The 115,343-nt window shown below is 40.0% G+C and carries 119 protein-coding genes (1 of these 119 running past the window's edge); 90 read left to right on the top strand and 29 right to left on the bottom strand.

All coding sequences use genetic code 11. The features are described from left to right. From J2S05_RS13610 to J2S05_RS13525, 18 genes are all read left to right on the top strand, one after another. A protein-coding gene (locus J2S05_RS13610; protein ID WP_306983685.1) for a methylthioribulose 1-phosphate dehydratase crosses the window boundary here: on the top strand, nt 1-273 show its end. The gene continues 354 nt to the left of window position 1, outside the view; 273 of the gene's 627 nt are visible here — the last part of the coding sequence; the start codon falls outside the window, past its left edge; its stop codon occupies nt 271-273. Nucleotides 274-287: 14 nt separating this feature from the next. Then, entirely contained in the window at nt 288-830 is a 543-nt protein-coding gene (locus tag J2S05_RS13605; RefSeq protein ID WP_306983683.1) for a cupin domain-containing protein, read from the top strand. An 837-nt stretch (nt 831-1,667) separates the two neighbouring features. After that, a complete protein-coding gene (locus tag J2S05_RS13600) occupies nt 1,668-2,144 on the top strand; it encodes a DinB family protein (protein ID WP_306983681.1) in 477 nt (158 codons plus the stop codon). 207 nt (nt 2,145-2,351) lie between these two features. Further along, nucleotides 2,352-3,293 (top strand): phosphate ABC transporter substrate-binding protein, encoded by a 942-nt coding sequence (locus J2S05_RS13595; protein ID WP_306983679.1) that lies wholly within the window; start codon nt 2,352-2,354, stop codon nt 3,291-3,293. A gap of 86 nt (nt 3,294-3,379) precedes the next feature. Continuing rightward, complete coding sequence (gene pstC, locus J2S05_RS13590) at nt 3,380-4,321, top strand: phosphate ABC transporter permease subunit PstC (protein WP_306984159.1); 942 nt, start codon at nt 3,380-3,382, stop codon at nt 4,319-4,321. Beyond that, nucleotides 4,321-5,208, top strand: coding sequence for a phosphate ABC transporter permease PstA (gene pstA / locus J2S05_RS13585; protein ID WP_306983677.1), 888 nt, complete (start codon nt 4,321-4,323; stop codon nt 5,206-5,208). The genes pstC and pstA overlap by 1 nt, the downstream gene beginning before the upstream one ends. A gap of 46 nt (nt 5,209-5,254) precedes the next feature. Next, complete coding sequence (pstB, locus tag J2S05_RS13580) at nt 5,255-6,034, top strand: phosphate ABC transporter ATP-binding protein PstB (protein ID WP_306984157.1); 780 nt, start codon at nt 5,255-5,257, stop codon at nt 6,032-6,034. 19 nt (nt 6,035-6,053) lie between these two features. After that, entirely contained in the window at nt 6,054-6,836 is a 783-nt protein-coding gene (gene pstB / locus J2S05_RS13575; protein WP_306984154.1) for a phosphate ABC transporter ATP-binding protein PstB, read from the top strand. A 39-nt stretch (nt 6,837-6,875) separates the two neighbouring features. Continuing rightward, entirely contained in the window at nt 6,876-7,526 is a 651-nt protein-coding gene (gene phoU / locus J2S05_RS13570) for a phosphate signaling complex protein PhoU (protein WP_306983675.1), read from the top strand. A 164-nt stretch (nt 7,527-7,690) separates the two neighbouring features. Beyond that, a complete protein-coding gene (locus tag J2S05_RS13565; RefSeq protein WP_306983673.1) occupies nt 7,691-8,062 on the top strand; it encodes a DUF1516 family protein in 372 nt (123 codons plus the stop codon). A 28-nt stretch (nt 8,063-8,090) separates the two neighbouring features. Then, nucleotides 8,091-8,543: a GNAT family N-acetyltransferase gene (locus J2S05_RS13560; RefSeq protein WP_306983671.1), complete on the top strand. Its 453-nt coding sequence runs from the start codon at nt 8,091-8,093 to the stop codon at nt 8,541-8,543. Next, nucleotides 8,544-11,408, top strand: a complete 2,865-nt coding sequence (locus J2S05_RS13555) for a PD-(D/E)XK nuclease family protein (RefSeq protein WP_306983669.1) — start codon at nt 8,544-8,546, stop codon at nt 11,406-11,408. Next, the gene (locus J2S05_RS13550) at nt 11,405-14,737 is read left to right on the top strand and encodes a UvrD-helicase domain-containing protein (protein ID WP_306983667.1); all 3,333 of its coding nucleotides are present in this window, start codon (nt 11,405-11,407) and stop codon (nt 14,735-14,737) included. The genes J2S05_RS13555 and J2S05_RS13550 overlap by 4 nt, the downstream gene beginning before the upstream one ends. Nucleotides 14,738-14,822: 85 nt before the next feature. Then, the gene (locus tag J2S05_RS13545; protein ID WP_370873652.1) at nt 14,823-16,805 is read left to right on the top strand and encodes a chemotaxis protein CheW; all 1,983 of its coding nucleotides are present in this window, start codon (nt 14,823-14,825) and stop codon (nt 16,803-16,805) included. A 26-nt stretch (nt 16,806-16,831) separates the two neighbouring features. After that, entirely contained in the window at nt 16,832-17,272 is a 441-nt protein-coding gene (locus tag J2S05_RS13540) for a chemotaxis protein CheW (RefSeq protein WP_306983664.1), read from the top strand. An 18-nt stretch (nt 17,273-17,290) separates the two neighbouring features. Next, nucleotides 17,291-17,662 (top strand): response regulator, encoded by a 372-nt coding sequence (locus J2S05_RS13535; protein WP_306983661.1) that lies wholly within the window; start codon nt 17,291-17,293, stop codon nt 17,660-17,662. A 451-nt stretch (nt 17,663-18,113) separates the two neighbouring features. Continuing rightward, entirely contained in the window at nt 18,114-18,410 is a 297-nt protein-coding gene (locus J2S05_RS13530; RefSeq protein WP_306983660.1) for an IDEAL domain-containing protein, read from the top strand. A 111-nt stretch (nt 18,411-18,521) separates the two neighbouring features. Then, nucleotides 18,522-18,662 (top strand): lmo0937 family membrane protein, encoded by a 141-nt coding sequence (locus J2S05_RS13525; RefSeq protein WP_306983658.1) that lies wholly within the window; start codon nt 18,522-18,524, stop codon nt 18,660-18,662. Between the two features lie 32 nt (nt 18,663-18,694). Here J2S05_RS13525 and J2S05_RS13520 read toward each other — a convergent pair whose 3' ends face one another. Further along, nucleotides 18,695-18,889 carry a hypothetical protein gene (locus tag J2S05_RS13520; protein WP_306983656.1) on the bottom strand — a complete coding sequence of 65 codons (195 nt, stop codon included), beginning with the start codon at nt 18,887-18,889 and terminating at the stop codon, nt 18,695-18,697. Nucleotides 18,890-19,008: 119 nt separating this feature from the next. Between J2S05_RS13520 and J2S05_RS13515 the strand changes: the two genes are divergently transcribed. From J2S05_RS13515 to J2S05_RS13505, 3 genes are all read left to right on the top strand, one after another. After that, on the top strand, nt 19,009-19,842 hold the full coding sequence (locus tag J2S05_RS13515; protein WP_306983653.1) for a dimethylarginine dimethylaminohydrolase family protein: 834 nt from the start codon (nt 19,009-19,011) through the stop codon (nt 19,840-19,842). Between the two features lie 175 nt (nt 19,843-20,017). Beyond that, nucleotides 20,018-21,526 (top strand): acyl-CoA carboxylase subunit beta, encoded by a 1,509-nt coding sequence (locus J2S05_RS13510; protein WP_306983652.1) that lies wholly within the window; start codon nt 20,018-20,020, stop codon nt 21,524-21,526. A gap of 96 nt (nt 21,527-21,622) precedes the next feature. Next, nucleotides 21,623-22,213: a hypothetical protein gene (locus J2S05_RS13505; RefSeq protein ID WP_306983650.1), complete on the top strand. Its 591-nt coding sequence runs from the start codon at nt 21,623-21,625 to the stop codon at nt 22,211-22,213. Between the two features lie 490 nt (nt 22,214-22,703). Here the strand turns inward: J2S05_RS13505 and J2S05_RS13500 are convergent, their stop codons facing one another. Continuing rightward, nucleotides 22,704-23,273, bottom strand: a complete 570-nt coding sequence (locus J2S05_RS13500; RefSeq protein ID WP_306983647.1) for a GerMN domain-containing protein — start codon at nt 23,271-23,273, stop codon at nt 22,704-22,706. Nucleotides 23,274-23,456: 183 nt separating this feature from the next. On the opposite strand from J2S05_RS13500, the gene J2S05_RS13495 reads away from it, so the two are divergent. From J2S05_RS13495 to J2S05_RS13470, 6 genes are all read left to right on the top strand, one after another. After that, nucleotides 23,457-24,548 (top strand): AI-2E family transporter, encoded by a 1,092-nt coding sequence (locus tag J2S05_RS13495; RefSeq protein ID WP_306983646.1) that lies wholly within the window; start codon nt 23,457-23,459, stop codon nt 24,546-24,548. A 54-nt stretch (nt 24,549-24,602) separates the two neighbouring features. Beyond that, complete coding sequence (locus J2S05_RS13490) at nt 24,603-24,983, top strand: rhodanese-like domain-containing protein (RefSeq protein WP_306983644.1); 381 nt, start codon at nt 24,603-24,605, stop codon at nt 24,981-24,983. A gap of 82 nt (nt 24,984-25,065) precedes the next feature. Further along, entirely contained in the window at nt 25,066-25,341 is a 276-nt protein-coding gene (locus J2S05_RS13485) for a hypothetical protein (protein WP_306983642.1), read from the top strand. Nucleotides 25,342-25,400: 59 nt separating this feature from the next. Further along, nucleotides 25,401-26,168 (top strand): alpha/beta fold hydrolase, encoded by a 768-nt coding sequence (locus J2S05_RS13480; RefSeq protein WP_306984153.1) that lies wholly within the window; start codon nt 25,401-25,403, stop codon nt 26,166-26,168. 44 nt (nt 26,169-26,212) lie between these two features. Then, nucleotides 26,213-27,034: a YitT family protein gene (locus tag J2S05_RS13475; RefSeq protein WP_306983640.1), complete on the top strand. Its 822-nt coding sequence runs from the start codon at nt 26,213-26,215 to the stop codon at nt 27,032-27,034. Between the two features lie 14 nt (nt 27,035-27,048). Beyond that, nucleotides 27,049-27,531, top strand: a complete 483-nt coding sequence (locus J2S05_RS13470) for a BsuPI-related putative proteinase inhibitor (protein ID WP_306983638.1) — start codon at nt 27,049-27,051, stop codon at nt 27,529-27,531. Between the two features lie 40 nt (nt 27,532-27,571). On the opposite strand, the gene J2S05_RS13465 is transcribed toward J2S05_RS13470, so the two are convergent. From J2S05_RS13465 to J2S05_RS13450, 4 genes are all read right to left on the bottom strand, one after another. After that, complete coding sequence (locus J2S05_RS13465; protein WP_306983636.1) at nt 27,572-27,739, bottom strand: hypothetical protein; 168 nt, start codon at nt 27,737-27,739, stop codon at nt 27,572-27,574. A 12-nt stretch (nt 27,740-27,751) separates the two neighbouring features. After that, complete coding sequence (locus tag J2S05_RS13460) at nt 27,752-30,754, bottom strand: DEAD/DEAH box helicase (protein ID WP_306983634.1); 3,003 nt, start codon at nt 30,752-30,754, stop codon at nt 27,752-27,754. Beyond that, nucleotides 30,747-32,006 carry a hypothetical protein gene (locus J2S05_RS13455; RefSeq protein ID WP_306983633.1) on the bottom strand — a complete coding sequence of 420 codons (1,260 nt, stop codon included), beginning with the start codon at nt 32,004-32,006 and terminating at the stop codon, nt 30,747-30,749. Before J2S05_RS13455 ends, J2S05_RS13460 begins: the two co-directional genes overlap by 8 nt. A gap of 168 nt (nt 32,007-32,174) precedes the next feature. Next, on the bottom strand, nt 32,175-32,774 hold the full coding sequence (locus tag J2S05_RS13450; protein ID WP_306983630.1) for a hypothetical protein: 600 nt from the start codon (nt 32,772-32,774) through the stop codon (nt 32,175-32,177). A 467-nt stretch (nt 32,775-33,241) separates the two neighbouring features. Here J2S05_RS13450 and J2S05_RS13445 point away from each other — a divergent pair, with 467 nt between their 5' ends. Further along, the gene (locus J2S05_RS13445; RefSeq protein ID WP_306983629.1) at nt 33,242-33,586 is read left to right on the top strand and encodes a hypothetical protein; all 345 of its coding nucleotides are present in this window, start codon (nt 33,242-33,244) and stop codon (nt 33,584-33,586) included. 82 nt (nt 33,587-33,668) lie between these two features. Here J2S05_RS13445 and J2S05_RS13440 read toward each other — a convergent pair whose 3' ends face one another. Both J2S05_RS13440 and J2S05_RS13435 read right to left on the bottom strand, forming a co-directional pair. Further along, entirely contained in the window at nt 33,669-34,124 is a 456-nt protein-coding gene (locus tag J2S05_RS13440) for a GNAT family N-acetyltransferase (RefSeq protein ID WP_306983627.1), read from the bottom strand. A gap of 80 nt (nt 34,125-34,204) precedes the next feature. Further along, entirely contained in the window at nt 34,205-35,023 is an 819-nt protein-coding gene (locus J2S05_RS13435) for a Cof-type HAD-IIB family hydrolase (protein ID WP_306983626.1), read from the bottom strand. Nucleotides 35,024-35,173: 150 nt separating this feature from the next. Between J2S05_RS13435 and ctaG the strand changes: the two genes are divergently transcribed. The 12 genes from ctaG (at nt 35,174) to J2S05_RS13375 (ending at nt 48,624) form a co-directional block, all read left to right on the top strand. Then, entirely contained in the window at nt 35,174-36,085 is a 912-nt protein-coding gene (ctaG, locus tag J2S05_RS13430; RefSeq protein ID WP_306983624.1) for a cytochrome c oxidase assembly factor CtaG, read from the top strand. Between the two features lie 18 nt (nt 36,086-36,103). After that, nucleotides 36,104-36,703 carry an SCO family protein gene (locus J2S05_RS13425; protein ID WP_306983622.1) on the top strand — a complete coding sequence of 200 codons (600 nt, stop codon included), beginning with the start codon at nt 36,104-36,106 and terminating at the stop codon, nt 36,701-36,703. Between the two features lie 225 nt (nt 36,704-36,928). Beyond that, nucleotides 36,929-37,966, top strand: a complete 1,038-nt coding sequence (argC, locus tag J2S05_RS13420; RefSeq protein ID WP_306983619.1) for an N-acetyl-gamma-glutamyl-phosphate reductase — start codon at nt 36,929-36,931, stop codon at nt 37,964-37,966. A 15-nt stretch (nt 37,967-37,981) separates the two neighbouring features. After that, nucleotides 37,982-39,217 (top strand): bifunctional glutamate N-acetyltransferase/amino-acid acetyltransferase ArgJ, encoded by a 1,236-nt coding sequence (argJ, locus tag J2S05_RS13415; RefSeq protein WP_306983618.1) that lies wholly within the window; start codon nt 37,982-37,984, stop codon nt 39,215-39,217. 15 nt (nt 39,218-39,232) lie between these two features. Further along, nucleotides 39,233-40,018: an acetylglutamate kinase gene (gene argB / locus J2S05_RS13410; protein WP_306983616.1), complete on the top strand. Its 786-nt coding sequence runs from the start codon at nt 39,233-39,235 to the stop codon at nt 40,016-40,018. An 18-nt stretch (nt 40,019-40,036) separates the two neighbouring features. Next, the gene (locus J2S05_RS13405; RefSeq protein ID WP_306983614.1) at nt 40,037-41,194 is read left to right on the top strand and encodes an acetylornithine transaminase; all 1,158 of its coding nucleotides are present in this window, start codon (nt 40,037-40,039) and stop codon (nt 41,192-41,194) included. A 62-nt stretch (nt 41,195-41,256) separates the two neighbouring features. Further along, nucleotides 41,257-42,339 carry a carbamoyl phosphate synthase small subunit gene (locus J2S05_RS13400; RefSeq protein ID WP_306983612.1) on the top strand — a complete coding sequence of 361 codons (1,083 nt, stop codon included), beginning with the start codon at nt 41,257-41,259 and terminating at the stop codon, nt 42,337-42,339. After that, the gene (locus J2S05_RS13395) at nt 42,332-45,475 is read left to right on the top strand and encodes a carbamoyl phosphate synthase large subunit (RefSeq protein ID WP_306983610.1); all 3,144 of its coding nucleotides are present in this window, start codon (nt 42,332-42,334) and stop codon (nt 45,473-45,475) included. The genes J2S05_RS13400 and J2S05_RS13395 overlap by 8 nt, the downstream gene beginning before the upstream one ends. Before the next feature lie 20 nt (nt 45,476-45,495). Then, a complete protein-coding gene (gene argF, locus J2S05_RS13390) occupies nt 45,496-46,446 on the top strand; it encodes an ornithine carbamoyltransferase (RefSeq protein ID WP_370873650.1) in 951 nt (316 codons plus the stop codon). A gap of 58 nt (nt 46,447-46,504) precedes the next feature. After that, nucleotides 46,505-46,684, top strand: coding sequence for a YjzC family protein (locus J2S05_RS13385; protein ID WP_306983608.1), 180 nt, complete (start codon nt 46,505-46,507; stop codon nt 46,682-46,684). Between the two features lie 239 nt (nt 46,685-46,923). After that, on the top strand, nt 46,924-47,667 hold the full coding sequence (locus J2S05_RS13380; protein WP_306983607.1) for an alpha/beta fold hydrolase: 744 nt from the start codon (nt 46,924-46,926) through the stop codon (nt 47,665-47,667). 54 nt (nt 47,668-47,721) lie between these two features. Beyond that, entirely contained in the window at nt 47,722-48,624 is a 903-nt protein-coding gene (locus tag J2S05_RS13375; RefSeq protein ID WP_306983605.1) for an NAD-dependent epimerase/dehydratase family protein, read from the top strand. Between the two features lie 7 nt (nt 48,625-48,631). On the opposite strand, the gene J2S05_RS13370 is transcribed toward J2S05_RS13375, so the two are convergent. Together J2S05_RS13370 and J2S05_RS13365 are read right to left on the bottom strand one after the other, a co-directional pair. Continuing rightward, nucleotides 48,632-49,006 carry a VOC family protein gene (locus tag J2S05_RS13370; RefSeq protein ID WP_306983603.1) on the bottom strand — a complete coding sequence of 125 codons (375 nt, stop codon included), beginning with the start codon at nt 49,004-49,006 and terminating at the stop codon, nt 48,632-48,634. A 190-nt stretch (nt 49,007-49,196) separates the two neighbouring features. Next, a complete protein-coding gene (locus J2S05_RS13365; RefSeq protein WP_306983601.1) occupies nt 49,197-50,795 on the bottom strand; it encodes a peptide chain release factor 3 in 1,599 nt (532 codons plus the stop codon). 179 nt (nt 50,796-50,974) lie between these two features. On the opposite strand from J2S05_RS13365, the gene J2S05_RS13360 reads away from it, so the two are divergent. The 3 genes from J2S05_RS13360 to J2S05_RS13350 all read left to right on the top strand — a co-directional run bounded on the left by J2S05_RS13360 (nt 50,975) and on the right by J2S05_RS13350 (nt 51,881). Next, on the top strand, nt 50,975-51,178 hold the full coding sequence (locus J2S05_RS13360) for a hypothetical protein (RefSeq protein ID WP_306983599.1): 204 nt from the start codon (nt 50,975-50,977) through the stop codon (nt 51,176-51,178). Between the two features lie 133 nt (nt 51,179-51,311). After that, nucleotides 51,312-51,503 (top strand): ComZ family protein, encoded by a 192-nt coding sequence (locus J2S05_RS13355; RefSeq protein WP_306983598.1) that lies wholly within the window; start codon nt 51,312-51,314, stop codon nt 51,501-51,503. A 57-nt stretch (nt 51,504-51,560) separates the two neighbouring features. Then, on the top strand, nt 51,561-51,881 hold the full coding sequence (locus J2S05_RS13350) for a hypothetical protein (protein WP_306983596.1): 321 nt from the start codon (nt 51,561-51,563) through the stop codon (nt 51,879-51,881). A 17-nt stretch (nt 51,882-51,898) separates the two neighbouring features. Here J2S05_RS13350 and J2S05_RS13345 read toward each other — a convergent pair whose 3' ends face one another. Then, the gene (locus J2S05_RS13345) at nt 51,899-52,171 is read right to left on the bottom strand and encodes a hypothetical protein (RefSeq protein WP_306983594.1); all 273 of its coding nucleotides are present in this window, start codon (nt 52,169-52,171) and stop codon (nt 51,899-51,901) included. Nucleotides 52,172-52,362: 191 nt separating this feature from the next. Between J2S05_RS13345 and J2S05_RS13340 the strand changes: the two genes are divergently transcribed. The 4 genes from J2S05_RS13340 (at nt 52,363) to J2S05_RS13325 (ending at nt 57,319) form a co-directional block, all read left to right on the top strand. Then, nucleotides 52,363-53,301 (top strand): beta-ketoacyl-ACP synthase III, encoded by a 939-nt coding sequence (locus tag J2S05_RS13340; RefSeq protein WP_306984149.1) that lies wholly within the window; start codon nt 52,363-52,365, stop codon nt 53,299-53,301. 26 nt (nt 53,302-53,327) lie between these two features. Beyond that, nucleotides 53,328-54,572, top strand: a complete 1,245-nt coding sequence (fabF, locus tag J2S05_RS13335) for a beta-ketoacyl-ACP synthase II (protein WP_306983592.1) — start codon at nt 53,328-53,330, stop codon at nt 54,570-54,572. Nucleotides 54,573-54,905: 333 nt separating this feature from the next. Continuing rightward, on the top strand, nt 54,906-56,804 hold the full coding sequence (gene asnB / locus J2S05_RS13330; RefSeq protein ID WP_306983590.1) for an asparagine synthase (glutamine-hydrolyzing): 1,899 nt from the start codon (nt 54,906-54,908) through the stop codon (nt 56,802-56,804). A 107-nt stretch (nt 56,805-56,911) separates the two neighbouring features. After that, nucleotides 56,912-57,319 (top strand): hypothetical protein, encoded by a 408-nt coding sequence (locus tag J2S05_RS13325; protein WP_306983589.1) that lies wholly within the window; start codon nt 56,912-56,914, stop codon nt 57,317-57,319. 45 nt (nt 57,320-57,364) lie between these two features. Here J2S05_RS13325 and J2S05_RS13320 read toward each other — a convergent pair whose 3' ends face one another. Then, on the bottom strand, nt 57,365-58,435 hold the full coding sequence (locus J2S05_RS13320; RefSeq protein ID WP_306983587.1) for a DUF3900 domain-containing protein: 1,071 nt from the start codon (nt 58,433-58,435) through the stop codon (nt 57,365-57,367). 146 nt (nt 58,436-58,581) lie between these two features. Between J2S05_RS13320 and J2S05_RS13315 the strand changes: the two genes are divergently transcribed. From J2S05_RS13315 to J2S05_RS13305, 3 genes are read left to right on the top strand one after another with little or no spacing between them, the layout of a single operon-like run. After that, on the top strand, nt 58,582-58,914 hold the full coding sequence (locus tag J2S05_RS13315; RefSeq protein ID WP_306983585.1) for a PadR family transcriptional regulator: 333 nt from the start codon (nt 58,582-58,584) through the stop codon (nt 58,912-58,914). Then, nucleotides 58,904-59,803, top strand: a complete 900-nt coding sequence (locus J2S05_RS13310) for a permease prefix domain 1-containing protein (RefSeq protein ID WP_306983583.1) — start codon at nt 58,904-58,906, stop codon at nt 59,801-59,803. Before J2S05_RS13315 ends, J2S05_RS13310 begins: the two co-directional genes overlap by 11 nt. Before the next feature lie 13 nt (nt 59,804-59,816). Next, nucleotides 59,817-60,854, top strand: coding sequence for a hypothetical protein (locus tag J2S05_RS13305; RefSeq protein ID WP_306983582.1), 1,038 nt, complete (start codon nt 59,817-59,819; stop codon nt 60,852-60,854). Nucleotides 60,855-61,303: 449 nt separating this feature from the next. Here J2S05_RS13305 and J2S05_RS13300 read toward each other — a convergent pair whose 3' ends face one another. The 3 genes from J2S05_RS13300 to J2S05_RS13290 form a co-directional block, all read right to left on the bottom strand. Next, nucleotides 61,304-63,853: a CBS domain-containing protein gene (locus J2S05_RS13300; protein ID WP_306983580.1), complete on the bottom strand. Its 2,550-nt coding sequence runs from the start codon at nt 63,851-63,853 to the stop codon at nt 61,304-61,306. An 80-nt stretch (nt 63,854-63,933) separates the two neighbouring features. Then, nucleotides 63,934-64,560, bottom strand: coding sequence for a hypothetical protein (locus J2S05_RS13295; RefSeq protein WP_306983578.1), 627 nt, complete (start codon nt 64,558-64,560; stop codon nt 63,934-63,936). Between the two features lie 112 nt (nt 64,561-64,672). Then, on the bottom strand, nt 64,673-65,263 hold the full coding sequence (locus J2S05_RS13290) for a cell wall hydrolase (RefSeq protein ID WP_370873649.1): 591 nt from the start codon (nt 65,261-65,263) through the stop codon (nt 64,673-64,675). Nucleotides 65,264-65,621: 358 nt separating this feature from the next. Here J2S05_RS13290 and J2S05_RS13285 point away from each other — a divergent pair, with 358 nt between their 5' ends. The 3 genes from J2S05_RS13285 to J2S05_RS13275 all read left to right on the top strand — a co-directional run bounded on the left by J2S05_RS13285 (nt 65,622) and on the right by J2S05_RS13275 (nt 67,637). Beyond that, a complete protein-coding gene (locus J2S05_RS13285) occupies nt 65,622-66,407 on the top strand; it encodes a CAP domain-containing protein (RefSeq protein ID WP_306983576.1) in 786 nt (261 codons plus the stop codon). Between the two features lie 114 nt (nt 66,408-66,521). Continuing rightward, nucleotides 66,522-66,953 carry a hypothetical protein gene (locus J2S05_RS13280; protein ID WP_306983574.1) on the top strand — a complete coding sequence of 144 codons (432 nt, stop codon included), beginning with the start codon at nt 66,522-66,524 and terminating at the stop codon, nt 66,951-66,953. Between the two features lie 111 nt (nt 66,954-67,064). Continuing rightward, nucleotides 67,065-67,637: a DUF2087 domain-containing protein gene (locus J2S05_RS13275; RefSeq protein ID WP_306983572.1), complete on the top strand. Its 573-nt coding sequence runs from the start codon at nt 67,065-67,067 to the stop codon at nt 67,635-67,637. 227 nt (nt 67,638-67,864) lie between these two features. Here the strand turns inward: J2S05_RS13275 and coaA are convergent, their stop codons facing one another. After that, complete coding sequence (coaA, locus tag J2S05_RS13270; RefSeq protein ID WP_306983570.1) at nt 67,865-68,818, bottom strand: type I pantothenate kinase; 954 nt, start codon at nt 68,816-68,818, stop codon at nt 67,865-67,867. Nucleotides 68,819-68,996: 178 nt separating this feature from the next. After that, a complete protein-coding gene (locus tag J2S05_RS13265) occupies nt 68,997-69,740 on the bottom strand; it encodes a GTP pyrophosphokinase (protein WP_306983568.1) in 744 nt (247 codons plus the stop codon). 137 nt (nt 69,741-69,877) lie between these two features. Here J2S05_RS13265 and J2S05_RS13260 point away from each other — a divergent pair, with 137 nt between their 5' ends. From J2S05_RS13260 to J2S05_RS13250, 3 genes are all read left to right on the top strand, one after another. Next, complete coding sequence (locus J2S05_RS13260; RefSeq protein ID WP_306983566.1) at nt 69,878-70,723, top strand: DUF2268 domain-containing putative Zn-dependent protease; 846 nt, start codon at nt 69,878-69,880, stop codon at nt 70,721-70,723. Between the two features lie 61 nt (nt 70,724-70,784). Then, entirely contained in the window at nt 70,785-71,531 is a 747-nt protein-coding gene (locus tag J2S05_RS13255) for a DUF3603 family protein (RefSeq protein ID WP_306983564.1), read from the top strand. A 57-nt stretch (nt 71,532-71,588) separates the two neighbouring features. Further along, nucleotides 71,589-71,717 (top strand): hypothetical protein, encoded by a 129-nt coding sequence (locus J2S05_RS13250; protein ID WP_306983563.1) that lies wholly within the window; start codon nt 71,589-71,591, stop codon nt 71,715-71,717. 96 nt (nt 71,718-71,813) lie between these two features. Here J2S05_RS13250 and trpS read toward each other — a convergent pair whose 3' ends face one another. Beyond that, on the bottom strand, nt 71,814-72,803 hold the full coding sequence (trpS, locus tag J2S05_RS13245; protein WP_306983560.1) for a tryptophan--tRNA ligase: 990 nt from the start codon (nt 72,801-72,803) through the stop codon (nt 71,814-71,816). Between the two features lie 150 nt (nt 72,804-72,953). Here trpS and J2S05_RS13240 point away from each other — a divergent pair, with 150 nt between their 5' ends. Beyond that, nucleotides 72,954-74,129, top strand: coding sequence for an MGDG synthase family glycosyltransferase (locus tag J2S05_RS13240; protein ID WP_306983558.1), 1,176 nt, complete (start codon nt 72,954-72,956; stop codon nt 74,127-74,129). A gap of 188 nt (nt 74,130-74,317) precedes the next feature. Then, nucleotides 74,318-74,833: a TlpA disulfide reductase family protein gene (locus J2S05_RS13235; protein WP_306983556.1), complete on the top strand. Its 516-nt coding sequence runs from the start codon at nt 74,318-74,320 to the stop codon at nt 74,831-74,833. Here the strand turns inward: J2S05_RS13235 and J2S05_RS13230 are convergent. Further along, nucleotides 74,817-75,362 (bottom strand): HD domain-containing protein, encoded by a 546-nt coding sequence (locus tag J2S05_RS13230; protein ID WP_306983555.1) that lies wholly within the window; start codon nt 75,360-75,362, stop codon nt 74,817-74,819. The two genes, J2S05_RS13235 and J2S05_RS13230, sit on opposite strands and share 17 nt — an antisense overlap. A 138-nt stretch (nt 75,363-75,500) precedes the next feature. On the opposite strand from J2S05_RS13230, the gene trhA reads away from it, so the two are divergent. From trhA to pepF, 9 genes are all read left to right on the top strand, one after another. Further along, complete coding sequence (trhA, locus tag J2S05_RS13225) at nt 75,501-76,148, top strand: PAQR family membrane homeostasis protein TrhA (protein ID WP_306983553.1); 648 nt, start codon at nt 75,501-75,503, stop codon at nt 76,146-76,148. A gap of 155 nt (nt 76,149-76,303) precedes the next feature. After that, on the top strand, nt 76,304-76,534 hold the full coding sequence (locus J2S05_RS13220) for an excisionase family DNA-binding protein (protein ID WP_306983551.1): 231 nt from the start codon (nt 76,304-76,306) through the stop codon (nt 76,532-76,534). A 26-nt stretch (nt 76,535-76,560) separates the two neighbouring features. Then, nucleotides 76,561-77,766 (top strand): putative glycoside hydrolase, encoded by a 1,206-nt coding sequence (locus tag J2S05_RS13215; protein WP_306983550.1) that lies wholly within the window; start codon nt 76,561-76,563, stop codon nt 77,764-77,766. A 133-nt stretch (nt 77,767-77,899) separates the two neighbouring features. Continuing rightward, nucleotides 77,900-78,475 (top strand): GNAT family N-acetyltransferase, encoded by a 576-nt coding sequence (locus J2S05_RS13210; RefSeq protein ID WP_306983549.1) that lies wholly within the window; start codon nt 77,900-77,902, stop codon nt 78,473-78,475. Nucleotides 78,476-78,489: 14 nt separating this feature from the next. Then, the gene (locus tag J2S05_RS13205; RefSeq protein ID WP_306983548.1) at nt 78,490-78,630 is read left to right on the top strand and encodes a hypothetical protein; all 141 of its coding nucleotides are present in this window, start codon (nt 78,490-78,492) and stop codon (nt 78,628-78,630) included. A 299-nt stretch (nt 78,631-78,929) separates the two neighbouring features. After that, the gene (spxA, locus tag J2S05_RS13200; protein ID WP_306983547.1) at nt 78,930-79,325 is read left to right on the top strand and encodes a transcriptional regulator SpxA; all 396 of its coding nucleotides are present in this window, start codon (nt 78,930-78,932) and stop codon (nt 79,323-79,325) included. A gap of 293 nt (nt 79,326-79,618) precedes the next feature. Then, nucleotides 79,619-80,272, top strand: a complete 654-nt coding sequence (mecA, locus tag J2S05_RS13195) for an adaptor protein MecA (RefSeq protein ID WP_306983546.1) — start codon at nt 79,619-79,621, stop codon at nt 80,270-80,272. A 99-nt stretch (nt 80,273-80,371) separates the two neighbouring features. Further along, nucleotides 80,372-81,586 carry a competence protein CoiA gene (locus tag J2S05_RS13190; protein WP_306983544.1) on the top strand — a complete coding sequence of 405 codons (1,215 nt, stop codon included), beginning with the start codon at nt 80,372-80,374 and terminating at the stop codon, nt 81,584-81,586. A gap of 58 nt (nt 81,587-81,644) precedes the next feature. Then, nucleotides 81,645-83,447: an oligoendopeptidase F gene (pepF, locus tag J2S05_RS13185; protein WP_306983542.1), complete on the top strand. Its 1,803-nt coding sequence runs from the start codon at nt 81,645-81,647 to the stop codon at nt 83,445-83,447. Here pepF and J2S05_RS13180 read toward each other — a convergent pair. The 3 genes from J2S05_RS13180 to J2S05_RS13170 all read right to left on the bottom strand — a co-directional run bounded on the left by J2S05_RS13180 (nt 83,444) and on the right by J2S05_RS13170 (nt 85,034). Continuing rightward, entirely contained in the window at nt 83,444-83,623 is a 180-nt protein-coding gene (locus tag J2S05_RS13180) for a hypothetical protein (RefSeq protein WP_306983541.1), read from the bottom strand. The genes pepF and J2S05_RS13180 overlap by 4 nt on opposite strands. 100 nt (nt 83,624-83,723) lie before the next feature. Continuing rightward, nucleotides 83,724-84,629: a ClpXP adapter SpxH family protein gene (locus tag J2S05_RS13175; RefSeq protein WP_306983539.1), complete on the bottom strand. Its 906-nt coding sequence runs from the start codon at nt 84,627-84,629 to the stop codon at nt 83,724-83,726. Nucleotides 84,630-84,644: 15 nt separating this feature from the next. Continuing rightward, nucleotides 84,645-85,034 (bottom strand): globin domain-containing protein, encoded by a 390-nt coding sequence (locus tag J2S05_RS13170; RefSeq protein ID WP_306983536.1) that lies wholly within the window; start codon nt 85,032-85,034, stop codon nt 84,645-84,647. Nucleotides 85,035-85,228: 194 nt separating this feature from the next. Here J2S05_RS13170 and J2S05_RS13165 point away from each other — a divergent pair, with 194 nt between their 5' ends. After that, on the top strand, nt 85,229-85,912 hold the full coding sequence (locus J2S05_RS13165) for a lytic transglycosylase domain-containing protein (protein ID WP_306983535.1): 684 nt from the start codon (nt 85,229-85,231) through the stop codon (nt 85,910-85,912). Nucleotides 85,913-85,951: 39 nt separating this feature from the next. Here the strand turns inward: J2S05_RS13165 and J2S05_RS13160 are convergent, their stop codons facing one another. Next, nucleotides 85,952-86,539 carry a CYTH domain-containing protein gene (locus J2S05_RS13160; protein ID WP_306983533.1) on the bottom strand — a complete coding sequence of 196 codons (588 nt, stop codon included), beginning with the start codon at nt 86,537-86,539 and terminating at the stop codon, nt 85,952-85,954. Between the two features lie 180 nt (nt 86,540-86,719). Here J2S05_RS13160 and J2S05_RS13155 point away from each other — a divergent pair, with 180 nt between their 5' ends. From J2S05_RS13155 to J2S05_RS13130, 6 genes are all read left to right on the top strand, one after another. Then, the gene (locus J2S05_RS13155; RefSeq protein WP_306983530.1) at nt 86,720-87,103 is read left to right on the top strand and encodes a UPF0738 family protein; all 384 of its coding nucleotides are present in this window, start codon (nt 86,720-86,722) and stop codon (nt 87,101-87,103) included. Nucleotides 87,104-87,126: 23 nt separating this feature from the next. Continuing rightward, entirely contained in the window at nt 87,127-87,759 is a 633-nt protein-coding gene (locus tag J2S05_RS13150) for a GTP pyrophosphokinase (protein WP_306983529.1), read from the top strand. A gap of 20 nt (nt 87,760-87,779) precedes the next feature. Then, a complete protein-coding gene (locus J2S05_RS13145; protein WP_306983527.1) occupies nt 87,780-88,577 on the top strand; it encodes an NAD kinase in 798 nt (265 codons plus the stop codon). Then, on the top strand, nt 88,570-89,478 hold the full coding sequence (locus J2S05_RS13140; protein WP_306983525.1) for an RluA family pseudouridine synthase: 909 nt from the start codon (nt 88,570-88,572) through the stop codon (nt 89,476-89,478). Before J2S05_RS13145 ends, J2S05_RS13140 begins: the two co-directional genes overlap by 8 nt. A 61-nt stretch (nt 89,479-89,539) precedes the next feature. Beyond that, entirely contained in the window at nt 89,540-90,319 is a 780-nt protein-coding gene (gene fabI, locus J2S05_RS13135; protein ID WP_306983523.1) for an enoyl-ACP reductase FabI, read from the top strand. 164 nt (nt 90,320-90,483) lie between these two features. Then, a complete protein-coding gene (locus J2S05_RS13130; RefSeq protein ID WP_306983522.1) occupies nt 90,484-90,618 on the top strand; it encodes a hypothetical protein in 135 nt (44 codons plus the stop codon). Between the two features lie 426 nt (nt 90,619-91,044). Here J2S05_RS13130 and J2S05_RS13125 read toward each other — a convergent pair whose 3' ends face one another. Then, nucleotides 91,045-91,518: a hypothetical protein gene (locus J2S05_RS13125; protein ID WP_306983521.1), complete on the bottom strand. Its 474-nt coding sequence runs from the start codon at nt 91,516-91,518 to the stop codon at nt 91,045-91,047. Nucleotides 91,519-91,657: 139 nt separating this feature from the next. Between J2S05_RS13125 and J2S05_RS13120 the strand changes: the two genes are divergently transcribed. Genes J2S05_RS13120 through J2S05_RS13110 form a run of 3 tightly spaced genes read left to right on the top strand, consistent with a single transcriptional unit; the run spans nt 91,658 to nt 93,959 of the window. After that, nucleotides 91,658-92,008 (top strand): DUF1360 domain-containing protein, encoded by a 351-nt coding sequence (locus tag J2S05_RS13120; protein WP_306983519.1) that lies wholly within the window; start codon nt 91,658-91,660, stop codon nt 92,006-92,008. 20 nt (nt 92,009-92,028) lie between these two features. Beyond that, nucleotides 92,029-92,853 carry an SDR family oxidoreductase gene (locus tag J2S05_RS13115; RefSeq protein WP_306983517.1) on the top strand — a complete coding sequence of 275 codons (825 nt, stop codon included), beginning with the start codon at nt 92,029-92,031 and terminating at the stop codon, nt 92,851-92,853. Further along, the gene (locus J2S05_RS13110; protein WP_306983516.1) at nt 92,850-93,959 is read left to right on the top strand and encodes a glycosyltransferase; all 1,110 of its coding nucleotides are present in this window, start codon (nt 92,850-92,852) and stop codon (nt 93,957-93,959) included. Before J2S05_RS13115 ends, J2S05_RS13110 begins: the two co-directional genes overlap by 4 nt. A gap of 190 nt (nt 93,960-94,149) precedes the next feature. Here J2S05_RS13110 and J2S05_RS13105 read toward each other — a convergent pair whose 3' ends face one another. The 3 genes from J2S05_RS13105 to J2S05_RS13095 all read right to left on the bottom strand — a co-directional run bounded on the left by J2S05_RS13105 (nt 94,150) and on the right by J2S05_RS13095 (nt 96,645). Beyond that, a complete protein-coding gene (locus tag J2S05_RS13105) occupies nt 94,150-95,103 on the bottom strand; it encodes a CgeB family protein (protein WP_306983515.1) in 954 nt (317 codons plus the stop codon). Nucleotides 95,104-95,113: 10 nt separating this feature from the next. Further along, nucleotides 95,114-95,824, bottom strand: a complete 711-nt coding sequence (locus J2S05_RS13100) for a hypothetical protein (protein WP_306983513.1) — start codon at nt 95,822-95,824, stop codon at nt 95,114-95,116. A gap of 122 nt (nt 95,825-95,946) precedes the next feature. Continuing rightward, a complete protein-coding gene (locus tag J2S05_RS13095; RefSeq protein WP_306983512.1) occupies nt 95,947-96,645 on the bottom strand; it encodes a BMQ_0737 family morphogenetic spore coat protein in 699 nt (232 codons plus the stop codon). A gap of 557 nt (nt 96,646-97,202) precedes the next feature. Here J2S05_RS13095 and J2S05_RS13090 point away from each other — a divergent pair. The 5 genes from J2S05_RS13090 to J2S05_RS13070 all read left to right on the top strand — a co-directional run bounded on the left by J2S05_RS13090 (nt 97,203) and on the right by J2S05_RS13070 (nt 102,361). Beyond that, nucleotides 97,203-98,315, top strand: coding sequence for a DegT/DnrJ/EryC1/StrS family aminotransferase (locus J2S05_RS13090; protein WP_370873648.1), 1,113 nt, complete (start codon nt 97,203-97,205; stop codon nt 98,313-98,315). Next, nucleotides 98,312-99,361 carry a Gfo/Idh/MocA family protein gene (locus tag J2S05_RS13085; protein ID WP_306983507.1) on the top strand — a complete coding sequence of 350 codons (1,050 nt, stop codon included), beginning with the start codon at nt 98,312-98,314 and terminating at the stop codon, nt 99,359-99,361. Before J2S05_RS13090 ends, J2S05_RS13085 begins: the two co-directional genes overlap by 4 nt. Nucleotides 99,362-99,363: 2 nt before the next feature. Continuing rightward, entirely contained in the window at nt 99,364-100,317 is a 954-nt protein-coding gene (locus J2S05_RS13080; protein WP_306983505.1) for an NAD-dependent epimerase/dehydratase family protein, read from the top strand. After that, the gene (locus tag J2S05_RS13075) at nt 100,314-101,303 is read left to right on the top strand and encodes a glycosyltransferase family protein (RefSeq protein ID WP_306983503.1); all 990 of its coding nucleotides are present in this window, start codon (nt 100,314-100,316) and stop codon (nt 101,301-101,303) included. The genes J2S05_RS13080 and J2S05_RS13075 overlap by 4 nt, the downstream gene beginning before the upstream one ends. A 101-nt stretch (nt 101,304-101,404) precedes the next feature. After that, the gene (locus J2S05_RS13070) at nt 101,405-102,361 is read left to right on the top strand and encodes an alpha/beta fold hydrolase (RefSeq protein ID WP_306983501.1); all 957 of its coding nucleotides are present in this window, start codon (nt 101,405-101,407) and stop codon (nt 102,359-102,361) included. A gap of 48 nt (nt 102,362-102,409) precedes the next feature. Here J2S05_RS13070 and J2S05_RS13065 read toward each other — a convergent pair whose 3' ends face one another. Beyond that, the gene (locus J2S05_RS13065; protein ID WP_306983499.1) at nt 102,410-103,426 is read right to left on the bottom strand and encodes a DUF4855 domain-containing protein; all 1,017 of its coding nucleotides are present in this window, start codon (nt 103,424-103,426) and stop codon (nt 102,410-102,412) included. A gap of 154 nt (nt 103,427-103,580) precedes the next feature. Between J2S05_RS13065 and J2S05_RS13060 the strand changes: the two genes are divergently transcribed. The 5 genes from J2S05_RS13060 to J2S05_RS13040 all read left to right on the top strand — a co-directional run bounded on the left by J2S05_RS13060 (nt 103,581) and on the right by J2S05_RS13040 (nt 108,663). Further along, entirely contained in the window at nt 103,581-104,567 is a 987-nt protein-coding gene (locus tag J2S05_RS13060; protein ID WP_306983497.1) for a glycosyltransferase, read from the top strand. A gap of 13 nt (nt 104,568-104,580) precedes the next feature. Next, nucleotides 104,581-105,585 (top strand): glycosyltransferase, encoded by a 1,005-nt coding sequence (locus tag J2S05_RS13055; RefSeq protein WP_306983495.1) that lies wholly within the window; start codon nt 104,581-104,583, stop codon nt 105,583-105,585. A gap of 16 nt (nt 105,586-105,601) precedes the next feature. Further along, on the top strand, nt 105,602-106,297 hold the full coding sequence (locus J2S05_RS13050; protein WP_306983494.1) for an N-acetyltransferase: 696 nt from the start codon (nt 105,602-105,604) through the stop codon (nt 106,295-106,297). Between the two features lie 134 nt (nt 106,298-106,431). Beyond that, entirely contained in the window at nt 106,432-107,688 is a 1,257-nt protein-coding gene (locus J2S05_RS13045) for a nucleotide sugar dehydrogenase (RefSeq protein WP_306983492.1), read from the top strand. 12 nt (nt 107,689-107,700) lie between these two features. Then, nucleotides 107,701-108,663, top strand: coding sequence for an NAD-dependent epimerase/dehydratase family protein (locus J2S05_RS13040; RefSeq protein ID WP_306983490.1), 963 nt, complete (start codon nt 107,701-107,703; stop codon nt 108,661-108,663). Here J2S05_RS13040 and J2S05_RS13035 read toward each other — a convergent pair whose 3' ends face one another. Next, the gene (locus J2S05_RS13035) at nt 108,664-109,098 is read right to left on the bottom strand and encodes a hypothetical protein (protein ID WP_306983488.1); all 435 of its coding nucleotides are present in this window, start codon (nt 109,096-109,098) and stop codon (nt 108,664-108,666) included. A gap of 142 nt (nt 109,099-109,240) precedes the next feature. Here J2S05_RS13035 and J2S05_RS13030 point away from each other — a divergent pair, with 142 nt between their 5' ends. The 3 genes from J2S05_RS13030 to J2S05_RS13020 form a co-directional block, all read left to right on the top strand. Then, complete coding sequence (locus J2S05_RS13030) at nt 109,241-110,935, top strand: glycosyltransferase (protein WP_306983487.1); 1,695 nt, start codon at nt 109,241-109,243, stop codon at nt 110,933-110,935. Between the two features lie 125 nt (nt 110,936-111,060). After that, the gene (locus tag J2S05_RS13025) at nt 111,061-112,572 is read left to right on the top strand and encodes an NTTRR-F1 domain (protein ID WP_306983486.1); all 1,512 of its coding nucleotides are present in this window, start codon (nt 111,061-111,063) and stop codon (nt 112,570-112,572) included. A 246-nt stretch (nt 112,573-112,818) separates the two neighbouring features. Next, a partial coding sequence (locus tag J2S05_RS13020) for an NTTRR-F1 domain (RefSeq protein ID WP_306983484.1) occupies nt 112,819-115,343 on the top strand: 2,525 nt, incomplete at its 3' end.

The following is a 115,343-nucleotide window of genomic DNA, read 5'->3' as shown; positions in this document are numbered from 1 at the left end:
ACAATCACCTTCAGGAATCAAGAATTGATCAAGGCATTTAACATATGGGATGAAGACGGTTCGATTACGGTCCCTATCGTTAAAAATTATGCAGATTTGCCACGACTGGCAGAGGCAGTGGCAGAGCAAATTAAACCAGGTACATTTGGTGTGTTGATACGAAATCATGGGATTACCGTATGGGGACGCAATGGTTTTGAAGCAAAAAAACATTTGGAAGCTTTCGAGTTTTTATTCGGTTATCACCTGCAGCTTAAGCAGATGACTAAATAGGAGGATGAACGTATATGGCAATTATCCACATTCGTAATACTGGAGAGATTATTAGTGCAGAGGCTGAGGTAAGACAGTTTTTAGAAAGTCAGGAGGTCCTTTATGAGTATTGGAATCCTAAGAAACTCCCAGAAACCCTTCAAGACGAATGCCACTTAACGGATGAAAACAAGGCTCAGGTCCTATCTACTTTTGATGAAGAGATCCGCTCATTAGCAGAACGTAGAGGCTATAAAAACTGGGATGTCATTGCATTGAATGAAAGTACACCAGACTTAGACATTCTCCTTAAAAAATTTGAGCAAGTCCACACTCATACAGAAGATGAAGTTCGAGCAATTACGGCTGGCTCCGGGACTTTTGTTATTAAAGGAGAGGAAACAGGCTATTTTGATGTGAATCTCTCACCTGGTGATGTCATTTCTGTTCCAGTAAACATTCCTCATTTCTTTACTTTATCTGAAGAACGACAAGTTGTCGCAGTCAGATTGTTTATTGATCCTGAGGGATGGGTCGCACACACATTTGACGATCCGGATTTTCAAAAAACAAAGTAAAACAACGAATAAAGCTAGGGCATAACAACTCGTATAAGTAAAATGAAACTTAATAAAGAAGTAAGATGAACGATATCACTACAGTAGAATCGTCCGCACCGCGAGGCGAGGAGTCTCTTTTGAGAGTGGGGCTACGTTCTTGGTTATTATTCACCCAACAATCATCATAAAAAAATGAGTAATCAATCAATTCGTTTAGTTTCCGTAATGTATGATCTTTAGGCCCGGTGAGGTCGTATAGATCAGCGTATGTACTAATTTGAAGAGATTATTGTTTTCGGATCATTATCAGCCATCACTTTCACATTTGCTATACTTCTTTTATCAAAAACGAAGAAGAGTTAGCTTAAAAAAGATCTAGGCAGACAAAAACGACGAAAATACCTAAAAAAGAGGTTCGATTCGTCATTTATTTGATCGAAACATTAGCGGAAGGAGAAACCGAAGACTCCAGCGGGATCAGCACGTGTCTGAAGACATTGAAGGGGCGCACTTCCACTTCAAGGGCTGAGGCCGTGCCCGCGGAAAGCGAAGGTTTCTCCTGTAGCGGTGAGCGGTGCACATGAGCTTATTTATTTCTAAACGACTTTTTCAATGCCTTCCCGCGGTAAGCGTGCCCCCATTTTCGGGAGCGATAGCAAAGAACCCTTTTTCATATAACCTCTGACCTTCATATATAAGGGCCGAACAATGACACGTCATTGCTCGGCCTTTATTGTAATTTAATGATTTCTGTCACAGCCTCTAAATATGATGAATCGCTTTCCTTTAATATCTATATGATTCTGTTTATACTTAAAGGTATAGGATGATTGTTTATATGAAGGAGAGTGCAAGATGTTTAGAACCAAAGAGGATTTTTTGCAAGAGTGGTCAAGTGAAAAAGAGTTAACAATGAATGTTTTACATTCGCTAACAGATGAAACGTTAGGACAGTCTGTCGTTGCAGGGCACAGTACTCTTGGTTGGTTGGGATGGCATGTAACAACAACCATACCGTTTTTCGCATCTGCCGCTGGCTTAAAGAAAGTAGAAAGACCTTCGTCTAATGCGTCGACTCATGCAAAAGGGATTGTTGAAGCGTATGATAAACTTAGCTCGGATCTTTTGAATGAAATAAAAGACGAATGGACTGATGAAGATTTCTCTGAAATGGTTGATTTCTTTGGGTCATCTAATCCGAAAGGCTACGTTTTGCGTATGCTTTTGAGCCATCAAGGTCATCATCGCGGGCAAATGACCGTATTGCTTCGTCAAGCAGGTTTGCCTGTACCAGGGGTTTATGGACCTACGATTGAAGATAAACAAAAGTAAAATAGAGTCACTTTTTACCCTCTAACCACTACAACTGGTTGGAGGTTTTTTTTGTTTGTAAACATCATTTAATGATTGCGCTTACTTTCTCTTTACACAATCTTTACATTCAGATCATAACAACTTAATAGAACAAGCTTATACTTCAGTTGAAAGAGGGGCGTTACGCCCAGTAAATAATTGTAGAGAAAATGGGAGGTTGTTACTTTGAAAATGAAAAAGCTTCTTTTGTTCATGATGTTAACACTAATGCTTGCGGTTGTAGCTGCTTGTGGAAATGGTTCAGAGGATGAAACAGGTACTGGAGGTTCAGCTGATGGAGGTACAGATTCTGGTGAAGAAGAAGCACCATCTGAAGAAGCTGAAGGTCAACTAGTTCTCTCAGGTTCAAGTGCGATTCAACCATTAATGGCAGCAGGAGCAGAAGAATTTATGGCAGCTAATGCTGGTGCTGATATTCAAGTGCAAGCTGGTGGATCAGGTCAAGGTCTTAGCCAGGTAGCAGACGGTTCAGTAGATATCGGTAACTCGGATGTATTTGCAGAAGAAAAAGAAGAAATTCCTGCAGATGAGCTAGTCGACCACCGTATTGCAGTAGTAGGTATGGGCCCAGCTGTTCATCCTGAAGTAGGTATTGAAGATATCTCTTCTGAAGATCTGATTAAAGTATTTACTGGTGAAGTAACAAACTGGTCTGAGCTTGGTGGAGAAGATGTTGAAATTACATTGGTTAACCGTCCTGACTCATCAGGTACACGTGCAACATTTGTAAACTACGCATTAGATGGTGCTGAGCCAGCTGAAGGAATCACAGAGGATTCTTCAAACACAGTAAAACAAATTATTTCTGAAACAGAAGGTGCGATTGGTTACCTAGCTTTCTCTTATTATAACGATGATTCAGTTCTTCCACTTCAATTAGATGGTGTAGAGCAAACAGATGAAAATGTAACAACTGGAGACTATGCAGTTTGGGCTTACATGCACTCGTATACAAATGGAGAGCCTGAAGGTCTAGCAAAAACGTTCCTTGATTACATGATGAGTGAAGATGTTCAACAAGTTGTAGTTCCTGAGCTTGGATATATTCCTTCAACGGATATGCAAGTTGAACGTGATGCTGAAGGAAATCAAACAGACGTACAATAAAATCATTTAATAGGCTGAGAGAAGATCGGATAGATAAACACCGATGTTCTCCGGCCTTTATCTTATATATCTTTTGCAAGGGGGCCATTGTTATGGCGGCACAGCAGCAGACTGTCCACGACCGTTTATTAAAGAAAAACAATCGCAACGCAGAGAAAATTGAGCGCAAAGGGAAAATTATTGTTTATGGGTGCGCCTCAATCATTATTTTAGCGACAATGTCTATTACACTTTTCCTGTTGACTAAGGGGCTTCAGGCATTTGTGGTGAATGGAGTAAATCCAATCAGCTTTTTGACAGGCTTTGATTGGAACCCAACCCGAAGTGAAGCAAATGGTGGACCAGTATATGGTGCACTCCCATTTATTTTTGGTTCTTTTGCAGTAACAATATTAGCTGCTTTAGTAGCTGCTCCGCTTGGGGTTGGGGCTGCTATTTATATGATCGAAATTGCTCCTTCATGGGGTAAAAGAATTTTACAGCCAGTCATTGAACTACTTGTAGGAATTCCTTCAGTTGTTTATGGATTTATTGGTTTGAGTGTCATTGTTCCATTTGTTCGTCAATACGTTGGTGGACAAGGTTTTGGTTTACTTGCTGGAACAATCGTTCTTTCCGTCATGATCTTACCTACTGTAACAAGTATTGCGACAGATGCTTTGCGCACTTTACCAAATGGTTTGCGTGAATCGTCGCTCGCTTTAGGTGCAACGAGGTGGCAAACAATCAGGAGAGTCCTTTTACCAGCTGCTTGGCCAATGCTACTTACAGCAATAGTGCTAGGTATGGCTCGTGCGTTTGGTGAAGCTCTTGCGGTTCAAATGGTTATCGGAAATGCTCGTACAATAGCTGAATCTTTAACAGATCCTACAGCTACATTAACGACGATTATTACATTAAATATGGGACATACGGTGCAAGGTAGTGTGGATAACAACGTCTTATGGTCACTTGGTTTAATCCTGCTTGTGATGTCATATATCTTTATCCTTATTATTCGATTCTTATCATCTAGGAGGTCATTTTAATGAATACAAAAATGACTGATAAACTCGCAACAGGATTATTTACTGTGATTGCAGGTATTATTGTCGCCATTTTGGCTGGTTTGTTAGGGTATATCTTTTATAGAGGATTTGGTGTAATATCGTTTGATTTCTTAACGAACCCACCAAGCTCATTCCGTGCTGGTGGAGGAATTGGACCTCAACTGTTTAATTCGTTTTATATTTTGTTTCTAACAATGGTTTTCACGGTTCCTCTTGGTATTGGTGGAGGCATTTATATGGCTGAGTACGCGAAGCCTGGTAAAATTACAAACTTTATTCGTACATGTATAGAAGTTTTGGCTTCTCTTCCTTCAATCGTTGTTGGGATGTTTGGATTATTATTGTTTGTATCTATTACGGGCTGGGGTTACACAATCATTGGTGGAGCACTTGCTCTTACAGTCTTTAACCTTCCTGTTATGGTTCGTGTCTGTGAAGACGCCATTACTAGCGTTCCGCGTGATCAGAAGGAAGCAAGCTTTGCATTAGGTATTACTCATTGGGATACCATTCGTACGGTTATTCTTCCTGCTGCGTTCCCTTCGATTCTAACAGGGGTTATCTTAGCATCGGGTCGAGTATTTGGTGAAGCGGCTGCTCTATTGTTTACAGCAGGACTTACAACACCACGTTTAAACTGGATGAACTTTAATCCGTTTAGTGAAACATCACCACTTAACATTTTTAGACCAGCTGAAACGTTGGCCGTTCATATTTGGAAAGTAAATACACAAGGACTTGTTCCTGATATCCGTGAGATTGCCGATGGAGCATCAGCTGTGCTTGTCATTGCGGTTCTATTGTTTAACCTATTTGCGAGATGGTTTGGTAAAAGACTTCATAAAAAACTAACAGCTTCAAAATAATAAGGGGGGCGTTCACATGTCCATTGTAACGGCAGAAAAACAGCACATGGAGAGTGAAAAAAGCGCTGTGAATACGAGTCAGATATTAACGGTAAAGGATTTAAATATTTATTACGGTGATAATCATGCCGTTCAGGAGCTTTCTTTAGATATAGATAAACAGGCGGTTACGGCATTGATCGGACCTTCAGGCTGTGGGAAATCTACGTTTTTACGCAGTATTAATCGAATGAATGATCTGATTCCGATTGCACGTAATACTGGAGAAATAGAATACCAAGGGTTAAACCTACTTTCAAAAGAAGTAAATGTAGTTGCACTTCGTAAGGAAATAGGGATGGTATTCCAACGTCCAAATCCATTTCCAAAATCGATCTATAACAATCTGACTCATGGTCTTAGATTCCATGGTATCCCTAAAAAAGAGTGGAAAGAACGGGTTGAGGACTCTTTGAAAAAAGCAGCATTGTGGGATGAAGTCAAAGACCGTTTACACGAGTCTGCGCTCTCTCTATCTGGTGGACAACAGCAACGCTTATGTATTGCTCGCACACTTTCAATGAAACCGAATGTTTTGTTATTAGATGAGCCAGCATCAGCGCTTGATCCAATTGCAACCGCGAAAATTGAAGAACTAATTCTTGATCTGAAAAAAGACTATACGATTGTCATCGTGACTCATAATATGCAGCAGGCATCCCGAATTTCAGATAAAACAGCCTTTTTCTTTAATGGCCGTTTAATTGAGTACAATGAAACGGACAAATTATTCTCTAATCCGGATGAGAAGCAAACCGAGGATTATATATCTGGACGATTTGGTTAAGGGGGAGCAAGAATTGACTATGACAATGGAAAAACAAGCACAGGCGCTACAAGCCGTATATAACGTAAAAGATTTTAACCTTTGGTATGGCACAAATCATGCATTAAAAAATGTTTCGTTTGATATAAATGAATCAGAGGTAACAGCAATTATTGGACCTTCTGGTTGTGGGAAATCAACATTCATTAAAACACTTAACTTAATGATTAACATGAATCCAAGTGTAAAAATGTCTGGGGATATTGTCTACAAAGGCGATAGTCTACTGACAGGAAAACCAGATCTAGTGGACCTTCGTAAAAAAGTCGGGATGGTTTTCCAGAAGCCCAATCCGTTCCCAAAATCAATTTATGAAAATGTTGCTTATGGCCCCCGTGTTCACGGTGTGAAAAAGAAGCAAAAGCTGGATGAGCTTGTGGAGCAAAGTTTGAAAGATGCGTTTTTGTGGGATGAAGTGAAGGACCGTCTTCATACAAATGGGTTAGGTCTTTCAGGTGGACAGCAGCAGCGTTTATGTATAGCTAGAGCACTGGCTACGACTCCTTCTGTTATTTTAATGGATGAGCCAACGTCTGCGCTTGATCCAATCAGTACCTCTAAAGTAGAGGAATTAATTGATGAGCTTCGTAAGTCATATACGATTGTGATCGTGACACATAACATGCAGCAAGCAGCACGTATTTCAGATAAGACCGCATTCTTTTACATGGGAGAATTAATGGAGATTGGTGATACAAACAAAATCTTCACAAATCCTGACAACAAAAAAACAGAGCAATATATTTCTGGTCAGTTTGGTTAAAAACCGAAGCTTTTCGATGATGATAAAGGAGGGGTCTTGATGTTACGTAGTTCGTTCCATCAGCACATGGAGGATGTAAAGGATCAAATTACTAATTTGGGTGCAGAAGTTTTAAAGCAATTCGATCGTGCTTTAGAAGCATTTGAACAGTCTGATCAAGAGCTAATGAATTCAATCATTGAGTATGATACAAAGATAAATCAATATGAGTTGCAAATTAATAATGAGGTTTTCCAACTCATTGCTCGCCAACAGCCTGTTGCTACAGATCTTCGTAATCTCATTGCAGCGATGAAAATTGCAGGGGATTTGGAGAGAGTCGGTGATCTAGCTGTTGATTTTGCAAAAGTATCAAAACGAATTGATGCAGGCAGCTATCAAATTAAAAAGCAGGAATTATTACAAATGGCGAGAGACGCTCGCACGATGATGAAGGAATCGTTAGAATCATTCCGAACAAAGAATTTAATTGTGGCTCAAAAAATGGCCGCCTTAGATGACAAAGTTGATGCTCAGTTTGGACTTTTTATCAAAGGATTGTTTAAAAATGAGGCATCAGAACAGGATGCAGAACAGCTTACTCAGTTGGCCTTTATTGCCAGGTACATTGAACGTATAGCCGACTATGCAACGAATGTAGCAGAGTGGGTCATCTATGAATCAAACGGAGAGCATTTTGACTTAAATTAGTTCAGAAGGAAGAGCAGGGATACCTGCTCTTTTTTGTGTATGTCTATAATCAATATGATACACTTTGAAGAAAAGAAAGATTGCCGTAGGGTAATGAATTCGATAGAATCATGAGACAGAAGTGTTGAATCATATTGATGAGTACATCATGCAGGGGGATGACCTTGGACGCTCAAACTTTTCTTTTATATTATAAGGTTCACATAGGAACTTGGATGCTACTTATCCTTTTATTTGGCGTTCTATTTTTGCTTTATAAATGGAAGGTATCATTTGCCAATCGATTATTACGCACCATCCTTTGGCTCTTATATAGTTTATCCATAGTATCGGGTGTTGCGATTTTGTATGTGTATCAATTTCCTGCGCAATACATCATCAAGGGCATGATTTCACTCATATTGATCTATTCAATGGAAGTCATATTAAGAAAAACAAAAAGGAAACAACGAGGAACATCTATCTATTGGTTTATCTGTATCACGGCCCTATCGATTGTGTTGCTTTTGGGCTTTAATATTGGCATGTCTAATTAATCTAGATAACGAAAAGAGGAAATGAATCATGAAGTGGGTTAAAAAAACGTTTAGTGAATTACATACACAGGAGCTATATGACATTCTACAAGCTAGAGTGAATGTTTTTGTATTTGAACAAAACTGTCCGTATGAAGAGGTGGACGGAAAAGATCAAGAAGCGATCCATTTGGTAGGGTATGTTGGCGATGAATTAGCAGCATATTCAAGGCTTTTTCTACCTTCTGCTGAAAGGGAACATGCGTCGATTGGTAGAGTGCTTGTTAAAAAAGAGTGGAGAGGTTCTGAAAGCGGAAAAGAATTAATGAGACAATCGATTCACGTTTTAGAAGAGGACTATAGCCAGCAAACGATTCAAATTCAAGCTCAATTCTATTTAGATCGTTTTTATCGTTCGTTTGATTTTACTCCAATATCAGAAGTATATCTTCTTGATGATATTGATCATGTTGATATGCTGCGTACAAAAAGGAGCAAATAAATGTCTACTCAACGTGTATTGGGTACTACCTTAAGAGATATAGGCAGTATGAGTCGGCTGAGACAATACGCTGGAGAAATGAAAGAGCTAAAGCAAACCATTTATTATGTCATGCCCTCAAGTTCATGGTTAAAGGCTGCTCGCTCTTCTAACCTTCCTTTGACATTTGGTACGTTTGACGATGTGGCTGAACATACATTTTTAGAAAAGAAGATGGCGTTCCTTTCTTTAACAGAACAAGAAAGGGCGCTTTTTTTTCAACGTATTCTTGAGTCTGAGTCAGAAGTTGATGCTCGTTCACCAAAAGAAAAGGCTAGAGCGTTGGCGGATACTTATGGACAATTAAAAAGACTCTGTGTGCCAATTGAGGCAGTTTCCCTTTCATTAGAGGAATGTATGCCTACATTTATTGCGTATGAAAAGATGTTAAAGAAATATCAGGCATTAGATCCTGAGAACCAAATTCTTCACGCGGCCAATGTACTTGAGAAGGAAGAGAATCCATTTCAGTGGCATGTTGTTGTGGATGGCTTTTATGACTTTAGCCCACTGCAATTTAGAATGTTGGAAGCATTACTTCAAGCGAATATTAAAGTCACTATTTATTTACCTAATTATGCACCACTAGATATTGTTGAAGAAACGTTAACTGATTTAACGAAAATAGGCTATGATACGTCCGATTTCACCGTAATTCCTACAAAACAAACAGCCTCAGCCGTTTCCTTAATAAAAGCAACAACAAATAGGGAACAATGGACAGGGCTTGTACAAGATTTACACGTTCATCAATCAGAAGCAGCGATTGTCCTACCCTCAGCTGAAAAAGATTTGTGGCGCAGCGCTGCACTAGAAGCAAATGTAGCCATTGCGTTACCAACTATGCGTCAATTGGGACAAACCTCATCCTATCAATTAGTAGAAACTTTACTTCAAAACGATTTTGATAAGCAAAGTCGCGAATCTCTTTCATTACGTCTTCTCCAATTTTATGGGGGAACAGGCATAGTCTATGCAAAAGCGAAGCGACAACTGAAACGAACGGGTCAGACTGGTATAGAAAATATTGATGCAAGATGTGCTCAAATGACTGAGATAAAGTGGAAACTTGAGACTCGTTTTATTGATTATCTTAATCAATTACTTGATTGTCTTGAACAGTTGGAATTGGAGCAGTGGCTCGATGATCAAATAGCCAATGAGACGAACGTGCATACATTAGATTATTTGATACAAGAGAAACAAGCACTAAACAAGATCAAGAAAACGATACAACGCAAAGTAGATGTGTATAAACAGCATGAGATGGGTGATCTTACGGTTTCGTTGTCATTTATGCAGGAGTGGGTAAAGGCATCTGTTCAGAAGAAGGAATTTGTGCAGAAAGCAGGCTTACGAACAGGAACGGCTTCATATTCATGGCAAGATATTGCCCGATTTACAGGGAAAACGTTATATATTCCTTCGTTGGGTGCGGATCAATTTCCTGGGGGTTATACCTTAGCTGGTTATATTCAAGAATCGGACTTGTATGAATATCACATCCCATATGGTAAACCAAGCCAATCACATTTTCGCAAAAAACAAGAAGCGTACTTTGAACAATTATTTTATGTAGCGGAAGAACTCGTTTTTAGTTTTGTTGAAGGAGTAGACCCTCATCATCCATTACTGCCTTCTCCTTTGCTTGAAACATCGGTTCCAAAGAAGAAGTGGTCATTTGAGACTAGAATGGCTCATAGGCAGGCCGATTCAGAAGTAGAGCAGAGAGAGATGATGGCATATTGGAGAGGCAAATACTATGAGGTTCCAGACATGCCTCGGGACATTCAAACCATCGAAGAACACCTTCATCGATTGCAATTAGGCGATGAGCCAGTTTCACCCTCTATTGAGAATCAACTAAAGCAACTACCTACAGTTGCTATTACGGCATTAGAGAGCTACGCCCGATGTCCCATTCGTTATTCCTTTGAACGACTTCTACAGGTAAATGAACCGGAAGCGGAATCAACAGGAGTCTCCTTTATACTAATAGGGAAGCTGGTCCATGATCTTATTGAATGGCTTTATAAGGAGTTAGATGTAATCGAACGTCCTTTTGCTTCACTCACTGAGCAAGAGAAACAACAGGTTCCTAGTATGATACAAGAGAAACTAGATGAAGAGTGGCAGTTGATAGAAGAAGAGAGTCCTCATGTGACAAAGCTTGAGTTAAATCTATTGAAGCAGCAGTGGCTTCAACGTCTCCTAGATTGGTGGACCGCTGAACGCAAGCTGTTTTGGGACAATGCAAGACTATCAGACATGTCCATTTCCTCACTTGAACGCCCTCTTCATTTTGAGATGGATAACGGAGTGGGAGATAAGATAACCCTGACTGGTAAAATTGATCGTGTAGACCAACAGGACGGAGAGTTTGTCATTTATGACTATAAAACAGGCCAATCCTCTCTAAAGATGGAGGAAGAAGTACGAACCGGTTTGAAATTACAGCTTCCACTGTACAGTTATATTCTGAGCAATCAATTAGAAAAACAAACAGGAAAGACATTTCATGCCGTAGGTGCCTCTTATATTTCATTAAGAGCACCAGATAAAAGAAGCAACAATGGAATATGGCAGGAAAATGAAGTGGGTAAGCACTCTCGATTTTTGGTAAGCTCCCATTGTAAAAATAAAGAAAATGATTTAGGTACACAAGCCTTCTTGGATAAATATGATCTTGAAAATAAAGTGCAGGATTTGTGGCAAGGTATGACCAGCTCTTTTCCCGTAAGACCGCTAGATTGTCGCGACAGCTGTCCGTACAGTCCGATTTGCCGAGTAACAGACGATCAAAAGGAGGCTGATGCGCCGTCATGAGTATGACATTTAATGACCAACAGCAAGAGGCGATCTTTTCTAAGGAGCCGTTGGTTGTAGTAGCAGCTGGTGCAGGTTCAGGCAAAACTAGAGTATTAACAGAACGAGTAATGCACCTTTGTGAACTGGCTTTTTTAGAGCCGGAATCATCGCATGGTGCCCAAATAGATGCGATCTCTGCCATTACCTTTACAGAGAAAGCTGCACGAGAAATGAAGCAGCGGATTCGGGCGAGCCTAGAAGACAAGCTCCAATCAGCGATTAAAGATGATGAAAAAATGTATTGGTCCAATCAAAAGGAAGCGTTAGATCGAGCGGTTATCTCAACCTTTCATAGTTTTTGTCAACGGCTACTAAATCAGTATGCTTATCAAGCAGGTCTACCAGCTTCTTTTCACCTTTTGGATGAAGTAGGGGCAAATGTTCTAAAACAAGATGTTCTTCAATCACTCTTTACTTTCGGAGATTTTTTCAGTCAAGCAGAACCGTTGATTCACCTTCTAGGTAAAGATCAACTTTCTACCTACCTCCGACAGGTCTACGATCAAATGAGGGAACTCCAGCCGGGGGAAGATAACGTTCAACAATTAATAGGAAACGAGATGTGGGAAAAACAATGTAAAGCACAGGAAGAGGCCTGGATTAGCCAACTGAAAGAGTTTGATTCTCTAGCTAATCAAGCGATTAAAAGCTTTCCTGCTTCAGGATTGTCAAAGGCTAATCAAGCCCATGTTGATCGAATGGTTACGTTTTTTAGTGATGTCTCAAATCGTACATACGGTGAAACCTTTAAAGATCATTTGGAAGATATCATGCCAAATCGAGTGAACCGAAAGTGGGAAGAAGAGATACCAGGACTCTACCAGCTCTTTGAGCAAAACTGGAAGCCTTTAAAAGAAAAAATGAAAGAACGAAGTAAATCGTCATTTATGGAAGAAAACAGTCATTATCTTGAAAGGTTTATTTGGTTAATTCAAGCGTTTGATAAGAGCTATCGCAATCAAAAATTATTTAGAGGTGGGTTGGATTTCACGGACCTTCAACAGAAGGCACTCACATTGCTTGAGGATAAAGAGATTCAGCAAAAGTGTAGAGAAGAACTTACGCATATGATGATTGACGAATTTCAGGATACAAATGCCCTACAGCTCGAGGTCTTAAATCGAATCCGCCCACACTATCGTTTTATTGTTGGAGACACCAAACAATCTATCTATCAATTTCGTGGAGCAGATGTCAGCATCATGAACGATTTAGAGCAGGATGCGGAGGCAGATCCTTTCAGTCGAAGAGTCTTAATGAATACGAATTATCGAACAGTAGGTCCAATTGTCTCAGCAGTAAATACAGTATTTTCAAAAGCAATGACACACATGCAAACTTACTCATATCAAACGTTATATCAGCCCCTTCAAGCCAATCGTGAACCTAATCATACATCTGAGGGTGAAGCAGTTGAATTACTTAGTGGGGAACTAGATGAATATGACTTGATGGCGAATCGAATGGTTGAACTTGTTTATGAAAAGAAAAAGATGGTGTTTAGTGACGATCAGTGGAGGTCGGCATCTTGGCGTGATATGGCGGTGTTAATCCCAACACGAACTCATTTACGTAAGCTTGAAAAAGCACTTACTGTCAAACAGATACCATACGAGGTTCAGAGTGGAATTGGGTTCTATGAAAGACGTGAGGTGGTTGATTTTCTGACCCTATTGCGTTGGATAAATGAACCGTATGAGGACTTCTATCTATTAGCGTTGCTGCGTAGTCCGTTATTTGGACTAACAATTAATGATTTCCTCATTCTTAAGAACTCGTGTAAGGAACATCAAACCATTGGAGACTATGTGTGTTTTGATGAGGAGTTTTTCTCGGAGCAACTTCAACACCCTCATCTAGTAGAAACGGTTACAAAGTTAAGAGAGTGGATAAAAAAATGGGTGCCTATTCAGCCAATACCTACGTTTATTGATGCTCTATATGAACTCCTTGAACAAAGTGGACTAAAGACATCTTTGCTCTTGCAAACAGGAGGTCTTCAACGAGTAAGAAATGTTGAAAAGTTTATTGAGACATTAGCTAATGAGCAGGAGGATGATTTACCTGCTTTACTTGAATCCATTCAAAGTAGAATTGAATGGAGCGCTAAAGAGGGAGACTCATCGATTGAACGTGCAGAAGGTGATGCAGTCACGATTATGACCGTTCATGGATCAAAAGGGTTAGAATTCCCGATCGTTTTTCTTCCACAGTTGCACAAAAGGCCACAAAGTGAAACCGGTAGAATCCGATTCCACTCTTCATTAGGTATAGTGATGAATCTTGAAAATACAAATCAAAACATTGAGACGCCAGGCTACCATTTAGTAAAAGCAGAAGCAGATGATAAGGCAACGGAAGAAGCGAAGCGACTGTTTTATGTAGCGGCAACTCGGGCTAGAGACAAATTGATCTTGGTGAAAGGCAATCATCAACCGGCTGCATTCTCATGGTTACAAATGATCAATGATGCAGATGAAGATCTTTTAACGGGTACGTGGTATCAAGAAAGAACAGCTGAAGAGGCTCCAATGTGGCAAAAGACCCAAGGGGAAACGTATAGTGTACCAACACTTCGTCAAGAGACTAAAAAAATACCTGTCGCATTTTCAGTTAGTCAAATTACATCTTTTATAAACAATCCTAGTCATTATGTTGAACAGTATCTTAGAGGAAAAAATCCTCAAATCGTTCAAACTAAATCACTCGCAACACATGGTTTAGCATCAGATACTCTTGGAACATTGGTACATCGAGCGTGTGAATTATTTGATTTAGGTTGGTCGATTGATGAGTCAGTCATGCTTGCCGTAGAAGAGAATCATACGTATCTGACCAACAAAACCATCTACAAAAAAGAAATAAAAGAGCTTTTGGTTGCTTACTCTCAATTGCCAATTGGAGAAAGTATAGCAAATGAGTGGTCCTTCTCCATAGAGTTAGAGGGTGCTGAAATTTCTGGAACGATTGATCGAGTTGCCTCGATACAATCTGATATCTATCTTTTTGATATCAAAACACATGTACTGTCACAGTCAGGGGAAGAATTAACTGATCGCTACAAAGCTCAGCTCGTTCTTTATAAATGGGCATACGAACAGTTGACTGGGCAAGCTGTTGCCGGTTTATATTTAGTCACACTTAGGGATCAAAAGAAGATGCTCCATGAAATAACAGTGACAGATTTTGAAGAAAATGAGATTCGAGTAGCTATTCGTCATCTAGTTAATTTAAAAACAACGTCCACTTCTATTGAAACCTACACACATTCATACCGATATAAGTAAAAGAGGTGAAAAGAGGCCTCTTTTTTAGAAGAGAGACTCTAACATATGTAGGTAGAATCAATAGAATGAGGTGGACATCGTTTTGATGAATTCAGAGTACTTGGCTGTATTTCTTGATGAAAGTCAGGAGCATTTACAGGCAGTAAATGATCATCTATTAAAGCTGGAAAAGCAGCCAGAAGATGAATCAATAATAGGTGAAATTTTTCGATCAGCGCATACATTAAAAGGAATGTCAGCAACGATGGGTTATGAGGATTTGGCCCATTTGACGCACAATATGGAGAATGTTTTAGACTTAATCCGTAACAAAAAGAAACAAGCTACAACTGACATAATAGATATTATGTTTCGGTCAGTAGATGATTTGGAAAACATGGTGAATGATATTGCCAGTGGTGGCGATGGAAAGCTAGATGTAACGGCACTAGTCAATGAATTAGAAGCGATTGAAAAAGGGAAGCAACCGATTGTCTCTGAGCAAGCAGCTACAAATGATACAGTTGATTTAGTAGAAGTATATGATGAATATGAACGAACGGTTTTAGAGGAATCATTAGAACAAGGTTATTCAGTTTATCAGGTTAAAGTGGTCCTAGATGAGAAAGCGATGCTTAAAGCGGCAAGAGTATTTATGGTGTTTGACGTGTTAGGTCAAATCGGAGAAGTGATTAAATCCTCGCCGAATGCTGAATTATTAGAAGAAGAAAAATTTGAACTTGAATTCTTGGTAACGGTCATTTCAAAAAGTCCCGGGGAAGAGATTAAGCAACGTATCCTAAAAATCTCTGAGATTGCCAATGTCTACATTCAAACGATGACAAACTTTGTTCATGTAGAAAAGACAGAAGAAGATGTATTAAAACCTGTCAAGAAAGTAACAAAAGAAAAAGCGGTAGAACCTCAAAAAGCAGTAGAGACTAGCAAAACGATACGTGTAAACATTGATCGTTTAGACGTGTTAATGAATCTTTTTGAGGAGCTTGTTATTGATCGAGGCCGACTCGAGCAAATTTCTGGTGAGCTTGAAAATGCAGAGTTGACTGAAACAGTTGAAAGAATGTCACGTATAACAGGCAACTTGCAAGAAATTATCTTAACCATGAGAATGATGCCAGTTGAAACGGTCTTTAATCGATTCCCTCGAATGATCCGTACACTTTCTAAGGAACTGAATAAACAAGTTCATCTAGAGATAGTCGGAGCTGAAACGGAACTTGATCGTACGATTATTGATGAAATTGGAGATCCGCTTGTACATCTACTCAGAAATTCGATTGATCATGGCATTGAGACACCTGAAGAGCGAGTAGCCATTGGAAAACCTTCACAGGGAACAGTTCTTTTAAAAGCCTATCATAGTGGAAACCATGTATTCATTGAAATTAAAGATGATGGTGCGGGGATTAGTCGTGAGAAGGTTCTAGCAAAAGCTCTTAAAAACAACCTTATTACGGAAGAAGAAGGGTATACGCTAACAGACTCTCAAGTATTTGGTCTCTTATTCGAACCAGGATTTAGTACAGCCGAGCAGATCACTGATATTTCAGGTCGTGGAGTAGGGCTTGATGTTGTACGAAACACATTTGAATCACTGGGTGGGGTAGTAACAGTACAATCAGAACTGGAAAAGGGGTCAACATTCTTAATCCAGTTACCGCTTACTCTTTCTATTATTGATGTGATGCTTGTTGAAACTGGGGAAGAAAAGTATGCCATTCCTCTTACCTCGATCGTAGAGACGGCTATAGTTAATAAAGATGAATTATTTAGTGCTCACGGACAAAAAGTGATTGATTTTAGAGGGAAGGTTGTTCCTCTCGTTTTCCTTCGTGATGTCTTTGACACAACCAGAGTAGATTTAGATGAAGACTTCTATTCCTTAGTTATTATCCAAAAAGGCGACAAAACAGCTGGATTGGTAGTAGATTCTCTTATCGGTCAGCACGATATCGTGTTGAAATCACTTGGTAACTACTTGACCAATGTTTTTGGCATTTCAGGTGCAACGATTCTTGGTGATGGAGAAGTCGCCTTAATTGTTGATCCAAATGCGCTGATCAAATAAGAATTGATAAAAAGGAGAGTCAAGGAATGAGTGTAGAAGTTATAGAAGATCAAATAAAAGTAATTATTTTTCATATGCATGAAGAAGAATATGCTATCAAAGTTAGTGAAATTCAATCAATTGAACGAATGCAGTCTTTTACAAGAATACCAGGCACAGCGCCATTTGTTCGAGGTGTCATGAATCTGCGCGGAGTGATTACTCCAATCATTGATTTAAGACTTAAATTCGGACTAGAAGGCAAGGAGTCGGATGAGTCAACAAGAATTCTTGTGACTTCTAATGAAGACTTAATTCTAGGCTTGGTTGTAGATGGAGCCAATGATGTAATGGATATTCCCGTTAGTAAAATTGAACCAACTCCTGAAGTGGTAGGTGGTGTGGAAGCACACTATCTTGATGGTGTTGTTAAGCTTGGCACGAGGTTATTTAGTTTATTGGATTTAGAAAAAGTGATGCAGGATTAGAGAAGAAGAGGTGAACGAATGGCTTCCATATTAATCGTGGATGACGCTGCATTTATGCGGATGATGATTAAAGATATCCTTGTGAATGCTGGATACGACGTAGTAGGTGAAGCTGAAAATGGCGTAAAAGCTGTGGAGCAGTATCAAAAGCTACAGCCTGATTTAGTCACAATGGATATCACAATGCCAATACTAGATGGGATTCAAGCCTTAAAACAGATCAAAGAAAAAGATCCAAGTGCCAATGTAATTATGTGTTCGGCGATGGGTCAGCAAGCTCTTGTGCTTGAAGCTGTTCAGTTAGGTGCAAAGGATTTTATCGTTAAGCCATTTCAAAAGGAACGTGTCATAGAAACGGTTGCTGAAGTTCTCCAATCGTCTAACAGATAAGGCAAAAGATGCAGGGACATAACAAGATAAACGAATGAAAAGGCGAACAATTAAATTAATCGTCTCCATTAATTTTTTGTTAACCCGTAAGTACTTCATCCCTGTTTTCTTTTCAACTTAAACCAGCGTAGGACATACACGGAGACTCCGATGGGAGGAAAGGCCTGGGTGAGACTCCGCAGTGCGTAAGCACAAGGAGGCTCACTAGCCGCCCACGGAAAGCGGAGTGTATGTCCGGAGCGGTAGCTTTACTCTCTTATTATGATGATCGGACAAGAAACCGAAGCAGTATGCTTCGGTTTTTGTGATTTAAAAAATAGTTCTGTCCTAGTCTCTTAGTTAAGAGTACAGTAAAAAACAAAAACATTCATAATGGTTTTAATCGACAAAAAACGGGGTATATAGTTAGTAACAATTATTGAAATAGTCATTGGAATAGGAGGAAAATAAGATGAGCAACCAATTCGCTATGGACAAAGAGGTTTTAAAGCAGCTTGAAATCATCAAAAGTCTGCAGAAGCGTTCGCAGGCTGCCGTCTATTCTCTCTATGCACAAGCTGTACTTGAATACTCCCTCTACTACCACAAGAAAAATCAGTTACTTTCGAAAATTGATCATGCGTTGGCTAAAAGAGATGAGCAACAGTTTATGGTTCTTACCAATGATTATAAAACGCTAATTGAAGATCATAAGAATGGAAAAACCATCTATGATTATGGATTCAAATTGCATCTAACATTTCAATAGGGTTTTGCTGGACAGAAAATTGTCCAGCATTTTTAGAGTATTTTTGATATACAGGTTGCATACTATGTTTTATACATAGTTGATACGGACTAATGACTAGGGGTGATGGGGATGCTTTGGACGATTTTGCTGATTATTTTAGGAGTCTGGCTTGTTGGAGTCATTTTTAGAATAGCAGGTAGAGTTATTCATTTGTTGTTAATAGCAGCCGCTATTGTATTAATTTATAAACTATTCGTAAAAAAGAAGTGACGTTTATAAACAAAAAAGCTGCTGGGATCCAGTCAGCTTTTTTGTTCATTTAAAACGAATTCATAAAAACCGTTTAATAAAATTGGTGTGCTTTCTACATAAATTTCATACATATAGTGTAAGGCTTCTTCCTGATTATCCATATTTAATCGTATATAATGATAAGCAGAGGACAAGTAAGGATCTTGTTGTATCCACATCAACAGTTTTACTGAATCAATTGCCACGTGACACCCTCCTTTTTTAGGGGTTCACAATAGTATATGTGATCCTTTTAGGTGGGTTCGCATCTTATTAAACGAACAGAATAAAGGGTACGAATATAAATGTAAGGTGGGAGCCAACTATGCAGAGTTCTTGTCAAACTGAATATGATCAATTAGAGGAAGTGATTGTGTGTCCTCCTAAGTATATGAGCATCAAGGAAGTGATTAATTCTATTCAAGCGCATTATAAGGATATGAATATCCATATACCAACGGCATTGGAACAACACGATCAGTTCAAAAAGACGTTGACTTCACTTGGGGTAAACGTGCATGAAGTTGCTGCTGATTCAACTTTCCCAGAGCAGGTATTTACACGTGATATTGGCTTTGTCATTGACGATGTAGTGTATCTTGCTGCATTAGAACGCCCTATTCGCCAAGGAGAAGAACAAGTTCTAAGAAAGTACTTGGAGGAGAAGAACTTGTCTTACCAGCCAATTGAAGGTGGAACAATTGAAGGTGGCGATGTTGTCATTGATGGAGATGACATCTTTATTGGAATAAGTAGCCGTACAAGTAATAAAATTGTAGAACGTATTCAACAGAATCATCCAACGAAAAAGGTGCATCCGATTTATTTTGATAGTTCTTATCTTCACTTGGACTGTGTGTTTAATCCTGTATCTGAGAATGTTGCGTTAGTGTATAGTGATGCAATAAAACCAGAACATGTCGAATGGCTAAGAAAAAAATATACACTTATTGAAGTGAGTAAGAAAGAGCAATTTTCACTTGCCGTAAATGTCCTTTCGCTTGGCAATGAAAACATTATTGTTCTTCCTGAGAATAATAAAACAAATGAACAGCTTAGAGAAAAGGGTTTTAAGTTACATGAAGTAGCTTTTTCTGAGATCATAAAATCAGGTGGTTCTTTCCGATGTGTCACCATGCCGCTAAAAAGAGGATCATGAGCAAATCTTGTTTTTTTATCTCTAACCAAAAAGTAAATGACCTAGATGAAAACGAAGTTGACAAATAAATGTCGACTTCGTTTTTTTGATTCTTAATTCATGTGTATTCACATGTTATTTTGCATAAGAAAGTTACTTTCTGGACATATAAAGAAGTAGATAATGAGGTGGATGGATGAATCGAAATCAAGCGATGGATACATATTTAGAGAAATTGCAGAGCATCTTTAATGAAGAAAATGCGAAAAGAACGAAACAGCATTCGAAAGGAAAAAGAACAGCTCAAGAAAGGTTAGATGATTTGCTTGATTCTGGCTCTTGGACAGAATTTCAACAGTTCGCAGCGGGAAATCAAGACGAAATCGAACAGTTAAATGATGGTGTACTCATTGGTGTAGGAACGATACATGGAACGAAGGTTTGTGTTTTTGCTCAGGATTTCACAGTAGCAGGGGGCTCTCTTGGTGAAATTCACGCAAAAAAAATTGCGTGGCTGATGGATTTGGCCGCAGATATGAAGGCACCTATTATTGGATTAAATGACTCTGGAGGAGCAAGAATTCAAGAAGGAATTACTGCGCTAGAAGGATACGGGAGTATCTTTCAAAGAAATGCGAACTATTCAGGGGTCATCCCACAAATATCAGTGATTTTAGGCCCGTGTGCAGGGGGTGCCGTTTACTCTCCTGCCCTTACTGATTTTATATTTATGGTCGAAAAAACAAGTCAAATGTTTATCACTGGCCCAAAAGTAGTAAAAGTAATTACTGGTACAGATATAGCCGGAGAGGATTTGGGTGGGGCGTCGATGCACGCGTCGATCAGTGGGAATGTTCACGTCATCGCTAAGACAGAGACAGACATTTTACAAGAAGTACGACGGCTGATTTGTTTGTGGAAGCCAGTTAAAACAGAAGAAGTACTAGCGCCAAAAGGTACCTCTCTACTTACCCTTTTACCAACTGATTCAAGAAAGGGTTATGATATAAAAACAATTATTCACTCTCTCGTAGACCAGGATAGCTTTTTCGAAGTGCAGAAGAAATTTGCACGAAACATGGTTATTGGTTTTGCCAGATTAAATGGAAAACCAATTGGTATTATTTCTAACAATCCTAAAGTAATGGCTGGTTGTATAGATATGGATGCAGCCGACAAATGTGCTAGATTTGTCAGGTTCTGTGATGCTTTTAATTACCCTTTGTTGGTTCTAGAAGATGTTAGTGGGTTTATGCCTGGAATAAAACAAGAGCAAGGGGGGCTAATTCGGCATGGAGCCAAAATAATCTATGCCTTTGCGACAGCAACTGTCCCAAGGATTACTGTAATCCTTAGAAAGGCGTATGGAGGTGCTTTTGTAGCCTTGAATAGCAAAGCAATAGGAGCTGACTTTGTTTTTGCTTGGCCCGGTTCTGAGGTTTCTGTGATGGGTCCGGAGGGAGCAGCTTCTATCATTTATGCTAAAGAGATTCAAAAGAGCCCAAACCCAGATCAAATGAAACAAGAAAAAATTAGTGAATATCGCAGCCTCTACGCTGATTCTTATCACGCTGCTAATAAAGCACTAATTGATGACATCATTCATCCTGATGATACGCGAAAACGTCTCATTCTTGCTTTTTCTTTAGTTGAAAAGAAACAGAGAAACCATCCTCATAGAAAGCACGGAAACATTCCTTTATAAGGAGCGACCTTATTTCTTCTCTGAAATTCAGACCTGTGGTAGCATATAGGATGGAAAAAGTCTGCATTGTTGTTGACTTAAGAGAGGAAGAGTTGTGTGCTTGTATTAGGAGAACTAATGTTTCAAATTCTATTCATTGTATTATTGGCTATTATAGTGATTATAGGTAGCTTGCTAATTCCAAAGTTAGTTAAAGCCAAAACCAGTTCAAAACAACATGATCATATTGTTGCTCTTTTGCTCAGTGCTTTTGCTGTGGCTACTTACTTTAGTGTGGTAGGTATCATTCCAGAAGCTTTTAGCGGAGATCATCTTGTCACACAAAACAAGGTGGAGCAAGTGGATCAAGAACATGTACGTGCAATCGCTTTGCCATTGCCTTATAAGATTAATGAATATGAGCTACAGTCTGTCTCCTTTCCCGTTCCTGAAACATATGAAAGTGGACAAATCAGAGTACAAACCACCGATTTTACGGAACTCCAAGAAATCATACAAGAGGACAGAACACTCCTCAGAGATGATCGGTCAATTGATATGGCATCTTATTATAATCAGGTGATTTTGCCAGCTATTGAAGAAGCTTGGAGCCACAACGAATCTTACGCGGATCAAGAAAGAATACAAATGACCATAGAAAGGCTTTCTTCGCAATTCCATCAGCATGATTTTACTTATGTGGAATAAATAGCTGGAACACATCAGCTAGTGTTAGATGAAATGACGAAGAATAAGGGATTAAGATGAACTGAAAAAGTTAGCTGTACGCCGCTCCAGGAGAAACCTACGCACCCACAATAACGGCCTCAGCCCTTGAAGTGGAAGGGCACCCCTTCAATGTCTTCGTTCTGTTCCGTAGGAGTCTTCGGTTTCTCCTTCCACTACTGATGTGATTAATTGTAAAAAAGCTGTTTTATGTCTATAAGAGAACTCCTAACTACCTATCGATTCTTTTTCAATGCATGACCGCGGTATGCGTGCCCCCATTTTGGGAGCGATAGTAGAGAACCCAAATTTGGTTAAAATCTGAACCATTTTTAACTGGCACTGTGTTGATTCATCAGCGCTACAAGAGATAGAAGGATGTTTTGAGAAACATAAAGGGCCAAACAATGACTTGTCTTACACGTCATTGTTTGGCCCTTGTTGTCATTAAAAGACTTCTTTCTTTGTCTCTTTAAGACTCGACTAGTTCATAGGATTCTGGATCTTCGGCAGTAATGGGTTCATCTGTAGAAAGATGTCCAAAAAGCTGTTCCTGTATTTCTCCATCTATAAGAATTTGCGTTTGCTCAAAGCCAAATTGATCCATAATTAGAGCAACTTGTTGAAGTAACATTTCCTCTGTACCAGAGCCAACTTGAAGTTCAAGAAATTCCGGCGAGAAGGAAACATGAGCAACTCCATCATGGTCCTCAATAGATTGAATATCTATATCCGTGTTTGTTAGTGTAGTTAAACTGGTTTCTTCACTTTCGGGTCCTTCAAGCCATAGGTTAAGAGCTTCCATCGCGCCATCCGTATCTTCAGATGATACGCTTCTCTCAACCCGATACAAATCTTCTACATGTTCATCTGGATAAAATAGATACACATTTTGCATGGATGCCTCATCTTCTGTGTGCTGGTCATTTTCCTCTGTTTCCTCTGGCTGTCCAGTGTCTGGCTCCGGATCTGCTTCATTCCCTTGTCCGCAAGCAGTTAAGATCATGCTGAATCCGAGGATCATAAACAGTTTCAGTTTCAATGGAACTCCTCCTTTAAGACTAAATCCTTCATACTCTTCCCTACCCTGATCGATTTTAGAATAAACGAAGATTTCATTCTAAAATATTTGTTTAGCTTATAGATATAAAGTCAGTTCATATTTTCAGTTCACGAATAAGAGTGATATACTTAAAAAAAAGTTTCAGGAAGGAAATTGTCCAATATGTTACCCCAATCAAAATCCTTTAGAGTAGGTATTGGAATTGCATTAATCCTACTTATTATCTACCTTGCTTCACTAGTAAGCTTTATCTTTGAGCCAATTTCTATTCTTGTTCAAACATTATTCGCACCCATTGCTATCGCAGGAGTATTTTACTATCTTTTACGTCCATTTGTGAATCTTCTAAGTAAAAAAATTCCACGAGCTCTTTCTATTTTGATTACGTTTCTTGCCTTAATTGGTCTAGTTACGGGAGGAGTCTTAATGGTAGGACCGGAAATTCAAAAGCAAACGAGTAGCTTTATTGACGAAGTACCTACATATATAGATCAAGGTCAGGAGATGATACTCCAACTTCAAGAAAATGAGTATGTGCAGCAGTTTCAAGAAAGCGGAGAAAATTCCTTTCAAGATATCGTTAATGAGGTAACAGGGAATTTACAAAATTATCTAACATCGATTGGGTCTAATCTCTTTAAGGTGCTTGGAGCAGTTGCTAGTGTGGTGATTGTCCTAGTTATTTTCCCATTTGTACTGTTTTATCTTCTTAAGGAAGGAGATAAGGCACCGGCATTTTTATTGAAATTTGTCCCTGCTAAACAACAACAAGAAGGTAGACGTATTCTTTCGGACATGGATACTGCTTTAAGCTCTTACCTACAGGGTCAGATTTTGGTCAGTTTGTGTGTAGGGATCCTTTGTCTGATTTTCTACTTTAGTATTGGTTTAGAATATGCACTAGTTCTAGCTATAGTAGCGATGCTGACAAATGTCATTCCATTTATCGGCCCATGGATTGGCACATTCCCAGCAGTAGTTGTTGCATTATTCCAATCACCAATATTGGCGCTTGTAGTCATTATCGGGGTATTAGTTATCCAACAAATTGAGAGTAACTTAATCTCACCGCAAATTATGGGGCGCCAGTTAAATATCCATCCGGTCACAATCATATTTATTCTTTTGGTGGCCAGCCGTTTTGCTGGGTTAGTTGGACTTCTATTAGCTGTACCTTCTTATGCCGTTGGTAAGGTCATTGTTTCTCATACGTATCGACTCATTAAATTGAAGATGGCAAAGCCAGTTGATTGACAGAAGGTAGAAGCTTTTTTACACTAAAAATAGATGAGAAAGGGGAGTGTACGTATGTCATTTGAAGAAGATGGTATTGTACAAATTAAGGAAGAAGAGATTCAACAACTCCTAAAGGTAGGAGCTAAGGAACCAATTTTGATCGACGTAAGAGAACTTGAAGAGTACAGCGAATCACATATTCCTGGGGTGCCATTAATCCCGATGAATACAATTCCTAGCATGGTTGCTGACCTAGATCGTTCTTCCTCTTATGTCTTTATATGTAGAAGCGGAAAACGAAGCCAAAATGTGGCCCTTTACCTTAAGGAACAGGGAATTACTAATGTTCGTAATTTTGCAGGAGGCATGCTTTCTTGGAATGGTGAAGTTAAACAGGGACTCGAGTGGGTAGTTAAGCATTCGGGTGAACTGTATCAAGACAAAACAGAATAGTCTTCTCTTTACTCAATAACATGTTTAATAACCGGATGATTAGGAAAATATAATGTATAAGAGAATGGAAGGGGAGATTCAGATGAGTGTAAAAAAATGGCTAGTTGCTTCAGCTGTTGCGGGTGCGGTAAGTGGAGCTGTAATTTGGCTCAATGATGAAACCCGTCGTGCTAAAGTATCAAAGGTTATGAAAGATTCTTATCAAAAAGTATCGGATAAGGTATCAACGAGCGAATCAAAATCGGACGAACAGCTAGGTAATCCTATTCCCATATCAGAGGACAGTAAAATGGTTGGTGAAGGGGCATTATACAGTGTTCAGCGCTACAATGAAGAACAACAGCTAAATCATAAGTAAGCCACCTTTCCTGGTGGCTTTATCTATTGAGATTTTTTAAAAAAGGGAGACGGTCATTGATGATTTCGATAGTGAGGGAACAGCTAGGAGACATTCCCTTTTTGCATGTAGCAGAGCAGACAGTAATGGATCAACAGAATCAGCCAACAATCTTTTTCTTTCATGGGCTGACAAGTGCCAAAGATAAAAACTTACATATTGCTTATCATCTTGCCTCAAAAGGATTTCGTGTAATTTTGCCAGATGCTTTACATCATGGGGAGCGTGAGGGGAAGACTACTGGCTTGCAGAGAACATTGCTACTGTGGGACATTGTCATTAACTCAATTGGTGAGCTAGAGCTCCTTAAAGATCATCTAGTTAGTCGTGGTTTAACAAATCCAGATCTAATTGGGGTTGGCGGTACGTCAATGGGAGCTATTACAACATTTGGAGCGCTATCGCAGTATCAATGGATTCATACTGCTGGTTGTTTAATGGGCTCCGCATATTTTGATGACTTCGCTCATCAGCAAATCGATGAAATTAGAAAACAAGGGTTGCCTATTCAGGATTCAGAGGTACAATCAACACTTATGAAGTTAAAGCCGTTTGATTTATCGAAGCAACTTCATAAGGTAAATGGACGACCATTAATGATCTGGCACGGAGAAAAAGATACAGTTGTTCCATCAAGTTATTCAAGCACTTTGTATAACCAATTATTACCAGAGTATACATCAAGTCCTGATCGTCTTGTGCTATATCTCGAAAAACAGACTGAACATGTGCTTTCACGCAAGGTTCTGTTTCAACTAACAGATTGGTTTGGGATGCATTTGAAATAGCGAACGAGGAGCAGCCATCATCAGAAAAAACTAGAGGTGTATGGATGTTTAAAGAGATACAGAAAATAATGATTATAATTATTGGTTCCGCTCTACTTGCGGCATCATTAAATTTCTTCTTAATACCAGCTGATGTATTTGCAAGTGGATTCACAGGTGTTTCTCAGTTGATTGCATCAACGTTTGATCTATCAACTGGCCTGTTACTATTCCTTTTAAATATACCTGTCGCCATTCTAGGATGGAAAAAAGTTGGTAAGAGCTTCACGATCTATAGTTTTATTAGTGTTGCAATAACTTCTATCTTTTTAGAAGTATTGCCTGAATATGCATTTTCACAAGATATTTTATTAAACGCGGTGTTTGGTGGTGTTCTAGGTGCAGTTGGGGCAGGACTCATGCTTCGTTGGGGTGCTTCTTCAGGTGGTCTAGATATTATTGCGTTGGTTCTTGCGAGATACAGTGATCGACCAGTCGGGATCTATTTCTTCGTTCTAAATAGTTTAATTGTATTTGCAGCAGGAGTTTTGTTCGATCCAGAGAAAGCTTTATATACATTAGTAGCTCTTTATGTTACATCTAGAGTCATTGATGCGATTCATACACGCTATGTTAAGCTAACAGCAATGATCGTAACAAAACATGCAGAAGAATTGAGAACGGCTATTCATGAAAGACTGACAAGGGGTATTACAAGGGTACCGGCAAAGGGAGGCTATACTTCTGATGATAAAGAGGTATTGTTTATCGTTCTTACCCGGTACGAGCTATACGACCTTAAAACCATCATAAACGACGTTGATCCAACTGCATTTACGAATATTGTTGAAACAGCAAGTGTCTACGGATTATTTAACAAACAATAAGGAGTGGACAACTCATGGTAAAAGGTTGGAATGTAGTATTCATTGTTGCACTACTCGTTTTATTAGCAGCGTGTGGTCAGGAAGCCGAGGCACCAAATAATGAAGGTCAAGACGATCAGGAAGGAGTCGAAGAGATGAATGACTGGCAGCTTGAGGTACAAACCAATCAAAATGAAGGGACACTGCTCGTTGAGATGACTCTGACGAATGAAACAGGCGAGTCACAGACAATTGAGTTTCCAAGTTCACAAATGTATGAATTGGTTCTAACGGATGAATCAGATGAAGAGGTTTATCGCTTTTCAGAAGATATGATGTTTACAATGGCGATCGTAGAAGATGAATTAGCAGCGGGAGATTCTCGCTCGTACGAAGAAACGATTTCAGTTAATGACTTAGATTCAGGATCGTACACACTACTAGCAGAAATAGTGGGTAAGCCAACCAATGATCTTGAATTACCTTCGGCTACTATTGACATCGAAATTACAAAGTAAAAAAAAGCGATGGACAATCTTAGATTGTCATCGCTTTTTTTTATTCTTTATGATCTCGTTTAGTAGCTGCCTGTTGAACAGCTTTGCGAAATGATGCCCACGCTTCGCCTTCTTCTTCAGCCGAGACTTGTATCTCATCCGTTGGTCTTTTGGCTAGTTCATCTGAGTCTGCTTTCCAAAAGGACTCAAAGATTGGATCGAGTGTCATGGAAAACCTCCTCTATTCTCTAGTTAATCGAATTAAATCAAGAACTTCATCGTCGGTCATTTCTGTTAGTTTAGCAGCATCTGCAGATAATATTTCATCGGCAAGAGACTGTTTTGTCACAAGCATTCGATCAATTCGCTCTTCTACTGTGCCAGTCGTAATTAATTTATGGACAGTGACATCAGAGGTTTGCCCAATTCTAAAAGCACGGTCCGTTGCCTGATTTTCTACAGCAGGGTTCCACCATCTGTCATAATGAATGACATGTGTAGCGGCAGTTAAGTTCAATCCGACTCCACCAGCTTTTAGTGAAAGCACAAAAGCGGTTGTTTCATCGTTGGATTGGAAATCACTAATGACAGCCTGTCTCATTGCTCGAGTTAAGCTACCGTGTAAAAAAGGAACAGGGTGATCAAATCGTTTCTCTAATTCTTGCGTGATTAGTGCACCCATTTCTTTGTATTGAGTAAAGATCAATACTTTTTCACCCTTACCTTGAATCTCGTCGATGATACGCAGAAATTCATTCCATTTACCCGATTCGTGGGCTTCCATTTCTTTTGATTTCAAGAAATGTGCTGGGTGATTACAGATTTGCTTTAAGCGAGTTAAACTTCTGAGGATTAAGGACCTTCTCTCCATGTTTGATACCTCATGAAGTTGTTTCGTTACTTCTTCCACAATCGCTTGATAATACGCTGCTTGTTCAAGTGAGAGGTGAACGTGATGAATACGCTCACGCTTCTCAGGTAGATTTAATTGCAATGACAGATCATTCTTTTTTCTGCGCATGACAAAAGGTCGAATGGTTGCTTGCAATTGTTGTAATCGTTCTTGATCTTTTTCTTTTTCGATGCGCTTAATAAATTGATTTTGGAACGATCCATACCGACCTAATAAACCAGGGTTCGTAACATCCATTAGGGACCAAAGCTCTCTAAGGCGGTTTTCAATAGGCGTTCCTGTTAAGGCAAAGATATGAGTGGCCTTGAACTGCTTAATCACGCGTCGCTGTTTCGTATCCACATTTTTTATATGCTGTGCTTCGTCTAAAACCATGCCATTCCAATGAATCGTTTTAAAGGCTTCCGCGTCTCTAACGGCAAGCTGATAAGATGTGAGCACTACATCCCATTGGCTTAGCTCTTCATTGTCTAGAAACTGAGTAATTCTAGTTTGACCGTGGTGGATAAAAACCCTTAGATTTGAAGCGAATTGGTTGGCTTCATGAGACCAATTGTATAGCAGTGAAGTTGGGCAGATCAGTAAAAAAGGCTCTGCTACTTCGTTTGCTTTTTCTTGAGCTTCTTTTACATATTGCATATAGACAAGGGTTTGGATAGACTTTCCTAACCCCATATCATCTGCTAACACGGCTCCGAATCCTGCGCGACGAAGATGAGCTAACCAAGAAACTCCTTCATGCTGATACGCTCTAAGTTCTCCATTAAATGTTTCGGGCAACTCAATAAGTGAAGGTTTTTCTTGATAAACCTGTGTTAAGCTTGTTTTCATTTCCGATTGCCATTCGACATCCCATTCGACATCCAACTCAAGTTGATCTTGATCGTCTTCTCCTTCATTAAGTAAAAGGGTATCTAGATACGTAGCTTTATTTTCAAGTTGGTTTAAATAGGTTTGTAGCTTCTTCGCCATAGAAGGGTCCCAGGCGACCCATTGACCATTCTGATATATAAAGGGACGTTTCTCTTCAACATATTGAGAAAAGTCATCAGCAGAAAGCACAACGTCTCCTATTGCGATGTTATAGGTGAAGTCCGCAACATTTTCCCAGTTTAATAACGGTTCGCTATACGCACTATCCTGTGTCGGTGTTTCCACCGCTAAATTAACGCTCATTTGTTTTCGTTGTCGCAGCCAATTAGGAACAATTAAATGAATATCGATGTCTCTTAACTGTTGATCATAGGCTGTACATAAAGAGAACACGTCCTCAGCACTTAATTCAACCTGAGCGTGGGAAAGACCGATCTCATTTAAATAAGGAACGGCTCTTGAAATAGCTTTTGCATCTGATTTTAGTTGACTAATTGGGTTCACTCTCCATGGATGTTCACCTTTTTCCAAGTCAACCATATCAACAATATACGAAGAGTGGACACGGTCTGCCAAACAAAGCTTTACAATCCATGGATCTGCTGAATCATTCGGCTCTTCAATTCGAAGCGCTGTCTGAAATGGGGCTAGCTTGACCGTTCCTAACTCTTGCTCCAGGCGATTAGACGTTTGCGGTATCTGCGTGTTTTGACTTGATGAGGCCAGTGATTGTACCAATGATTTCCACTGATCACCAACACTATTTTTCCACTCCGAAAAGGCCTCGTTTACCTCTGGATCTTGTATTAATAATCGAATTGCTGCATCACTGATCAAGTTTAATGTATCCAACACATGTGATTCATTTTCTGCTTTTGTTTGCTCTTGTTTAGCCATTGATTGTTCAGATTGAAGAGAGAGGCTAGCTTTAGGCACTGAGGATGTCCAGGCTTCTAAAGGAATCACATCTTCTTTGAGGCGCCAGCTCCCATCTGCAGCAGGCTGAAAATGTCCGTCTTCTATAATGGACCATACCTCATCTGCAAGCTGTATCCATACACGTAAATCTGCTCCTACTTCAACATGGGGAAGCTCTGCCCATCTTTTTATTAGCGGTAGCTGCCAAACAAACTCGTCTGGTGTTAACTGTATGCCTTCCACTGGGAAAGGGTAGTGCTTAGTCTGGGCATCAGCTTGATATATAGTCGCTTCACCAGCAGGGGACTGAACCTGACGATTAATAAGCGGTACTTGAAGAATCGCTTGCCCTGTTTGAATAAACGTCCCATAAAAAGAGTGGGGATCATATTGATAGAGCAATAATTTTAATTCAAATGGTGAATAAAGGAACGGATATTTGAAGCTGTCTACCTGATCAAACCTTGACTTTTTAACTTGCTCGGCCCAAACAAACAAATTCTTGTTAATCCAGCCCCCATGTATAATCATTTTACGCATGAATAAAATTCAGCTCCTTGATAAAAGCACGGTAGGTTTTGTATTCAGATTTTAATAACTGAATATAGTGTTGAAATCGTTCCTCGTTATTCTCTTGACTATACACAAGCATTAACTCATGGACGTAATGAGCGGCTTTTTCATAGTGAGCCCTGGACTTCTTTTCAGCCAATCTAACCACAAATTGATGGAAAACTGGTTTTACGAGGTGAGGTGAGCTTACTTTCATGTCATGAAGTAACGCTTCTTTATCTTCTTGAAGTCGAAGTGGATTCCGTTCATACATTAAGAAATATTCAGCTGCCTTATCAAAGCGCTGCTGCTCATGTAGGAGACGGATATAAACTTGGACCGTCTGAGTGTGATGAAGCTGACCTTCAAGTTTAGGTAACAAATAATCAACTATTTGTTGTTTCTTTTCTTTACTTTCATGTGTCGTCAGAGCAGCATATCGCTGAAAGCTTGGCGCTAGGAGCCAACGGTCCCATACATGAGATAAGAAAGCGCCATTTTTATTTAATTGGGCATTACTACGATCAGCAAAGGCTTGCAGTGATCCATAACGTCCATCTGATTTCAAAGGGAAAAGCTGCTTCAGCCATAATAGAATAGTGTCCCATCGTTCACGTTCCTCTAAACAACGAAAATGAGGTGTGATCTGTTGTTCTGTCCAATTGGTAGTAAGAGACATTAATTGCTGAAGCGCATTTTTTTCTCGTCCAGCTAAAAGTGAAAGATAGCTTTTAACCAATACAGCATGGGTCGCACCTTCATTAAATGTGTAAGGTTTGAGCTTTTCATCTAGTTTTTCAATATGTCCAGCGGATAAGCAAGGGATACATTGTTGAATTAGACCTGGCCATGGAGCAAAAAGATCACGTTGATCTTTCTCCATTCGTTTAGCCATTTGATTCATAAAAAGAAAAGCATCATGCGAATCCTTATTACTTTCAAGGGATTGTTTAATCACCTCACCAAGCGAACGATAAAAATGCTCAAACCGTCTAAAGCTCTGGTCTTGTGTTGAACTTGAGCGAGAGAGAGAAAAAACACCTTCTATATATAGTAAATATCCATACGCACCCGTTTCATTGGCGTGGGTGTTTATGACATGTTTCGCTTCGGATGAGATCAGCTCCAGATGGCTGGCCGTAAAATAACGTGAAGCTGCCAATTTTTTATAGGTAGAGTGGATAGCAGGCTGCAGGGCAGTTGCCGCTTCTTCCATATCGATATGAACGGGTAAATCCATGCTTATCACCTCTTCTGTCTTGAACCGATCTCTCTATTGTAACTTTTTATGGCAGAGAAATAAAGGCAGGGAGGTGGTTATGTAGAAAGATGTTTAATCTAAGTGTGCCCGAAAAAATGCAAGCACTAGAATCTGTGCTTGCTGTAAGAGGTGTGATTCAGGATGGAGTTATAAAAGTTGTTTAACTTGATCACGTCGATTTGTCAGTCGTTTCAGTCTTTGCTTATGCAGAACGACTTTCTTTTCATCTTGATCTTGAAGTGATTCGAATAGTTCCATAAGCACATAATCAATTTCAAGGTTCATCATATTAAAGATTGTACGAGGTTCTAACGCTTTTCCGTCATCCCGATACTGGACCATCGAGCCATTTCGGTTCATCATGACTTTCTCACTCCCATCGATTTCAATCATGGATTCAATGTCCCCAGCTTGGTATGAGGTAATGTACATCGGGCCTTTACTTGCCCGTTTTACGACGCCATTTCCTTTTTCGCATTGCAACAGCTTTTCAATGGCCGCAGCGAGTGTTTCATCATAGATATTCAAGCGCTCCGCAGACAATGTCAAAAATGTTGTGTTACGAACAAATGGAAGTTCATGAATATAATCTTCCATTTCAATCATCAAGAAAATGGTGGTGGTATCGTATCTCCAGAAGAGAGAGTAATGCTGACTCATCATTCGTTTTATAAACTGATGAAGAGCCGTTTTGGTTAGCTCGATGTAAACTTCAGAGAATTCTACATCAAAATACGCGTCTCTCATGAGTGTGCACACCCCTTTTCAAGCATCAAATACTGTTGTTAAGTTTGCTACATCATATGTAAAACCAGCAAAAAAAAGACGCAAAAAACCCAATTCCAATAAAAATGGGCAACCTTTAAACAAAGCTTGTCTGAAATCGGTAAGGGAGTAGGTTGAAATGGAGGAGGTCATACCAAGAAGGAATGGTTCGGGAGCGAGTGGAGGGGGATTACTAAGAGAGAGCGAGCGTTAGCAAGCTGGATCCGTTCGGGAGCAAGAAGGAAGAGGATCTACCAAGAGAGAGTGAGCGTTAGCAAGATGGATCTGTTCGGGAGCAAGAAGAAAGAGGATCTACCAAGAGAGAGCAAGCGTTAGCAAGATGTATCCGTTCGGGAGCAAGAAGAAAGAGGATCTACCAAGAGAGAGCAAGCGATAGCAAGATGGATCATTGCGGGAGCAAGAAGGGGAGGATCTTACCAAGGAGGAGCATGTGTCACCAAGTCGAATCAACTTGGAAACAAGAAGGACAAGGTATTTCCATGAGAGAGCAGAGCTTACCAAGCGGAATCAAAGCGGGAGCAAGAAGGAAGAGGATCTACCAAGAGAGACCTCGTTACCAAGCCGAGTCAGCTCGGGAGCAAGAAAGAGAGGATCATACCAAGAAGAAGCACCCGTTACCAAGCCAGATCAGCTGGGGAGCAAGAAGAAAGAGGATCATACTAAGAAGAAGCACTCGTTACCAAGCCAAACCAGCTCAGAATCAAGCCGAAAGAGCATCCACCAAGAGCGGCACCCTCCTCCCTCCAAAGGGTGATCAGCGATTCATTCCATGATAAAGAGATCCAGCCCAAAAAACGAAAACTAGTCATAGATAAATGACTAATTTTCGTTTTAGAAACTTCTATGATGATTTTATTAGAAACGAAATCCATATCTTTTAGAGATCACATCGTAAAAACCAAGTGAATTATAAAGTGCTTTGGTGGCTTCATTGTTTCTGCCGGTCTCAAGTTCGATTCCTTTTATTTGCTTTTGTTCAGCCCAGTAGATAATACGTAAGAGAAGCTTCTTGGCAATGCCTCTATTTCGATAGTTTTTGCTGACGAATAAATCGTTGAGCCATATGTATTGACCGCCTTTGCCGAGGCTGAGGCCGACATTGAGAAATGCGGCACCGATGACTTGTTGTTGATAGATGGCGATAAACAAATGTGCTTTTGATTCTTCTTCAAGTGCTCGATCTATGGTGCCTTCTAATTCTGGGCGTCCATCCTTTGGGCCGATTGATTCCATTTGTTCCATTAATAAATCAACAATCTGGCTCCGAAGCAGCTTGTCAGCGCTATTGTCCACTTTTACAATCTCAACCATTCTTTTCCCCCTTACAACATGATCACTCTAGCAAGTTTATCATACATAAGAATTAGTGAGCCTAGCAACTGAGATTCGGACTATTTTGCGGTTAGATTAAGGGCTTCTTCTAGATAGTCCGCAATGCCGTCATTTTCGTTTGAGCCTGTTACAAAGTTAGCCGTGGTTTTTAACTCAGAGATTGCATTGCCCATCGCAACTCCTTGGCCGGCATATTCCAACATTTCCAAGTCATTGTCTTCATCTCCGAATGCAATAATTCGTTCTTGTGGAATGCCATAATAATCGGCTATTCGTTTTAAGCCAACAGCTTTGTTCACTCCCGCACGAATAATTTCGATAATACTCCACGGAGCACCCCAAACGCGTTGCTCAATTACTTCGGCGTGTGATTGATCAAGCAGGTAGCGCAGTGAATCACTTTGGTTCTCTTGTGGATGAATTAAGACAGAGGTAGGAGCATCCTTTAACAATGTTAGAAGGTTTCCATAATCAATTGGATTCTGTCCAGCTGTAAAGGCTTCTACAAATAATTCATCTTTGTAGCGTAAGTAAAAGTCATCAATGACTTCAACCATAATATTGCTAACGTTAAAGGCTTCACAGGTTTCAATGACGGTTTTGGCCGTTTTTAGGTCAAGAGGCGTATGATAAGCGCCAAACGCCGACTGGTCAGGATGATGAACAAATGCTCCGTTAAAGTTAACCATAGGTGTATCTAAACCTAGTTCGCGGTAATATTGAATGCTGGCGCGAACTGGACGACCAGTTGAGATCGCGACGAGGTGACCATCTGCTCTTGCTTTAACGATGGCTTGTTTCGAGCGTTCTGAGATTTGTTTAGAGTCGGTTAAAAGGGTTCCATCAAGATCTAGTGCAATTAAATGTTTAGTTGACATAAGTAAATCCTTTCTACTACATAGCAATCTATGAGTTTCCGTAATGGGTCTTTGAAATGTTCTGCGGATACGTTTTCATTTGTGGTATAGTGTAGGTGAAGAAGCGCCCAATTGAGGCAGTCAGACATTTAATATTAGGAGGAGAACCACATGGAGTCTCTGTGGACTACTTTTGGATTTCGTGCACTTTGGACACCGGAACTAATGGGTGGCATCGTTGTTATAGCATTACTTTATGCATGGTTACTACATATAGAAAAAAGCAGAAATAAAACAGAGAAGCCCACTCGTGTTAGGCATAAAATCTACTTTGGTTTAGGACTGATTGCGCTATATGGGGGGTGGGGAAGTCCTTTTTATCTAACGGGGCACATGATTATGAGCATTCATATGCTCCAAATGGTGTTAGCATATTTTGTTGCCGTTCCATTATTATTACTTGGAATGCCGACATGGGTTCTCCACCAAGTATCCAACTATTCGAAAAGATTAAAAATACAGCCACTTATTCGTTTTATAGGCAATCCTATTTTAGCACTTTTATTATTTAATGGTCTATTTTCATTCTACCATGTACCTTTTATGTTTGATAGCCTTATGCAGGCACCCGTATTACATAGCTTATATCAATATGGTTTGTTTGGAGCGGCTATTTTGATGTGGTGGCATATGCTTGCCCCACTTCCAAATGCTTATCAGCTTCCTGATTTACGGAGAATTGGTTATATCTTTGCGAACGGTATTTTAATTACGCCTGCTTGTGCTTTAATTATCTTTGCTCCGGAAACGATGTATGCTACTTATACAGACCCGCTTATCTGGGCAAATGTCATGTCCTATTGCTTGCCTGCTGGAATGGAAGTCCCGCTTACGATGTTTAATGGACCTTCGTCCTTCACCTTTTTAGATGCGAGGATGGATCAACAGCTTGCTGGTGTCTTAATGAAAATCATGCAGGAAATTGTGTACGGAATAACAATCGGTTATGTATTTAAGCAATGGTTACGAAAAGAGAGACAACAGGAAGGCAAAATGACGATTAGTGATGTACCTTCAACCTAGAAACAAGGAGAGAACATAATGAAGTATATGGTACTTAGTTGTATGGTTTTACTACTAACAGGGTGTAGCTGGATGTATGCCTTAGGTGGAGATGAAAAATCAGATTTTGATATTAGTGAGGCAGGAATGCAGATCACTAGTCTTGAATTTTTAAATCAAGAGGGTGAAACTCAACAAATTGATGAATTTACAGGTGATTACTGGTTAGCGAATATGATCTTTACTCATTGTCCTGAAATTTGTCCGATTATGTCACCGAATATGCAGAACCTGCAGGCAACAGCAATTGAAGAAGGTATACCCCTTCAAATTGTTTCATTTTCAGTTGATCCAGAACGCGACACGCCTGAAATCTTGAAACAATATGGTTCTAATCTTGGAGTAGATTATGAATCTTGGACGTTTGCTACAGGCTATGAGCAAGATGAAATAGAGACGTTTTCTGTAGAAAGTTTCAAATCTCCTGTTCAAAAGTTAGAGGATGGATCTGATATTCTGCACAATACATCTTTTTTCCTGGTTGATCCAGAAGGATTGATCATTCGTAAATATGATGGGTTGGAAGTAGATCAAGAGGAGATCGTGAAGGATTTAAAGGAAGCTGTTGAGACTGAATAAATATTTATACATGAAAATTGAATAAAAGAATAACGAGCTTTTCTTTTGAGAGTGTAAACTGATACGTCATTATCGGGTTTACACTCTTTTTTTTATGCGGTCTACAAGGATTATGTAGCAAGAAAATGAAAATAAAATAAAAATACAGTTGAATTTATTTTTATTCATATTTATAATGAAACACAAGAGAAAATCATAGAGATATAGAAACGGAGCGGGAGCTAGATGAGAATAGGCATTGTAGGAGCAACAGGATATGGTGGCGCAGAGCTTCTCCGCCTTTTAAACAATCATCCTGAAGCAAAAAATATACAGTTGTATACATCAACAAAGGAAGGCGTACATATCGAAGAGTCGTATCCACACGTAGCAACGATTTATGACACTTCCCTAAAGCCTTTTAATCCGGAAGTCGTTGGTGAGGATTCGGACCTCGTTTTTATGGCGACGCCTCCTGGGGTTTCGGCTCAACATACACAGGAGATCGCGAGTCATGGTACACAAGTAATTGATCTATCTGGAGACTTAAGAATAACGGACCCTACTATATATGAAACATGGTATAAACGACCAGCTGCACAAATAGAAACTATTAATCAAGCAGTCTATGGTTTAAGTGAATGGAATCGAGAGGCGATCCAATCAGCACGTATTATTTCCAATCCTGGTTGTTATCCAACGGCGGCTTTACTCGGTCTTGCACCGCTTATCCACAACGATGCTATCCAACAGCATTCTATTATCATTGATGCCAAAACAGGTACATCAGGGGCAGGACGATCGGCAACCATGATGACTCATTTTAGTGAGATGAATGAAAACTTTAAGATTTATCAAGTAAATACACATAAACATACACCTGAAATTGAGCAACAGCTTCATCAATGGAACAACGAAAGTGGAGCGATTACGTTTCAGCCCCATCTTGTTCCAATGATCCGAGGCATAATGGCAACGATGTATGTACAGTTAAAGAAACCATTAACTTCAGAGCAACTGTTTTCTCTATATCACCAAGCGTATGATGGGAAGCCTTTTGTACGTATTAGAAAAGAGAACAACTATCCGGCTACAAAAGAAGTGTATGGAAGTAATTATTGTGATATTGGTTTGTCTTATGATGAACGAACAGGAAGAGTGACAGTCGTATCAGTCATTGACAATATGGTCAAGGGAGCAGCTGGTCAGGCTATTCAAAATATGAATTTGATGAATGGCTGGGATGAAAGCATGGGATTAAATCTTGTTCCTGTTTATCCGTAAGGGGGAGATTTTGAGATGAATGGTACAAAACAGACAAATAAAGTTGAGCTAGTAGAAAAAGGCTCCATTTTAACACCAAAAGGATTTAAAGCAGCTGGCATTCATGCAGGTCTAAAGAGAAAAAGAAAAGATCTTGGAGCCATATTATGTGAGGTACCAGCAAATGTTGCAGCGGTGTACACATTAAATCAAATTCAAGCGGCCCCACTAAAGGTGACTCAGGAATCCATAGCCGTAGAGGGTAAGATTCAAGCGTTGGTTGTAAATAGTGCGAATGCTAATGCGTGTACGGGGGAACGTGGACTCCAAGATGCCTATACAATGCGCCAGGCATCCGCACAGCAATTTGGATTAGATGAGCATCTGGTCGCTGTTACGTCAACGGGTGTCATTGGTGAGTATTTGCCAATTGAGAAGGTGACCTCAGGAATTCGGTTGCTTGAACCTAATTCTGTTGAGGGATCAGCAGATGATTTTAATCACGCGATCCTTACAACGGATACGACAACGAAACAAACATGCTACCAGACAACTGTGGACGGACAGACAATTTCTATAGGTGGTGTGGCAAAAGGTTCTGGCATGATTCACCCTAATATGGCGACGATGTTATCTTTTGTCACAACAGATGCAGTTATTGAATCAGAGGTTTTGCAGCATGCGTTGTCAGGCATCACAAATCAGACATTTAACCGCATTACCGTAGATGGTGATACATCAACTAATGATATGGCTGTGGTTATGGCTTCAGGTTTAGCTGGTAATACATCGCTTAGTCCAACGCATCCAGATTGGGAAGCCTTTTATGAAACATTAAAACAAGCTTGCGAATCACTTTCTAAACAGATAGCACGAGATGGGGAAGGCGCAACAAAATTAATAGAAGTTCAAGTAAATGGTGCTCAAAGTGATGAGGACGCAGGCAAAGTAGCCAAACAAATTGTCGGTTCAGATCTGGTTAAGTCAGCTGTCTTTGGAAAAGATGCCAATTGGGGACGGATCATTTGTGCCATTGGATACAGCGGCTGTCCGATTAATCCAGACAAAATAGATATTGCCATTGGCGATATTCAGACGCTGGAAAATAGTCAACCTCTTCATTTCTCTGAGGAACAGGCAACAGCTTATATGACAAACGAAGAGACCATTATGATTCATGTGAACTTGAATAATGGTGAAGGTAGCGGAAAAGCTTGGGGATGCGATTTAACCTATGATTATGTTCGAATTAATGCTGGATATCGTACTTAATAAGGAGGTGTCAAAATGTCTGGAATTGTAGTGATTAAGTGTGGAGGAAGTACATTAAACGACCTTTCAGATGAGTTCTTTCAAAGTGTTGTTCAATTAAAGCGTCAGGGAAAGCATCCTGTGATCGTCCATGGCGGAGGGCCGGATATAAACCGAATGCTTGAGCAATTAGAAATAAAGAGTGAATTTGTTGATGGACTGCGAAAAACAACGACTGAAGTACTGGATACAGTGGAAATGGTGTTATGCGGTAGAGTCAATAAGCAGATTGTCAAACGTACACATGATAACGAGGGTCTAGCAGTTGGTTTAGCTGGTTGCGATGCAAATCTGTTAGTAGTGAAACCCGTTAATATTGAGAAGCTTGGTTTTGTTGGTCAGCCTGTCTCAGTAAATACCGACCTCATTCACGCACTTCTCGGTCAAGACCTTATTCCAGTCATTGCTCCTATAGGTGTTGATGAGTTTGGCACCCATTTTAACATTAATGCAGACACAGCTGCTGCTGCTGTTGCAGAAGCAATGGTTGCTGATGAACTTGTGTTTGTAACAGATGTAGACGGAATTTTAAAGGATGGGCTGGCTCTAGAGAGTGTTACTGATAAGGATGTTTATCAATATATAGAAGATGGGGTCATCTATGGTGGAATGATTCCAAAGGTACGCGCAGCTCTGCAATGCTTAAAGGGTCCGTTATCATTTGTTCGTATCGTGAACGGGAAACATGCTGTATTCTCGGCGGGTGAGGGACTGAAAGGAACAAAAATCACGAAACAGAAGGCAGCAGAATCTGTATCATAAGAAGAGAGTAGGGATCGTATGAGTTCATTGTTTCCAACATACCAAAGGTGGGAGCTTAGCGCCAAATCAGCGAAAGGATGCACTCTAGTCGATACAAATGGCAAAGAGTACCTTGATTTTGTTGGTGGGATTGCAGTTTGTAATCTTGGACACTGCCATCCAAACGTTGTAGATGCTTTAGTAAAACAAGCTGAAACATTGTGGCATGTCTCGAATTTGTTTCAAATAGAAGGGCAGGAAAAAGCAGCATCTGTGCTTGCCGAACAAAGTAGTGGAGACTATGTGTTTTTCTGTAATAGCGGTACAGAGGCAAATGAAGCAGCCATAAAGCTTGCTCGTAAACATACAGGAAAAAATCATATCATTAGTTTAGCTAATTCATTTCATGGTCGGACACTCGGAAGCATGGCTGCAACAGGACAATCTAAGATCCATGAAGGGTTCGGGACTATGTTACCCAGCTTTACGTATGCCAAGTTAAATGATATTCAATCCGTTCAAGAACAAATATCAAGTGAGACCGCAGCGATTATGATTGAAGTGGTTCAAGGTGAAGGTGGCGTTCGATCGATTGATCAGACTTTCGCTACACAACTAAAAGAACTTTGTGAAGAACATGAGTTACTTCTCATTGTTGATGAGGTCCAAACCGGAATAGGAAGAACGGGTAAACGGTTTGGTTATGAGCACTTTCATTTATCGCCAGATATTATTACTGTAGCCAAAGGCCTTGGAAATGGTTTTCCGGTCGGTGCTATGATTGGAAAAGAACATTTGAAAGCAGCGTTTCAACCAGGAAGTCACGGATCTACCTTTGGTGGGAACCCATTGGCTATGGCAGTTGTAAATGCTGTACTTGAAACAGTATTTGATGAATCCTTCTTAGCACAAGTTGAGGAAAAAGGTAAGAAGTTTCAAGGCTATCTGCAAGAAGCTCTTCAGCAATCGGCAGCAGTAAAAGAGATTCGGAGTCTTGGTTTAATTACTGGAATAGAGTGTCATGAGCCAGTTGCAGCGTTTATTACAAAAGCACGTGAGCTTGGTTTACTTGTCTTACCAGCAGGTCCAAACGTCATTAGAATTCTTCCGCCACTAGTCGTGACAGAAGAAGAGCTACAACAAGCAGCAAATATTCTCGCACAGGTTGTTGGACACACAACAGCTACGGTTCACTAAGAGTGAAAATGAATATTAATACATTGAAAAGAATAAATACGCAATTTTAGGAGGAGGGAATCATGAAAGGCTACGTCGTACTTGAAACAGGGGAACAGTTTGAAGGAGAATTATTCGGAGCAGAGAAAGAAAAGGATGTCCATGCAGAGATTGTATTTTTTACTGGCATGACTGGCTATCAGGAAGTATTAAGTGATCCTTCCTTCAAAGGACAAATGGTCGTGTTTACGTATCCGTTGATCGGAAATTATGGAATCAATGACTCAGATTTCGAAAGTCTGAAGCCACAAGTCGAAGCTCTTATCATAAGTGAATTAAATGGAGCTGGCCACCATTACGAAGCCAATCAACCGTTGGCTGGATGTCTTCAGCATGCGCAGGTTCCATATATTACGGGTGTGGACACACGAGCAATTGTAAAAAGAATTCGAAAAAATGGAGATATGAGAGCCGTCCTAACTACACATCCAGAATCGGTTGATTTTAGTGCCACGACTCCACTGGGTGAACAAGAAGTGGTATCAAGTGTATCTGTGCAAGCAGCAGAGACATTTGGTCATGGAGAGCGTCATGTTGTGCTGCTGGATTTTGGTTACAAAAAATCAATCGTAAGCGAGTTGGTTGATCAAGGGAATAGAGTAACGGTTGTTCCTTATAGCATTTCTTTTGAAGAGGTCGTTTCCCTTAAGCCAGATGGAATTCTACTTTCAAATGGACCAGGTAATCCAAAGCAATTAGAAACGAGGCTTCCTGTTATCCGAAAACTAGCGGAGACTTATCCAACACTTGGCATTTGTCTTGGGCATCAATTGCTTGCCCTTGCCTTTGGTGGAGATACTGAAAAGCTTAACTTTGGACATCGTGGAGCGAATCAACCGGTCATTGACCAAGAAACAAATAAAGTCTATATGACATCTCAAAACCATAGTTATGTGGTGAAAGAAACATCGCTTACAGATACTTCATTACATGCGCGGTTCTTTAACATCAATGATGGATCAATAGAAGGACTGGAGCACAAGAGACTTCCAGTTCTCTCGGTACAGTTTCATCCGGAAGCTCACCCCGGACCAAGTGATAGTGCACAATTATTTAACCTATTTAAAGAGATGATGAGTCAAGGGAGAGAAAGCTTGTATGTATAAGAGAGGCGATCTGCAGTCGGTATTAGTCATTGGTTCTGGTCCAATTGTTATTGGGCAGGCTGCGGAATTTGATTATGCCGGCACACAAGCCTGTATGGCTTTAAGAGAAGAAGGAATCAAAGTAATCTTAGCTAATAATAACCCAGCAACTGTTATGACGGATGAATCTTGTGCAGATGTTGTTTATTTTGAACCTCTCACGCTGGAAAGCATTGAGGCGATTATAAAAAAAGAAAAACCAGACGGGTTACTGGCCACACTTGGTGGACAGACGGGATTAAATCTAGCACTTGAATTACACGATTCGGGTATTTTGGAAGCCAATCAAGTTGAATTGCTTGGTACCCCCATTGATTCAATCAAAAAAGGGGAGGACCGAGATTTATTCCGCACGCTTATGAACGAATTAAATGAACCGGTTCCGGAAAGTGAGATTGTCACAACGGCAGAAGGGGCTATACAATTTGCTGAAACCGTTGGGTACCCAATTATTGTTAGGCCTGCGTACACGCTTGGAGGAGCAGGAGGAGGTATTGCTGATGACAGAGCTACACTTCTGCACATTGTAGAAGGCGGTCTAGATCTTAGTCCAATTAACCAATGCCTGATTGAAAAAAGTATTGCCGGCTTTAAAGAAATAGAGTACGAAGTGATGCGTGATGCCAATGATACGTGTATCACCGTATGTAATATGGAAAACATTGATCCAGTTGGTGTGCATACGGGTGATTCCATTGTGGTTGCACCCTCACAAACGTTAACAGATGTAGAATATCAGATGCTTAGATCTTGTTCTGTTAAAATTATTCGCGCACTAGGCATTGTGGGTGGATGTAATATTCAATTTGCACTCGATCCACATAGCAAGCAGTACTATTTAATTGAAGTTAATCCACGAGTGAGTCGTTCGTCTGCTCTGGCATCTAAAGCAACAGGATATCCTATTGCCAGAATGGCTGCCAAACTTAGTATTGGCTATCTGCTCCATGAATTAAAAAATCCAGTAACTGGTCACACGTATGCAAGCTTTGAACCTGCTCTTGACTATGTGGTGGTCAAATTTCCACGCTGGCCATTTGATAAATTCACACAGGCTAATCGCCTATTAGGAACACAGATGAAAGCCACTGGAGAAGTAATGGCGATTGAACGACATCTAGAAGCTGCTTTGCAAAAGGCAGTACGTTCACTTGAACTTAAAACCTCTGGATTAAAGCTTACAGCACTAAATAATTGGACCGAGGAGCAGCTTTGGAAAGTAGTTCGTCAGGCTGATGATCGTAGATTCTTCTCCATGTTAGAGCTGTTAAGACGTGGAGTGACAGTAGATCAGCTCGCTCAGGAAACTGGCATAAATTCATATTTCTTAGCCGCTTATTCGAACTTAATACAGGCAGAGCAACAAATACAAGAAACGGATCTACACTCTGTCAGTAAAGAAGAGCTTCTAAGATATAAGAAGCTTGGGTTTACTGATCATAACATTGCAACATTTTGGGATGTACCAGAAGTGGATGTTCGTAATCAAAGACAAACATTTCAACTTCAACCTTCATACAAAATGGTTGATACATGTGCAGGAGAATTTGCAGCCTCTACCGCTTATTATTATTCAAGCTGGGATGGTGAGAATGAAGCCATTCCAACAGAAAATAAAAAGGTGTTAATTTTAGGATCTGGACCTATTCGTATCGGGCAAGGTATTGAATTTGATTATTGCTCGGTACATGGGGCGTACAGCTTACGTCGCTTAGGATACGAAACGATCATCATGAATAATAATCCAGAGACAGTGAGTACAGATTATGTTACTGCCGATCGTCTTTATTTTGAACCGTTAACGGTTGAGGATGTCCTTTCCGTTGTGGAACTGGAGCAAGTAGAAGGTGTGGTTATCCAATTGGGTGGGCAAACTGCTATTTCTCTGTTAGAGGGTCTTGAAGATGCGGGTGTTCATGTATATGGCACAAGCTTTGATACCATTGACCGCCTTGAGGATCGTGGACGGTTTTATGAATTTATGAATGATGTTCGTGTACCTCATATCCCTGGCCAAACTGCTGACACAAGACACGAAGTCTTGCAGAGGGCAGATGACCTTGGTTATCCACTTTTAATTCGTCCTTCTTATGTGATTGGTGGACAGGGAATGTTAATCTGTACAACAAAAGAAGAGCTAACGGCTTATTTAGATGAAGGAGAGTCTGTTCTTTATCCGTTACTATTGGATGCCTATTATCCAGGAAAAGAGCTTGAAATTGATGTGTTAACCGATGGTGATGAAGTGTACATTGCTGGTATTTTTGAGCACGTCGAAAAAGCAGGTGTTCACTCAGGAGATAGTATGGCGGTTACTCCACCTTACTCGCTTTCATCCAAGGTGAAACAAACGATATTGGCCTACACGCAACAAATAGCAAAAGGAATGGATTTTAAAGGAATCTTTAACGTTCAATTTGTTTTATATCAGGAAGAGTTATATGTCATTGAGATCAATCCACGTGCCTCACGTACAGTTCCTATTTTCAGCAAAGTAACAGGTGTTTCTTTAATTGACCATACTGTGCAATTATTGCTAGGGGCCTCATTAAAAGAAATTGGTCTCAAACCGGGCTATGCAGAAGAGAAGTCCTTTTACACAGTAAAAGCACCAGTATTCTCTTATCAGAAGCTCTCGGGACTTGATCCATTACTTGAAGCCGAAATGAAGTCAACGGGAGAATTAATTAGTATTAGTGATTCGTTGCCTGAAGCCTATCACAAAGCCTTTGCGTGGGCACAGGGACAAATACCGGCACTTTACCAATCTAAAGGGTCCGTGTATATCGACATTCATGATGATTATCAGGAAACGTTTGAGCCATATAAGCAGCTATTAGTAGAGCATGGATTTACAGTCGTTGAACACCACTTTGAAACATGGGTTGCAGAAAAAGACGCCATTGCGTTAATAAGTCTTCCCAAGCCAGGATTCAAAGAAGGAAAAGAACAGCGAATTACAGCTTTAGCCAAACGCCTTACGGTCATTACTGAATTACACACACTGCTAGTTATGTTGGAAGGGCGCACCGTTACGTCTCATAAATTACATTCATTGCAAGAATGGATGCAAACAGATCAAATTCCCGTTTCATAAAAGGAAAAAGGAGGAACAGAGTGGCACATTCAGTTCAAGTTTCAGAAAAAAAAATGACAGGTCGTCATTTTTTAACGCTTCTCGATTATAGTCCAGAGGAAATCGAACAACTTCTTCACTCAGCCAAGTCATTTAAAGACAACCCAGCAACAAAAACAGGTGTGCTTTCTGGAAAGTCACTTGGCATGATTTTTGAGAATGCATCAACACGTACACGCGTCTCATTTGAAGTTGGATTAACACAAATGGGAGGACACGCTCTCTTTTTAAGCCCAAGAGACTTGCAAATCGGGCGTGGTGAGCCTGTGATGGATACAGCTCAAGTGCTTTCAAGATATTTAGATGCGATCATGATTCGCACAAATTCCCATGAGCTTGTTGAGGAGTTTGCTAAGTATGCAACGGTGCCGGTCATCAATGCGTTAACAGATGCGTATCATCCTTGCCAGGCTTTAGCAGACCTTCTAACCATCCAAGAGCAAAAACAGCAACTCAAAGGATTAAAGCTTGCTTATTTCGGAGATGGAAATAATGTGGCCCATTCATTACTTGTTGCTGGGGCAAAAATGGGTATGAATGTTGTACTTGCGACACCAGCTGAACATAAGGCAGATCCACAAGTCGTCGCGAAGGTGAAAGAAATTGCGGCAATCACTGGTGCCACGATTGAAGAAACAGAAGACGCAACAGCGGCAGCAAAAGATGCAGATGTAATCTATACTGATGTTTGGGCTAGTATGGGATTTGAGGAAGAGCAAACGTCTAGAGAACAGACTTTATCGGCTTATCAAGTGAATGACGTTCTACTTTCTGGTGCGAAAGAAGATTATATCTTCTTGCATTGTTTGCCAGCTCACCGTGGAGAAGAAGTATCAGCAGAGGTGATTGATGGGCATCATTCATTTGTATATGATCAAGCGGAAAATCGTCTACACGCTCAACAAGCAATTCTGGCGGCATTAATTGGTTAATGACAAGCTTAGATAAAAGGCGGATTTTGGGTATGCTATTCCCAAGGGAGGGATTTCTTTGGGACAAAGCCGTCAATTTATCGCAGGTCAAAAAGCTCCAAATAACGGTGTGTATGTAGAGATTGGTGAAACTGGAAGTACCGTGAATGATCCTCAATCTGTGAGTTTACAGGCAGGAGATACATTTCCAGAATTAACGAATCAGAATCGTAAATGGACGCCAAAACGAAAACCTTAACTTGTTTTATATAAAAAGCTCCTAAACCACTTGGTTTTAGGAGCTTTTTTGTTTGAGCAAAAAAATGTGGTCATAAAATCGACAGATCTATACTATTTTTTGAGCATTTCGCATACTTGATAGATAAAGAAAAAGAGAGTGTGAGTACTGTACCTAATTTTGAATGAGACTGGTCCGAAAAGGAGGAGTAGTGCATACGCTAAGCAGAGCAGTGACTGTATCGATTAGGAGAATGTACTATGTTTGACGCACGGTATTTTAAATGGAAAGGTAGATGGAGTGTTAAGTTTCTACCAGAGAAGCCTAATGGTTTTGCTGTTTACCTATTAAGTGGTCAAGATCGGACTGTAGAGGATTCAAGTTCTATATGGGAGACGCATCCAGAGAAGAAAATCGTATTGGAGCATCTTTTGAATAATGGGTATACAGTGTTCACTTCAGACCTCCATCCACATCATTGGGGAAATGAAGCAGCTTGTGCTCATTCAGAACAACTCATTCATTTTTTATTGAAATCAGAAATTATTAATAAACGAATTCACGTGTTTGCCGAGGGCTGGGGTGCGGTACTAGCTATAAAATTACTTGCCCGTAAGCATGTAAATATTCGTTCCATGTTATTTTTTAATCCATGTATCTATCTTGAATCATATTACGATCTAGAAAAACAAAATAGGCTTTATTATAAAAAAATAAAGAATGAACTATCTACCGCTTATGGAACTAAACCGGAACGAATTAATCGACAATGGGTAAGACAGATTTCTCAACCGCCATTAAAAGAAATGTGGCCACCTTTATTTCTGATCCACCGCGTGAATGAACGACATTACCCATTGCCGGCACACTCTAGAAAACTGGAACAAGAATTACTTCAAAAAGGTCAATCGGTTCAATTGAAATTATTTAGTTCAACTAGGCCCTTTCATTCACTTTCTGAGCCGACTGTTATGTTCTATCAAAAACATGAACAGATCCTTTGACCCTCTTTGTTCTTCAGAGAGGGTTTGACACTTTTTGAGGAGAGGAGATCTAATGTGAAGAGAGCAGTAGTTACGGGTGGACTTGGCTTTATCGGCTATCACCTCTGTCAGGCTCTTTTGGAGAATGGAGTACAGGTTGTCTGTATTGATCAACGGAAGGCTGAAAGAGAACATGAACAGGATGAGAAGGTAATGGGAATGGGGAGAAATTCATTATTTCAACATCTAGATGGTGATCTTAGCAAGGAGAACAAAAAGATAGTAGAAGAGGTATCCACCGCAGATGTAGTCTTTCACTTGGCATCTCCATCAACAAAGGATAGCAAGTGGCCAACCATGAATCAAATCAGTCATCAGGCTTGTACATGGATTCAATTTCTCTGTCATTCCATGCAAGAACATTCAAGACTCCTTTTCCCTTCAACTGTTGAAGTATACGGGGATGTACCAGGATTAATAACGGAGAATACCCCTCTACAGCCAACTTCCCCATACGGGATGATTAAAGCGGAGGTAGAGAGGTGTATACAAAAAGAAGCAGAAGCAAAAAGCATTCACTATGACATTTTGCGTCTGCCAACCATTTATGGTCCGTGGCAACGTAGTGATATGACTTTCGCTCAGCTATTGAATGAAGAACAAAACGTGTATCAGGATCGTTCGACACTCGATGTGCTATACGTTGAGGATGTAGTAAAAGGTTTTATCCTTGCCGCAGAATCAACAAATCCTTCTGATATCTATCATCTGACTTCCGGTCAGGAAGGGCAGTGGTTCCAAGCAGCCGAAAGTCTCGGAGCAGAAGCTGAAGTTTTAAAGCGAACACATTCTAGGTCTTCCCTTTCTCCTGATAAAGCAAGAGAACAGTTAGGATTTGATCCAACAACATCACTTGAAGAAGGCCTTCTGAAGCAGAAAGATCATCTCCACAAATGGAAAGAACGACAAAACCTTTAACCCAGAATTATGCTTCCTGTCTTTGAAGTATTTCGATTCTATTGTTAAAGGGATCATACACATAAAAGCGTTTGAACCCTTCATACCTTGTATCAAACTCAACCGTTATATTATGTTGTTTTAGGTGTTCTACTAGTCCATCCAGATCTTCTGTATAGAAGGCAGGGTGGGCTTTTTCTGCAGGGACAAAAGGGGTCTCAATGCCAATATGTAATGAAATAGTACCTTGCTCAAACCAACAGCCGCCATTTACTTTCATTTGGGCAGGCTTCTCAACCTCAGTAAATCCAAGAATCTCTGTATAGAAAGTACGTGCTTGATCCTCTGATCCTTTAGGGGCGGCCAACTGAACATGGTGAATTGAAGAAAGAAAAGTAGTCATATGTATTCCTCCTTTTATAGCCTGATTATACAGTATATTGGAAAAAATATGAATGGTTATGTTTTTGAAGGATAGTTAGTAATGGAGCTCTTTTATAATAATACATCTGATAACTAGCAATTAATTAAATGTTCTAAAGGAAAAGCCTGCCTACCACGCGTATACGTGGTAGGCAGGCTTTTAAATAATTTTACTCTTCATCTTTAAAGAATGAATTCTCATAAAATGAAAGGTCAGGATATTTTTCTTGAGCGGTACGCATTTGAAATTCATTTTCAAATAACGCGACAATCTTTGAGTCACGATCGGTTACCAGGTTACGCTGTGCTTTTTTGAATTTTTCAAAAGCGTCAGCAGGTCCGACAACCCATCGTGCAAAAGTAAATGGTAGACGGTCAAGCTGGATGTCTACGTGATACTCACTTTTTAAGCGCTGCTCAAGTACTTCAAACTGCAAGACCCCAACGACCCCAACAATTTGTTGTTCAGCGAAACGGTTGTAAGTTTTGAATAACTGAATGGCACCTTCTTCAGTTAGTTGATGAATCCCTTTTTCAAATGATTTATGTTTTAATGCTTCTTTAACAGAGATCGCACTAAAATGCTCTGGAGAGAAGTGGGGCATCTCTGCAAATTCAAAGCTATCACCTTCAACTAATGTATCTCCAATTCGAAGGTTTCCTGGATCAAACAATCCAAGTATATCTCCTGCGTACGCTTCTTCAACGATACTACGCGACTGGGCAAGCAACTGTGTAGGTTGGGCCAGCTTAATATTTTTTCCTATTCGAACATGTTTAACAGACATTCCTCGTTCAAATTTACCTGATGTTATACGTAAGAACGCAATGCGATCACGGTGAGCAGGGTTCATATTCGCTTGGATTTTGAAGATGAATCCTGAGAATTTTTGATACTCAATTGGATTAATTAAGCCTTTAGAACTTTCGCGTGGCACAGGGCTTGGAGCGAGCTTTAGCATATGCTCAAGATAGGTCTGTACACCAAAGCTTGAAACAGCACTTCCAAAAAACATGGGAGTTAGTTCACCTTTGGCAATAAGTTCAGCATCGTATTCATCTCCGGCCACATCAAGTAATTCGATTTCTTCACGAAATTGAGCAACCAGTTGTTCGTCATTAATCGCTTCATCTAACTTCGGGTCATCTGGTCCTGTCAGTTGAATGACATCAATGTCTTTTGGGTTTTTTGGATTGTAGAGCTCGAGCTTCTTTTCATGGCGATCATATACACCAGAAAAGGACTGCCCCATACCAATTGGCCAACCCATTGGATAAGAACGGATCCCAAGAAGGTCTTCTAGCTCCTCCATTAATTCAAATGGGTCACGACCTTGACGATCCAACTTGTTCATAAAGGTAAAGATAGGAATGCCACGCATGCGACATACTTTGAATAATTTCTTTGTTTGTGCCTCTACCCCTTTGGCAGCATCAATCAGCATGGTCGCTGAGTCGGCAGCTGTAAGCGTACGGTACGTATCTTCACTAAAATCTTGGTGACCAGGTGTATCTAAAATATTGACGTTGTACCCGTCATATTTAAATTCAAGAACAGAACTTGTTACTGAAATTCCACGTTGTTTCTCAATCTCCATCCAGTCACTCACAGCATGTTTGCTGTTTTTACGCCCTTTTACCGTTCCAGCTTCGCGAATAGCGCCACCAAAAAGTAGCAGTTTTTCAGTTAGCGTAGTTTTTCCGGCATCGGGGTGAGAGATGATAGCAAATGTTCGTCTCGTTTCTACAGCTTCTTTATAATTCATCATATATCCTCATTTCTATCAGTTGGGCCTTATAACATTCGTATGCACACTGCCTTCTATTATAGCAATGTTTCAATGTGTTTTCATCCTTAGTTTAGAAATTAGCAAAAGAGTGAAACCATACCATAGGTTATCCGTAAAAATAGGTGGAGAACCAAACAAGAGATTGGAGCGATTTTACCGTGCATGACTTTATTATTACGTTCGAATTTGAAAATTCAAGCTCAAAACAAATTATGCTCTCAAGAGAATCGTATCAGCAATTGGAGAATGAAATTACAGAGACATCTAGCAACTGGTGGACAATTAAAGGAGAGCTTGTGAATCTGTCAAAAGTGATGAGTATTAAAATTGTTGATTTAACTGAGCAAAGAGGTCTAAGTTAGTATAGACTTCCAAGAAACAGCTTCCGCCTAGGGGGCTGTTTTTCTTATTTATTGGACATACTCCTCTTATCGCTTGCGAAACAAAGGACAGCATAGTATCTTTGAGTAGAAAATGAAAAATGAGGTGCAAAGCATGACAAATCCAGAGCTTAATATGAAATTAATGCAATTAGCTATGAAACATCTTCCTGAGGGTCAGGAATTTTTTAAAGAAAAAGGGATAGAGCTTGGGTTTGAAGACATGCAGCCAGTGCTTGAACTGTTTCTTAAAGTGATGACAGAGGCTTATGAATTAGGTAAATCTGACGCCGAAACACAACAATAATCTAAAGGACTCAGACGGACAAGCCGTGGTGAGTCTTTTTCTATGGAGGAGAGAAAAATGAATAAAGAAGAGAAGTTAAAAGCACTTGGAGAAGGAATGAAACAAGGAATTGAGCTAATACGAGAGAAAAAAGACAAAGAAGGCCTTGAGAAGCTAATGCCTTTCGCAGAAATTATGAGGGCTGGAGATGCACGTCAGGTGAGGGTTTTTGTTAATATTGGTCTAGCTCAGCTTCGTTTACAGGATATAGAAGGGTTCTTACAAACTTATGAAGAAGTTCAAAATATTACAGCCACGTCTGAAAAAGAAGAACAGTTAAAAAAAGAAATGGATGAATGGTTCAATTTATTAATGGAACGACTTGGAAAGGACGAATAAAAAAAGAGCGGAATCTTCTATGAAGATCCGCTCTTATCTTCGTCATCTGGAGTATCGGCAACCCAATCCTTCATTTTTTTTGACAGATAGGATTTTGCAGCAGTAGCCACGGGTGCAAATTGTTCAAGCACAGGTCCGATTGCTTGGACTAGCTCAATTACCTGCTCAATTTGAGTCGCTTCTTTCTCAGATTGTTTCTTTTCTTCAACTGGAGGCTCGGGTTTACGTCCAAACATCATATTGGAGAAAAAATCATTTCCTTGCTCACGGTTATCGTTGTTATCACTCAAGAAATCACGCTCCTCTTTATTAATGTATGTAGAAAAGGGCCTGTTGTGTAGGGATAAAAGCCTGTTTAATGATAGTCTGAGCGCAGGTTCAGTCTAGACAGAAAAGAAAGTTTACAGTAAAATTAGTATCAGGTACTAATAAAATGTCGAAACACTGTGCGAAAGCCTAGTGTGAGAAGGGAAAGATGGACATGGCGAATGCGGGTATTTTAGGGATTGGTAGTTACATTCCTGAACAAGTTTTTACAAACGCAGATTTCGAAAAAGTATTAGATACATCTGATGAATGGATTCGTACAAGAACTGGAATAGAAGAACGTCGTTTTGCAGGTGATGACGTAGATACATCTGATATGGCTTACGAATCTGCAGTGTCAGCGTTAAAAAATGCAGATATGAGTGCAGATGAGATTGATTTGATCCTTGTTGCAACGGTCACACCTGATATGGCGTTTCCAACCGTTTCAACACTCGTTCAAAAAAGACTGGGTGCGAATCATGCATCAGCAATGGACATAAGTGCAGCATGTGCAGGCTTTATCTATGGTATTGTAACGGCCCAGCAGTTTGTTGAAACAGGAGCATACAAAAACGTACTTGTGATTGGTGTAGAGAAGCTCTCTAAAATCACGGATATGTCAGATCGAAACACGGCTGTATTATTTGGCGACGGCTCTGGTGCTGCAATTGTTGGTCCAGTATCTGAAGGAAAAGGAATTCTATCCTTTGATCTTGGAGCAGATGGCGGCGGTGCGATGCACATTAATAAGCAAGGCGAATTTATGGAGATGAATGGTCGTGAGGTCTTTAAATTTGCGGTTAGACAAATGGGAGAATCCTCTCTAAAAGTGATTGAAAAAGCAGGATTAACAAAAGAAGATGTTGATTATCTAATCCCACACCAGGCTAATATCCGCATTATGGAGTCAGCACGTGAGAAATTAGATCTTCCGGTAGACAAAATGTCGGTTACCGTGAAGAAATACGGCAATACTTCATCAGCGTCTATTCCAATGGCGATGGTAGAAGAACTAGAACAAGGAAAAATCAAAGACGGTGACGTGTTAGTATTAGTTGGCTTTGGGGCTGGATTAGTATGGGGAGCCGTCGCTTTACGTTGGGGTAGATAAATATTTTTAGTAAAGGAGTAGATACTGTGGAAAATAAACGAGTAGTGATTACAGGAATGGGAGCCGTAACGCCTCTTGGACTCGATGTTGAGTCTACTTGGAACGGAATTAAAGAGGGAGTTTCAGGTGTAGGTCCGTTAACGAGAGTCAATGCGGATGAGTTCCCAATGAAAGTCGCAGCAGAAATATCAGATTTTGATCCTGCTTCTTATATGGATAAAAAAGAAGCGAGGAAAATGGATCGCTTTACACAATATGCGGTAGCTGCTTCATTAATGGCTGTTAAGGATGCGGATTTGGTGATTGACGAATCCAATGCACCTAATATTGGGGTCTGGATTGGTTCTGGTATTGGTGGAATGGAGACGTACGAACAGCAATTCCGTAACTTTCTTGAAAAAGGGCAGCGTCGAGTTAGTCCATTCTTCGTTCCAATGCTCATTCCTGATATGGCTTCGGGTCAAGTGTCGATTATTACAGGAGCAAAAGGTGTAAACTCCTGTTCAGTAACCGCTTGTGCGAGTGGAACCAATTCAATCGGAGATGCCTTTAAGGTAATTCAACGTGGGGATGCAGATGTTATGATCACTGGAGGCGCAGAGGCTCCGATCACGAATATGTCTATTGCTGGGTTCTGTTCCGCAAAAGCAGTGACGCATAACGAAGATCCTACAACTGCATCTCGCCCGTTTGATGCCAATCGTGATGGATTTGTCATGGGGGAAGGTGCCGGGATTCTCATTCTTGAAAGCTTAGAATCTGCTCAAGCACGTGGAGCAACAATATATGCAGAGATTGTTGGGTATGGCGCTTCAGGTGATGCTCATCACATTACAGCACCTGCTCCTGGTGGAGAAGGCGGAGCACGCGCAATCCAAATGGCGTTGGATGATGCTGGTCTTAAGCCAGAAGATATTCAATATGTGAATGCACATGGCACAAGCACGCCAATGAATGAAAAGTTTGAGACAATGGCTATTAAGTCTGTTTTTAAAGAGCATGCATACGAGATGGCGGTTAGCTCAACTAAGTCTATGACCGGTCATTTGCTAGGTGCAGCAGGTGCGGTGGAAGCAATCTTTTCAATTAAAGCAATAACTGATCAGATTCTTCCTCCAACCATTAATTATGAAACTCCAGATCCAGATTGCGATCTAGATTATGTTCCAAATCAAGCACGAGAGGCGTCGATTGATGCTGTATTAAGTAACTCGCTTGGATTTGGTGGACATAATGCTACGTTAATCTTTAAGAAATACAAAAACAGTTAGATCGTTGAGAGTGTCCCTTTGGACACTCTTTTTTTTGGGGCTTTTGTTCAAACGTATGTTCTATTGTAAAAAATATATAAAATATCGATTAATGGGTTTTCTTTAGAGAACACATCAGTTAAGATGAGGTGTATTGGTTTGTAACATAAATGAAATATTTGATCCGGAAAAATGGAATTTGATTATGGGGATAAAACGTAGTTGAGATAAAGCGTAGAGAATAAAAAAGAGGTCTCAAGTCTACTATGATGAAGTAGAGATCTTCTCAGATGGAATAAAAATTAACTCCTATACCCTTGAATTCATGAATTTAAATATGTTGGAGGAATAGATATGTGTGGTTTTATTGGTGAAATGATCACTGGGAATGCAACGTTCATAAATGATGATAAATGGCTAGAGGCTCTTGAAGCGATTCATCATAGAGGGCCGGATTCTACTGGTACATACAAGAACAATCATGTTTCGTTTGGTTTTAAACGATTAAGTATCATTGATATTGAGCATGGAAAACAGCCGCTTTCGTATCAAAATAAATATCATATCATCTTTAATGGAGAAATTTACAATTATAAAGAACTCCGTGCTGGTCTGATAGAGGGTGGCTATGAGTTTCAAACACATACGGATACAGAGGTCATCGTTGCTCTTTATGCTCAAAAAGGACAAGACTGTGTGAAAGAACTTAGAGGAATGTTTGGATTTATGATTTGGGATGAGGAGAAGGAGGAGCTCTTTTGCGCGCGTGATGCGTTTGGCATTAAACCATTTTATTATATGGAATCCAAAGAACGACTCATTGCTGCATCTGAACTAAAGAGTCTACGTATCATTGATCCTCAACTAGAGGTATCACCAGAGAGCGTTCAACATTACTTAACGTACCAATATGTGCCGGAACCGATGAGCTTAGCTCCCTCTGTAAAAAAACTGAAACCTGGTCATATGCTGATCAAAAAACGTGAGGGTGCAGCGGTCATTAAGCCGTATTATTCTAAAGTCTTTAATGAAGGCAAGGAGTCACTCTCTACCTATGCCAAACAAACAATTGATGTGTTGAAGGACTCGGTCGCCAAACATATGCGCAGTGATGTGCCTGTTGGAGCTTTTCTATCAAGTGGTATTGATTCAACAACCATTGTTGCGCTAGCAAAAGAACATAACCCTGCATTAAAAACGTTTACAGTTGGTTTTGATCATGAGGGTTTTAGTGAAGTAGATATCGCTCGTGATTCAGCAGATAAGCTAAATGTCGAGAACATTCATAAGCATATCTCACCAGAAGAATTTGTACGTGAGCTTCCAAAAATTATCTGGCATATGGATGATCCGGTTGCCGATCCAGCCGCTGTACCTCTTTATTTTGTTGCAAAAGAAGCAAGTAAGCATGTAAAGGTTGTACTATCGGGTGAAGGTGCGGATGAGTTGTTTGGTGGGTACAATATTTACCGTGAGCCACAAGCATTACGATATTTTAACAGCTGGCCTTCTCAATTTAAGCGAGCGATTAACAAAATGGCGTTAGGTCTTCCAAAGGGAATCCGTGGGAGAAGCTATTTGTTGCGAGGGACAACCCCAATTGAGGAACGGTATATCGGAAACGCAAAAATCTTTACAGAAGCAGAGAAACAGTTGATTCTTGGACAGTATGACAATCAGTATCTATTTACGAATTTAACGAAGGATCTTTATCAAAAAGCCATTTCATATCCAGACTCCACAAAAATGCAATATATTGATTTGCATACCTGGTTGCCGGGAGATATTTTAGTGAAGGCAGACAGAATGACAATGGCTCATTCATTGGAGCTTCGCGTACCGTTCTTAGATAAAGAAGTATTTGAGGTAGCCTCTCGTATTCCTGAATCAGCAAAACTGGCAAATGGGACGACAAAACATGTCTTGCGTGAAGCAATAAAAGGAGTCGTACCAGATTCCATTCTTAATCGAAAAAAACTAGGCTTCCCTGTACCAATTCGTCATTGGCTGAAAGATGAGTTATACGATTGGGCTAAGGATATCTTAACGATTAATAAAGCAGCCACAACGATCTTTAATCAAAAAGAAGCACTCGCATTACTTGAAGAGCATGCGGCGGGGAAAAGAGATAATAGTCGTAAGCTTTGGACCATCCTTTGTTTCTTAATTTGGCATTCGCTATACATCCAGAACAGCGGAGGTAGCCAAAAAGCGATTCAAGACATTGCTCAATTACAGCGGAAAACGAGTTAATTAATAAAAAAGAGGCTTCCTTGCAATATGAGGAAGCTTTTTTGTTCTGTTCATTTCTTCATTTATTTGCTAATATATACTAAATGATGAAGAGGTTGGTGTGCGGGTTGATCCTTAATAAACTTGGTGTGTTTCTAATAAAGTACGGTATTTCTTTTATTGCAATTATTGGAATGATCTATGTAGGGCAGCAAGAGCAACCATTTGGACTAAACGTCATTCAAATGAATCAATTGTTATCTGTGTTACTGATGATTGTACTTGTGAATATGATTAGTGTAGTAGGGTACGAATACTTGAGTGGCACATATAAAGAGGCTAGCCCAAAGGCTGAAATCTTTGGTGGACTCACCTTTCTCTTACTTCTCCTCTTTCTGTTTACTTATATGAAGATCGACCAAGAAAGTATCACAACTGTGTTACTATTTGCTTCACCGATTGTTATGATAGTAAAAGGTTTGATACGTCTCATAATAAGTAAAAAAAGTGCGCAACGTACAAATGAACTGAAATAAAAAAAGAGTCTCCTGTTCGAGTGGAAGACTCTTTTTTATTTACACTTATTCCTCAACGCGTTTATTATTTAGTTTTTCAATGATCTGGTGTAAGTCATCTGGCTTATGAAATTCAATAGGAGAGACCCCTTTTTCAAATTGAATCGAATCAGCTTCTACTAATAAAACATAGCGGCCATTTATTTTTCCTAAGTGAAGAGTCTCCCCAAAATCAGCAAGCATGCCTTTAATGGAGGTTTCACCAAGCTTCATTTTCAGTTCAGCTTCAGGTGTATGCTCAACAATTTGGGCCGCTGCTTCCATGACCTGATGAGTATCCAGTCGCTCCTGAATCTCTCTTTTTTCACTACCTTCCCAAATCTCCAGTTCATGTTCAAACTTTTGACGTTCCTCACTTTGTTCCTCATACGTTTCATACACATGCTCCTGAACCATGTTCATGACCTGAGTCTTCATTATAACGGGCATTGATTCACCATACTCTACATAGCTTAGAAAATCCTCAAAGTAACGGGCGTGCGAAGCCTGATGAATCTTCACCTCAGTATGCTCAATCATACCCTCTTCCGGCATATAGGGGTATTGAATGGATTTCATATTTTTGGTCGTAATGGCGTGCTCTACTTTTTGAATAAGAGAAGATTCATCAGAGATAGAGGCAACCTTAGGTTCAAAATCACATTTCATAATAAACACAAAGGAGTCATCAAAATACTTTCTTGGAACAGCCGTTGCAACAAGGAATACTCCGCCACGCACAGCACTTGTGTTGAGGTAGATGCGAACGAGCTGTTCACTCGCTTTATTAAAATCATCTTTATTCTCAGCAAAACGGGTTTTATGAAGTAACGCATAGTTAGGATTTGAATCCAATGGATGCCCAGGCTCCGTGACAAAATGACCTATTTTTGTTGGCACTTGCTCAGATTTAGGGTGATGATCGGCTTTTCGTTTGACGATTTTTTTGAGTTCCCCGTCAAGAAAATCCTTCATTTCACTGTTTTCAAATTCATTTTTATCTAATGTCTTAAAATGTTTAAAGCGTTTATCTGATTGTTCATCTCGACCTTCTACGGTAATCACAAAAAAAGATAAGAACTGTATTTCAAAATCCATTGGACATACTCCTCTAATTCGGTTTCAAGCAATGTTTTTAGTATAGGAGAAGAGGCAAACAGCGTCAATTGAAATTAACCATTGCATTACGAGGTACATAGTAATACAATGTCGGTATAAGATCAACCAAAGAAAGGAAATTGTTCATGGATAAGGAAATGATGAAGGGCAGTATCGATCTATTGCTATTAAGTTTGATCGCACAGGAGGATCTATATGGATATGAAATGGTAAGAAGGTTAAAACAGCTAAGTGAAGAAGCCTATTCAATGAGTGAAGGAACCTTGTATCCTGCACTTAAACGGATGGAGAAAAAAGTGTGGATTTCTTCATACTGGAAAGAAATCGATAATGGTCGCCGTAAGTACTATCGCATGACTGATGACGGAGCAAAAGAGCTAGCACGGAAGAAAAAAGACTGGGCTTTTTTGCAATCCCTTGTTCAACGTACTGATTCTGGAGCTTCGTATGAACCATGATTTAGAGAGCTATGTTCAAGCCATTGTGAAACAAACCGACTGCACAAAAGATGACTATGAGGACCTCTATGAAGAACTACTTGACCATGTCAAGATGATTCGAGATGAACATATCGAGAGGGGAGATACCTTGAGAGAAGCGACAGAGAAAGCGAAGAAACAATTTGGTGATGAGGCAACGATTGGTAATGACCTCCAACACTCCATGTTTCCTTTTCGGCGAGAACTGTTGTATGTACTGGCGATTGCAGGGTTTTTATTTACGGTTGGTTTGTATGTCTATTTTTTAGCTACTGAACAATTAACATTACCTTTTGAACTAGGATTAGGAGTTGTTAGTCACAGTCTCATATTATTTTTTGCGATGAATACAACGTACCGAGTAAACCGAAGAAGATGGCTAAATACTGCTCTTATCTTTCACTTAGCTGTTTTGGTTTATAACTCATATGGACCGATTAATTTATTCTACGACGGTCAATATTTATTACCAATGTTACTTATAGGAATTGCCTGTTTGAATATTGGGATAATATTTTTAACCGCTTTGACAGGTCCTGGGGTTGGAAGGACAGTTTTTATCCACTTAATTAATATTCCTATTGGATTAGTACTATCTGCTAAGGCAATTATTTTAGGTTTTGGTGGATTGATTTTCGGTGCCTCTTTTCTATATCTGATAGGAATGGCATTTCCTGTTTATATATGGATTGGTTTGTATGTCATTCAATACATTTCTATTAAGAAGAATCGAATGTTATCTGTTTCCATTGCGCTCTGTCTTTCAATTATCCTTGTTTTGTATTCTGTTTTTTCCTTTTTTTACATCGAATTAAGTTTTGAAGTTAGAATAGCTCATTTTCTAAATGATCTTTTAACGGAGAGGTAGCAGGAGGGAAAAGATGAATAATAAAAAATGGATGTTCTTGATATTTAGCTTAATTATTGGTTTAACTACTACATTGCTTTTTACTGGGGAAGTAATCAGTTCAAATGCAAAACCAAAACTGTCAGGCCAATTTGATCAGGATCGGGATAAAAGAGTAGTTTTTAGTGTAGATGAAGGAGATACAGAAGCCTTATATCTTAAAGAGTCAGGTTATGAAGCTAGAAAAATAACAGAAGCTGAAGAAGGAACACGACTTCGTTCTCCTGTTTTTATGGGGAATGGCAAAATTGCTTACATTCAAACAAACGCTAATGTTATAGAAGAATTTCAAGCTGAAAACATTACAGAAAGTATGTTAATTGAGGTTGATCCAAACTCGAGAGAGCAGAGAGAGCTCCTTAGAGTAACTGGCGATATAACAGAGCTTGAAGTGGGTCAAGAAACGAGCGAACTCTATCTCATTGCATCTGCAGCGATAAGTGAGCCAGACCGAGATTCAGAGGATCCACCAAATCAGTATGACCTATATTCATTTGATGAAAAGACATCTGATTTAAAAAAACGTACGGAGCTTGCAACTTATTCTATCGGTTCTCTCGTTCTAAATGAAGAAGAATCTAAAGCATTTGTATTAATGGCAGACGATTATAGCGATAGTTCTGTAGACTCAATGTTTGAAGCAACCGATCGTGTCTATGAAATCTCACTTTCTGAGGAAGAGAAGATTTCTGTCATTACGGATCAAAAAGAGGAAATAATGCTTGCAGATGTCATGTGGTTGTCGGATGAACAACTTATTTATCAAGCGGTTACAAACTTAGAAGACGATGGAAACTTCATCTACGATCTTATGTATTTTAGTACAGAATCGCAAGAAGAAGGTGCTCATCTAGGATTAAAAGAAACTGTACTGCAGCCAACTGTAAGAAAGGATGGACGATCTATCTTATATATGAAAGAAGAAAGTGCATTTATGGGAACTCAAGTGATTGGTTTATTTGAATATAATCTAGAAAGTGGAAAAGAGAGAACGGTTAACTTAATTCGTTAAAAAGGGAAAAAACGGATCTTGCATGTAGAAAGAGCGCCTTGCATGTAGAGAAGTCGATCTTGCATGTGAAGAGAGCGTCTCGCGTTTAGAGAAATGAATCTTGCATGTAGAAAGAGCGTCTCGCATGTAGAGAAGTGGATCTTGCATGTAGAAAGAGCGGCTCGCATGTAGAGAAGTGGATCTTGCAAGTAGAAAGAGCGCCTTGCATGTAGAGAAATGGATCTTGCATGTAGAAAGAGCGCATTGCATGTAGAGAAGTGGATCTTGCATGTAGAAAGAGCGTCTCGCATGTAGAGAAGTGGATCTTACATGTAGAAAGAGCCCCCCGCATGTAGAGATCGGATCTTCCATGTAGAAAAACGACTTCTCCATGTTCAGAAAGGACATCGATTACAGAACTACGAATACCAAACCTCCGCGTGAACGAAAAATCCTGACAGCTCGTGCTGTCAGGATTCTTCGTGATACGACTTGGCCCAGGATAGGGCATCCTTCTTTGTTTGTAGTTTGCCATCTAGCTGGAGGCTACATGCTGTTGTTAGAAGTGTTGTATAAATTGGACCAGGTTCAATTTGTAGTTCGTTCAACAGGTCTCGACCGCTTAGGAGTGGTTGCATCGCATCTCGGTGCTTAACGTATTCTATGATGGATGGACCAAATGGTAATTCTGGCGTTAGCCCTATAAAAAGAATGCTTCTACTTGGCATATAATGAAGTTTTGTATGCCATTCGCCTAAGGAGAGGTCTTGTGGTTCCTCGAATATATCTGTCTCTGATATGGTTTGTAGGAACGCTCTATCTTTAGAGGATTCAGCATATTTTTTGAGGGGTTCCAGAAATACTCCTCTGTCTTGATAGGAAAGTGCGGCAAGTAAAATAAACGGTTCGTCCACTTGTTTTTGGACTAACTGGTCGACATGCTGCCACTGTTTCTCGCTTGGGTCCTCTCCCAAAAGTGAGCTCCACACATGGAGTTGATTTAATGACTTTAAGCTGTCTTCCAATTGCCCCTCTAATTGCATTAAGTCAAGCTCGTGCATCACCCGGGTCGAAGATAATCCTCGCAACGAAGCTCCAGCATTTTGAGCTAAAGCTTTTGTATCTGGGTGAATTTGATAAGAAAATCGTTGCGCAAATCGAACCGCTCGAAAAATTCGTGTTGGATCTTCGATAAAACTTAGCGGATGTAAAATCCGTATTTGGCCATTTTTTAAATCTCGTTGACCATGAAAATGATCAAGTAGTTCTCCAAAGGTTTCAGGATGTAAACTTATGGCCATGGCATTAATGGTGAAATCTCTTCTTGATAGATCTTCTCTAATACTTGAAGGAGAAACCTCAGGTAAAAGTGCTGGCTGTTCGTAATGTTCAGAGCGGGCTGTTGCTAGATCTACTTTAATAGCTGTTGTTGTAGTCCAGATAGCCGTTCCAAACGTCTGGTGAGCCTTTACGGTCCCACCAAATGCTTCAACAAGTTCTTCGGCAAACTGAATGGCATCGCCTTCAACAACAATATCAAGATCCTCATTAGATCGTTTCAGTAATAAATCGCGCACCCCACCGCCCACTAAAAAACTGTTCATGCCTAGTTTACAGGCACGTTCTCCTATTAAAACAAGGAGCTCATAGATTGTTTTTGTATAGTGTTGAGGGAGTTCCCCTGCTAATGATTGATTGGCAAACCGTTCGGCGTCGGTTTCTAATTGTTTTCGTTTTTCTTCGTTATGCATGATTGATAGGATATCTGATCGAGACACAATACCCACCAAATTTTCTTGATCGAGGATAGGAATTCTCCCGATGTTATACGTCATCATGGTCTCTTGTATATCCCGAAGCGTGGCTTCCTGATCGAGATAAAGTAATTCTTTACTCATATACGCATGAACAGGGGAATGTCCTAATCCATGGCGTTGTGCTTTATCAAGGTCTCTTCTTGAAAGCATACCTGTAACGGTTCCTGCGTCATCAATAATAGGCATACCTGTGTGACCATAACGAATAAGAGCTTCAGCAGCTTCATCAATCGTAGCTTCTTCATTTATGGTATGAACCGGCGATGACATCATTAACCCCGCAGTTACTGCAGGTTGAATAAATGTAGGCAAGCTAGCTTTAATGATTTCTAACACTTTTTCTGTTGTATTGTTTTTAATGGTTGCGGCTGCTGCTTGCTTATGCCCACCGCCCCCGAATTGTGAGGTTAAAGCTTGAAGATCCAGACGATTAGATTGACTCCTGCCAGTCACATATGTGTTGGCTCCCATTTGTACGACAGCAATAACTGCATCAAAATCTAGGGTACTTATTAATTTCTCCGTGATCGTCGCGAGCCCATTAACAAAGAACTCACATGTTGAGTGACAAACGGCAATTTTAATGCCCTCTAAGACATATTCGTCATATGTTTCAGACAGTTGTCGAGACAAGTTTTGTTGTTCATTTGTTAGATGTTCCTCTAAAAAAGGTTTGATGATCTCAAGCTCCATACCATTTTTATGTAGGAAAGCAGCAGCTAAAATATCGCGCTCAGTTGTTTGATTGTGTTGAAAAGAACCTGTATCACTATATAATCCGAGAGCCATCAGAGTAGCCTCAGGTGCGCTAAATGAAATATTATTTTGTTCTAGCTGTTCAATCATTAACGTCACACACGCTCCAACATCTTCTTGAAAAACGGTGGTAGCTAATGGATCTGGTTTGTGGCGATGATGATCATAGACGGTGATAGAAAGGTCTGGTGACAAGTGATCTTTTGGAATTCCACATCGTTCTAAAGTAGACGCATCTACTAAAATGATGTCTGATACGGACTTCCATTCAATCTGATCAATAGAGTGTACGTGAATGAAATCTCTGTATAAAGACAGGATTTGCTTAACACCTTGTTGTTGCTGTGAAGGAAGTACAATGATGGCATCAGTATGTATAAGTTTAGCACCAATTAAAGAAGCCAATCCATCAAAATCTATCTGGGTATGAGAGGCAAGTATTTTCATATAAAGGGCTCCTTTCAAGAATGACACTTTTCATTGTAGCAAAAGACACAGCCGTAGGTCACGGCTGTGTCTTAGTTAGTTTATCCATGTTGTTCAAATAACAGACCTTTTAGGTCAACAGGTTGTCTCTCATATGGTGAATGATCTTGTTCTGCTACTGTGATTGAAAATAGATGGTGATAGTTCTCGTATAAAGAATATTTGATGGTTTGTAGATCGGAAAGAACGTTTTTATCAAGATTTACGGCTTTTATTAAGGTTTGCTTATGAAGAACAAGTGATAACTCTTCTACAGTAACGCCTACCTGATTAAGCGTTTCACTCTGTTCATCAAGATATACCCGCAAGTCACTTTGTGAAGACAAGCCGAGTTTTTCAAGTTTGATGATTTGTGTTGCTGTCTCATTCCAAGCATCCACAAAGCGCTCAAATTGAAGAATGCCTCTTTTTTTGGCCCGTAGTTCTAACCAAAGCTGTCGTTCTTTTTGATAGAATGTCCTAAGTACTTGTCTGAACCGGCTGACCCAACTATTTCTTTCAAAATCATAGAGATAGTTTGCTGATTCGTTAGATACAACCTCTGTCGTTCGTGCTGTTGGTGCCACCGGATCAATTTTTGCTACTGAATTTGGACTCACAGCATTTTGTAGACGATGTTGAAGAACTCGGTTCATACGTAATGAGGGGGTACGGGTTATTCGAGTCATGAGACGCCTCCGATCAATCCATTTGTTACTATGTATTCCCATATACCAAACTTGTAAGCTAAGTAAAAAGACCTCTTTTTTAATAAAAGAGGTCGGGACAATCTACTATTATTTATTTTGCGAAAACATGGTTGCCAATGACGATCGTTTGTTCACGTGTAGAAACCCAAGTGCTAGTTGCTGTGTCAGGGTTATAGAAGTAAAGTGAATTTTGACCTTGTCCACGGAACTGAAGTGCTTCTTCAGCTGCACGAACAGATTCGCTATCTGCCTTGTTTGAGATCGATCCATCAAGGACCGGAGAGAATGCATAATGACCAGAAGCACTGCGCTCGTAAATGACATCGTTCACTGAATCTGGATACTCTGAGCTGTCTACACGATTTAGAACAACGGTACCAACAGCTACTTTCCCAGCGTACGACTCACCTTTTGCTTCTGCATGAATCAGGCGAGCAAGAAGTGCTTTTTCATCCTGAGAAACAGAGGCAGGAATGTCGAGTTTGTCTCCTGCAATAACATAGTCAGAAGAAAGGTTATTACTTCTCTTAATTGCTGCAGCCGGAATGGCGTATTGGTCACTAATAGAAGAAAGAGTTTCTCCCTTCTGAATAGTATGTGTGGATCCCGCGGCATCTGCAACCTGAGTGAACGAGGTTAACAGTCCTACCACTAGTAAACTAGCTAACAATTTCTTTTTCAATGATAAAACCTCCTGAATAGAATCTGCCTTCTAAATTACCAAACTTTCATGTGTAATAGAGCAAGTAATTTTAACCAATTACAAGTGAATTGGCCAAAAAAGCTTGGTATCACAGGCATAGATCCCTTTGTTTACAGTTGTGTAACAGATATTAAGGATTCGAGAGAAATTGACATATTTCCTTTTTGATGAGAGCTGTAATCTACAATCATGCTTAGGCACAGGCGCACTGAAGCGTATAAAAGTGAATCTAGTAAGCTTCCTATAGATGAAACTTTTACCATAGATCCATATAAAAATCCTATGCTAAGATGCAAATTGTAGTTGAAACAAAATACACATCGAGGAGGAATTCATTATGAATTTCAAAAAATTCGTTTTATCATCAGCTGCAGCAGCGGCTATTACTGCAGTTGGTTTTTCTGGACAAGCTGATGCAGCTTCCAATCATACATACGTAGGAGGTCCTTACGTAATTCAGTTTGATGCACAGGATGCACAACAGGCATTTAACTGCCTAGCTAACTTCCCTGGCGCACAAGATATTAACTTCGAAGACGGGCAATGGGTCATTGATTTCATTAATCAATATGACTTTGAGCAAGCAGCAGAAGAGCCTGGTGCTGAAGTAGTTGAAGAGCCAGAGCAAGTTGAAGAGCAACCTGCTGAAACACCTGAAGCTGAAGCGCCTGCTGAAGAAGAAGCTCAACCTGAAGAAGAGGCACCACAAGCAGAAGAAGCCGATTCTGATGCATCAGCAGAATTCTCAGCAGAAGAGCAACAAATGCTAGATTCAGTGAATCAAGAGCGTGAGCAACAAGGACTTGCACCACTAAAAGCAGATCCTGAGCTTGCTGAAGTTGCACGAGTTAAAGCACAAGATATGATCGACAATAACTATTTTGATCACAATTCTCCAACATATGGTTCACCATTTCAAATGATGGATCAGTTCGGAATTGAATATCGTACAGCTGGTGAAAACCTTGCTGGGAACCAAACAGTTGAAGCAGCACACCAAGCACTAATGAATTCACAAGGTCACCGTGAAAACATCCTTAAAGCTGATTACACAAATGTAGGAATTGGTATTGTTGATGGCGGCCCTTACGGTAAAATGTTTGTTCAAATGTTTAAGGGATAATCTCTTATTCTTCTAAAAAGCTCGACACCAATGGTGTCGAGCTTTTTTTGTTCTGAGGGTAAAAGGGTTTTTCTAAATCTCTATCGAATGTACTTTATAAAAGGGGTGGAAGATATGAGAAAAAGACTGTTTGTAATGATGATTTTAATCTGTTTACTAGCACTTTTTATAGGGTGCCAACAAGAAGAAAGAACACCAACAGAGCCTGGAATACTATCAGTTGGTGAGGACACAAATCAGATTATCGTCTCAAAGATGAAAGGATCTGAAGAGATTGTATTTGAAGATAGAGAGTCAATAGATGCACTTCAAGAGATCCTAGTATCTGCTATAAAGGAAGAAGGTATTGTGGATATGGCTGAGGCGGAATACATAATAGATTTTTATCAGGATGAGGAAAAACAACAGAGCTTGTTTATGTGGATTGGAGAGGAAGGAGAAGGCAAGGGAACTTTTATGAAACCGGAGGATACTCACACGATCTATTCAGTATCAGTAGACGTCAACAGTACGTTAATTGAGTTAGTAGAATCCCGTTTTGAATGAATAGATTGGAACGCAGAGTGTGCCTCAAATTCATTGAGGTGCACTTTTTCGGGGTATCTATTTACATATCTATCTAATTAGATTATTATCTAATTAGATGGAGGGATGAACATGCAACTTAGTCGCATGGTTAATTTTCATAAGGTTATGGGTGATACCACTAGGATTCAAATTATTTCATTGCTGAAACAAGGACCGTTACATGGTCAGGCTATCGCTGGCAAGCTAGGCTTAAAGCCACCGACGATTTCACACCATATGGCAAAATTAAAAGAGATTGATGTAGTCAAACAAGTTCGAGACAAAAATACGATTTATTATCATCTTAAAGAAAAAACACTGTATGCCCTTGCAATGGCAGTGACAAAGATTGGAGAGAGTGATATGAATAAGGAATTTGAGGTCACGCAAGATGAACAGTCATCTATTATCAAAAACTTCTTTACGGATCAAAACAAACTCAAAGTATTCCCGGCCCAACGAAAAAAGAAGCTGGTTGTGCTGGAATATATGATACGAGGGTTAAAAGAGGGAGAATCGTATGAAGAAAAGGAGATCAATGCACATATCAAAACCTACTATGATGACTACGCAACGATTCGTCGAGAATGGATTATGTGTCTATTTATGAACCGAAATGACGGGATCTATCAGATAAATCCTAAAGAAATGTGGCTGTCGTGAAGGTGGATGATTGGTTGGATTAGCGAGTGAGAGTTGAGGGATGAGGAAAGAGAGTGGAGAATCAGTAAAGAGGAGCAGATATCATTAAAGAGCTACAGAAATCAGCAAATAGAGCAAGATATCTGTAGATAGGCTTAAATACCAATAAAGAGAACCAAACATCAGCAACTCACCTCCACATACAAACAAAAACCACACAGAGTTACTACTCTGGTGGTTTTGATTTTTTAGCTTTTTTTCACTTGGACTTGCTCAACGCGGTGGCCGGTTCCTTTGGTTAGGATCATGTCAGCGCGGTAGCGAGTGGGACGGATGTTCTTCTCGAGGTTAACGCCGTTAATGGATTTCCAAATAGATAAGGCTACCTCTTCGGCTTCTTTTTCGCTTAGGTGACGATAGCGATGGAAAAAGGAGTCGGGATCTTGGAATGCTGTATTTTGCAGAACTTTAAATCGATCCACATACCATTTGATAATATTATCTTCATCCGCATCAACATATATCGAGAAATCAAAGAAATCAGAGACAAAGACTGGTGAGATGCGCCGGTCTTTTTTGTTTACTTGAAGCACATTAATTCCTTCTACAATGACAACGTCGGGTTCTTCTACCTGTTGTGCTTTGTTCTGAAGAACATCGTACGTTAAATGTGAATATAGTGGAGCTTCAGTACTTTTTCTTCCTGATTTGATATCAGATAGAAAGCGAACGAGCTTGCGTATATCATAGCTTTCAGGAAACCCTTTTCGTTTCATTAATCCTCGTTCTTCGAGAATTTGATTGGGATAAAGAAATCCGTCGGTTGTTACTAGGTCTACTTTAGGGTGATTTGGCCAACGACTGATCAACGCTTGAATGAGGCGAGCCGTTGTGCTTTTTCCGACAGACACACTACCGGCAATCCCTATGACAAAGGGTACTTTTTTGGTTTCTCTATGAAAAAAACGATTTTGATCATTATGAAGGGTAACAGAGTGTTTTGTATGCATATACAGTAGTTCTGTTAACGGAACATATATTTCTTCTACCTCATCTGGAGAGACAGTTTCGTTAATACCTTGAAGCTGAATTCTTTCTTCATCTGAAAGAGTGACAGAAGCTTGATAAGCTAATGAAGCCCATTCATTTCGAGTAAAGCATGTATAAGCATCTGTGCTGGAGTGTGCTGTTTTTGTTACCATACGTATCTCCTTTTAGAGAGTTCATTCTCCCAATTGTAACGCTTTAAGGGATAAAAGAGTGTCTGTAAGCAGAGTATCACTTGAAGCAACGAGAATCAATAGAAGTCGCTTACAAAGTGTCGATTTGTCTACAAAAAAGCGGAACACTTTTTAAAAAGTGTTCCGCTTTGCTTTGGTTTTATTCCTCATTTGATTCCAGTAATTTTAATAAATCAGCTGGTAATTCAAAGGTTTGATCTTGAATGGTTAATTTGGTATCTGTTGATTCTTCATTAACCTTCTTACGTTTCTTCAACGTATCCACCTCTTTATGAATACCTTCCATCTTACGATCTAATGCCGCAGCTGAATCTGCGGCTTCTTTTAATTCATTTAACAAGTGAGATGGGACTTCTGAATTGTATTTGTAATAAATTTTGTGCTCAAGGCTTGCCCAAAAATCCATTGCAATAGTACGAATTTGTACTTCCATACAAACATATTCAGTACGATCAGACATGAAAACAGGCAGTTCAAGAATAAGATGAAGGCTTTGGTATCCATTATGTTTAGGTTCTTTAATATAATCTTTCACCTCAAGGACACGAATATCACTCTGATTCTGAAGCATATCTGAGAGGGTATAAATGTCAGAAAGAAATGAACATGTAATTCTAATTCCGGCAATATCCTTAATATGAGATTTGATACTCGCGAGAGATATTGGACAGTTTTTTCGCATAATTTTTTTGAAAATACTCTCTGGAGATTTTAAACGGCATTTAATATGTTCAATCGGGTTATGTTCATGCACATATTCAAATTCTTCTTGAAGTATTTTTATCTTTGTATTCATTTCATCTAAAGCGAATTTATACGTCATCATGAAGCGAGTTAATTCCGTTTTGAAGGTTTGAAGATTTTTAAGGTCTACGTTAGCCATGGTTATTCTCCTTAGGAAAAGTCATTATCATTTCTTATTCTAATTGTGAAAGCAAGCACATAGGAAGTCAAGTTAATGGATGTGAAACGTTATCAAGAATTGTGGGTAATAGGTGCAGTCAGGAAGGAGATAGGACCTTGAGTGTAGTAAGAACGGATAAATGGTTGAATTGGTATCTCCAAGATCAAACGAATCATAGAAGTAAAAAGAAACGGATGAAATCACAGAAAGAATTTTTTGTGAAACCATTAGAAAAATGGTTTGATGAGAGCTTTTTAAAATTCCTCCATCCTTTTTTATTAGATCAAGGATTGTTCAGTCCAGATGAGGAAAGTCTCGATGAATTACAGAAACTAGCCGATCTCTCTGTTTGGCATGATGTACAGCAGGTATTTGTAGAAATAAAAGAGCAATGGAATGGTCCAGATATTCCGATTTATTTGCTTCCGGCTCATTCGGGAATGGTTGATCCTGCTAAAAAAGCAGGAGTAAGCTTTCCTTTTGCTATCTTTTTATTTATTGGACCACATCTCAAAAAAGTAGAGATCGAAGCGTTATTGATCCATGAATATCATCATTCGGTTCGTTTACAGCAAACAGGCCTTACTGAAGAAACCATTCCATTTTTAGAATCTATGTACATGGAGGGGCTTGCTGAATGTGCTGTTTTAGAGCGATTGGGTAAGGAGCAGTTGGCCTATTGGACATCGATTCATCAGGATCAGTGGGAGGAAAAGTGGGTTGAAAAATGGATAGAGCCAAATCTTGATCTAAAAGGCCGTTCCAATCATCGGAAATATTTGTATGGAGACGCCCGCTTAAGAATTCCTCCTATGCTCGGCTATTACTTTGGGTATCAGTTAGCCGTGGCTTGCATGAATTCACGGCCAGGCTGGAATACAGTCGATTGGCTACGTTTTACGGGGGCTGAATGTGATTTGTTATTAAAAGAAGTTTTAAAGAGTATGGACAACGTGGAATAAACTGGGTAAGCCTTGCCTATACTGTGGGTACAAATGAATTAACTCGCAAGGAGGGTTTATCATGGTTGTGATGCGTGATGTATGGATTAACTGGTTTGAAGGGGAAGAGAATGGCTACAACGTCTGTGATTTTGTTGAGTGGAGACCGAGTGATCGAGTAGAAGTATTGGATCAGGCCATTGTTATTAAAACAACGGAGAGATTGATGGACTATATGGAAAATGAATTATTAGAGTTACCAGATGATTTGCTTCAAGATGTCTATCAAAAAAGCTATCTTAGAAAAAATATGTCGAGGATTCAACTTGATTATTGCTTTATTGCATCAGATGGCAGAAGAATTCTCGCTGTAGATACAGCAGGATATCAAACCCCTATACGCAAAAGCCGTCTCACACCTAGGCAGCAGCAGTTGGTCTATGAACATTTGCAGAGCGGGGAATGGAAGGTTTATGATCTTGAACATGAACCATCTTCTAAACAGTATCATATTCTATCGCCTTCTCCGGAAGAAATGATCGGACTTACCAGAAAAGAAAGACAGATCAAGTTAATTTTGCACATGGTATTGGATGAGCTGAACCAATCTGGTACAGATGCTGAGGTGAAATATTGGTACACGGAATGGAAGCCTGAATCATACGAGGAGATCCAGTGTCTTGAACGAGCAGAAGCATGGGACTATTTTTTAGAAGACGTCCAGTCTGGGTGGACAGGCCGTCATTATGAATTATGTGAAGCCATGATAAAAGGTCAGTCTTTTTTTGAGAAGCTTTGGGAACAAGAGCATCCAGAAAGCGTAAAATAAGTTTACTTACGTACAGACTTCTACTATACTAAAAGAAACAGTAGTGGAGGCGGTTTCATGGGTACTGAAAACATGGATGGTTTTGCTTATCTGGTTATGCAGATATTCACAATCATCTTACTGGTAGGCACATTAGGCTTATCCTTCTTTGTCGGCATGGTATGGAAGAAGAATAACGGTTATTAATGGACGAAAACGGATGGCATTAATCATCCGTTTTTTTTATATGTCGTTTCTAGCAAAAAAACCAGTGGATTAGAGTGTCCACTGGTTTTTGTTTATTTATCTAGTACGACGACCAAGCCCCATGGCTCGCTCAGCTTTGTGAAGCATACGGTTTGCGTGAGTATTAGCACGCAAGGCTCCATTATCAAGAATGTGGTCAAGCTCTTCAGATTGAATCAGTTCTTTGTATTTTTCTTGGATTGGAGATAGAACCTCAACCACAACTTCTGCTAGGTCGGATTTGAAATCACCATATCCTTTGCCTTCATAACGAAATTCCAGAGTAGAAATAGATTCTCCTGTACAAGCTGAGTAGATGGTCAGGAGGTTTGCAACACCTGCTTTGTTTTCTTTATCATAGCGTACAGTTCCTTCTGTATCCGTCACAGCACTTTTGATTTTTTTGCGTATCGTGTTAGGTTCATCAAGGATTGAAATATAGCTTTTAGGATTTGGACTTGATTTGCTCATTTTGCTGGTTGGCTCTTGAAGGGACATGATTCGTGCACCTTCTTTAGGAATTTGAACTTCTGGGACCGTAAATATATTGTTGTACTTGTTATTAAAGCGTTCTGCAAGATTACGTGTTAATTCAAGATGTTGTTTTTGATCTTCGCCAACTGGAACAATATCTGTTCCATATAACAAAATATCAGCTGCCATCAAAGGTGGATACGTTAATAATGAGGCTGATACTGCTTCTTTACCCGTTGATTTATCTTTAAATTGAGTCATTCTTTCTAATTCACCAATGTATGAAATACACTGCATCATCCATCCGAGCTGAGCATGAGCTGGTACTTCAGATTGAACAAATAAGACAGATTTCTCAGGTTCTAGACCTACTGCTACATAAAGCGCAGCTAAGTTACGAATATTTTCGCGTAATTTTAAGCGATCTTGCGGTTGAGTGATTGCATGTTGATCAACAATACAGAAGTAGCATTGATTGTCTTCTTGCATGTCGACAAAGTGTTTCATTGCTCCAAGGTAATTTCCAAGTGTCACTGTGCCACTTGGTTGTATACCGGAAAATACGGTTTTCATACTATTCATCCTCCATTACTACATATGTCATTTGTATCATACCATATCTTCATACACCGATTAATGCGAGAGATATGATTGGCGCTACAACCACGAATAATTGTAGACGTTTTTCACATACTTACATTAATTATATTGGGATGACCCATTTTGAGAAAATGGCAGGTGTTTATTGTGGATAAAGATCCCTTATTATTTCATATGTCAATTGGCTATGGTCATACAAAAACAGCAGAAATATTGAAAAAAGAAGTAATGAGGCAAACGCACTATCATCCTCAATTAATAGACATGCTCTGTTTATTTCCTTGGTGGCAACAGGATCTGATTCGAAGCAGCTATTATAGGTTACTTCAGTTTGCTCCAACAATGTGGGGTAGGTATTACAAAAAAACAGCCACTTCTCCTTCCGTGCTCTTTCCTTCTGACTTCATATTAAAAGCAATGAGTTCAAATCTTGCTTCCATCTTACAAAATCGCCATCCACCGTTTATTATTTCTACTCATCCCTTAGTGACAAAAATGATCGCTATTTGGAAGCAAGAGCTTAACATAACCACACCACTTTATCATGTTTGTACAGATTTTGGTTTTCATCAGCTTGCCCTTCATCCACAAGTAAATGGATATTTTCATTCTGGATTTAAGGTGGAAGTAGGTCATATAACAAAACATCCTGAATTGTTTTTTCCATTTGGAATACCAGTAGAACAAGAAAAAAAACAGCACATATGCAAATGGAACACGCGCAAGAAATATGGATTCTCCAGAAACGAGAGAATACTTATGATTGCTGGTGGAGGAGAAGGTATAGCACAATATGAAGAAATTATCCGAGCGCTTCAATTCTTTCCACCGCTAACGATTTTATGTATGACTGGAATCAACAATCGAGTCAATCAGCTTCAAACAGAACAAAACAGTGGACATACGATTCATTTTATCCCTTTTACCAAGGATTTTTCTATGTACGTAAGGCTTGCAGATGTCCTGATTACTAAAGCGGGTGGGCAAACGTTAGCCCATGCTATCACAACCAATACCCCATTAGTTTTGTTTCGACCCATTCCGGGACAAGAGGAAGAAAATGCTTATCTTTTAGAGGAGCGTGGGGCTGCGTTTTACGCTAGAAATAGTCAAGAACTTGTTGAAGCTGTTGAGTTGTTAATCACAAACGATTCCATTCGTTACGAACGCCTAACCAAAGCTCAAAAAGTAAGTAGACCGAATTCTGCCTCGCGTATTATTCATCAGATTGTTTATGAGTATCACGATTGCGCAGCTTTCTGCGCTCCCTTTGACGTAAAATCCATAAAAGAATATTAATAGCCGCAATGGGGATAAATAAAATCAACGTTCTCTCACCCGTTTGTAAAGAATAGTACATAAACGAGATCAGGATGATGATGGCGACAATTTGGCTCCATTGTATCTTTGTCATATAAGTCACCTCGCATTTCTTTGTTTATCCTATTATATCAAGACAAACAATATACAGAAAGGAGGTAGTTAGAATGGTCGGTATCTATAATAGAAGGATTTTTGTTGTGGTGGTTCTGGTGTGTTTAGTCATTTGCTCGCCACTTCAAGTATGGGCTGGAAGTTCATCACATTCATCATCTACTCCATTAGTGAGCCTTGCTGGTATAGAAAAAACGTTGGCAGACTATAAAGGAAAAAAAGTAGTTGTTCATTTTTTTGCAACGTGGTGTCACCCCTGCCAAGAGGAAATGCCTTATATTGTGTCATTTTCAAATCAACTGAAGGAAAATGGAGCAGTCTTTGTGCCGATTCACTTAACAAAGATGGATTCAGACCTTGGTCAACTACAGAGCTTTCTAACTCACTATGAAGCAGATTTTGATCCTTGGCTTGATGAAAAAGGGGAGATGATGCAGCAATATCATGTGGTCGGAATCCCAACCACATTGTTTATAGATGAGAACGGAGTCGTTGAGCAAAGAATGAATGGGATGTTACCCCAACACGAAGCAGAGTCCTATATTGAAAGCATTAAGAAGAAGAGTTAAGTTTTTTTATTTCGATTTCTTTTAAATAATCTTCAATTTTTTGATCTAGGGTAGCTAACATGGTACGAGCTTTGTCATCCTCAATAATTCGATAATGGTGGGCACCACTAGGCTCTTCATCTGCTTCATCAGCAAGGTGCACAACCTTTTGTAAAGGTTTTAGGTGCAATTCACCATGAGGCAGGTAAGAGTCCGTATGCAACAGAACAGCTAAGGCAATCTCTTTTGCTGACTTTGGGTGCTCACCTAGTCTAATAAGAAGCTTATGTGCTCGCTCGGCTCCTTTGATAGCATGAATATCATTCTCTTTATATAATGAATAATCCCATTTTCCGTTTCGATACCAAGTGTAATGACCAATATCATGTAAAAGAGCGGCTTTAGCAGCTAAATCTGGACTCACATCGTAAGTCTTAGCTAGCTTAAATGCGTGATATGCACATGAAATGGCATGTGCCATGCCAGAACGCTTCACATATTTTTGGGTTATAGGGTGATCAAAGATTTGGACAAGTGTTACATCTCTCATGCAATAACTCCTTTCAAACATAGCTTAAACCTGTTACGATTAGTTTATCTATTATATAAACATGAGTTACTTGGTTGCAACAAAATTGTTTGAATCTCATAGAATGCAGGATTAGTTTATATAGAAGGAGGGGTTTTATTGGCCACAACACATGTCTTTTCTAAAGACGAAGAAATAGCGAATGCCATAACGCATGGCATTGGTGCTCTAATTAGTATCGCTTGTCTAGTTTTGTTAATCGTATTTGCTAGCCTCTATGGAACCGCTTGGCATATTGTAAGTTTCTCGATATACGGGGTATCTATGCTTGTATTATATGCCTCTTCCACTTTGGTGCACAGCTTTCCGCCTGGTAAAGCGAAGGATCTGTTTGAAATTCTTGATCACTCGGCCATATATCTCTTTATAGCTGGAACCTATACGCCAATTTTATTCATTGTCGTACAAGGAGCTTTAGGATGGACATTATTTGGAGTGGTATGGGGAATAGCCACCTTAGGAATTGTTTTTAAGATCTTTTTTGTGAAAAAATTTCTAGTTCTCTCGACAATTTTCTATCTTTTAATGGGCTGGATGGCTATGTTTGCAATTAAGCCTATATTTATGACTCTTCCATTACAAGGCACAATCTTCCTTGTAGCAGGTGGATTACTATACAGTGTTGGGACAGTGTTTTACATGTGGAGAGGGTTTAAATTCCACCATGCAGTATGGCATCTATTTGTTTTAGGTGGAACGATACTACACTTCTTTTTAGTCATCGGATACATTCTACCAATACATTAAGCAAGTCTGCCTAAATTAGGCAGGCTTTTCTTTGTATTATTGACATGTATTTTAAGGAAAAGGGTAACCTATATGAAATACGTAAAATTCTATATTTATCCATGATGGGTGTCGTAAAACCTAAAAAAACGATATACTCGGCTTGGAGGATGGACATGTATATTTCAATTGAAGAATTAGCTAGTTATTTAAATTTGCCAGTCGAATACATCAAACAACAGCTTGCATTAGGAAATATTAAGGCTTTTCAAAATGGCGAAGAGTATGTGTTCAACAAAAATGATTTTTCCTGGCACAAAGAACAGCTTGAGTTAAAACGAAAAATAGCTGAAGCAGAAATGAACGAGCCAATCCCTGAAGATTGGGATGCAAAGGATGAGGATTAATACAAAATAGAAAGGCAGTGGGAACAGTGTGGAAACGAACCGTTACAGTCTTGACACTTAGTGTAACTGCAGTCATTGGAACATCTTTTGTAGCGCACGCAGATACAGAAGCGGAGCATGTGGCTCAAGATTTTGAGCATAAATTAACAGGCAAACATGCCTACGAACTCCCGGATCGGTTAGCTCGATTTGTGCATAGCTCTGATCGTGACTTTGCATACCCTGAAGATGGTGTTAAAGGGATTTACGTGACAGGGAATTCAGCAGGTGGTGAACGGTTTAATACGTTAGTCAACATGCTAAATGATACTGAACTGAACAGCATGGTTATTGATATTAAAGAGGATAACGGGCACCTTACATACCGTCCAGATGAAGATTCACCATTTTATGATATTGCTAAGAATTACATAAGTGATCCAGAAGAAATGTTTAATGTGTTGGAAGAGAACGATATTTATCCAATTGCTCGTATCGTCGTATTTAAAGATACTGTTTTAGCTGAAGAACGTCCAGAGTTATCCTTCCAAGAAAACGGGAAGGTTTGGAAAAACCGACGCGGAGAAGCCTTTGTCAACCCGTTCCTTGAAGAAGTTTGGGAATACAATGTTGACATCGCTGAAGAAGCAGCCAAAATGGGGTTCCAAGAAATTCAATTCGATTATGTTCGGTTCCCAGAAGGATTTGAAAATCGAGATGAAGATCTTGAATATGAAACTGGAAATTATGAAGGCGGCGACGGTGATAATATCCACCGACGTGTCACGGCAGTGAACGACTTTGTTGCATATGCTAATGAGGAGTTATCTGCTTACGATGTCGATGTTTCTGTTGATATTTTTGGCTATGCTGCAACAGTTGAATATGCACCTGGTATCGGACAGAGCTTCCTTGGTATCTCTGACAATGTAGATGTCATTTCATCTATGATCTACCCAAGTCATTGGACTTCTTATTTTGGTATTGATAAACCAGATCTTTATCCTTATGAGATGTCAAAAGAATATGCCAAAGTAGAAAATGAACTTCTTTCAGAATTAGAGGATGGACCAACCTCAAGACCTTGGATTCAAGATTTTACAGCAAGTTATTTACCTGATGGTGATTGGCAACCGTATGGTAAGGAACAAGTCGAAGATCAAATAAGAGGCTTAAAAGAAGAAGGTATTACTGAATTTTTATTATGGGATGCCGGAAACAATTATACTCAAGGTGTAAATTACTCACCTTAACCATAGGAACAGCACTCTAAAAATGAGAGTGCTGTTTTTTGTCAGCTCTTCTTATATTTCACGTTTATAGTTCTTGATAAAAAGGAATATACTATAGGACACGTGCGTTAAGAAAAGTGGAGGAGCTATAAATATGAGCTGGTATGAAAAGCTAAGTAAATATTTTCCAATTGAAGAAATGAAGTCTAAGGAGCATATGGAGCTTCTTTTAAAAGAGAAGGCAGATATTTACTATAAAGATGAAGGACAAAATCATGTTATAATGTTTGTAGAAACAGACGATTTTGTTTTTGTCGATTATTTATTTGTATCTAAGAATGCTCGAGGACAAGGTCTGGGAAAACAGCTGTTACAAAAGCTTAAGGATAAAAACAAACCGATTATTCTTGAAGTAGAACCAGTTGATTACGAAGATACGGATACGGTTAAACGCAATCGATTTTATGAGAGAGAAGGCTTTACACATGCCCAATCTGTTGGGTATCGAAAAAAATCGTTAGCAACGAATCAAGTTAATGAGCTAGAGATTCTCTACTGGTCACCTACAGATGAATCAGAGCATAGTATTTATGAAAAGATGAAACATACCTACGAAACGATTCATACGTATAAAGATAAAGACCTTTATGGTCAGTCCTATGATGCTGTTGATCAGGCCGTAACCTTTAATCATTCTGTTAAGGAACGAGAAAAATCGCCAAATGGCTGAAGGTGGTGTTTCAATTGAAGAATAAAGAAAAAGCAAAACAGCAAAAGAAGAAAAAAGACATGCTTAAAGATCTTCTAAAGAAAAATGTAGACAATTGGAAAAAAGGCACTGCTAAAAGTCCGTCACCACACTCATATAATAAGTTTAGTGCATAACCTTCCGCCAATTGTGGCGGTTTTTTTTGAATTAAGTAACAAGTTGTAAATCACTTTATAAACATTTTTGTTTAAAAAGAATTTTAGTATAATAGGTTTAACAACAAAACTGATAGGGTATTTATCACTATAGGTACATACCATCAGCAATGTTGAGTAAGCTGTAGAAGTTTTGTATAACTTTTTTGTAACCTTCTATATACTTTTAGCTGCAATTTCTGTATAATAAAAGGTGCATAGACAAATGTTCACATTGTTAGTTGGATCATTTTGATTCCTTGAAGGGAGAGGTTGGTAACATGGTCACATTGTTAACTTCACCAAGCTGTACATCTTGTCGTAAAGCAAAAGCATGGTTGGAAGAACATGAGATTCCGTTTGAGGAACGTAATATTTTTTCAACACCGCTTTCTGTAGATGAGGTTAAAGAAGTCGTCCGAATGACTGAAGATGGAACAGATGAAATTATTTCGACTCGTTCTAAAGTCTTTCAAGAATTGAATGTTGAGGTTGAGAATTTGCCTTTGCAAACTCTATTCACTATTATTAGTGAGAATCCAGGTCTTTTAAGACGTCCAATTATTTTTGATGAGAAACGTCTTCAAGTTGGATACAATGAAGCAGAGATTCGTCGATTCTTACCGAGAAAAGTTCGTACGTTTCAGTTACAAGAAGCACAGCGACTTGTTAATTAATAGTAAACCTTCTACAGAAATATGTAGGAGGTTTTATTTTTTTAGATCGCATGACTTGACAGTAGAAAGCCTTTCAAGGAAAATAGGGTACTACATTAGGAATTAGATCAACGAAGATTGTTTTTCGAAAAATCTGTTTTTATAATTCCTTTTTAGTACGTTTTATCATAAAATAGAAGAAAGTCACTTTGAACTGAATTGGTAAGGTTAATTGTTTAGTTCAAAGGGTAAAGTGTAACTATACGCACTCAAGCAGTAAACCTGCTTAGAGCAATGATCGGAGGAGAGCGATTATGGAAATCGAACGCGTTAATGACACGACCATTAAATTTTTTATTACGTATAAAGATATAGAATCAAGAGGTTTTGAACGAGATGAAATCTGGTATAATCGTGAGCGTGGAGAAGAGCTCTTCTTTGAAATGATGAATGAAGCTAATAATCGTGATGATTTTGAATTAGATGGTCCATTATGGATACAAGTTCACGCTCTTGACCGAGGTCTTGAGATTCTTGTTACTCGAGGTCAAGTATCGGATGGTAACATGAAACTTGAGGTACCTGACTGGAAAGATAAGAACAGCCTTGATGAGGATAGCCAGACTTCTGATGAAGTATCACAGGTTTTAGAACAGGATGAAGGAGAAAGCGAACCGCTTGAACTAATGATAGGATTCCGTGACTTTGAGGACATCATTGATTTAAGCCACAGCTTTGTTGGTCCAAATCTAGACAACAGATTGTTTCACTTTGAAGGACAATACTTCCTGCATATTTTATTCGATGATGAACAATACTCTGAAGATGAACAGGATAATATGCTCAGCCATATTTTAGAATATGGATTTGAATCTGATATTACAATTCATCGTGTACAGGAATATGGAAAATGTATTCTAGAAGCAGAAGCATTAGGAGCATTACGCAGTCAATTTGCAATGAGATAATAGCAGAAACAGCATGGGATCATTTCCTTTGCTGTTTTTTTGTTTTTAAAGAGGATTTAACGACATTATGTCGAAAAGTCTAGAGGTGGAGGTGAATCTATGTTAACAGCTGTCCTAGAGGACGGAACAAAAATATCTATGGCTGATAAATGGTTTGAAAGTGAATTAAAGAATTTACGAAAAAAACAACAGTTTAAATGTCCCGTTTGTTATTCTTCTCTCATATTAAAGTTAGGTTCAAAACGCCAATGGCATTTTGCGCATGTTCAAGATCAATCGTGCCGCATCCCGTACGAACCTGAATCCTCCTATCACCTCAAAGGAAAGCTCGATATATACCATTGGTTAATGAACCAAGGAATAAGCGCAGCTTTGGAAATGTATCTCCCACTTATTCAGCAACGACCAGATGTACTATGTAGGGTTAATGGAAAGTTAATTGCCATTGAATATCAGTGTTCCTCCTTATCAGAGGAATTATATGCTGAACGGACAAAAGGCTATTACCGTATGGGAATAACCCCAATTTGGATACTTGGTGGTAATCGATTACGGCGAAAACAAACAGATTTGTATCAGATTCTTGGATTTGAATGGAATGCAGCTAGATTTAATCCTGTAGATCAGGCTTACTTAACATATTACTGCTCGGAATCAACATCGTGGGGACTCATGCAACAGATAACCTCATATTCTGCTACAAAGGCTTTAGCCGAACTCACTGTAAAAAAATCACATTCTTTTTCGATGAAAGAACTACTGACTCCAAATGAAAGCACATCTAATACAATGAAGTCATGGCTTAAAATAAAAAAGAATTGGCGGTACCAATGTTTTCATCCTCATCCGTCAAAAAGCGAATTACTCCTCAAAAAATTGTTGTATCAACACCGTATCCCACCTGGACAATTCCCTTGTGAAGCTGGATGGTTTATCTCAGTTCAGCATTATATTAAAACCTCGCCATATGTATGGCAAACTCTCCTGCTCCTACAAATCTCTCATCACTTAACACTTCATCAACCCTTTTCTCTAAATACACTTGAGGATCAATTAACTCCTTTTATAATGCGTGGTGTCATTACCTTTCGAGACCATTTGCAGCTAGACTTAACGGAAATGATTAGTCAAATGGTGTTTGAATATATTCAGCTTCTTGTTTCATTTGCAATAGTTGAGAAACTCACTAACGGAGATTATCTTTACTTAAAGCCAATCTCGTTACCTAAAACTGTAGAACAAGCGAATGAAATGGATCAATCTCTTGCAAATATAAAACAAAATACTCCCAATGGTCTTCATTTTCAGAGATAATAGAACTAAGCTCAATAAAAGGGATTACGTTTGAGCTAGTCTATTGGAGGTGTACCATTTGTCTACTAAAATTGTTGAAAGACATGAAGTTCCTGTGAATGATACATGGGATTTGGAATCAATTTTTAAAAGTGACACAGAGTGGGAGCAATCAGCAACTACATTCAAGGAGCAAGTATCTGAGATTGATGGTTTTCGAAATAAACTTAGTGAATCTGCTGAGACGTTGTATCTTGCCTTATCAAAACAATTAGAATTACAAGAGAAACTTGGTCAAATATTTACATATGCTCATATGAGACATGACCAAGATACAGGGAACTCCTATTATTCTGCACTTCAAGACAAGGCATATGGACTCGTATCCTTGTTTGAGCAGAGAGCTTCATATATTACTCCAGAGCTTTTAGCCATGGACCCTGCCACTTTAGATCGTTTTGTAACAGAACATAAAGATCTTCAGTTGTTCTCTCATCTATTTGATCAATTAAGAAAACAGCGTGAGCACATTCTTTCAGAAAGGGAAGAGGAGTTGCTTGCTAGAGCAAAAGAAGCATTAAATACGTCTAGCCAAGCATATGGCGCACTTAATAATGCAGACCTAGCGTTTCCTTCGATAAAGAATGAAAAAGGCGAGGAAGTCCAAATTACACATGGTCGTTTTGTATCATTGTTACAAAGCGAAGATCGTGATGTTCGAAAGGCCGCATTTGAAGCCGTTTATGCTACGTATGAGCAATACAAAAACACCTTTGCGGCTACATTAAGTGGACAGGTAAAGAGTGATATTTTTAACGCTCAATCTAGAAACTATGCAAGTGCAAGAGAGGCAGCTTTATCAGAAACTCATATTCCAGTAGGTGTGTATGATCAGCTGATATCAACAGTTGAAGACCATCTGCCTTTATTACACCGTTATGTTAAGCTTCGAAAGAAATGTTTAGGTGTAGATGAGCTACATATGTATGACTTATACACACCTATCATTAAAGATGTAGAGTTTCAAGTGTCATATGAAGAAGCCAAACAGAAGGTAATTGAAGCCGTCAAGCCGCTTGGCGAGGAGTATGTCGAGAGACTAACACAAGGATTTGAAGATAGATGGGTAGACATTCATGAGAATAAAGGAAAAAGAAGCGGAGCTTATTCTTCAGGAGCGTATGGCACAAAACCATTTATTTTGATGAATTGGCAAGATGATGTGGACAATCTTTTTACGCTTGCTCACGAATTTGGACACAGTATGCACAGTGATTATACACGGAGAACGCAGCCGTACCTATATGGAGATTATACAATCTTTGTTGCTGAGGTTGCCTCGACATTAAACGAGTCCCTGTTGCACCATCATATGATTCAAACGTTAGAGGAGAAGGAGAAAAAGCTCTATATTCTTAACTACTTTCTTGAGGGATTCAGAGGAACAGTTTTCCGTCAAACGATGTTTGCTGAGTTTGAACAAATGATTCATGAAAAAGTAGAAGGTGGAGGAGCTTTAACTGCGGAAGAGTTAACTCAAATGTATTACGAATTAAATGTTAAGTATTATGGTCCAGACATGGTAGTGGATAAAGAGATCGGATTCGAATGGGCAAGGATTCCACATTTTTATTACAATTTCTACGTTTTCCAGTATGCTACGGGATATAGTGCAGCAGCTGCGTTATCCAAGCAAATATTGGAGGAGGGTCAGCCGGCCGTTGATCGATTCATTGACTTTTTGAAAACAGGAAGTTCGGATTATCCGATTCAAATGTTAAAAAAGGCAGGGGTAGACATGACAACCTCTGAACCGGTTGAACAGGCAATGAAATTATTTGAAACGACACTCGATCAAATTGAACAACTCATAAATGATTAAGGACGAAATCCTTTAAATCGATTTGTTTTTTTTGCTGGGTAAAGCGCGAATAGGATTGAGGCGAATAAAAACAAGCCACCTATAAGCACTGGTATAACTTTCATTAACCCAAGCATATATAGAACAAAAGCAGCAAGAATGAGGCTGATTCGACCAGCCCAGGCAAGTACTTTCATGCTTTCAGCTCCTTTATACATTGACAAAAAACAGGGCCCCGACTACTGGGTGCCCTGTTTTTATTATATGAGACTGGCCATGTGTTCAGACCATTAATCATTATTGGATGTAGCGCCAAAACGTTCCGTATTTATAAGGTACTGCTTCGACTTTTTGCTGAAGAAGCAATGCCTTGAGGTGTTTCGTTGCTTCCTCCTCACTTATATCTAACACAGCTGCTACCTCCACTGTGGCAACAAAGGAGTGTTGTTTCAAAAATCCCTCTAATCCAATTGGTTCAGCTCGTTCTGGTTTGAAGCCAAGCATGTTCTCTAAAATCTCGACGTACACATGGTATGGGTATTGTCCTGATACCTTCATTCCTTCTTCTTCCACATTGTCATTAAAAAAGACAAACGTAGGAACAGACTCTACATCCATTTCCTTCGTGGTTTTTGCATCACATTGAAGAGCTTTGGCGGCTGTTGGTGAGTGCAGATCAAATTCAAATGATTCCACATCAAGACCAGCAGCCTCAGCACAGGCTAGTAAAACTTTTTCATCCGTTATATTCAATTTCTTCAGGAATAAGAATTCTCTTAGTTTACGCAAAAATCTCGTCCCTGCTTGAGGACCTTGAAGTTCTGCTGCTTTAATCGCCAGTGATGCACGATAAGGTTCTAGTTCTTCAGCATCGAACTCAACCGAACCCTCACACGACATCCCTTTTGCACCCGGAGGATGTTCTTTAAAAGATTTACCTTTTTTTGTTTTCACAAGGGATGGGCAAGCATTCCATACTTTTAATTTTCCTGCTAATAATACGCGTATCCGAAAATAAGCACCGTATTCAAGATATAACTTCTTAAGTGTGGGTTCAATAGCCCAGCACTCCGAGCACAAGGGGTCGATAAATGTATAAATCTCTATCGGTTTTTGTTGTTTTGGTTGATAGGATACTCCGGGAATAAGACCACAAACGCCCTGTTTGTCATCACACGCTGCTAAAGTTTCTTGAGGATTCAATGGTCATTCTCCTTTCTAAGGCGCAGTTGGTTGATTCACCATATGATGTGCCGTTAGTGTTAACCGTTCCATCATATAATTGCGCACGATTTGATCTACTTCCATTTCATCTAAAGCTTTTTGCATGCAATCAAGCCATGCATCGGCATGTTTTTCTGTTATAGGAAAAGGAAGGTGTCTAGCTCGTAACATAGGATGACCGAATTCTTCTGTATAAAGAGAAGGGCCTCCTAAAAATTGTGTCATGAATTGTTTTTGTTTATAGGCGGTTTCTGTTAAGTCTTTAGGGAATAAATCCGATAATAGAGTATGGTTGGAAACATGAGAATAAAAGGTGTCAATCAACTTAGATAGCACCTCTTCACCGCCAAGTGCTTCATAAGGCGTATTGGAAGGGTCTGACATTTAAAACAACTCCTTTTGTCAACCTCTTTTTATATTGTAGCAACCTTAATGTATAACATCAAATAATCTGTACGCATTATGAAGATTGTGTGAAGACACGATATCTTAAAAATTAAGTAGAAAAAATTGGTTGTCGATAAATTAGGTCTTTGGTATAGTAAAACTAATATAATGAATGAGACGGGGCTAAAAAAGTGGATTATGCATTACTAAAGAATCAATTGTTTAGTATGAGAAATCAGACGCAGCTTTCATGGGCCAATAAAACAAATATAACTTCTCCTAACGCAGAAGACTCATTTTCAAGTATTCTGTCTAGTCAACTATCAAGTCAGACGTTGCAACCATCCTCTTCCGGTTTAAGTGATTTGTTTTTATCACAAGCTGCGAGAGAAAAGTTTGAAAGCCTTCAGAATCAGATCTCCACTTCTCAAAAAACAAGTGCAGTGGAATCTTCAAAGGTAGAACAACAGACGTCTGTAAAAAGTAGTAAAGGGTCGACTCCATTTGATGACCTTATCCAAGGGGCGGCTAAGAAGTTTTCACTTGATCCAAAGTTATTGTATGCGGTCATAAAGAATGAATCAAATTTTAACCCTAATGCTAAAAGTCATGCAGGTGCATCTGGATTAATGCAACTAATGCCAGCAACGGCCAAAGGCTTAGGCGTTAAAGATATATTTAATCCCGAGCAGAATATACAAGGCGGAGCTAAGTATCTCAAGAGTATGTTAACGAAGTACAATGGTGATATTGAAAAAGCTCTAGCTGCGTATAATGCAGGACCTGGTAATGTCGATAAATATAATGGAATCCCACCATTTAAAGAGACAAGAGCCTATGTTCCAAAGGTTTTAAATACGTATCACAATGCGTGAGAAAAAAACCATCCTAACTGGATGGTTTTTTTGTGTGAATTAGTTATTTTGCGCTGCTTTACGCATAAAGAATCGTGCTACTTTATTAGGGGTTTTCATAGGAGATATACCTACCTCATTAAGTAAAGATGTTAAGGTCTGGTGGGCAGATTTCATAGAAGACCCTTCGAATTCTACCTCATAATCAACATCACCAAGATAACTGCTTTTATCTAAGCAAAGACTTCCATCTTGATAAGAAACTTCAATTCTTTCTGTTGTTAACGTGCCTAGAAAAGATAATTGGTTATGGGCCAAGAGCAGACTGTTTAATTGTGAAGTCGTTTGTCCATTAGGCAACGTCCCGTTCGCTAAAGCTTCTTCTTTTTCTTTTTCTGTAAGAACTTGATGAGTTTCAAGTAATCCTCCGTCTTCTGAAGGTTGTTTTAATGTTAGAATAGCTTTGTCATTTTTTTCACGAATACGCAAAGCAGATCCGGCAGCGCTTAATTCGCTATCGGGTGTTTCAAAGTAATGATTATGCTGCGTAATAGCTTTATGCTCTTGTAGCTTTAAATGATGGATAAGAGTAGAAAAATCTGAGAGTGAAAGTAAGCTTTTAGCTTCATATTCAAATTCCTGCGACATGTAGGGTATCCTCCTGCTAGATACGTACTAAGATCTTATGATTCATCTATTATGTCATAGTGCTGTTTTTTGCTCAACATCAAGATGAATCCGGAGCTAACGATTCTTTGAACAGCAAAAATATGTTAAACTTATACCGGAATCAGGTTGGATTTTGAAATGGAATGAGGAGAAAATAGTATGCACAAATTACACATCATTGAACTAACAGATAACGGAGATCATTGGTTAGCTAAAGGTCATGAAAAACTTTCAGAAGATCTAGCTAAAACTTTGGAACCCGGCAAGCGATTACTTGTTGATTCGGATGGATTTGCATTTATTTACATACTTGAAGACGAATCAGGGTTTCACCAAGTGATTTTTCACCAAGAGTTATGGTCACAAGTACGTGAAGCATATGAGACGAAAAAGGCGATTCACTTAGACCTTCATGACAACGTCCATATCGAGCTTTCTCACTTTCATGATGAATTTGATTTTCTATTAGAAAACATACAAGGTAATGGAAATTACGGAGAAGATTTTGAGCAAGCTGTTAATGTTGCATTTAAAGAAAAATAAAACACTTAATTGGTGGTGATGATATGAATAGCTGGGATGAACTCCTGTCACCATATAAACAGGCAGTCGAAGAGTTAAAAGTGAAATTAAAGGGAGTACGAGAGCAATATCAAAAAAGCTCTAATCATACACCGATTGAGTTTGTGACTGGCCGAGTCAAACCAGTCTCAAGTATTTTGAATAAAGCCGCTCGAAAAAAAATCTCATTTGATCATTTGGAACAAGAGATTCAAGATCTAGCAGGGGTACGAATTGTGACTCAGTTCGTTGAAGATATTGAAACGGTAGTTGAACTCATCCGAAAACGAACAGATTTTGAAATTCTTGAAGAAAGAGATTATATAATAGAGCAAAAGCCAAGCGGCTATCGATCTTATCATTTAATTATTTGGTACCCAGTGCAGACCATTCAAGGAGAAAAGAAAATTCAGGTTGAACTTCAGGTTCGAACGTTATCTATGAATTTCTGGGCAACCATTGAGCATTCCTTACGATACAAATACAGTGGAGAAATTCCTGACGAGATTGGACGGAGGCTCATTCGAGCGTCGGAAGCTGCATTTAAGCTAGATGAAGAAATGTCTATCATTAGAGATGAAGTGCGGGAAGCACAGGAATTATTAATGGCCAAGCGTCATCAACAGGATATCAACTAAATGTAAATGGAGGTGATCGATTGAATTATGCATTAGCTTCACGTGGTGATGAAATATCGGACGCGTTAGTGGAACGAATCAGACAATCATTAAATAAATTTGATTTAGTACAGGATAACAAAGAACCGGAAATCGTCATTTCTGTTGGTGGAGATGGCACGCTATTACAGGCATTTCATGATTATAGTCATCGCCTTGAGGAAACAGCCTTTGTTGGAGTACATACAGGCCACTTAGGGTTTTATGCTGACTGGGTACCAGATGAAGTGGAGAATCTCATCATTCACATTGCCAAAACTCCTTTTCAAATTGTTGAGTATCCGCTGCTAGAAGTGGTGGTTCGTTATGGGGACTCGACTTCACCAAAACGATACTTAGCATTAAATGAGTCAACGGTTAAGACATCTGAGGGATCCTCTCTTGTTTGTAATGTAGAGATTAAAGGGGAGACCTTTGAAACATTTAGGGGAGATGGTTTGTGTATTTCTACTCCTTCGGGAAGTACGGCATACAACAAAGCATTAGGAGGAGCGATTTTACATCCTTCTTTGGCATCTCTTCAAATCTCAGAAATGGCTTCCATCAATAACAGGGTCTACCGAACGATTGGCTCTCCTATGGTATTACCACAGCACCATACCTGTTTACTGAAGCTGTTAAATAATGCAGATGTGCAGGTAACCATTGATCATTATACAATTAATTATGAAGACATTGCCTCCATTCAGTGCAGAGTAGCAGAAGAAAAGATCCGTTTTGCAAGATTTCGTCCTTTTCCGTTTTGGAAACGAGTGAAGGAGTCGTTTATTGGTGAATAATCAGCCAATCTTTGTTTGGACGGTCGGCGAGTCCTCTGCGCACAGTAGCCTTAGAGCGTTTTTGCGTGTGCAGAAGCAGGTCTCCAAAAAAATGCTGACATCGATAAAGTTTCATGGTGGCTCAATAAAAGTAAATGGCGTCGAGAAAACAGTCAGAACGATCCTGGAAGAAGGGGATGTCGTTGTTGTTCATCTCCCTCCTGAAAGTCCGTCAGTAGGATTAATTCCAGAAAAACGGTCATTCGAGATCCTTTTTGAGGACGAGCATTTGCTGGTCATTAACAAAGAAGCAGGAATGGCCACCATTCCGTCGAGAGAACATCCTAGAGGAACACTTGCGAATGCTGTTCTTGCTTATTATCAGGCTAATCAAATTCAAGCTACATTTCATCCAGTAAATCGTCTGGACCGTGGCACGTCAGGATTACTAATTGTAGCAAAGCACCGATATGCGCATGATCAAATGGGTAAACAGCAAAAGGCAGGAAAGTTGAATAGGCGCTATGAAGCACTTGTTCAAGGTATGGTTGAACCATCTGAGGGCACAATTACAGCCCCAATTGGTCGAAACCCGAACAGTATCATTGAGCGAATGGTTGCGGAAGATGGAAAAGCTGCGGTCACGCATTATAAAACCATCACAACGGGGACGGAGATTACCCATGTTAGCATTGCTCTCGAAACAGGTAGAACCCATCAAATCAGAGTCCATTTTTCCTCTATTGGTCATCCTTTAGCAGGAGATACATTGTACGGTGGAGAAATGTTAGGATTAAGCCATCAAGCGTTGCATAGCTGTAAGTTATTTTTTTCACACCCATTTACGGGAGAAGAGATGGTATTTGAAGCAAAGGCACCTGATGATTTCTTACAACTGTTAGCTCACATACAACAGGGATAAAGAAACTATGGTACAATCATTAGGACCAACTACTAGAAGCAACCAATAGGAGGATATAAATATGTATCAGTTATCACTTGAAAATCGCACGTATGTTGTCATGGGTGTTGCTAATAAAAGAAGTATCGCGTGGGGAATCTCACAATCTCTAGCAAAAGCAGGGGCACGACTTATTTTTACATATGCAGGAGAGCGTCTTGAGAAGAATGTTCGTCAGCTAGCTGAAACACTTGATCGTGATGACCACTTGGTTCTTCCTTGTGATATTACGAGTGATGAGGAAATTACGAGCACCTTTAAGCAAATTAAAGAAGAAGTAGGAACAATTCATGGCTTGGCTCACTGTATTGCTTTCGCAAACAAAGAGGAGCTTGAAGGAGAGTACTTGAATACGACTCGTGATGGATTTCTGTTAGCTCAGAATATCAGTGCTTATTCTCTTACAGCTGTTTCTAAGGAAGCACGTCCATTGATGACTGAAGGTGGAAGCATTATCACCTTAACATATCTTGGTGGCGAAAAAGTTGTGAAGAACTATAATGTTATGGGTGTAGCGAAGGCGACTCTTGATGCAAGTGTTAAATACCTTGCGAATGATCTTGGTAAAGACGGAATTCGTGTAAATGCCATTTCAGCTGGACCAATCCGTACATTGGCAGCTAAAGGAATCGGTGGATTCAATGAAATTTTAAGAGACATCGAAGAACGAGCTCCTCTTCGTAAAGTAACAACTCAAGAAGAGGTTGGCGACACTGCCCTATTCCTTGTGAGTGATTTAGCCCGCGGTATTACCGGGGAAATTCTTCATGTGGATGGTGGATTTAACATTCTTTCTATCTAATAATAGATAAAACCATATGCGAAGCTGCATATGGTTTTTTTTGTGGGAATAAAGAGGGAATGAAATAGTTCTAAAACGCATATGAGAGTGATCTTTTATGTATTGATATACGTGCCATTAGGGTATCTGTAACATAAAGTTACAAAAATATGGGAGTGGTATATATGAATGTAGAAGGATTGATTATAAATTATAACGATCAAATGGATCATTTGAATACGTTAATCACTATTCTTGTTGTCATAATGGCGATCAATTGTATTGTAAATATTTTAACATTGTTTAAAAAACGAACATGACGAAAATGAACTAAATGAAAGTCGGATTTCATTTAGTGATTTATACGTCATTGATTGGTAGAACTCTTATCAAGAGGGGTGTGCTTATAACCAAGATAGACGGAGATAAAGTAAGAGGAAGAAGACGTTGATAAGAGGAATAAAGGTGGTAATAAGACAGATAAAAATATAGTAAGAGGTGGCATGTCTTATCAAGAAAAACGTAAATTTAATTAAGATACTGGGCCACTTTAACAAGAAGTGAAAAGCGATACAAAGACCTGACCTAGAGTTAATAAGCGGAAAGTGGACAAGAGCAAGACAGGCCAGATGCGCATGAACAGTTACGACCTTACCAAAAGGAATCTCCACCTCATCAAGAAGAATAATCAAAAGAAACGCACTGAACATAAACATGTTCAGTGCGTTTCTGCGTTACAAATATGTTTAAGGACGAGGGCCGCCGATCTGGTTCCAAATCCATGGCCAAAGTCCACCCTGGCCACCACCGCCTTGACCACCACCAGGATTCCAAGGACCCTGGCCACCGCCGCCTTGACCGCCGCCAGGATTCCAAGGACCCTGACCACCGCCGCCATGGCCACCACCAGGATTCCAAGGACCTTGACCACCGCCACCTCCGTGACCTGGACGTGGGGGAGTAGGACCAAAATACGGACTAATTCCAACTAAGTCTGTGTTGTGTACTTGAACAAACTGTTGATTATAGTATGGAGGTTGATACACAAGTAACGAAACCATACCAGTGTTCTGATTAAAATCAGCGACATAGGCTATTACTCTTCCATAGCCTGGAATGGTTGTAGTGACCCATTGATGCAAATACTGATTGACGACAACAGGGGGAAGCAAATAAACAGAAGGCTGTTGACGTTGATTACGACCAAAAAATCGATTCATAGGGAATACAGTCTCCTCTCAAAGGTTCTCATGTACTATATGCACGATAATAAAAACGGGTGTTTGTCTAGGGAAAGAATGTATAGGACAGGTCATTGTAAGCATAGATCTTGAATAGATGTGAAATGAGGGATGCTTTTTGTTAGAGGGATATGCTTGGATTGTTCTTATTCTTGCTTCCTTTCGTTTAACGCGTTTGTTGATTCATGACGAAATTACAAGCTGGGTTAGACGTCCATTTGTTCAAGTTAAAGAGGAGTTACATGATGGGCAACCTGTCCTATATCTTGAACCAATTGGAACCGGTTTACGAAAGTGGACGGGCATGCTGCTCAGTTGTTATTGGTGTATGGGTGTGTGGACAACCTCATTTTTATATGCTGGCTGGTTAGTTTGGCCAAGTCTATTTGTTTATATCGCCCACATCCTTGCTTTAGCAGGTGCTGCAGCTATTTTAGAATCGTTGGTACGCCTTGTCAGCGATAGATAAGGGAGGATTGAGGAGAGACGATGAAAATTATGATTACGGGTGGACATGGTCGTCTTGGAAAGGCATTTGCAGATTATTTACGCGAAGAAGAGGTTTACTCATTTCATCGATACCAGCTTGATTGCACAGATAGGAACGCCGTGATGAAACAAGTCGATAAGCTTAATCCAGATTTGATTTTCCATTGTGCTGCATTTACAAATGTAGACGAATGCGAAAGCCAACCAATGAAATCGTTTCTTGTAAATTGTGTAGCTGTTCAATACATGGCTGAGGCTGCTGGTGGGCGACCTTTATTTCTTTTTAGTACTGATTATCTATTCTCTAAGTTCTCCTTAGAACCTTATTCAGAAATGGATCAGCCAACCCCAGATAATATGTATGCTTTAAGCAAGTGGCTAGCCGAGGAAGGTGTTCGTCATCATTCTAATGTATATGTCATTCGAACCTCATGGTTGTTTGGAGGGGAAAATGATTTTATTGAAAAGATTCGTACTGCGGCCAATCTAAAATCTGAATTGAAAGTAGTGAGTGACCAGGTGGGGAGTCCAACCTATATTCGAGATCTTGTAGAATGGACGTGGCTGTTAAGGCATTATTCCCCTGGACTATACCACATATCGAATAGGGGTGCTTGCAGTAGATTTGAATGGGCTCAAGCCATTCTTTCTTATCTTCCTCGACAGGTGAATTTGGTAAGTACGAAGACAGAGAAGAGAGTGGGTCAAGCTTCTAGACCCACTCGTACGGTCTTATCTACAACTAAGCTGGAACAAACCCTTTTGATGAAACCACGGAGATGGCAGGAAGCATTAGGTGAATATATGCAGGAGAAGCATACATGAATCATCCAAATGTTTTGATTATCCATCATCAAGGTGGAGGAGGAATGATTCATTTTTTAGATCAATGGAAACAGAACCATCATGGGCAGATCTACGAGCTGTATTCAGATATGAAAGGACTTTTTTTCCTGATACCTGATCGAGATCCAAGGAGAATAACCTATCCACAATTAGCTGGACTCATTCAACAATATGAGATCAACGAGCTACACATTCATCATCTATGGAATATTCAAATTTCCAAACTACTCAACGTAATCAAAAGGTCTGGTGTATCACATCGAATCTGGTTGCACGATTTTTTCTCCGTCTGTCCGTTTGTATTTTTTGTAGATCAAAAAGGCAACTATTGCGGAATGCCAAAGGAAGATCCTATCTGCGATGCTTGCGCAAGTTTTGGTGCGAAGCGGATTCAGATGAAACATATGTTATGTGAGTCGGCTCCGACTATTCGTAGCTGGCGAGATCAATTTCGTCAGTTATTATCAACAGCTGAAAGCATAACAGCCCCGAGTGAATCGACTAAATTGATTATGGAAAGCTATGAGCCCTCATTGTGTATTGATGTTATACCACACACTCTTCAGCTTGAATATGAACCTCAAAAGAAAGTTGCTATTGCATCTCTTCCTATTCGAATAGCTGTTCTTGGACATATTTACGCTCATAAAGGTGTAAGGGAATTAGCGTCACTCATTATGCAGTCGGAGAATGCAAAGCTTTCATGTGAATTTTATTTATATGGTGAAGCAGGTCGAGATCTAACAAAGCTTACGCAATCAAATTTTATTAAAAGATCAGCCTATTCATCTCCAGATCGGTTGTTTTCTTTACTTCATGAGGATCACATCGATTTAGTCTTAATTCCATCTATTTGTCCTGAGACCTTTTCTTATACAACACATGAAGCACTGCTTTTAGGGTATCCAGTGATTTGTTTTGACCTTGGTGCACAGGCGGAGGTAGTTAAGGAAAGAAATGCGGGATGGACTGTTCCGGCGAACGATCCACATGGGTTATACGATATGATTAACGAGCTGATCAATAACCCTGAGCAAATTGAACAAGTGAAAAGAACGTTGTATCAAGGTCGTTCAAACGAGTAAGAGATTGGTGTAAATTTATGCTCACCAGCCAGCCGCCCAGGGAAAGCGGAGTGTATGTCCGAAGCGGCGGCCTCACTCTTTTTATTACTGATGGACAAAAAGCCGTATCATTATGTGAGTTTATCAGCATAATGATACGGCTTTTTAGATAGCTAAGATCGTTCTCTTCCCTCTTTCTGTAATAGGATCATTAATGGGTAAGCCATTCAAGTAAAGTATTCACCCGATGTGCATACGAGTGGTTTGCTACGGCGGTTTGATAACTGTTCGTCGCATAAAGCTCACGTTGATCAGGTGCCTGGAGCAGGTGTTCAACCTTTTCAATTAATTCGTCACCAGAGGAAAATAAAGCGATGTCTTTTTCGCGAAACCATGAAGTCCAATCCTCTCTTGCCTCACTTATTTGACAGACCTTGCAACCTGCAACTTCAAATACTCTATTGTTAGGACTAATCCCTTCAAGTGCTCGTTCATTCTTGTTCTCGGGCTGACTTAACCGACGATAACTGTTCAAGACAATTTTAGTACTTGAGTAGTACTCGGCTGTTTGAGTGGGTGTCAGCCATAATGCTGCCTTGTGCACATTTTTTGGAAGCGAATGTTGATACCAATTACCTGCAACGGTAATCGTTATAGGGAGTTTTTTAGCCAAAAGTTTGATTAACTTCACTCTTTCTGGATAAGGGTACCCAATAAAACAAAGGTCACTTTTCTTAGTCGGCTGCGGTACCATTGGTTTAAATATTGAATAATCCGCACCAAGTGGTAGGTGCAGAGACTTGTATCCTAATGACTCATAATAAAGATGAGCTTTTTTTTCGATGGTAACTACATGACTTGCATATGGAGCAACTTTAAGAGAAAGGTCGCTCATGTACGGGTCTTCCGTTAACCATATGACAACCCGAATGTGTTGATCTTTAGACCATTGAAGAAATGACTCATGTAACTGGTAGCCTAATAAGGTGAAAATCATGTCAGGCTTTTCAGCTATACAGTGTTGTTTTAAACGTAATTCATCTAAGGTTGAGACGCATTGTTTTTTGCAAAGAGTGATTGAATGTTGTTGAAAGGCCTTAGTTAATGATTCTTCAATATAAGGGTACGCCCCTTTGTATCCGCTACTAAGGAATAGAATCTTCATGTTAAAACTCCTACGTAATATTACAGATGATTGAATTAAGGGCCCGTCGCCCTTCTGGAATCTCTTCTCCATAAATATATCCATTGATCTGCATGGAAAACGGAGATCCTCTAAACGGAAGGACTACTTCAAAGTGATTAAACGCCATGTCTTCTTTTGTTAAAAGTTGAGCCTTGTTTGGTCTCAGCCAATATTCTCCCGATTCTCTTACTTTTTTTAGGGAATGATTTTCAAGGTAGTTCCAAGCCAACTCATCTTCATCAGATGTCACGTATTCACTTCCATAGTTTTTTTTATTTTGATTGATCTTACCAGAAAGATTAGCCAGCTCTGGTTTACTAAACGTTAAGCAGACGAGAGGATTTGTTAATGGATGACTGGCATCATTACGTATGATGAAATTACCCTGTACGAGACAAGGTTCATCTGTGTCTTCTGATGGATTAGCAGGAAACAGCGTTGAATATGCAAAATAGGCATAAATTCCTGCTAAGCTCTCACCTATGGATTGATTCGAAGGAAGGTTAGGCCGCTGTGCGATTGTGGGATTGTTTGCTGTATGTTTTAAACTATTTAATTCCTCCTCTTGGCTGGTTAGTTTTTTCTTTTGTAGATGAATGATTCGTTGGAACTTCTTTAATTCTGACCGATAATGCAGAAGTTTTTGTTCTAGTTGGATATCCTGGTTCAGGGTTGATCGTTCTTTAGATGTATTAGACATATAGCTTCCTCCCTAAACATGTATTCTATCTTTTATATGTATGACCAATTTGCCAGAAAAGAAGAAAAAAACTGAAGCTGTTGTGGAAGACAGCTTCAGTCAGTGGAAAGACACCTATTTTATTATTCGCTCGTGCTAGTAATACCAAGTCGCTTCTCTGGAAAAATTGGGCAAGAAGGAGCTGGTTGGTTACTTTGTTGTCTGCAGATGATATCTGCAACTGGGAACTCAAGTCTTGGGTTGCAATATGCAGCTTCAATTTCTAAACGTACATCAGCAAATACATGGACATCAAGGCAAAATGTTAAAGAGATATCCAGTTGTGAAAAGGCTGTATCACAAACTACTTCTGCATCCCACTGCCCTGAAGAAATAAAGGCATCTACAATCGTATCTTCTGGTGCACATAAGTAGAAGGTTTGAATTGTAGCAAACTCAATAGGATTTGAAGTGAGAATTAATGCACCAGCTGCATCAAAGATATCTACTTCAAGTAGTCCTCTTGCAAGAATCTTTACTTTCTCTAAAACGATTTCCTTACCACTTGGTAATGTAACCTCAACTTGAGTGCGATCAAGTGGGTTCGTTACCTCAGAAGTGTATAATGATTCATCCAATACCCGAGCAACCGTTGTGTAGCCTGGGTAGCTGCTTAAGAATGAGCATAAATCACCTGGACCTGGAGAAGGTCCTACTGCACCTGGAAATAAGATAGAGAGCTCTGGCTCTCTGTAACTGATGGTTGGAAGATCAACCTGGCGTGTTACCCAATCAAATACCTTGGGCACATTAATTACCACGCTTTGTTTTAATAAGCTCATTAACTATACCTCCTCTATTGTGTACCTAAAACCACACCGTTGATTCGGCGTGACTAGGTGTTCAAACTACTGTATTCTATGACTCGCGTCTAAATTGGTGCAAAATGACCTAAGGATTTTTTGGATTGGGCAAAAATTTCTAAAATAATAAACATATAAAGGATTCGTTCATACCATATATAGATAGATTGAAATAGAAGAAAGGACGTGTAGATGATGATGAGACCAAATTTAAATCGCGTACAACCAAAACCTATTTTTACCCCGAGAGCGTCAGTCAAATCTAAACCAAGACCGTTTGCTTCATTACCAAAACCCACTGAACCAAAACCACACTCTGTTAAATGCTGTGGACGCCGCTAATATGTTCGTTTTCAAAAAAGCTCAAGTGAGAAATTCATTTCTCATTAGAGCTTTTATTTTTGTCAGATGAAAGAAATAAAGCAGTATAGATAACCGCCTTCTTTTTACAAGCTGAGAGAATAGCCGTGACTTCATGTTAGCTAAGCTCATATATCTAGACAGAAGAAATACGAGCTTGAAAAGGAGTGAATGGATTGATTCCACTAATAAATCTTGATAGACAATTTCAACAGATAAAAGCTGAAGCAATGGAAGCTTTTAGTCGTGTGTATGATAGTGGGCAGTATATTCTTGGAGCAGAAGGAAAACAGTTTGAGGAAGAAGTCAAAGCATACCTAAATACACCTTATGCAATCGGTGTAGGCAATGGCACAGATGCACTCGTTCTTGCATTAGACGCGTTGGGGATTGGAGAAGGCGATGAAGTAATTACTACACCTTTTACCTTTTTTGCAACAGCTGAAGCCATTTCACGTGTAGGGGCCACACCGGTCTTTGTTGATATTGAATCAAAAACATTTAATATAGATACAACTCAAATTAACGATGTAATAAATGAAAAAACAAAAGCCATTATGCCCGTTCATTTATTTGGTCAGCCAGCTGATATGAAGGCTATTATGACTATCGCTAAAGCAAATAATCTTTATGTTATTGAGGACGCTTGCCAGGCTTTTGGTGCTACTGTAAATGGCAAGAAAGCAGGAACAATTGGAGATATCGGCTGCTTCTCATTTTTCCCAACAAAAAATTTAGGGACAATGGGTGATGGTGGCATGATTGTGACTAAGCATAACCATGTTTCCGAAAAGATACGGTTGCTTCGTCATCATGGAAGCACTAAAAAATATTATCACGAAGAAATTGGCTATAATAGTCGGTTGGATGAAGTACAGGCAGCCTTACTCCGTATTAGTCTCACTCATATTGATGAATGGAATTCAAACCGTCAGAGCGCTGCAGCTTTCTACAATCAAGAATTCATGACATTACAAGGAGTTACAGTGCCACACATCCAATCTGACTCAGAGCATATTTATCATTTATATTGTCTTGACTTAGAAAACAGGGATGGTATCTCTACTGGTTTGAGTAAGGCTAAAATAGCTAATGGAGTGTATTATCCTCGTCCCTTGCATCTTCAGGAAGTATATAAAGGATTGTCTTACAACGTTGGTGATTTCCCTATTGCTGAAAAGAAATCCAAAAGTCTGTTAGCTATTCCTATGCATCCTTACTTATCTAAGGATGAACAGGTTGAAATTATTCGGACCATTTCTTCTGTAGTATCAGGGAGTAAACCATGAATATTGGAATCATAGGCTGTGGAAGAATTACTGAAAAACATCTCTCGTCCCTAAATCAAATATCAAATGCAAGGGTTACAGCACTAAGTGATTTGTCATTTGAACGCATGAAACAAGCAGCTACACAAATATCCTCTAGTGTAGAGGAGCTTCCTCAACTCTTTGATCATTACCACGACTTGTTACAAACAGATTCTGAGTTGGTGGTCATTGCGACAACCTCTGGTACCCATGTGGAAATTGCAGAAGCCGCATTAAAGGCAGGAAAGCACGTTTTAGTAGAAAAGCCACTTTCACTTTCTATTGAAGAATCAAGAATGCTGACGAAACTAGCAGACGTACAAGGAAAACAGCTTTTTGTTTGTCATCAGCTCCGTTTTAGAAAGATCCTTAATGAAATAAAGACATTAATTGATTCTGGCAAGCTTGGAACCATTCATTTAGGCACAGTGTCGATGTCTGTGCAGCGTCCAACCTCATATTATGAAGCTGCGCCTTGGCGCGGGACGTGGGATCAAGATGGAGGTATGTTGATTAATCAAGGGATTCATATGGTGGATCTACTTATTTGGTATATGGGTAAGGTTCAGTCCGTCTCTGGACAATTACAATGGGTGAACACTCAAAAAGAAACAGAGGATATCGCACTGGGAATGGTTACGTTTTGTAATGGAGCAACAGGATTAATTGAAGCAAATTCAGTTACGTATCCACATAATCATGGATATGCTATTAAACTGTTTGCAGAAAAAGGAACAATCATTATTGAAGGTAGCAATTTTGATCAACTAACCAGGGCAACGATTGAGGGAGAACCTTGGTCAGAGGATGTCAGTGAATGGCTCACAGATAAAGATGAACAGGTCAAGATGTATAAAGAAGTCATAAAGAGTATTACTGGTCTTTCAAACACAGCTGTTATGGCAAAGGAAGCAGAGTTTGCACTTGAAACGATTTTTGCACTTTATCAATCTCATAAGCTTGCAAGTTCCGTTTCACTGCCTCTCTCTTCCTTTTCAACGACAGATATGAAGGGAGTCAACTGACCATGGGAAAGCGTTTTAACCATGTACTTGTTACCGGAGGAGCTGGATTTATTGGCTCAAAGCTTGTTGCAGCGCTTTTGCATCAAGCAGAAAAAATTACGATCATAGATGACCTATCTACTGGTAATCGCGATGAAGTACCTGAACATCCTGCTATTACATTTATTGAAGACAGTATTCTAAATGAGCAGCTTTTAGAGGACATTCTTCCTGAAATAGACATTGTTTTTCATATCGCTTGTCGAAACTTGGTATTGTCTGTAACGGATATGAAAGAGGATTTTGAAGTAAATCTAAGGGGAGCGTATACGCTCTTAGATCAAATTCGTAAATATGGAACAAAGGTTACTCGTTTCGTTTATACGTCAACGGCATCGGTTTATGGGGATGCAGATGTTCTCCCAACCCCACTGGATCAAATCAAAGTAAGGATGCCTTATGCAGCGAGTAAATATGGAGCGGAGCAATACGCTCAGGTTTTTCATTACTTACACCAAATACCAACAACGATCTTGAGACTTTCTAACGTATATGGACCGGGGCAGGTAGCAACAAACCCGTACTGTGGGGTTGTGGCCAAGTTTTTTGAGGCACGAATCGCAGGCTTACCTATGACGATATTTGGAGATGGAAAACAGACGCGTGATTTCACTTATATTGATGATGCCATTGACGCTATCTTGTTTGCTGGGGATCAGAAGGAAGCAATTGGTGAGATTTTTAATATTGCAACTGGAATTGAAACAAGTATTCTCGGCCTTTCTGAAGAAGTCGGAAAAGCATTTGGTGATAAAACACCAGAACAGCTTTTCTCAACGAAACGAACCATTGATACCATTGACCGTAGATGTCTTGCCATTGAAAAAACAACGCAACTGTTAAAGTGGTCGCCAACGATTAGTATAGAAGAGGGGATTCAAAGGACGTATGATTGGCTGTTAGGAGGGAAACCATGAAGATTTTTCAAGGGATCACCGAGATTGCCGGGCAGATGGGGATTATGGCTGGAGAGTTTAAGCGCCAAGGTCATGAGGTACTAAGTTATAATACATTTCAATCCTATCTAGGATATGAGGATCACTTGGAGTATGTAGAGAGAAAAGAAATTGGTAATCGAACGGATGCGATTTTTAAAGAAAATGATCTCTTTCACTTTCATTACGCACAGACCACAAAAGAGGATTTTAGCGATCTAGCTCAACTAAAAGGATCTGGGAAAAAAGCAGTGATGCACCATTGGGGCAATGATGTACGCTTCCATGAACAAGCAAAAGAAAAAAATCCCTTTGCTTATACGGGGGATTCTCCATCTAATGCTTATATGGATTGGCGTTTAAAGCATATTACTACGGTTATTGAAGATGCGATTGTACAGGATTATGAAGTGTATGAGTATGTGAAGGACTATTACAAAAGAGTTCATGTTGTCCCAATTGCAGTCGATCTGAAAAAAATCCAAAAAGTCGAAACGAAGCCAAAGAATATTCCTCTACTTGTTCATGCTCCAACTAATCCTTATTTTAAAGGAACGGTTCATGTAGAAAGAGCCATTAAACAGCTTAAAGAAACTCATTTGTTCCGTTATAAACGAATTGAGCGAATGAATCATGATGAAGCAGTAGAGTTGTATAAAGAGGCAGATATTATTCTTGATCAGGTGCTTTGCGGGTCATATGGATTACTATCGGTAGAAGCAATGTCACTGGGTAAACCTGTAGTGACATACATTCGCGATGATCTTTTACCCAAGTTTCCTGAGAAACCTCCAATTGTTATTGCGAACCCTGGTACGATTTATGAACAAATTAAATGGTTAATCGAAAGCCCGGAAAAATGGGGAGAGATCGGTCAAAAGGGACGGAAATATGTTGAGACCTATCATGATAGTAAGGTAGTGAGTGAACAGATTTTATCTATCTATGATTCATTACCCACTTTATAATAAGAAGAGTAAGGAAACAGAGAAAAATATTCCAATTTATCTCTGTTTCGTTTATACTGAAAAATGTAAGCGCTTAATTATAGGTTGAGAGGATGAGACGATTGCCAACAGTAGATATGCCAATAGAAGAGCTTTTAACGTACCAAGGAAAAAATCCTCGTCCACAGGACTTTGATACATATTGGGAGGATGCTTTAGCTGAATTAAAACAAACAGATCCAAAGGTTACACTTGAGCCGAGTACTTTCCAAACCTCGTCAGCAGAATGTCATGATTTATATTTCACTGGTGTTGGAGGTGCCCGTATTTATGCGAAATACATAAAGCCGCTCCAAGTCACAGAGCCACATCCTGCCGTTCTTCACTTCCATGGCTATTCTGGTCATTCTCCAGATTGGTCAGAGTTACTTAAATACGTGGCAGCCGGATTCTCCGTTCTAGCAATGGATGTACGTGGACAAGGTGGACGTTCAGAGGATAATAGTCAAGTGGTAGGAAATACACTATACGGCCATATTATTCGTGGGGTGCAAGACCCTAAGACGTTATTCTTTCGAAATGTGTTTCTAGACACGGCTCAATTGGTCCGTGTTGCTGGAGAATTAAACGAAGTTGATCCCAATCGAATTGTAGCGACAGGAAGCTCACAAGGAGGAGCTCTAACCCTTGCTTGTGGTGCGCTTGCGCCATCTGTAAAAAAGCTTGCAGCGAATTATCCTTTTCTGAGTGATTATCAGAGAGTGTGGGAGATGGACGCTGTTAACCAAGCATACAGAGAAATTGTTGATTATTTTAGGCGATTTGATCCTACTCATTCAACTGAAAAAGAATTTTTTACGAACCTTGGCTATATAGATATTCAGCATTTAGCTAATCGAATATCTGGAGAAGTGTTAATGGGGGTAGGGCTAATGGATTTGAGTTGTCCGCCATCTTCACAATTCGCTGCGTACAACAAAATTGAAAGTGAAAAGTCTTATGCTTTGTATCCTGACTTTGCACATGAAAATTTACCTGGCCAGCAAGACCGGATGTATCAATTTTTACTAAATATATAAGCAAAAAACCGTGATGAGATGAAGCTCTTCACGGTTTTTATTGTTTTATTACGTATAGGACTTTCCAGGGTAACTTTGTTCAACATATTGTTTTCTAAAGAAATGACGAAGCTGCTGATACTCAGCGGGTGTCGACTCAGCAAATTCTTTAAAGGTTAAATTATAAAAGGAAAAAACAAGTAAGCGATCATTCATATAATTATTACGTGTTGGAAGTCCTAAGTTCAGAAAATCATATACATGATAACGACTGAAGGTCCAACCTTTTCCAATGTTAATTTGAATTCCGCATCCAAAGACATTGGAGAACATACACGCATGATTAATCCATTCTGTACCCATCATCGTATTCCCGTAATAATTTGTATTCACAGCCGTTACATCAAACTTAAGGTGATCTCCCTTCCACGGTTTCATTGCTCCGAATCCTCCGTAATTAGGAAGCCACATAGTTTTGTACCCATCTGAATGAATGATTGTATTAATTTGTTGAATCAATTCTTCATCGTTATCACTTAATACTTCTTTTACCCAATAAAAGCCTTGAAGCTTTAATTGTGTGAAGCCAGACAGTTGCCATTGGCTTAAGACTTTTTGGTACCACCAGGTTAATGCTTGAAGCCGATCTGCTGTTAAAGTAAAGGAAAGATCCCTTCCTGACTCAGCTGTTCCAAATGATTGATCGCCACTTAATGGATAGGGTAAGCCAATCCAAATATCTAATGGAGTAGTAGATACCGAATTCAAAGAATTGAGCGCATGCAAATTAGCCCCTTTTTCAAACAAAAAATCAAGGTATTTCGTCCAATCCTCGTCTCTAGAATGCTCACCAAATCCCGTATAGAGAGGATGAAGATAAGCCCCTTCCCGTGATGATATTGGATTAAAAATAAAGCCTTTAAAGTACGACTCACCAGTATTTTGCCCATTTAACTGATATTGTACAGCCGGGCGTAGGTCTTCTTCTGTCCATAATCGTTTGTGGTCCTCATCAAATCCTCCAATGGGGATAACCGCAAGTTGATTCTGCAACCCTAAATCCTCACCTTTTAACAATCCTCGCATATATGTGCCACCTTTCCCTGATTTCTCCTACAGCTTATGTAAACACACCAAAAAAAATGAATCATGAGATTTAAGTACTCTTATTAACGGAAGGCACAGTAAGTGAATAGATATAGAGAAGAAAAAACAGGTACGCAAAAGAGAGGAGCGGAAAATGAAAGTTATTCATGTTCCAACTGAGATATCAGGACAAATGGGGATGATCTGTGATGCTTTACGAAAGCTTGGGCATCAAGTAAGTGGGTACAATTGGTTTCATACCTATTTAAATTATGAAGGGAAAGTAACCCCAACTGATGCATATGAGCTCTACAAGCATTTGCTACCGTTGATTAATCATGCGGAGGTTTGTCATTTCCATAATGGGAATACATTTACGATCAAAGGTGAAGAACTTCCGCTTTTAAAGGAACTTGGGAAGAAGCTTGTTATGCACCACTGGGGAAATGACGTAAGAACCGTTAAAAAAGTAAAGGAGTTGAACCCATTTCCTTTGCCACCAAGCTATAACACGGATGAATACATTCACGAACGTCTCACTTATCTTACGTCTTATATCGATACAGCCATTGTTCAGGATTATGAGATGGTTCCATATGTAAAGGACTATTACAAGCATGTTCATGTCATTCCGCTTGCTTGTAATGCACAAGAATTTGTCCCTCATTATCCTCCTGTCACAAAAGAAAAACCTTTAATTGTGCATGCACCAACGAATCAAGCATTTAAAGGCACAGAATATGTCCATTCTTCGATTGATCACCTTGAATACCAAGGATATAACTTTTCGTATAAAAAAATAGAACAGCTTAGTCATAAGGAAGCACTCGAACTCTATAAGGAGGCGGATATTATTGTGGATCAGCTTCTATGTGGAACCTATGGAGTATTAAGTGTAGAAGCTATGGCGCTTGGTAAGGTTGTTGTTGCAAATATACGTGAAGATGTTAGGTCTCATCTTCCAGCTGATTTCCCAATCGTATCGGCCACTCCTGAAACTCTTTCAGAGGTGTTGAAGCCATATATTGAACAACCTCAGCTTCGTTATGAAACAGGAAAACGTTCAAGAGCTTTTGTTGAAAACTTTCATAACGCTGATTTGATCGCTAAAAATCTTGAGCATATTTATAGCAAGCTTTAAGGAGTGATTCATCATGAAGATTTGCCATGCACCAATGGAGATTGCTGGCCAGGTTGGTTTAATTAATAGAATGCTTCGTGAAGATGGTCTAACCTCGGCTGCCTTTAATTATTTTCAAACAAGTTTTGATTATCCTGGTACCTATCCAACGGATTCATATGACATGCAAAAGGTGGCTCTTGCTGCCATTCCGCATTTTGATATCTTTCATTTCCATAACAGCGGTACCTTTATAGGTGATTTTCGTGATCTTGAATGGATTAAAAAAACAGGTGGAAAGGTCATCATGCACCATAGGGGAACGGATGTCAGAACAAGAGTGTTAGCGAAAAATGGGGCGGATTATGAAAATCATTATGTCAATGCGGAATCTTCCCTACCTGATGACATGATTCATGAGAACTTAGTGACCTTTTCTAAATATATTGATGCAGCCATTGTTCAAGATTATGAGTTATATAAATATGTTAAACCGTACTATGAAAAAGAAAATGTTCCAATACATGTATTGCCAAGGCTTTGTATGATTAATGATTACAAGCCAAGCTATCCGAGCATAACAACAACTCGTCCTCTTGTTGTACATGCGCCATCGCAGAGAGAGTTTAAAGGCACAGAAGAAGTGGAGAAAGCCGTTGTAGAGTTACAGCAAGAAATCCCATTCGATTTTCAGTTAATTGAAAATACAACTCATAAAGAGGCGACTGCGTTATACCAAAATGCAGATATTATTGTGGATCAGATCCTATGTGGGATGTATGGAAATCTAAGTGTTGAAGCGATGGCTTTGGGCAAAGCTGTCATCGCCTACATTCGACCAGACCTAAAAGAAACATTACCTCAAACGCTGCCCATTCAGTCTGCTAATCCTGACACGATTAAAGAGGTACTAAGGGGTCTACTTTTAGATGCACATGCAAGACACAGGCTTGGAGTGGAAGGTCGCAACTATGTAGAGGCCTATCATGATGCAGTCACTGTGACAAAAAAATTAAAAGAAATTTATCAATCTCTATAAGGATGGGGACTAATCTATGACCATACACTCAAGTGTAATAGTTGGAACGGATGTAGACATAGGCGAATATGCTGTTATTGAAATGGGCGTTCGCATTGGCGACCGGGTGACAATTGGCGCACATGCAGTGATTAAGGAAGGTACGGTTATTGGTGATGATGTAGAGGTTGGTGATCATGTTGTTTTAGGAAAAAGACCAGGTAAAAACAAAAAGATGGCAAGAAAACCTGCTGAAAATCTACCTCCATTACTTATAGATAACGGAGTGGTGATTGGAAGTCACGTTACTTTATACCGTGGATTATCTCTCGCCGAAGGTGTATTCCTAGGTGACCATGTCAGTATTAGAGAACAAATCTTTATAGATCGACATACCATTATTGGCCGTCATGCTATGGTTGAGCCTAATACACGAATAGGTAAAAATGTCACAATCCAGACTGGTTGCTATGTAACAGCAGACACAATTATCGAGGATCATGTTTTTATAGGTCCGTGCTGTTCAATGTCCAATGATAAGTATATGGCGAGCGGAAAAGGATCGCACACAGGACCACATATTAAGAAATATGCCAAAATTGGCAATCACGCAACACTTCTTCCGGCAATCATTATTGGAGAGAATGCTGTTGTAGGTGCAGGCGCAGTTGTGACAAAAGATGTACCGGATGGAGCAGTGACAGTAGGAAATCCAGCAAGGGTCCGACCTTGATCGATTAGTAGGCCTGTTCATTAATTTGAGCCTAACTTTCCTCATAAATAGATGATCGGTTTAACGAATAGATAATCAGCCACATATCAATAGTTAGATTGACATTTTAACTATTTGAAAGAAGGGCTGCGCGAATGGCGACTAAAGTTGCTGTCATTGGACTTGGCTATGTAGGGCTACCATTGGCATCATTATTTCATAAAAGTGGATACGATGTAGTAGGGATAGATGTAGATCCAAGAAAAATAAAAAGTTTGGATAAAGGAGAATCCTATTTATCAGATTTCACTGATAAAGAGATTAAGAAGTTAACATCTTCAAAACGTTTTAGCTATACAACAGATTTCCAATCCATTCAAACAGCCTCAGCTATTATCTTGTGTGTACCAACTCCGCTGAAGGATCATCAATATCCTGATTTGAGTTATTTGGAATCTGCAACCCATGCTTTACTTCCTTTCTTGAAAAAAGGTCAGCTTGTCGTACTCGAAAGCTCAACATTTCCTGGAACCACAGAAGAAGTATTGGTCCCATTGTTGCAGAAAAGCGGATTAATCATTGGAGAAGATTTGTACATTGGCTATTCCCCAGAACGGATCGATCCAGGTAACAAGGATTTTACACTTGCAGAGATTCCAAAAGTAGTTAGTGGAGTGACGGATCGTTGTCGAGAGAAGACAGTGAGCATTTATGAAAAAGCCTTTCATAAGTTAGTACCTGTTGATAGTCCTCGAATAGCAGAGATGACTAAGATTCTTGAAAATACCCAACGACTAGTTAATATCTCTTTTATGAATGAGATGAGTCAGGTTTGTCATCAGTTAGGTATTGATATTTGGCAGGTTATAACGGCAGCGAGTACAAAACCATATGGGTTTACCTCTTATTTTCCTGGTCCGGGAATTGGAGGTCACTGCATTCCTGTAGACCCTCTATACCTTAAGTGGAAGGCCAATCAAGAAAACTTGGATACGCCTTTTATTGACTTAGCTAAACAAGTGAATGATGCCCAACCATCGTATATTGTATCTAGACTGGAGAAAGCATTATCGAAAGAGGTAAAAAATCCTTCTATCTTACTAATTGGATTAACGTATAAGAAGGATGTAAACGATGTTCGTGAGTCGGTGTCTATCCCAATCATGGAACAGATAATTGATCGTGGTTGGTCTGTTGATTACCATGACCCATTTATGGAGGATATTCTTGTAAAAGACAAACAGTTTAAAGGAGTACAGTTGGAACCAGACATTCTTGCAAACTATGATGCAGTGCTTATATTAACAGACCATAGTCATATTGACTACAATCATTTAGTTGAACACTCAAAGCTAATTGTTGATACACGAAATTGTATTAAGGGTCATTATCCACATGTAATACGATTATAAAGAGGTGATAACGTGAGGCTTCTGGTTACAGGTGGAGCGGGGTTTATTGGTTCCCACCTTTGTGAAGAACTGCTGAAAGAACATCATCATGTAACAGTGCTGGATAACTTCTCAAATGGAAAGCCATCAAATATAGCCCACCTGCTTCCAAACGAAGGGTTTCAATTAATTAAAGGGGATTGTGCAGATCCTGATAAGGTTGATTCGCTTATGAAAGAAGTGGATGCAGTCTTTCATCTTTCTGCCATATTAGGGGTAAAGAATTGTGTGCAATATCCTCTTAAAGTAATCAAAGGAAATTTGGATGGAACCTCAGTTGTTTTAGCCAGTGCAGCTGAACATCAAAAGAAAGTTATATTTGCCTCAAGTTCAGAAGTATACGGGAAAAGTGAAGATCATCCTTTCAAAGAAGACGGCAATCGTTTATTAGGTTCGACAAACATTCATCGATGGTGTTATTCAACGGCTAAGTCGATGGAAGAACACTTATGTCTCGCTTATGGAAAAGAAGGGTTACCTGTAACGATTCTTCGTTATTTTAATGCATATGGACCAAGGGCAACAGATACGATGTATGGTGGGGTTGTCCCCATTTTTGTGAAGGCTGCATTAGAAAATCAGCCTATTCCTATTTTTGGTGATGGCTCACAAAGTCGTTGCTTTACTTTTGTGAAAGATGCTGCCACAGCTACAGCTCTTGTTCTAAAGAAAAAGACCCATCAAGAAGTGATTAATGTCGGTTCGGATCAATCAATATCCATTCAAGAGTTGGCGGAACGAATCAAGCTGTTAACAAATTCTTCATCAGAGATCGTGCACATTCCATATGAACAGGCTTACGGCAATGGTTTTGAAGATATGAAACAGAGGGTGCCCCATATAGAAAAAGCTGCAAGGCTTTTAGGCTACGTCCCGGACACCCAGCTCGATTTTGGTATACATCAAACAATAAATTGGTATAGAGAACAGAATTAATTACTTCTTTTTTGGGTTTTTAACAGAGCGAAGAAACCAATCTTGATTTTTGCTTGGACCTTCTCTATCTAATTGAATGTCTGGTTGAACATCCTTTTGTTTAATGGGCTCCTCTACTTCAACTTCGGCAGATTGTATATCTGCCTTTTCTTTTTGTCTAACCTTTTCAAATTCAGATTGTAATTCAGAGAGATCCGTTTGAACCTTTTGAAGTTGAGTGAGAGTAGACTGCAGCTCTGATTGTAATTCAGTTTTTTCTGTTACCCATTGTTTTTCTTTATCCTTAAATTCATCAATCATATTGTAATAATAGTCATTTTGATATCTCTCTACTTGTGTTTTGTACTTATTGAGTTCGGACTGAGTATATATAAGACGCTGCTGTAGTTGAACGGGTGTTAATTTGGTGTGCAGTGCTGTTTTTTTGCTTTGCATCGTTCTCACCTCATTAGTTTTGTTTATCCCACTTTTTCCGGGTAATAGGACTCCAGCTGATGGAAGTTTAACACGTTAAAAAATGTATATGTCCTATTCGGACAGAACATGCAGGTGAATCTTTTGGAAATAGGAGGTCATGATGAAGAATCACGTTTCACATAGAATTATTTTTGACAAAGAAGCGTATTTGAGAAGACTAAAGGGTGTACCATCTATTAAGGAACAACCACGATCTCTTGTTCCTGTTTTCAGAAATAAACAATTTCGATTACACGTCATTATTCCTGCAATGGATGAAGCTGATACGATTTCTGGAGTATTAGATGAAGTCAATCGATTATTGCCTGATCGAGTGATTGTTGTTGTAAATGGGTCAACAGATCAAACAGCTCATATTGCTAGGCAAAAAGGGGCTACTGTGCTTCATTACCGAACAGCTTTAGGTAATGATCTTGGAAGAGCTATTGGAGCCCTTCATTCCGAAGCCGACATTTATTTGTTTACTGATGCAGATATTGTAATCAAAGCAGAAGATTATCTTCCTTTTATAAAAGATATTGAAGGTGGGGGAGACGTTAGTATTAATTCGGTTGATTGGGTAACAAAGGTGCCAAATGCTGATATGATTTCGTTTGCTCGATATTTTATAAATTATATTCAAGGGAAAGTAGAGCTAAGGGCAGAGAATGTGTTAACAATTCCACATGCTTTTAGTAAAAAAGCTCTGAATACGATTAGTAAAGAGGCGCTAACAAGTCCCATTCTGGCTAATTCGATTGCAATAGATAAAGGATTAAAGGTTCTGGTGCCACATGATATAGATGTACTAGCTGTTAACAAGCTACGTCAAAATCATATTGCTAAACAGGGAGAAGTATTGTCAGAGGCCATGCAGCGCATGCATGGTGACATGTTGGAAGCTCTTGATTATTTGTTTTCTGAACATGGATCTACGTTAACATTTCCACGTCATCGAGTGGTTCATCCTATAGCTCATCATGATCGCTTGGAATGGCAGGCTAAATCCGCTACGAAAAGAAGATCCGTTATCTTAGCTATTACAGACGAGGACGAGAATATCGATTCCATCCTTTCCACTGTTAAAGAGATAGATGTTGAATTGGTAACGGTTGTTTCACAAAAAAATAAAGAAGCAGAAGAAGTTCTTAGGAAGAAGTCGATCCCATTCATATCTTTGTCTGAAACCTATTCAGAAGGTGTGTACTTTTATATCGGTAGTCAATTTGCTCAGGGGGATTCTCTTTTATTTCTTCCTTCAGATGTTCAAATTGAAAAACGACAAATTGAGTTATTTTTTGAAAAGGCAGAAGAAGTAGACGTCGATATTTCTATTAATGATCAACTAGCTTATTTAAAGTCAATAGAGGACATGAGTATTATCCATGTTGGAGCGAGATTGTTAAATGCAAATGTGAATGAACATTCGTTATCAGTCTCTTCTTTGCTTACACCTCCATTTGCTATGAACAGATCGGTATTAACAAAACTTGATCAAACATATCTTCAGAAACCAGGAAGAGCACATATTCAAGCGTTGTCTAATGGTCTAAAGTTGTCCACAGCTACAGCCGTTGATTGTACGAATCAATCTAAGAGAAAAGAAGATAAAAGGGTAGCTGATTTAGTTGATGGTTTTTATTATTGGATTAAACAACATGGCCCTCGCGGTGCGTTTACTGATGGTAAGAGGCAAAGGCATTTGTTAGGCTCTCATTCGATGGTTCATACAAATTCAGCAACATTGTTCGAAAAAAATATGAATATTCCTTTGTCTGAAGAAACTCATACAATAGATTTGAAGATTCTAGAGTGAAAACACATGGTCAATTTCATCTAATTAAAGCAGAACTAGGCTAACGAAGCTTCCTTTTCTTAAAGGATTCATAGTATAGAAAAGCTCCTGATTTAAGGGGAGCAGAGAAGCTAAGGAGGTCAACAATGGTTATTAACCGTATCGTTAATAGTGGGTTTGAAGCAGGTGTGCTTGCCCCGTGGGTAACCGTAAATGGGTTGCTTACTACAGTCTACAGCCATACTGGCTTGTATGCTGTGCAACTTCCTAGTGCAGCTGGTTCAAGCCTATCGCAGGTTGTACCAGTTACTGAAGGAGAAAGTTTTGAGGTATTAGTATCACTTGCCAAAACAAGTGCACTTCCTTCACCTCTAGTTACAGTAACCGTTGCATACTTTGACATTAACTCTATTTTCTTAGGAAATGGATTAGTTGTTGACGTACAAACGGATGGACTTCCTGAAGTCACTGCATCTACGTGGTTGTCTGTTTATGAGACAACGTCACTAGCTCCAATAGGCACAGCAACAGCCACGATCACGATCGAGGTTTTTGCAGCGCCTGGAACAGCTGATATCGTAGTTGATGATGTGGCCATGGTCACTTCAGAATTTCTTTTTGTACCAAGTGGCCCTCCTGGTCCAACAGGTCCAACAGGCCCAACAGGTCCGACCGGTGCAACAGGAGCAACAGGAGATATTGGTCCAACAGGCCCAACGGGAGCAACAGGCCCAACAGGTCCAGCAGGAACTGGAGCAGGAGTAACCGGTCCAACAGGTCCGACGGGAGATATTGGCCCAACGGGAGCAACAGGAGCCACCGGAGTAACGGGAGCTACCGGAGCAACGGGAGATATTGGTCCAACAGGAGCAACAGGAGCAACAGGAGATATTGGTCCAACAGGCCCAACGGGAGCAACAGGAGCTACTGGACCTGCGGGAACCGGCGCAGGAGCAACGGGAGTAACAGGCCCGACGGGAGCAACGGGAGTAACAGGCCCGACGGGAGCAACAGGAGTAACAGGCCCGACGGGAGCGACAGGGGTAACAGGCCCGACAGGAGCAACAGGAGTAACAGGCCCGACGGGAGCGACAGGAGATATCGGTCCGACGGGAGCAACGGGAGTAACAGGCCCGACGGGAGCGACAGGAGATATCGGTCCGACGGGAGCAACGGGAGTAACAGGCCCGACGGGAGCAACAGGAGTAACAGGTCCGACCGGTCCAACAGGAGTAACAGGCCCAACTGGTATTGCAGTCACTCCAAATAGTATGTCTGCTGTAAATACAGCTGGAGGAGTTCTTGCTGTAATATTAGGAGGAACACCAGTACCTCTACCAAGCGTTCAGAGTCTAGATGCTTTCGTGGCGAATGGAGCGTCCACATTATTCACAGTTCCAACCACTGGTAGATATTATATAACGTATCGCATTAATTTAACTGTCGGTCTTCTGACTGGAGCGCAAGTTGTAGCTGGTGGAGTTCCGGTTCCAGGTACAATTATTTCTCCAGTATTAACATTAAGTAGTTTTGAAGCAGATGTCATTACTACACTAACAGCGGGAACCACAATCGGTCTTCAGCTATTTGGTGTTGCAGCTGTTGCGACGTTACAAGCTGGTGTAGGTGCTTCTCTTACGGTAATTAGAGTGGAATAGACAGTATAGATATAGTAGTTTTTGAATGCCTAAATCTATAGATTTAGGCATTTTTTTGTTGTCAATGTATAGGTCTTCAACTTGTATTGTAGACGAAAGGTGCAGTACTACTTGTATTCATTAACATAAAACAGATGGATTTATATTAGCAGTTTTAGTTTTTTTGTTTGAAGTAGGTAAACAGTAATTCGGTAAAGCTATAGTTTGAATACTTATAAACTATATTGATTGGAAGGAGGAGTATGTTTGATTAATAGAATAATAAATGGCGGATTCGAATCAGGTTCAATAAGTCCTTGGATCAGTTTAAACGCTGAAATTACACCTTTGTATAGTCATTCTGGTTTTTTTAGTCTTCTTTTGAGCGATACTTTTAATAACGCATATATTTATCAAATTGTAGATATATTTCCTGGTGAAACCTATCAATTTTATACCTCTATTTCAAAAGTGTCTGACACCGCAATTGCTTCACCCATGACGTTGTCAATTAACTATTATGATAGTAATTTTAACTTTATTGAATATGGATTAATTACAAGTATTCCTCCTCAAAGTGTGCCAAGTGTCTCAACGAATACATGGCTTGAAATTACCCAAACTACATCTACAGTTCCCTTAAATGCGACACAAGCTTTGGTTCTTATAAATTCTCTACCACAAGTTAATGCTTCAGATATGCTAGTCGATGACGTAGGCTTACTGGTCTTAGATGGACCTCCTACTCCTACAGGCCCACCTGGACCTACAGGCCCAATTGGCCCGACCGGGGTAACAGGAGCAACGGGAGTAACGGGAGCAACAGGGTCAACAGGAGCAACAGGAGCAACAGGTCCAACCGGAGTAACAGGAGCAACGGGAGCCACCGGAGCAACGGGAGCAACGGGAGTAACAGGAGCAACGGGAGCAACCGGAGCAACGGGAGTAACAGGAGCAACGGGAGCAACCGGAGCAACGGGAGTAACAGGAGCGACCGGAGCAACGGGAGTAACAGGAGTAACAGGAGTAACAGGAGTAACGGGAGCAACCGGAGTAACAGGGACAACAGGGGCGACCGGAGCAGCAGGAGTAACCGGAGCAACCGGAGCAACCGGTGCGACAGGAGCAACAGGAGCAACAGGAGCAACAGGGCCAACCGGAGCAACAGGGCCAACCGGAGCAACGGGGTCAACAGGAGTAACAGGAGCAACAGGAGCAACAGGAGTAACGGGTCCAACGGGAGCAACAGGGTCAACAGGGGCGACCGGAGCAACCGGAGTAACCGGAGCGACAGGGGCAACGGGAGCAACCGGGGTGACAGGAGCAACAGGAGCAACCGGAGTAACAGGTCCGACAGGCCCAACCGGAGCAACGGGAGTAACAGGTCCGACGGGAGCAACAGGAGCCACCGGAGTAACAGGGCCAACAGGGGCGACCGGAGCAGCAGGAGTAACCGGAGCAACGGGAGTAACAGGAGCAACGGGTCCAACGGGAGCCACCGGAGTAACAGGAGCAACCGGAGTAACAGGGCCAACAGGAGTAACAGGGCCAACAGGAGCTACCGGAGCAACAGGAGTAACAGGGCTAACAGGGGCGACCGGAGCAACAGGAGCAACGGGAGCAACAGGAGTAACAGGGCTAACAGGGGCGACCGGAGCAACAGGAGCAACGGGAGCAACCGGGGTGACAGGAGCCACCGGAGTAACAGGAGCAACCGGGGCAACAGGAGCAACCGGGGTGACAGGAGCAACGGGAGCAACCGGGGCAACAGGAGCAACCGGGGTGACAGGAGCAACGGGAGTAACAGGAGCAACGGGAGTAACAGGAGCAACAGGGCCAACGGGAGCCACCGGAGTAACAGGAGTAACAGGAGCAACGGGAGCCACCGGAGCAACAGGGCCAACGGGAGCCACCGGAGTAACAGGAGCAACAGGAGCCACCGGAGTAACAGGAGCCACCGGAGTAACAGGAGCGACAGGAGTAACCGGAGCGACAGGAGTAACCGGAGCAACAGGAGCAACAGGGGCGACCGGAGCAACCGGAGCAACAGGAGTAACAGGAGTAACAGGTCCGACAGGAGCAACAGGAGCAACAGGAGTAACCGGAGCCACCGGAGTAACAGGAGCAACCGGGGCGACAGGAGCAACAGGGCCAACAGGAGCCACCGGAGTAACAGGAGCCACCGGGGCAACAGGAGCCACCGGGGTGACAGGAGCCACCGGAGTAACAGGAGCCACCGGGGCAACAGGAGCAACAGGAGCCACCGGAGTAACAGGAGCGACAGGAGTAACCGGAGCAACAGGAGTAACCGGAGCGACAGGAGTAACCGGAGCAACAGGGGCGACAGGAGCAACCGGAGCAACAGGAGTAACAGGTCCGACAGGAGCAACAGGAGCAACAGGAGTAACCGGAGCCACCGGAGTAACAGGAGCAACCGGGGTGACAGGAGCCACCGGAGTAACAGGAGCAACAGGAGTAACCGGAGCGACAGGAGTAACCGGAGCGACAGGAGTAACCGGAGCAACAGGAGCAACAGGGGCGACAGGAGCCACCGGAGCAACAGGAGTAACAGGGGCGACAGGAGCCACCGGAGCAACAGGAGCAACAGGGCCAACGGGAGCCACCGGAGTAACAGGAGTAACAGGAGTAACAGGAGCAACGGGAGCAACCGGAGCAACAGGGCCAACGGGAGTCACCGGAGTAACAGGAGCGACAGGAGTAACCGGAGCAACAGGAGTAACCGGAGCGACAGGAGTAACCGGAGCAACAGGGGCGACAGGAGCAACCGGAGC

It is taken from the genome of Alkalicoccobacillus murimartini (assembly GCF_030813245.1).
GTDB lineage: Bacteria > Bacillota > Bacilli > Bacillales > Bacillaceae_D > Alkalicoccobacillus > Alkalicoccobacillus murimartini.
The sequence above is the reverse complement of the archived record's forward strand: the minus strand, read 5'-3'. Positions and strand labels throughout refer to the sequence as shown.

Bases quoted from the DNA above. Each gene is read 5' to 3' on its own strand.
- J2S05_RS13395 (WP_306983610.1), top strand. From the start codon at position 42,332: ATGTATAAGAGAGGCGATCTGCAGTCGGTATTAGTCATTGGTTCTGGT.
- fabI (WP_306983523.1), top strand. From the start codon at position 89,540: ATGTATCAGTTATCACTTGAAAATCGCACGTATGTTGTCATGGGTGTT.
- J2S05_RS13055 (WP_306983495.1), top strand. From the start codon at position 104,581: ATGAAGATTTGCCATGCACCAATGGAGATTGCTGGCCAGGTTGGTTTA.
- J2S05_RS13525 (WP_306983658.1), top strand. From the start codon at position 18,522: ATGCTTTGGACGATTTTGCTGATTATTTTAGGAGTCTGGCTTGTTGGA.
- J2S05_RS13350 (WP_306983596.1), top strand. From the start codon at position 51,561: ATGAATAAAGAAGAGAAGTTAAAAGCACTTGGAGAAGGAATGAAACAA.
- J2S05_RS13555 (WP_306983669.1), top strand. From the start codon at position 8,544: ATGTCTACTCAACGTGTATTGGGTACTACCTTAAGAGATATAGGCAGT.
- J2S05_RS13045 (WP_306983492.1), top strand. From the start codon at position 106,432: ATGGCGACTAAAGTTGCTGTCATTGGACTTGGCTATGTAGGGCTACCA.
- J2S05_RS13285 (WP_306983576.1), top strand. From the start codon at position 65,622: ATGAATTTCAAAAAATTCGTTTTATCATCAGCTGCAGCAGCGGCTATT.
- J2S05_RS13105 (WP_306983515.1), bottom strand. From the start codon at position 95,103: ATGAAGATTCTATTCCTTAGTAGCGGATACAAAGGGGCGTACCCTTAT.
- J2S05_RS13300 (WP_306983580.1), bottom strand. From the start codon at position 63,853: ATGAAAATACTTGCCTCTCATACCCAGATAGATTTTGATGGATTGGCT.
- J2S05_RS13160 (WP_306983533.1), bottom strand. From the start codon at position 86,539: ATGTCGCAGGAATTTGAATATGAAGCTAAAAGCTTACTTTCACTCTCA.
- J2S05_RS13465 (WP_306983636.1), bottom strand. From the start codon at position 27,739: ATGACACTCGATCCAATCTTTGAGTCCTTTTGGAAAGCAGACTCAGAT.
- J2S05_RS13445 (WP_306983629.1), top strand. From the start codon at position 33,242: ATGTGTCACCAAGTCGAATCAACTTGGAAACAAGAAGGACAAGGTATT.
- J2S05_RS13095 (WP_306983512.1), bottom strand. From the start codon at position 96,645: ATGAGCTTATTAAAACAAAGCGTGGTAATTAATGTGCCCAAGGTATTT.
- pstB (WP_306984154.1), top strand. From the start codon at position 6,054: ATGACAATGGAAAAACAAGCACAGGCGCTACAAGCCGTATATAACGTA.
- asnB (WP_306983590.1), top strand. From the start codon at position 54,906: ATGTGTGGTTTTATTGGTGAAATGATCACTGGGAATGCAACGTTCATA.
- J2S05_RS13535 (WP_306983661.1), top strand. From the start codon at position 17,291: ATGGCTTCCATATTAATCGTGGATGACGCTGCATTTATGCGGATGATG.
- J2S05_RS13265 (WP_306983568.1), bottom strand. From the start codon at position 69,740: ATGGCTAACGTAGACCTTAAAAATCTTCAAACCTTCAAAACGGAATTA.
- J2S05_RS13450 (WP_306983630.1), bottom strand. From the start codon at position 32,774: ATGAGAGACGCGTATTTTGATGTAGAATTCTCTGAAGTTTACATCGAG.
- J2S05_RS13355 (WP_306983598.1), top strand. From the start codon at position 51,312: ATGACAAATCCAGAGCTTAATATGAAATTAATGCAATTAGCTATGAAA.
- J2S05_RS13530 (WP_306983660.1), top strand. From the start codon at position 18,114: ATGAGCAACCAATTCGCTATGGACAAAGAGGTTTTAAAGCAGCTTGAA.
- J2S05_RS13475 (WP_306983640.1), top strand. From the start codon at position 26,213: ATGTTTAAAGAGATACAGAAAATAATGATTATAATTATTGGTTCCGCT.
- phoU (WP_306983675.1), top strand. From the start codon at position 6,876: ATGTTACGTAGTTCGTTCCATCAGCACATGGAGGATGTAAAGGATCAA.
- pstA (WP_306983677.1), top strand. From the start codon at position 4,321: ATGAATACAAAAATGACTGATAAACTCGCAACAGGATTATTTACTGTG.
- J2S05_RS13155 (WP_306983530.1), top strand. From the start codon at position 86,720: ATGCACAAATTACACATCATTGAACTAACAGATAACGGAGATCATTGG.
- J2S05_RS13060 (WP_306983497.1), top strand. From the start codon at position 103,581: ATGAAAGTTATTCATGTTCCAACTGAGATATCAGGACAAATGGGGATG.
- J2S05_RS13540 (WP_306983664.1), top strand. From the start codon at position 16,832: ATGAGTGTAGAAGTTATAGAAGATCAAATAAAAGTAATTATTTTTCAT.
- J2S05_RS13065 (WP_306983499.1), bottom strand. From the start codon at position 103,426: ATGCGAGGATTGTTAAAAGGTGAGGATTTAGGGTTGCAGAATCAACTT.
- J2S05_RS13365 (WP_306983601.1), bottom strand. From the start codon at position 50,795: ATGATGAATTATAAAGAAGCTGTAGAAACGAGACGAACATTTGCTATC.
- J2S05_RS13210 (WP_306983549.1), top strand. From the start codon at position 77,900: ATGAGCTGGTATGAAAAGCTAAGTAAATATTTTCCAATTGAAGAAATG.
- J2S05_RS13030 (WP_306983487.1), top strand. From the start codon at position 109,241: ATGAAGAATCACGTTTCACATAGAATTATTTTTGACAAAGAAGCGTAT.
- J2S05_RS13455 (WP_306983633.1), bottom strand. From the start codon at position 32,006: ATGGATTTACCCGTTCATATCGATATGGAAGAAGCGGCAACTGCCCTG.
- J2S05_RS13460 (WP_306983634.1), bottom strand. From the start codon at position 30,754: ATGCGTAAAATGATTATACATGGGGGCTGGATTAACAAGAATTTGTTT.
- J2S05_RS13405 (WP_306983614.1), top strand. From the start codon at position 40,037: ATGAGTTCATTGTTTCCAACATACCAAAGGTGGGAGCTTAGCGCCAAA.
- J2S05_RS13470 (WP_306983638.1), top strand. From the start codon at position 27,049: ATGGTAAAAGGTTGGAATGTAGTATTCATTGTTGCACTACTCGTTTTA.
- J2S05_RS13150 (WP_306983529.1), top strand. From the start codon at position 87,127: ATGAATAGCTGGGATGAACTCCTGTCACCATATAAACAGGCAGTCGAA.
- J2S05_RS13560 (WP_306983671.1), top strand. From the start codon at position 8,091: ATGAAGTGGGTTAAAAAAACGTTTAGTGAATTACATACACAGGAGCTA.
- J2S05_RS13305 (WP_306983582.1), top strand. From the start codon at position 59,817: ATGAATAATAAAAAATGGATGTTCTTGATATTTAGCTTAATTATTGGT.
- J2S05_RS13085 (WP_306983507.1), top strand. From the start codon at position 98,312: ATGAATATTGGAATCATAGGCTGTGGAAGAATTACTGAAAAACATCTC.
- J2S05_RS13125 (WP_306983521.1), bottom strand. From the start codon at position 91,518: ATGAATCGATTTTTTGGTCGTAATCAACGTCAACAGCCTTCTGTTTAT.
- J2S05_RS13295 (WP_306983578.1), bottom strand. From the start codon at position 64,560: ATGACTCGAATAACCCGTACCCCCTCATTACGTATGAACCGAGTTCTT.
- J2S05_RS13025 (WP_306983486.1), top strand. From the start codon at position 111,061: ATGGTTATTAACCGTATCGTTAATAGTGGGTTTGAAGCAGGTGTGCTT.
- J2S05_RS13340 (WP_306984149.1), top strand. From the start codon at position 52,363: ATGGCGAATGCGGGTATTTTAGGGATTGGTAGTTACATTCCTGAACAA.
- J2S05_RS13490 (WP_306983644.1), top strand. From the start codon at position 24,603: ATGTCATTTGAAGAAGATGGTATTGTACAAATTAAGGAAGAAGAGATT.
- J2S05_RS13440 (WP_306983627.1), bottom strand. From the start codon at position 34,124: ATGGTTGAGATTGTAAAAGTGGACAATAGCGCTGACAAGCTGCTTCGG.
- argB (WP_306983616.1), top strand. From the start codon at position 39,233: ATGTCTGGAATTGTAGTGATTAAGTGTGGAGGAAGTACATTAAACGAC.
- J2S05_RS13180 (WP_306983541.1), bottom strand. From the start codon at position 83,623: ATGAAAGTACTTGCCTGGGCTGGTCGAATCAGCCTCATTCTTGCTGCT.
- spxA (WP_306983547.1), top strand. From the start codon at position 78,930: ATGGTCACATTGTTAACTTCACCAAGCTGTACATCTTGTCGTAAAGCA.
- J2S05_RS13400 (WP_306983612.1), top strand. From the start codon at position 41,257: ATGAAAGGCTACGTCGTACTTGAAACAGGGGAACAGTTTGAAGGAGAA.
- J2S05_RS13170 (WP_306983536.1), bottom strand. From the start codon at position 85,034: ATGTCAGACCCTTCCAATACGCCTTATGAAGCACTTGGCGGTGAAGAG.
- J2S05_RS13480 (WP_306984153.1), top strand. From the start codon at position 25,401: ATGATTTCGATAGTGAGGGAACAGCTAGGAGACATTCCCTTTTTGCAT.
- J2S05_RS13035 (WP_306983488.1), bottom strand. From the start codon at position 109,098: ATGCAAAGCAAAAAAACAGCACTGCACACCAAATTAACACCCGTTCAA.
- J2S05_RS13130 (WP_306983522.1), top strand. From the start codon at position 90,484: ATGAATGTAGAAGGATTGATTATAAATTATAACGATCAAATGGATCAT.
- J2S05_RS13050 (WP_306983494.1), top strand. From the start codon at position 105,602: ATGACCATACACTCAAGTGTAATAGTTGGAACGGATGTAGACATAGGC.
- J2S05_RS13545 (WP_370873652.1), top strand. From the start codon at position 14,823: ATGAATTCAGAGTACTTGGCTGTATTTCTTGATGAAAGTCAGGAGCAT.
- J2S05_RS13510 (WP_306983652.1), top strand. From the start codon at position 20,018: ATGAATCGAAATCAAGCGATGGATACATATTTAGAGAAATTGCAGAGC.
- pstB (WP_306984157.1), top strand. From the start codon at position 5,255: ATGGAGAGTGAAAAAAGCGCTGTGAATACGAGTCAGATATTAACGGTA.
- J2S05_RS13495 (WP_306983646.1), top strand. From the start codon at position 23,457: ATGTTACCCCAATCAAAATCCTTTAGAGTAGGTATTGGAATTGCATTA.
- J2S05_RS13315 (WP_306983585.1), top strand. From the start codon at position 58,582: ATGGATAAGGAAATGATGAAGGGCAGTATCGATCTATTGCTATTAAGT.
- ctaG (WP_306983624.1), top strand. From the start codon at position 35,174: ATGGAGTCTCTGTGGACTACTTTTGGATTTCGTGCACTTTGGACACCG.
- J2S05_RS13255 (WP_306983564.1), top strand. From the start codon at position 70,785: ATGGTTGTGATGCGTGATGTATGGATTAACTGGTTTGAAGGGGAAGAG.
- J2S05_RS13310 (WP_306983583.1), top strand. From the start codon at position 58,904: ATGAACCATGATTTAGAGAGCTATGTTCAAGCCATTGTGAAACAAACC.
- J2S05_RS13485 (WP_306983642.1), top strand. From the start codon at position 25,066: ATGAGTGTAAAAAAATGGCTAGTTGCTTCAGCTGTTGCGGGTGCGGTA.
- J2S05_RS13190 (WP_306983544.1), top strand. From the start codon at position 80,372: ATGTTAACAGCTGTCCTAGAGGACGGAACAAAAATATCTATGGCTGAT.
- J2S05_RS13435 (WP_306983626.1), bottom strand. From the start codon at position 35,023: ATGTCAACTAAACATTTAATTGCACTAGATCTTGATGGAACCCTTTTA.
- J2S05_RS13515 (WP_306983653.1), top strand. From the start codon at position 19,009: ATGCAGAGTTCTTGTCAAACTGAATATGATCAATTAGAGGAAGTGATT.
- J2S05_RS13220 (WP_306983551.1), top strand. From the start codon at position 76,304: ATGTATATTTCAATTGAAGAATTAGCTAGTTATTTAAATTTGCCAGTC.
- J2S05_RS13110 (WP_306983516.1), top strand. From the start codon at position 92,850: ATGAATCATCCAAATGTTTTGATTATCCATCATCAAGGTGGAGGAGGA.
- J2S05_RS13320 (WP_306983587.1), bottom strand. From the start codon at position 58,435: ATGGATTTTGAAATACAGTTCTTATCTTTTTTTGTGATTACCGTAGAA.
- J2S05_RS13275 (WP_306983572.1), top strand. From the start codon at position 67,065: ATGCAACTTAGTCGCATGGTTAATTTTCATAAGGTTATGGGTGATACC.
- J2S05_RS13370 (WP_306983603.1), bottom strand. From the start codon at position 49,006: ATGACTACTTTTCTTTCTTCAATTCACCATGTTCAGTTGGCCGCCCCT.
- J2S05_RS13100 (WP_306983513.1), bottom strand. From the start codon at position 95,824: ATGTCTAATACATCTAAAGAACGATCAACCCTGAACCAGGATATCCAA.
- J2S05_RS13600 (WP_306983681.1), top strand. From the start codon at position 1,668: ATGTTTAGAACCAAAGAGGATTTTTTGCAAGAGTGGTCAAGTGAAAAA.
- J2S05_RS13115 (WP_306983517.1), top strand. From the start codon at position 92,029: ATGAAAATTATGATTACGGGTGGACATGGTCGTCTTGGAAAGGCATTT.
- J2S05_RS13235 (WP_306983556.1), top strand. From the start codon at position 74,318: ATGGTCGGTATCTATAATAGAAGGATTTTTGTTGTGGTGGTTCTGGTG.
- coaA (WP_306983570.1), bottom strand. From the start codon at position 68,818: ATGGTAACAAAAACAGCACACTCCAGCACAGATGCTTATACATGCTTT.
- J2S05_RS13425 (WP_306983622.1), top strand. From the start codon at position 36,104: ATGAAGTATATGGTACTTAGTTGTATGGTTTTACTACTAACAGGGTGT.
- J2S05_RS13075 (WP_306983503.1), top strand. From the start codon at position 100,314: ATGAAGATTTTTCAAGGGATCACCGAGATTGCCGGGCAGATGGGGATT.
- J2S05_RS13250 (WP_306983563.1), top strand. From the start codon at position 71,589: ATGGGTACTGAAAACATGGATGGTTTTGCTTATCTGGTTATGCAGATA.
- J2S05_RS13230 (WP_306983555.1), bottom strand. From the start codon at position 75,362: ATGAGAGATGTAACACTTGTCCAAATCTTTGATCACCCTATAACCCAA.
- J2S05_RS13280 (WP_306983574.1), top strand. From the start codon at position 66,522: ATGAGAAAAAGACTGTTTGTAATGATGATTTTAATCTGTTTACTAGCA.
- J2S05_RS13605 (WP_306983683.1), top strand. From the start codon at position 288: ATGGCAATTATCCACATTCGTAATACTGGAGAGATTATTAGTGCAGAG.
- J2S05_RS13550 (WP_306983667.1), top strand. From the start codon at position 11,405: ATGAGTATGACATTTAATGACCAACAGCAAGAGGCGATCTTTTCTAAG.
- mecA (WP_306983546.1), top strand. From the start codon at position 79,619: ATGGAAATCGAACGCGTTAATGACACGACCATTAAATTTTTTATTACG.
- J2S05_RS13380 (WP_306983607.1), top strand. From the start codon at position 46,924: ATGTTTGACGCACGGTATTTTAAATGGAAAGGTAGATGGAGTGTTAAG.
- J2S05_RS13080 (WP_306983505.1), top strand. From the start codon at position 99,364: ATGGGAAAGCGTTTTAACCATGTACTTGTTACCGGAGGAGCTGGATTT.
- argC (WP_306983619.1), top strand. From the start codon at position 36,929: ATGAGAATAGGCATTGTAGGAGCAACAGGATATGGTGGCGCAGAGCTT.
- trpS (WP_306983560.1), bottom strand. From the start codon at position 72,803: ATGAAAACCGTATTTTCCGGTATACAACCAAGTGGCACAGTGACACTT.
- argJ (WP_306983618.1), top strand. From the start codon at position 37,982: ATGAATGGTACAAAACAGACAAATAAAGTTGAGCTAGTAGAAAAAGGC.